The 81,666-nt window shown below is 68.8% G+C and carries 69 protein-coding genes and 2 pseudogenes (1 of these 71 running past the window's edge); 34 read left to right on the top strand and 37 right to left on the bottom strand.

Annotation, left to right across the window (positions count from 1 at the left end; translation table 11 throughout):
- Nucleotides 1-434 precede the first annotated feature (434 nt).
- Entirely contained in the window at nt 435-866 is a 432-nt protein-coding gene (locus tag IPI43_25660; GenBank protein ID MBK7777471.1) for a hypothetical protein, read from the top strand.
- A gap of 6 nt (nt 867-872) precedes the next feature.
- On the opposite strand, the gene IPI43_25655 is transcribed toward IPI43_25660, so the two are convergent.
- On the bottom strand, nt 873-1,646 hold the full coding sequence (locus IPI43_25655) for an SDR family oxidoreductase (GenBank protein ID MBK7777470.1): 774 nt from the start codon (nt 1,644-1,646) through the stop codon (nt 873-875).
- Nucleotides 1,639-3,234, bottom strand: a complete 1,596-nt coding sequence (locus IPI43_25650; protein MBK7777469.1) for an AMP-binding protein — start codon at nt 3,232-3,234, stop codon at nt 1,639-1,641. The genes IPI43_25655 and IPI43_25650 overlap by 8 nt, the downstream gene beginning before the upstream one ends.
- Before the next feature lie 91 nt (nt 3,235-3,325).
- On the opposite strand from IPI43_25650, the gene IPI43_25645 reads away from it, so the two are divergent.
- The 5 genes and pseudogenes from IPI43_25645 (at nt 3,326) to argJ (ending at nt 7,716) form a co-directional block, all read left to right on the top strand.
- A complete protein-coding gene (locus IPI43_25645) occupies nt 3,326-4,255 on the top strand; it encodes a hypothetical protein (GenBank protein MBK7777468.1) in 930 nt (309 codons plus the stop codon).
- A gap of 10 nt (nt 4,256-4,265) precedes the next feature.
- A pseudogene (locus IPI43_25640) lies at nt 4,266-4,888 on the top strand (rhomboid family intramembrane serine protease).
- Between the two features lie 43 nt (nt 4,889-4,931).
- A complete protein-coding gene (locus IPI43_25635) occupies nt 4,932-5,210 on the top strand; it encodes a MoaD/ThiS family protein (GenBank protein ID MBK7777467.1) in 279 nt (92 codons plus the stop codon).
- Nucleotides 5,211-5,213: 3 nt separating this feature from the next.
- A complete protein-coding gene (locus tag IPI43_25630; GenBank protein MBK7777466.1) occupies nt 5,214-6,374 on the top strand; it encodes an exo-alpha-sialidase in 1,161 nt (386 codons plus the stop codon).
- Nucleotides 6,375-6,426: 52 nt separating this feature from the next.
- Nucleotides 6,427-7,716, top strand: coding sequence for a bifunctional glutamate N-acetyltransferase/amino-acid acetyltransferase ArgJ (gene argJ / locus IPI43_25625; protein MBK7777465.1), 1,290 nt, complete (start codon nt 6,427-6,429; stop codon nt 7,714-7,716).
- On the opposite strand, the gene IPI43_25620 is transcribed toward argJ, so the two are convergent.
- From IPI43_25620 to IPI43_25595, 6 genes are all read right to left on the bottom strand, one after another.
- A complete protein-coding gene (locus IPI43_25620; GenBank protein ID MBK7777464.1) occupies nt 7,694-8,398 on the bottom strand; it encodes a dienelactone hydrolase family protein in 705 nt (234 codons plus the stop codon). The genes argJ and IPI43_25620 overlap by 23 nt on opposite strands.
- Nucleotides 8,399-8,418: 20 nt before the next feature.
- Nucleotides 8,419-9,372, bottom strand: a complete 954-nt coding sequence (locus IPI43_25615; protein MBK7777463.1) for a PilZ domain-containing protein — start codon at nt 9,370-9,372, stop codon at nt 8,419-8,421.
- Nucleotides 9,373-9,426: 54 nt separating this feature from the next.
- Complete coding sequence (locus IPI43_25610; protein ID MBK7777462.1) at nt 9,427-9,894, bottom strand: GNAT family N-acetyltransferase; 468 nt, start codon at nt 9,892-9,894, stop codon at nt 9,427-9,429.
- An 81-nt stretch (nt 9,895-9,975) separates the two neighbouring features.
- Nucleotides 9,976-10,773 (bottom strand): zinc ribbon domain-containing protein, encoded by a 798-nt coding sequence (locus IPI43_25605; GenBank protein ID MBK7777461.1) that lies wholly within the window; start codon nt 10,771-10,773, stop codon nt 9,976-9,978.
- Nucleotides 10,774-10,777: 4 nt separating this feature from the next.
- Nucleotides 10,778-11,194: a (deoxy)nucleoside triphosphate pyrophosphohydrolase gene (locus tag IPI43_25600; protein MBK7777460.1), complete on the bottom strand. Its 417-nt coding sequence runs from the start codon at nt 11,192-11,194 to the stop codon at nt 10,778-10,780.
- Nucleotides 11,195-11,240: 46 nt separating this feature from the next.
- The gene (locus IPI43_25595) at nt 11,241-11,558 is read right to left on the bottom strand and encodes a hypothetical protein (protein MBK7777459.1); all 318 of its coding nucleotides are present in this window, start codon (nt 11,556-11,558) and stop codon (nt 11,241-11,243) included.
- A gap of 50 nt (nt 11,559-11,608) precedes the next feature.
- Between IPI43_25595 and IPI43_25590 the strand changes: the two genes are divergently transcribed.
- The 5 genes from IPI43_25590 (at nt 11,609) to IPI43_25570 (ending at nt 18,168) form a co-directional block, all read left to right on the top strand.
- Entirely contained in the window at nt 11,609-12,613 is a 1,005-nt protein-coding gene (locus IPI43_25590) for a class I mannose-6-phosphate isomerase (protein ID MBK7777458.1), read from the top strand.
- Nucleotides 12,614-12,852: 239 nt separating this feature from the next.
- A complete protein-coding gene (locus IPI43_25585) occupies nt 12,853-15,240 on the top strand; it encodes an SDR family NAD(P)-dependent oxidoreductase (protein MBK7777457.1) in 2,388 nt (795 codons plus the stop codon).
- Nucleotides 15,241-15,260: 20 nt separating this feature from the next.
- On the top strand, nt 15,261-15,857 hold the full coding sequence (locus IPI43_25580) for a TetR/AcrR family transcriptional regulator (protein MBK7777456.1): 597 nt from the start codon (nt 15,261-15,263) through the stop codon (nt 15,855-15,857).
- Nucleotides 15,858-15,915: 58 nt separating this feature from the next.
- Nucleotides 15,916-16,944, top strand: coding sequence for a flippase-like domain-containing protein (locus IPI43_25575; protein ID MBK7777455.1), 1,029 nt, complete (start codon nt 15,916-15,918; stop codon nt 16,942-16,944).
- Between the two features lie 108 nt (nt 16,945-17,052).
- Nucleotides 17,053-18,168 carry a CDP-alcohol phosphatidyltransferase family protein gene (locus IPI43_25570; protein MBK7777454.1) on the top strand — a complete coding sequence of 372 codons (1,116 nt, stop codon included), beginning with the start codon at nt 17,053-17,055 and terminating at the stop codon, nt 18,166-18,168.
- 10 nt (nt 18,169-18,178) lie between these two features.
- Here the strand turns inward: IPI43_25570 and IPI43_25565 are convergent, their stop codons facing one another.
- From IPI43_25565 to IPI43_25540, 6 genes and pseudogenes are all read right to left on the bottom strand, one after another.
- Nucleotides 18,179-20,128: a sulfatase gene (locus tag IPI43_25565; GenBank protein ID MBK7777453.1), complete on the bottom strand. Its 1,950-nt coding sequence runs from the start codon at nt 20,126-20,128 to the stop codon at nt 18,179-18,181.
- Between the two features lie 5 nt (nt 20,129-20,133).
- The gene (locus IPI43_25560; GenBank protein MBK7777452.1) at nt 20,134-20,565 is read right to left on the bottom strand and encodes an HIT family protein; all 432 of its coding nucleotides are present in this window, start codon (nt 20,563-20,565) and stop codon (nt 20,134-20,136) included.
- A gap of 78 nt (nt 20,566-20,643) precedes the next feature.
- Nucleotides 20,644-21,342, bottom strand: a pseudogene (locus tag IPI43_25555) (phosphocholine cytidylyltransferase family protein).
- Between the two features lie 53 nt (nt 21,343-21,395).
- Nucleotides 21,396-22,214: a metal-dependent hydrolase gene (locus IPI43_25550; GenBank protein MBK7777451.1), complete on the bottom strand. Its 819-nt coding sequence runs from the start codon at nt 22,212-22,214 to the stop codon at nt 21,396-21,398.
- A 103-nt stretch (nt 22,215-22,317) separates the two neighbouring features.
- Nucleotides 22,318-23,331, bottom strand: a complete 1,014-nt coding sequence (locus IPI43_25545; protein ID MBK7777450.1) for an AraC family transcriptional regulator — start codon at nt 23,329-23,331, stop codon at nt 22,318-22,320.
- Nucleotides 23,332-23,346: 15 nt separating this feature from the next.
- A complete protein-coding gene (locus IPI43_25540) occupies nt 23,347-24,207 on the bottom strand; it encodes a 3-keto-5-aminohexanoate cleavage protein (GenBank protein ID MBK7777449.1) in 861 nt (286 codons plus the stop codon).
- A gap of 83 nt (nt 24,208-24,290) precedes the next feature.
- On the opposite strand from IPI43_25540, the gene IPI43_25535 reads away from it, so the two are divergent.
- Entirely contained in the window at nt 24,291-24,803 is a 513-nt protein-coding gene (locus tag IPI43_25535) for a MerR family DNA-binding transcriptional regulator (protein ID MBK7777448.1), read from the top strand.
- A gap of 9 nt (nt 24,804-24,812) precedes the next feature.
- Here the strand turns inward: IPI43_25535 and IPI43_25530 are convergent, their stop codons facing one another.
- The 4 genes from IPI43_25530 to IPI43_25515 all read right to left on the bottom strand — a co-directional run bounded on the left by IPI43_25530 (nt 24,813) and on the right by IPI43_25515 (nt 27,901).
- Complete coding sequence (locus IPI43_25530; GenBank protein ID MBK7777447.1) at nt 24,813-25,241, bottom strand: hypothetical protein; 429 nt, start codon at nt 25,239-25,241, stop codon at nt 24,813-24,815.
- 347 nt (nt 25,242-25,588) lie between these two features.
- Nucleotides 25,589-26,452 carry a sigma-70 family RNA polymerase sigma factor gene (locus IPI43_25525; protein MBK7777446.1) on the bottom strand — a complete coding sequence of 288 codons (864 nt, stop codon included), beginning with the start codon at nt 26,450-26,452 and terminating at the stop codon, nt 25,589-25,591.
- Nucleotides 26,453-26,544: 92 nt separating this feature from the next.
- On the bottom strand, nt 26,545-27,423 hold the full coding sequence (locus IPI43_25520; GenBank protein ID MBK7777445.1) for a hypothetical protein: 879 nt from the start codon (nt 27,421-27,423) through the stop codon (nt 26,545-26,547).
- On the bottom strand, nt 27,383-27,901 hold the full coding sequence (locus IPI43_25515) for an NAD(P)-binding protein (GenBank protein ID MBK7777444.1): 519 nt from the start codon (nt 27,899-27,901) through the stop codon (nt 27,383-27,385). Before IPI43_25515 ends, IPI43_25520 begins: the two co-directional genes overlap by 41 nt.
- A 43-nt stretch (nt 27,902-27,944) precedes the next feature.
- Between IPI43_25515 and IPI43_25510 the strand changes: the two genes are divergently transcribed.
- Nucleotides 27,945-28,955, top strand: a complete 1,011-nt coding sequence (locus tag IPI43_25510) for an NAD(P)-dependent glycerol-3-phosphate dehydrogenase (protein MBK7777443.1) — start codon at nt 27,945-27,947, stop codon at nt 28,953-28,955.
- Nucleotide 28,956: 1 nt separating this feature from the next.
- Nucleotides 28,957-30,483, top strand: coding sequence for a HAMP domain-containing histidine kinase (locus tag IPI43_25505; protein ID MBK7777442.1), 1,527 nt, complete (start codon nt 28,957-28,959; stop codon nt 30,481-30,483).
- A 7-nt stretch (nt 30,484-30,490) separates the two neighbouring features.
- Here the strand turns inward: IPI43_25505 and IPI43_25500 are convergent, their stop codons facing one another.
- Nucleotides 30,491-30,760, bottom strand: a complete 270-nt coding sequence (locus IPI43_25500) for a hypothetical protein (GenBank protein MBK7777441.1) — start codon at nt 30,758-30,760, stop codon at nt 30,491-30,493.
- Nucleotides 30,761-30,778: 18 nt separating this feature from the next.
- Nucleotides 30,779-31,090 (bottom strand): hypothetical protein, encoded by a 312-nt coding sequence (locus IPI43_25495; GenBank protein ID MBK7777440.1) that lies wholly within the window; start codon nt 31,088-31,090, stop codon nt 30,779-30,781.
- Between the two features lie 169 nt (nt 31,091-31,259).
- On the opposite strand from IPI43_25495, the gene IPI43_25490 reads away from it, so the two are divergent.
- On the top strand, nt 31,260-32,384 hold the full coding sequence (locus tag IPI43_25490) for a hypothetical protein (protein MBK7777439.1): 1,125 nt from the start codon (nt 31,260-31,262) through the stop codon (nt 32,382-32,384).
- 24 nt (nt 32,385-32,408) lie between these two features.
- On the opposite strand, the gene IPI43_25485 is transcribed toward IPI43_25490, so the two are convergent.
- Nucleotides 32,409-33,224 carry a hypothetical protein gene (locus tag IPI43_25485; GenBank protein MBK7777438.1) on the bottom strand — a complete coding sequence of 272 codons (816 nt, stop codon included), beginning with the start codon at nt 33,222-33,224 and terminating at the stop codon, nt 32,409-32,411.
- A gap of 286 nt (nt 33,225-33,510) precedes the next feature.
- On the opposite strand from IPI43_25485, the gene IPI43_25480 reads away from it, so the two are divergent.
- The 6 genes from IPI43_25480 to IPI43_25455 all read left to right on the top strand — a co-directional run bounded on the left by IPI43_25480 (nt 33,511) and on the right by IPI43_25455 (nt 51,437).
- On the top strand, nt 33,511-35,535 hold the full coding sequence (locus IPI43_25480; GenBank protein MBK7777437.1) for a DUF262 domain-containing protein: 2,025 nt from the start codon (nt 33,511-33,513) through the stop codon (nt 35,533-35,535).
- Nucleotides 35,536-35,573: 38 nt separating this feature from the next.
- Complete coding sequence (locus IPI43_25475; GenBank protein ID MBK7777436.1) at nt 35,574-38,075, top strand: dynamin family protein; 2,502 nt, start codon at nt 35,574-35,576, stop codon at nt 38,073-38,075.
- Between the two features lie 41 nt (nt 38,076-38,116).
- Complete coding sequence (locus IPI43_25470; protein MBK7777435.1) at nt 38,117-40,429, top strand: DEAD/DEAH box helicase family protein; 2,313 nt, start codon at nt 38,117-38,119, stop codon at nt 40,427-40,429.
- Nucleotides 40,430-40,679: 250 nt separating this feature from the next.
- Nucleotides 40,680-43,640: a hypothetical protein gene (locus tag IPI43_25465; GenBank protein ID MBK7777434.1), complete on the top strand. Its 2,961-nt coding sequence runs from the start codon at nt 40,680-40,682 to the stop codon at nt 43,638-43,640.
- A gap of 10 nt (nt 43,641-43,650) precedes the next feature.
- Nucleotides 43,651-48,498, top strand: a complete 4,848-nt coding sequence (locus IPI43_25460; GenBank protein ID MBK7777433.1) for a hypothetical protein — start codon at nt 43,651-43,653, stop codon at nt 48,496-48,498.
- Nucleotides 48,495-51,437: a hypothetical protein gene (locus tag IPI43_25455; GenBank protein MBK7777432.1), complete on the top strand. Its 2,943-nt coding sequence runs from the start codon at nt 48,495-48,497 to the stop codon at nt 51,435-51,437. The genes IPI43_25460 and IPI43_25455 overlap by 4 nt, the downstream gene beginning before the upstream one ends.
- Nucleotides 51,438-51,446: 9 nt before the next feature.
- Here the strand turns inward: IPI43_25455 and IPI43_25450 are convergent, their stop codons facing one another.
- Both IPI43_25450 and IPI43_25445 read right to left on the bottom strand, forming a co-directional pair.
- Entirely contained in the window at nt 51,447-51,701 is a 255-nt protein-coding gene (locus tag IPI43_25450; protein MBK7777431.1) for a hypothetical protein, read from the bottom strand.
- Between the two features lie 372 nt (nt 51,702-52,073).
- Entirely contained in the window at nt 52,074-52,328 is a 255-nt protein-coding gene (locus IPI43_25445; protein ID MBK7777430.1) for a hypothetical protein, read from the bottom strand.
- 121 nt (nt 52,329-52,449) lie between these two features.
- Between IPI43_25445 and IPI43_25440 the strand changes: the two genes are divergently transcribed.
- Nucleotides 52,450-53,397: a hypothetical protein gene (locus IPI43_25440; GenBank protein MBK7777429.1), complete on the top strand. Its 948-nt coding sequence runs from the start codon at nt 52,450-52,452 to the stop codon at nt 53,395-53,397.
- A 116-nt stretch (nt 53,398-53,513) separates the two neighbouring features.
- On the top strand, nt 53,514-54,824 hold the full coding sequence (locus IPI43_25435) for a hypothetical protein (GenBank protein MBK7777428.1): 1,311 nt from the start codon (nt 53,514-53,516) through the stop codon (nt 54,822-54,824).
- A 296-nt stretch (nt 54,825-55,120) separates the two neighbouring features.
- Here IPI43_25435 and IPI43_25430 read toward each other — a convergent pair whose 3' ends face one another.
- Nucleotides 55,121-55,372: a hypothetical protein gene (locus IPI43_25430; protein MBK7777427.1), complete on the bottom strand. Its 252-nt coding sequence runs from the start codon at nt 55,370-55,372 to the stop codon at nt 55,121-55,123.
- Nucleotides 55,373-55,388: 16 nt separating this feature from the next.
- Entirely contained in the window at nt 55,389-55,661 is a 273-nt protein-coding gene (locus tag IPI43_25425) for a hypothetical protein (protein ID MBK7777426.1), read from the bottom strand.
- Nucleotides 55,662-55,769: 108 nt separating this feature from the next.
- Here IPI43_25425 and IPI43_25420 point away from each other — a divergent pair, with 108 nt between their 5' ends.
- Together IPI43_25420 and IPI43_25415 are read left to right on the top strand one after the other, a co-directional pair.
- Entirely contained in the window at nt 55,770-57,317 is a 1,548-nt protein-coding gene (locus IPI43_25420; protein MBK7777425.1) for an IS21 family transposase, read from the top strand.
- Between the two features lie 22 nt (nt 57,318-57,339).
- The gene (locus tag IPI43_25415; protein MBK7777424.1) at nt 57,340-58,083 is read left to right on the top strand and encodes an ATP-binding protein; all 744 of its coding nucleotides are present in this window, start codon (nt 57,340-57,342) and stop codon (nt 58,081-58,083) included.
- Between the two features lie 252 nt (nt 58,084-58,335).
- Here IPI43_25415 and IPI43_25410 read toward each other — a convergent pair whose 3' ends face one another.
- The 3 genes from IPI43_25410 to IPI43_25400 all read right to left on the bottom strand — a co-directional run bounded on the left by IPI43_25410 (nt 58,336) and on the right by IPI43_25400 (nt 61,120).
- The gene (locus IPI43_25410) at nt 58,336-58,800 is read right to left on the bottom strand and encodes an ATP-binding protein (GenBank protein ID MBK7777423.1); all 465 of its coding nucleotides are present in this window, start codon (nt 58,798-58,800) and stop codon (nt 58,336-58,338) included.
- Nucleotides 58,801-58,918: 118 nt separating this feature from the next.
- Nucleotides 58,919-60,415, bottom strand: coding sequence for a DDE-type integrase/transposase/recombinase (locus IPI43_25405; protein ID MBK7777422.1), 1,497 nt, complete (start codon nt 60,413-60,415; stop codon nt 58,919-58,921).
- A gap of 105 nt (nt 60,416-60,520) precedes the next feature.
- Complete coding sequence (locus tag IPI43_25400; protein ID MBK7777421.1) at nt 60,521-61,120, bottom strand: hypothetical protein; 600 nt, start codon at nt 61,118-61,120, stop codon at nt 60,521-60,523.
- 202 nt (nt 61,121-61,322) lie between these two features.
- Here IPI43_25400 and IPI43_25395 point away from each other — a divergent pair, with 202 nt between their 5' ends.
- From IPI43_25395 to IPI43_25385, 3 genes are read left to right on the top strand one after another with little or no spacing between them, the layout of a single operon-like run.
- On the top strand, nt 61,323-61,652 hold the full coding sequence (locus IPI43_25395) for a hypothetical protein (protein MBK7777420.1): 330 nt from the start codon (nt 61,323-61,325) through the stop codon (nt 61,650-61,652).
- Nucleotides 61,649-63,745 (top strand): DUF262 domain-containing protein, encoded by a 2,097-nt coding sequence (locus IPI43_25390; GenBank protein MBK7777419.1) that lies wholly within the window; start codon nt 61,649-61,651, stop codon nt 63,743-63,745. The genes IPI43_25395 and IPI43_25390 overlap by 4 nt, the downstream gene beginning before the upstream one ends.
- Complete coding sequence (locus IPI43_25385) at nt 63,738-64,787, top strand: prolyl oligopeptidase family serine peptidase (GenBank protein ID MBK7777418.1); 1,050 nt, start codon at nt 63,738-63,740, stop codon at nt 64,785-64,787. The genes IPI43_25390 and IPI43_25385 overlap by 8 nt, the downstream gene beginning before the upstream one ends.
- A gap of 44 nt (nt 64,788-64,831) precedes the next feature.
- On the opposite strand, the gene IPI43_25380 is transcribed toward IPI43_25385, so the two are convergent.
- The gene (locus IPI43_25380) at nt 64,832-65,320 is read right to left on the bottom strand and encodes a hypothetical protein (GenBank protein ID MBK7777417.1); all 489 of its coding nucleotides are present in this window, start codon (nt 65,318-65,320) and stop codon (nt 64,832-64,834) included.
- Nucleotides 65,321-65,364: 44 nt separating this feature from the next.
- On the bottom strand, nt 65,365-66,636 hold the full coding sequence (locus tag IPI43_25375) for a hypothetical protein (GenBank protein ID MBK7777416.1): 1,272 nt from the start codon (nt 66,634-66,636) through the stop codon (nt 65,365-65,367).
- Between the two features lie 1,008 nt (nt 66,637-67,644).
- On the opposite strand from IPI43_25375, the gene IPI43_25370 reads away from it, so the two are divergent.
- Nucleotides 67,645-68,073, top strand: coding sequence for a hypothetical protein (locus tag IPI43_25370; GenBank protein MBK7777415.1), 429 nt, complete (start codon nt 67,645-67,647; stop codon nt 68,071-68,073).
- On the opposite strand, the gene IPI43_25365 is transcribed toward IPI43_25370, so the two are convergent.
- From IPI43_25365 to IPI43_25345, 5 genes are all read right to left on the bottom strand, one after another.
- On the bottom strand, nt 68,017-68,673 hold the full coding sequence (locus IPI43_25365; protein ID MBK7777414.1) for a hypothetical protein: 657 nt from the start codon (nt 68,671-68,673) through the stop codon (nt 68,017-68,019). The two genes, IPI43_25370 and IPI43_25365, sit on opposite strands and share 57 nt — an antisense overlap.
- A 77-nt stretch (nt 68,674-68,750) precedes the next feature.
- Complete coding sequence (locus IPI43_25360) at nt 68,751-69,002, bottom strand: hypothetical protein (GenBank protein ID MBK7777413.1); 252 nt, start codon at nt 69,000-69,002, stop codon at nt 68,751-68,753.
- On the bottom strand, nt 68,975-69,202 hold the full coding sequence (locus IPI43_25355; protein ID MBK7777412.1) for a hypothetical protein: 228 nt from the start codon (nt 69,200-69,202) through the stop codon (nt 68,975-68,977). Before IPI43_25355 ends, IPI43_25360 begins: the two co-directional genes overlap by 28 nt.
- Nucleotides 69,203-69,249: 47 nt before the next feature.
- Complete coding sequence (locus IPI43_25350) at nt 69,250-69,735, bottom strand: hypothetical protein (protein ID MBK7777411.1); 486 nt, start codon at nt 69,733-69,735, stop codon at nt 69,250-69,252.
- Between the two features lie 8 nt (nt 69,736-69,743).
- A complete protein-coding gene (locus IPI43_25345; GenBank protein ID MBK7777410.1) occupies nt 69,744-71,021 on the bottom strand; it encodes an AAA family ATPase in 1,278 nt (425 codons plus the stop codon).
- 167 nt (nt 71,022-71,188) lie between these two features.
- Here IPI43_25345 and IPI43_25340 point away from each other — a divergent pair, with 167 nt between their 5' ends.
- Genes IPI43_25340 through IPI43_25325 form a run of 4 tightly spaced genes read left to right on the top strand, consistent with a single transcriptional unit; the run spans nt 71,189 to nt 79,873 of the window.
- A complete protein-coding gene (locus IPI43_25340) occupies nt 71,189-73,426 on the top strand; it encodes a DEAD/DEAH box helicase (GenBank protein ID MBK7777409.1) in 2,238 nt (745 codons plus the stop codon).
- Complete coding sequence (locus tag IPI43_25335; protein ID MBK7777408.1) at nt 73,420-76,494, top strand: DUF1998 domain-containing protein; 3,075 nt, start codon at nt 73,420-73,422, stop codon at nt 76,492-76,494. Before IPI43_25340 ends, IPI43_25335 begins: the two co-directional genes overlap by 7 nt.
- Nucleotides 76,491-77,696 (top strand): hypothetical protein, encoded by a 1,206-nt coding sequence (locus tag IPI43_25330; GenBank protein MBK7777407.1) that lies wholly within the window; start codon nt 76,491-76,493, stop codon nt 77,694-77,696. The genes IPI43_25335 and IPI43_25330 overlap by 4 nt, the downstream gene beginning before the upstream one ends.
- Nucleotides 77,693-79,873, top strand: coding sequence for a DEAD/DEAH box helicase (locus IPI43_25325; protein MBK7777406.1), 2,181 nt, complete (start codon nt 77,693-77,695; stop codon nt 79,871-79,873). The genes IPI43_25330 and IPI43_25325 overlap by 4 nt, the downstream gene beginning before the upstream one ends.
- Here IPI43_25325 and IPI43_25320 read toward each other — a convergent pair.
- Nucleotides 79,846-80,433: a hypothetical protein gene (locus tag IPI43_25320; GenBank protein ID MBK7777405.1), complete on the bottom strand. Its 588-nt coding sequence runs from the start codon at nt 80,431-80,433 to the stop codon at nt 79,846-79,848. The genes IPI43_25325 and IPI43_25320 overlap by 28 nt on opposite strands.
- Nucleotides 80,434-80,591: 158 nt before the next feature.
- Nucleotides 80,592-81,086 (bottom strand): hypothetical protein, encoded by a 495-nt coding sequence (locus IPI43_25315; protein ID MBK7777404.1) that lies wholly within the window; start codon nt 81,084-81,086, stop codon nt 80,592-80,594.
- A gap of 103 nt (nt 81,087-81,189) precedes the next feature.
- On the opposite strand from IPI43_25315, the gene IPI43_25310 reads away from it, so the two are divergent.
- A protein-coding gene (locus IPI43_25310) for a hypothetical protein (GenBank protein ID MBK7777403.1) crosses the window boundary here: on the top strand, nt 81,190-81,666 show its start. Its footprint extends 966 nt past the window's final position; 477 of the gene's 1,443 nt are visible here — the first part of the coding sequence; the start codon lies at nt 81,190-81,192; the stop codon falls past the right edge of the window.

The following is an 81,666-nucleotide window of genomic DNA, read 5'->3' as shown; positions in this document are numbered from 1 at the left end:
GCCCAGCGTCCCCATCACCAAGCCCGACCACCCCATCCGGAAGAAGCGACGGTAGCCCCCGACGTCGTCGCCTCCCGCTCCTCCGGACGTGACACCGCGACCATCAGACGGCATGCTCAGCCCACTGTCGTCGGACCTTCCCCTGGTCCCATGATCCTGAAAACCCGGCGGTCCCTTCGGGGTGCAAACTGGCAGTGTCGATAGTCGTTGTCGTTGTCGTTGTCCTGATCTTTGACGGCGACGGCGACGCATCCCCTTGCATCAACGGCACAGCGCGATCCCACCGATCCGCCCACCTCGCGATGACGCAACCCGTCGCCGTCGCCGACAACGCCCACGCCCACGCCCACGTGGAGCGGACGTCCCGCCGAGCGCCACCGACCCGCCCGCTTTCTCTTTGCGTCCCCGCCACGGCTGCTACCCTCGCGCTCGCTATGACCGAACCAGCATGGGGCCCCAGCTTCGAGGGAATCCGCTTTGGACTCGAGCCCGTCGCGCCGGGCGCGCCGCTCCAGATCCCGCTCCACGTCGAGAACCACGGGCGGGTGGCCGTGCGCGTGTTCGGCTTCGCCACGGGCTATCCGCGCTCGCTGCGCATCTCGCCGCCCAAGCCGCACCGGCCGTACGTGCGTGTGTCGTTCGCCGACACCAACCTGCTGCATCCCCCCGACGCGTTCATGAAGCTGGTGATCGGCGCGCGCCTGACCACCATGCTCGACGTGAGCTTCGCGCTCGACCTGGCGTCCATGGGTCCGCTCGACCTGTGCTTTGCCTACGACGAGGTGGAGGCACAGATGGTCACGCCGTGGAACGCGCCGAAGGGCGTGGAGGCACTCACCGGCATGATCACACTGCGGCCTGCCTGACGCGCCTCAGACGCTGTAGCCTCCGTCCAGCATGAGCATCTGGCCGGTGATGTAGCTGGCGCGCGACGACGCCAGGAACGCGGCGGCCTCGGCCACCTCGCTGGCGGTGCCGAAGCGGCGCAGCGCGATGTTGCGCTTGGACGCGTCCAGGTACGCCTGGCTCAGCTCCCCGCTCTCCACCAAGCGATGGAACATGCCTGCGTCGATGACGCCCAGCGCCACGCTGTTGGCGCGGATGCCGAAGCGCCCCTCTTCCTTGGCGATGGCGCGCAGCAGCGCCTCCACCGCGCCCTTGGGCGCCACGGAGAGCACGTCACCCGTGGGGTAGCGCGCCAGCCCCGCGCTGCTGACATACACGTAGGACCCGCCGCCGCCGGCCTTCAGCTTGGGCAGCGTGTGGTGCGCCACGTGGAAGAAGCCGTTCACGTCGGCGTCCATGACCTCGCGCCACTGCGCCGGCGTGACCGCGGAGACGTAGGGCTGGTCGATGGGGCTGCCGGCCGCGTGCACCACGGTGTGCAGCCGGCCATAGCGCTCGCTGACCGCGGCCACACAGGCGCCCACGCTGGGCTCGTCGGTGACCGACAGCGGGTGGGCCGATGCGCTCCGCCCGAGGGCCTCGATCTGGGCGACCACGGCCTGTGCGGCGGCCTCCTTCGAGCGATACGTGACGGCCACGTCGCAGCCCTGCTCGGCGAGCTTCAGCGCGATGGCCTGGCCCACGCCGCCACTGCCGCCGACCACCAGCGCGACACCCTCAGGAAAGACGGACTCAGGCATCGAGGGCCTCCCGCAGCTTGAACTTCTGCACCTTGCCGGTGGGGTTGCGCGGCAGGGCGTCCACCACCCGAGCCGTGCGCGGCACCTTGAAGTTGGCCATGTTCTCGCGCGACCAGGCCAGCACCTCTTCGGCCGTGAGCGTGGCCCCGGGCGCGGGCACCACGAAGGCCATGCCCACTTCGCCCAGGCGCTCGTCGGGCACGCCGATGACGGCCACCTCGCCCACCCCGGGCATGCGCAGCAGCGTGTTCTCGATCTCCGCGGGGTAGGCGTTGAAGCCGCCCACGATGAACATGTCCTTCATGCGGTCGGTGATGCGGATGTTGCCCGCCTCGTCCAGCATCCCCACGTCGCCCGTGTGGAGCCAGCCGTCGGCGTCGATGGCCTCGCGGGTCTGCTCTTCGGCCTCGAAGTAGCCCACCATCACGTTGTAGCCGCGCAGCACGATCTCGCCGGGCTGGTTGGGCGGCAGCGGTTGATTGTCGGCGTCCACGATGCGCACCTCCACGTCCGGCATGGCGCGCCCCGAGGTCTCGGCGATGGTCTTGGGGGCGTCGCCCTGGCGGCACATGGTCACGCAGCCCGTGCTCTCGGTGAGCCCATAGGCCGTGATGACGGTGTCGAACTTCAGCTCGTCGCGCATGCGCTCGATGAGCTCCACCGGGATGCTGGCGGCCCCCGTGACGGCGAGACGGAGCGACGAGATGTCGTACTCCGCGCGCTTCGGGTGCATCAGGATGGACTGGTAGAGCGCGGGAGGCCCAGGCAGCACCGTGATGCGGTGCTGCTGCGTGCGCTCGAGCGCCACGTCCACGCTGAATACCGGCTCGGGGTACGTGGTGCAGCCGTTCATCACGGCCGAGAGCCAGCCCGCCTTGTAGCCGAAGCTGTGGAAGAACGGCATGACCACCAGGTAGCGGTCGCCGGGGCGCAGGCCCGCGATGTGGCTCCACGCCCGGAACGTGCGCAGGTCTTGGGCGTGCGTGCACATGGCGCCCTTGGGCTCGCCGGTGGTGCCCGAGGTGAAGAGCACGTCGGCCAGGTCGTCGGGCAAGACGCTCGCGAGGCGCGCTGCGGCATCGGCCTCGCTCACGCTGCTGGCGCGCGCGAGGAACGTGGCCAGCGAGTCGGCGCCCGGCGAGACCTCGCCACGCAAGATCACCGTCTTCTCGAGCGCAGGCAGCACCTCACCCGACGCCGCCAGCAGCGCCACGTAGTCGTTGCCCAGGAAGCCCGACACGGTGAGCAGGATCTTGGCGCCGCTCTTCTTGAGCAGGAAGGCCGCCTCGATGCCCTTGTAGCGTGTGTTGACGGGCACCACGACGGCGCCCGCGGCGTGCGCGCCCACGGCCACCACCATCCACTCCCACATGTTGGGCGCCCAGATGGCCACGCGGTCGCCCTTCTGGATCCCGGCCGCCATGTAGGCCTTGGCCGCTTCGTCCACGCGCGCCGACAGCTCGACGAAGCTGAGGCTCACGTCACCGTCCACCACGGCGAGCGCGTCCCCATACGTGGCGGCGCACTGCCGGACCATGCCGGGGATGGTGCCGAACTCGAGGTCCCCACGAGGGCATTCTTCACTCATCCGGCTAGCGTAGCAGCCCCTCGCCAAAAGTGAAACACGTTCTACTTTCGACCGTTCCCCCGCTCGAGCCGAGGCGCGCTAAGCTCCGCCCATGGAACGTTCGCGCGCCTCCTGGTGGCTGATCATGGCCCTCCCGGTGCTCTCGGTGCTGGTGGGCCTCACCGCCCTGTCGCCCGCGGGCAGCCGCGCCATGTGCCCCGCCACGGAGTACTCGGGCACGCTGCGCACGCCCACCGACGCCGCGCTGCCGCCCGAGCTGCCGCTGCTGGTGGTGGTCGTCACCGACCGAACGGGGGCGCCCGCGCAGATGGTGCAGGGTGCGCTGGTGCCGCTCGAGCTGCGGGTGACTCGGGGGGAGTTCAGCCAGGCGCTCAGCGGGCGCATGGTGGGCCCCGGCCTCATGGCCTACCAGGCTGCCCCACCGCTCGCGCCGGGCGAGTACGTGCTCGGTGGCCTGCGCGAGCCCGTGACGCTGCGAGTGGACGCGGTAACCCTGCCGCCGCTGTCTCCGCCGCAGCTCGGGCCCATCGTGCACGGCGAGCAAGAGCTCGAGGGGCGCTGGGGCGGGCGCCAATGGACGGACAGCGTCCCGGTGACGGCGGCGTTGCCCGCGCACGCGGTAGCGCTGGTGTTCGCCACGGGCGGCGCGCAGGCCCAGCTGGACCTCACACCCGCCATGCTGGGCAGCGTGTCCACCCTCACGTTCAGCGGCGGCGCGGGTGGGCACTGCGGCAGCACGCGGCCGCCCAACGACTATCGCCTCGCCGGCACCAGCGCGCGCGCTTCGCTGGTGGACCACTGGGGGCGCGTGGCCACGGCCGCGGCCGACGTGGCGGTGTCTCAAGAGGGCGCCCTCGCGCAGTCCCGCGCAGGGTCGTCCGAGTCGGGCTCGCGTGCGCCGCGCTGCAGCGCCACGCCCGGGGCGAGCGGGTCCGCGCCGTGGGGCCTCGTGGGCCTGGCACTTGCGCTCGTTCCCCTCGTCCGCCGTCGGCGCCGGGCTGCGCCGTTCACGGGCTGCTAGGCTCCGCCGCATGGGTGAACGCAACACCGCGCTCGCGGGGCTCAAGCGAGAGCTGACCCTCTACAAGTGGCTGCTGCTCTTCGTCATCGCCTCGTGGTGGGTCATCGAAGCCATCGACGCGATGCTCCCCTTCGCTTCGCTGGACAACCTGGGCGTCCGGCCTCGCACCCAGTCGGGCCTGCTGGGCATCCTGTTCATGCCCTTCCTGCACGGCGGCTTCGGCCACGTGCTCAACAACAGCATCGGCATGCTGTTCCTGGGGGGCGCGGTCATCCTGCGCAGCGTGCGCGACTACATCGTGGTGTTCGTGCTGGCCATGCTCATCGGCGGCTTCGGAACGTGGCTCATCGCTCCCTCCAACAGCGTGCACATCGGCGCCAGCGGCGTGGTCTACGGCTACCTGGGCTACCTGCTCACCACCGGCTGGTTCGAGCGCAAGCCGCTGGCCATCGTGCTCAGCATCGTCGCTGCGGTCTTGTGGGGTGGGCTGCTCCCGGTGTGCTTCCGGGGCAAGAAGGCATCTCGTGGCAAGGTCACCTGTTCGGGTGCCTGGGCGGGGTCATGGCTGCGAGCTACCTGGCCAAGAACCGGCCGAAGCCGGCTGCAGCCAAGCCTGCGCGCCGCAACCGTTGACGCCCTTCGTCAGCATCGGCAGTCTCGACCCCTCGAGGAGCCGATGGCCACCGTCACCCTGACGAAGCACCTGTTCACGTTCTTCCCGCAGCTCGAGGGCCGCGAGCTCGTGGTGGATGCACGCACCGCCGCCGACGTGGTGCGCGAACTCGAGGCGCTGGCCCCCGGTATCGGGCTCTACCTGTGCGACGAGCGCGGGGTGCTGCGCACGCACGTGAACATCTTCATCGGAGACGAGCGCATCCTGGATCGCCGTCACCTCACAGACCCTGTCGCGCCCGACGCGCGCGTGTTCGTCTTGCAGTCCCTGAGCGGAGGTTAGGTCATGGCAGAGCGCATCTTGGTGGGCACCCGCAAGGGCACGTTCGCGGTGGAGAAGCACCAGAGCGGGTGGAAGCCGCGGCTCCTGGGGCACGCCGGCCAGGGCGTGAACTTCGTGGCGCGCGACCCGAACACGGGCACGCTCTGGGCGCTGCTGGGGCACGGTCACTGGGGCGCCAAGCTCTCGCGCTCGAAGGACGACGGCGCCACCTGGGAAGACGCCCCGCAGATTGTCTACCCGGAGGGAGCACGCCACTACGCGGACGTCTTGCCCGTGGAGGGAGCCGAGGCGCCCACCCAGCGGCCCATCAAGGCCTCCACGCTCCTCAAGCTGTGGGTCATCTCGTTCGGCGGGGACGGCCGCATCTACGTGGGCACCATCCCCGGCGGGCTGTTCGTGAGCGACGACGGCGGCGAGAGCTTCGAGCTGAACCGCCCGCTCTGGAACCACGAGTCACGCGGCGGAGACCTCTTCACCACCGACGGAACCGGCGACACGCACTGGTGGGGCACGCCCGCCTCCGAGGGCGAGTTCGCGCCCGGCATCCACTCCGTGGCGGTGGACCCGCAGAACCCGAAGCGCGTGCTGGTGGCCATCTCCACGGCCGGCGTGCTCGAGACCACCGACGGAGGGCAGTCGTGGCGCGGCCGCAACAAGGGCATGCTCAACGACTACCTGCCGGACCCCGCGGCCGAGTGGGGGCACGACGCGCACTTCATCGAGCTGTGCCCCGCGCAGCCCAACCACGTGTGGCAGCAAAACCACGCGGGCGTGTTCTACAGCAGCGACGGGGCGGCCACGTGGAAGCGCGTGAGTCAGCCCGAGCTGGGCGTGCACTTCGGCTTCCCGGTGGCCGTGGACGACCACGATGGTCGCACCGCCTGGCTGGTGCCCGGCAAGTCGGACGCGGAGCGCATGGCCATCGGCGGCGGTCTCTTCGTGGCCCGCACGCGTGACGGCGGCGAGAGCTGGGAAGCGCTGCGCAACGGCCTGCCGCAAGACAACGCGTTCGACGTGGTCTACCGCCACGCGCTGGCCAACCGCGGGCAGCACCTCTGCTTCGGCAGCACCACGGGCAACCTCTACGTGAGCGAAGACGCCGGCGACAGCTTCGTCACGGTGGCCAACAACCTGCCGCCCGTCTACTCCGTGCGCTTCGGCTGACGGGGTGCACGCTGGGATTGCCGGTTTTCGCCTCAAGCCGTAATACACGCCCATGAGCCACGCGCAGCTTGCCTTCGTCCATGTCGACGAGCCCCGAGACGGCGACCCCGACGCCACCCGCTTTTCGTTCGACTCGCTGCTCACCGGCAGCCGCGTGACGCTGACCGAGTCGCTCGAGCACCAGCCCGAGGGCATCCGCAGCGCGGCGCTCCGGGCCGGCATCAAGTACGCCGACAAGCTGGACTTCATGGTGGTGACGCTGCCCAAGCCGGGGCCTGCCGTGGGCGTCTTCACGCGCAACCGCTCGTGCAGCCCCGCGGTGCTGCTCGACCGTCAGCACCTGGCCGATGGCGAAGCGCAGACCCTGGTGGTCATCAGCAAGAACGCCAACGTGTTCACGCCCAGCGCCATGGACGACACGAAGGCCATCGTGAACGACGTGGCCAAGCGCCTGGGCGTGCGCGACGTCGATGTGATCACGTCCATGACCGGCGTCATTGGCGTGGCCCTGCCGATGGAGAAGATCCACGCGGCCATCAAGCGCCTGCCCGACGAGCTGCGCGAGGGCCTCGTGCCCGAGGTGGCCTCGGCCATCCTCACCACCGACCGCGGCCCCAAGGTAGCGTCGGCGCGCTTCGGCGACGTGGTGCTGTGCGGCATGGCCAAGGGTGCGGGCATGATCGAGCCCAACATGGCCACCATGCTGGTCTACTTCTTCACCAACCTGAACGTGCCCACGGACCGGCTGAGCGCGCTGGTGAAGCGGGCCGTGGACGCCACGTTCAACAGCATCTCGGTGGACACCGACACCAGCACCAGCGACTCGCTCGTGCTGTTCTCCACGGCCAGCGTCCCCACGTCGCCCGACGCGGAGCGCGATCTCGAGGCGTGCCTCACCGCCATGTGCCTCAAGCTGGCGCGCGACGTGGTCTTCCAGGCCGAGGGCGCCACCAAGCTCATCGAGGCGCGCGTGCACGGCACCGCCAACGACACGGACGCCAAGGCGATGGCGAAGCAAATCATCAACTCGCCGCTGATGAAGGCCGCCGTGTTCGGAGCCGACCCGAACTGGGGCCGCGTGGTGATGGCCATCGGCAAGCCGGGGCCGGGGCGCGAGGCGCTGCTGGACCCCGCCACCATCCGCATCGAGATCAACGGCTACCTGCTCTTCGACCGCGGCGCGGCGGTGCCGCTCGAGCTGGCCGGGGTGTCGGCCAGCATCCGCGACCGCAAGAAGGTCACCATCGACGTGTCCGTGGGCAGCGGCAGCGGCTCGGCCACCGTGTGGGGCTGCGACCTCAGCTACGAGTACGTGAAGGTCAACGCGGAGTACACGACCTGACCAGGTCGAGCACGGCGTTGAGGCCTGCGCGTTCCGCCACGGCTTGATACTTGGGCCCGCTGCGGTGGCTGAAGCCGTGGTCGGCGCCGGGGTGCACCACCACGCTCTCGCTGGCGCGGTCGCCCAGCGCGGCGCGCACGGTGTCCACGGTGCTCATGGGCACGAAGGCGTCGGTGTCGCCGAAGTGGAGGCGCGCGGGCACGCCGCGCTCGGCCAGGCTGCGCAGCGCATCCAGCTGCGTCTCGAGGCGGCTGCCGTGCCACGTGACCACACCTGCCAAGAGGCCTGCGCCAGCGGCGCGCACCACGAAGGGGCCCCCGAAGCAGATACCCACCCCGATGACCGGCGCCTGGGGCGTGAGCACGCTCAGCAGCGCCACGAGCTCCGCGTGAAAGCCCGGCAGGTCGGTCTGCTGCAGGCGCACCACAGCCTGGGCGAAGTCGGTGTACGGAAGCGGCCCACCACCCGCGTGGTGAAACGGGTCCACCGCCAGCACCTGCGCGTGGTCACCCAGCTCGGCCATCTGAACACGCAGGTCGGGGGCCACACCAAAGATGGAGGGCACGAAGACCACCCACGGCAAGCCAGAGCGCGCGTCCGCGCCACGCTGCGGGGCATCGGTGGAGACGACCGGCAGGTTTCCCCGCTCGGTGAGCACGTGGTGTGTCGCGACGGACCGCATGCGCGTGATGCCCGCGCCGCTCAGTCGTCGTAGAACGTGGGCGCGCGCTTGCGGATGAAGCGCATGATGAGCTCACGGTCGTGGGCGTTGAGGTTCTCGAACTGGATGCCCATGCCTGGGTCCGAGTCGGCGCTGAAGTCGAACGGGTCGCGCACGTAGCGCACCCAGCCGTTCACTTTGAACTCGAAGCCACCGGGCAGCGTGACCAGCACCTCCACGGAGCTGCGCACGGGGAGCACCTCGTACGTGGCGAGGAAGACGCCACCCTCGGAGATTTCACCGGAGAAGCCCACGAAGAAGTTGCTCTCGGTGGTGGCGCCGATGTTGGCCTCGACCGACGCGCGGCCACCGGTGGGCGTGGGCGCGGGGGGCGGCCCGGACGTGCGCGACGTGCGCGGGGCAGGCTGCGCAGCGGGCGCCGGCTGAGCTGCAGGCGCCGGCTGGGCCACGGCTGCTGGCTGAGCGTGGTGCGCGTAGGCCGTCTGCGGCTGCGGCGCCGGCTGAGGGGCGGTCTGCGGGGCGGGCTGCGCCACAGGCTGCGCGTAGGCGCCACCAAAGTTGGGGACCGGCGCGTTGGGCGGCACGTGGCCCACCGCGGTGGCGGCATACGCCGCGTGCGCGGCCTGGGCTGCGGCAGGTGGCATGGACGGCACGTGCGCCAGTGGATAGAGCGCGCTCATGGAGGTGGCGATGGCCTCCACGGCCACTTCGAGCCGGGCCTTGTAGACCTCGGGCACGTCTTGCAGGAGCGCGAGCGTCTGACCCAGCGTGCCTAGCGCGTTCTTCACGGAGGCCCGTCCGTCCAGCTCGGACGACGCGCGCTCTGCTTCGAACAAGGCGCCCACCGACTGTGCGATGTTGGATGCGACCGCCATGACATCGTTCGGGATGTCGGAGTGCTGCTGAAGCGACGCGAGCGCTTGGCCAAGTCGTTCGCGGGCGGTTCGGGCGGTCTGGGCCCCGGTGTAGGTCATGTGCTGTGCTCGAGTAAGTGGAGGCGCGAGTCTAGCGGCAGTTTGCGCACCGCGTCAAAGGTCCTTCAGGAACACCATGCGTGCCCGCCCGCGGCCGGCGTAATTGGGGTCCTCGGTGCCCTGGAAGCCGAGCGCCTGGTGAAACCGGATGGGGCCGTCGTGGCCCACGGCGGCGATGGCCTTGGCCCGCGGGACGCCAGCCGCACGTGCGCGCTCGCAAAAGGTGCCGTAGAGGTCGTGTCCCACGCCGCGGCGGCGGTGGTCGGGGTGGATGCCCACCAGGTGGATGTACGCGGTGGGCGACGCGCCCGTGGTGTGCAGGCCCAGCAGGAAGCCCACCAGCTGGTCGCCCTCCTCGGCCACCAGCGCGGTCTCACCGAACTCGTGGAAGAAGAGCGGGTGCGCACGCTCCGGCGACGGCCCTCCCCACCAGCGGTCCAGCACGGCGACGATTTGATCGAAGTCCGCCTTGGTCGCGGCCCGGATGCGGAGCGCGGACTCCGCTGTCGCTGCTGCTGCCATGCCACGGTGCTAGCACGCCGAGCACATCGCATGGAAGCCCCATCCATGGATGTCTGTCAGGTGGGTCACTTTGCCCCAGCGTCAGAGCTCGCGCTCGGCGGGCTTGGCCTTCTGGGCTTCGGCCGCCTCCAGCTCTTCGAAGCGGGCCGCCAGCTCGTCTTCCGGCGCCACGCGCACCTTGGGCCCGCGCGACTGCAGCTCGAGGAAGCGGAAGAGCACCACGCCATCGCGGCTGATCTCCACCCCCACGCGCGAGCCATCGGCCGCCATGTGGGTGAGCAACGCATCCGCGTCGGCGCTGGCGATGCGCAGCTCGGTGGCCACGTCGGTCACGGTGAGCACGCCCCCGCGCTGCTCGGCGAGCTTGAGCACCAGAAGCTCACCCTGGCGGCGAGCGCGGGCTATGGCCGCCGTGCGGGCCTTGCTTCCGGCAAGCATGGACACCACGCCCACGCCCCCGCCCGTGACTCCGAAGGCCATCGCCGCCACGAGCGCAGCGGCACCGAACGGGAAAATGGCCAGCATGGCGCCGGCCCCCAGCACACCGGCCGCGATGGAGAACATGCCGAACGCCTTGAGGGCGAAGCCCGCCGAGCGCCCAGCGGCCGACTCGATCTGAGCCCCCGTGGCCGGCTCGAGGCTGCCCGCGAACGGCTCGCCACCACCGCCGCCCAGGATGGACGTGCCGGGCTTCACCTCGCGCGGCTTGTTGCAGGCCACGCACACGTAGCCACCACCGCGCGCACGCACGCCCGCCACCGCATGGCAGTGGGGGCAGCGGTTGTCCTCGCCGAAGACGCGCGCGCAGCCGGGACAGCGCGTGGCCCCTGGGGGGATGCGCGTGCCACAGACTGGGCAGACCTCGGGGGCCCCGCTCAACGGGTCACCCCTCTCCCAGCAGCTGGTTCATGGACGCTTCGTCGGCCGGCGTGAAGGGCAGCGCGTCGAACTCGTCGGACGTCACCCAACGGAACGCGTTGACGGCGCGCGTCACCAGCGTGGCCGCGGCGTTCTCGAAGGCGCACTGGTAGAGGTAGAGGTCCACCGTGTAGTGCTCGTATGGGTGGCTGACGAAGGAGATCAGCTCGCCAACCTCGAGCCGCACCGCTTCGCCCAAGCGCTCGCTGAACTCACGGCGCAGGGCTTCGCTGTCGGACTCGCCCGTCTCCACGCGCCCACCGGGAAACTCCCAGAGCAGCGGCAGCACCGCGCTCGGGCGACGCTGGGTGATCAGGTAGCGTCCGTCCCGCTCCACGAGCGCGGCCACGACACGAATCGATTTCGAGGCATCGAAGAGCACGTCGGGCGGGTATAGCACGACGCGCCGCGAGGTCAGAGGGACTCTGTCAGTCCTCGTACTGCTCGACGATCTCGCGGACAGGGCGCTCGATGCGCACGATGGGGCTGGTCACCAGGTCGCGGCCGCTGGCCACGAAGAAGAGCGACTCGCCCACGCTCGGCACGCCGTCGCTGGCGCGCACGCCGCCGGCGGAGAGGAAGGTGAGCCCGCCCGACACGCGGCTACGAAGCGCGAGGTGACCCTGCATCCATTCGCCGGTGCGCGAGTCGCGGACGGCGACGCACTCGTTGCGGCGGACGTGGTACTCGGTGTTGCGGGTGACGAACACGTGGTGGATGCGGCGTTCACGACCGATGTAGCGCATGATGGGACTCCTGGGTTGGGACGATCTCGCCTCGAACCTACATGTGATCCATGACCCCACCAAAAAACTGGCAAGGTCCCCTGCGGCTGCGGCCCCAGTTCACTCCCCAGAGCCGCACACCATGGGGCGGGACTCGCATCGCGGAGCTCTATGGCAAAGAGTTGGGGCTGCCCGCGGGAGAGCGCGTGGGCGAAGCCTGGGTGCTGTCGCTGGACCCGCAGTTCCCAAGCCGGGTTGGTGATGCCCTGCTCTCGGAGCAGATGGACTGCGCGCTGCTGGTGAAGCTGCTGGATGCCGCGCAGCCCCTGTCGGTCCAGATCCACCCGTCCGACGACTACGTGGGGCTGCGGCCCGGCGAGTGCGGCAAGCCCGAGGCCTGGTACGTGGTGGAGCGCGACCCAGGGGCCGGCCTGTTTCTGGGCTTCCGTGAGGGCGTGGGCGCCACCGAGGTGCGGGCTGCGCTGGACGCGAACGCGGACGTATCTCAGTTGATGCATTTCGCCCCAGTCGAGCCCGGTGACTTCTTCCTCATCGAGGCGGGCACCCCACACGCCATCGGGGCCGGAGTCACGCTGGTGGAGCCGCAGCGCGTGATCGCGGGCTCTTCTGGGGTGACGTATCGATATTGGGACTGGGGCCGACGCTACGATGCTGCGGGCGTTCCCTCCGAAGATGGGAAGGCCCGCGAACTCCACATAGACCACGCCATTGCAGTCACCGACTGGGCGCGCGTCACGCGCTATTCCTTCATTGATACCATCCGCCGCCGAGCAGGAGTTCCCGTCCTCACGGGACTTCCGGTCGTCACGGTGCTCGCGGAGCATCCCTCCTCGGCGGAGCTCCAGGTGGCACGCCTCGAGGGTACCGGCTCCTGCACCCTCCCCGCCTGGTCCCATGTGGCCATGGGCCTGACCGTCCTCGAGGGCAGCGTGCAGTTCGCCAACGGCGAGGTGGTCCACCGCGGCGAGACAGCGGCCCTGCCCGAGGGAGCTGCCGGGCTGCCAGTCACGCTTTCTGGCGCGCATGCGCTGGTGATGACCGCCCGGCCAGCATGAATCGGGCTGTTTCAAGCGACATTGGCACCCCGGCTTGAAAGACTTCAGTCTGGGGTGCCCACAGTGGCTTGCAGCATGGCGAATCGGCTGCGAGGTGTGTGGAATCTTCAGCTTGAAGAGTGGGGTGCCCAATAGGCCTCGAAGGCCTGGCCGTTCACCCCCTTGACACGAACCGGAATGACGTGTCATTCATCTACCTCCGACAACGGAATGACGTGTCATTCGCACCAGGAGCGCCCATGCAGCAAGCGTCCACATCTGTCCTCGACCACCGCGTGGTCATCATCGGCGGGGGCTTCTCCGGCCTGGGGGTGGCCATCGAGCTGCTGCGCCGCGGGCAGCGCGACTTCGTCATCCTAGAGAAGGCCAGCCAACTGGGCGGCACCTGGCGCGAGAACACCTACCCGGGCTGCGCGTGTGACGTGCCCTCGCAGCTGTACTCCTTCTCCTATGCGCCCAACCCGGACTGGGACCGCGTGTTCGCGCAGCAAGCGGAGATTCAGGCGTACCTGCTGCGCGTGGCGGAAGAGCACGGCGTGATGGCCTTCGTGCGGCTGAACGCCGAGGTGGAAGAAGCCCGCTTCTGCGAGGACAGCCAGCGCTGGCTGGTGCGCACCAACGCGGGGACCTACCGCGCGCAGGTGGCGGTGACGGCCGCCGGCCCGCTGCACGTGCCGAAGACTCCCAACATCCCGGGCATCGAGCGCTTCACGGGCGACATCTTCCACACGGCGCAGTACCGCCACGACATCTCCCTGCGCGGCAAGCGCGTGGCCGTGGTGGGCACCGGGTCGTCCGCCATCCAGATGGTGCCCGAGATCCAGCCCGAGGTGGCCGAGCTCATCCTCTTCCAGCGCACGGCACCGTGGGTGCTGCCCAAGCCCGACCACGCCATCCCGCCCGTGGAGAAGGCCGCGTTCCGCCACCTGCCGGGCTTCCAGAAGGCCTACCGCGAGACCATTTACGGCGCGCTCGAGCTGCTGCAACTGGCCCAGCGCAAGCCTAAGGTCATGGACCAGATCTCGCGCGTGGGCCTCCGCCACCTGAGGCGCCAGGTGCGCGACCCGGAGCTGCGCGCGAAGCTCACGCCCACCTTCAGCCTGGGCTGCAAGCGCCTTCTGCTGTCCAACACCTACTACCGGGCGCTCACCAGAGAGAACGCCACCCTGCTACACAGCGCCCTCGAGCGCGTGACCAAGCGTGGTGTCGTGGGCGCCGACGGGGTGGAGCGGCCGGCCGACGTGATCATCTTTGCCACCGGCTTTCGCGTGACGGACACGCCCTCGGCGGAGCTCATCTTCGGGCGCGACGGCACGTGCCTGCGCGACGCCTGGGCTGGCAGCCCGCGCGCGTACCTCGGGACCACCCTGCACGGCTTCCCGAACCTGTTCTTCATGATTGGGCCCAACCTGGGCAACGGGCACTCGTCGGCCATGGTGCTCATCGAGGCGCAGGCCAAGTACATCGCCGATGGGCTCGAGCTGCTGGACCAACGCGCGCTGCAGAGCTTCGAGGTGCGCAAGGACGTGGAGGACGACTACAACCGCGACGTGCAGGCCGCCCTCGCGGGCACCGTGTGGAACGCGGGGGGCTGCAGCAGCTACTACTTGGACAGCAACGGCCGGAACAGCTCCATCTACCCGTGGACCACGCTGGACCTCCGCTTCCGCCTGCGGCGCTTCGACAGCGAGCACTACACGCTGCGAGGCCAGGCACGCAGCACAGCGCCCAGCGCGCGTCGCGGGCCCGCGCCCACCCTCGCGCTGCGAGGCGCGGTGGTGGCCATCACGGGCGGGGCGCGCGGCATCGGCCTTGCCACCGCGAAGGCCTTCTTGGACGAGGGCGCGCGGGTGTGCGTGGGCGACGTGGACTTCAGCGCGGCGCAAGAGGCCGCGCGTGAGCTGGGCGCCGACGCGCACGCCTTCCCGTTGGACGTGACCGAGCGCGCCTCGTGGGAGCGCTTCATCGAAGCCGTGGAGACGCAGGTGGGCCCTCTCGACGTGCTCGTGAACAACGCGGGCGTCATGCCCACGGGCCGCTTCCTGGACGAGCCGGACACGGTGGAGCGCGCCACCCACGCCATCAACGTGCGTGGCCCGGCGCTGGGCATGAAGGTGGCCGTGCCGCACATGATCGGCCGAGGCCGCGGACACGTGGTCAACGTGGCGTCGCTGGCGGGCAAGCTGGGCATCCCGGGCCTGGCCACCTACGTGGGCAGCAAGCACGCGCTGGTGGGGCTGAGCGCCGCCGTGCGCGAGGAGCTGCGCGGCACGGGCGTCACGCTCACCACGGTGATGCCCAGCGCGGTGCGCACGCGGCTCATCGACGGCATCCCGGTGGCGGGCCTGTTCCCCAGCCAGCCCGAAGACGTGGCGCGCGCCATCGTGCGTAGCTGCCGCACGCGGCCGGCGGAGGTGTCGGTGCCCGGCTTCCTGCGGGCCATCCCCGTCATCGAGAGCGCCCTGCCCGCCTGGCCCGTGCAGGCGTTCCGGCGGCTGGTGCGCCAAGAGCGCGTGCTCACCAGCGTGCAGGCGCAGGCACGTGCCCGCTACGAAGGCGACATCCGCGCGCAGGGGCGCGAGGAGCGAGACACCGCGGCCACCGTGTCCGCTGGATTCACGGCGTGATGGATGTAAGCCTCCCGGCCATGAGCAGCGCCGAGGCCCGCAAGACCGAGCGCCGTGACGAGATCCTCGCCGCGGCCCTGCGCGTGTTCGCCGAGAAGGGCTACCACGACGCCGGCATCGCGGACATCGCAGGCGTGCTGGGCATGGGGCACGGCACCTTCTACCGGTACTACAAGAACAAGCACGACATCGCCGTGGCCGTCCTCGACCACGTCATCCTCCGCTTCGCCGCGGTGGGCCTCCGGGAAGACCCCGAGAGCAGCAACACCCTCGAGGCCTACCGCGCGCAGACGGCGCGCATCCTCACGGGCATGATCGACCTCGGCGAGAGCGACCCCGACCTGGTGCGCTTCTTCCAGATGCAGGGCTTCGTGGTGGACGCCGCGCGCCTGAGCCGCGCCATGGACGCCTTCGCGCTCTTCGTGGCGCGCTTCCTGAACAACGGCCGCAGCAAGGGCTTCTTGCGCCAAGACCTGGACGTGGGGCCCACCTCGGAGGCGCTGGTGGCGCTCATGTTCGAGGGGGCACGCCGCGCGCTGGGCCGCACGGAGCCCGCCCAGCGCCGGCAATGGGTGGACGCCGGCATGCGGCTGATGTTCGACGGCATCGTGGGCTGAGCGCTGCGCGGGGGCGCGAGCGTGCGCCCCTCGAACCTTGCTGCTAGCGTTGCGCGCCATGACGAACAGCGCGCTCGAGACGACCGCGGGTCCCGATGCGAAGCCCGGACCGAAGCGGCGCTGGGTGCGCATCGCGCTGGCGGCGCTCGGCGTGCTCATGCTCAGCGGCTTCCTCTGGGCGGCGGGACCCAAGCAGGTCGCAGACAACATCGGGCAGGTGGGCTTCGGCTTCGGCTACCTGCTGCTGGTCACCTTCACGTGGCGCATCATCGAGACCACGGGAACGTGGGTGCTGATGACGCCCGAGCGTCGCGTCGGCTGGGGCAAGCTCTTCCTCATCCGGTCTGCCGGGGAGTCGGTCAACATGCTGTCGCTCTTCGGCAACGTGGCCGGTGAGCCGGTGAAGGCCATGCTCCTGAAGCGTCACCTCGGCGGGACGGAGAGCACGGGGCTGGTGCTGCTCGACAAGACCATCTTCTTCCTGGGCAGCATGACCTTCATGACGGTCGGCACGGTCTTCGGCGTGTGGGTCCTCGCAGACCGCCCCGCCGTCGTGGTGACCAGCCTCGCCCTGCTCACACCGTGGGTCAGCGTGCTGTCCTTCGCGGTGTGGCGCCAGGCCAAGGGCGACTTCGTGGTCCAGGCGAGTCGCCTCGTGCGGCTCCTCCGCATCAAGTTGTCCGAGAACACGATGGCCAAGATCGCGCGCGTGGACGCGCTGCTCTCCGACTTCTGGCGGCTGCACAAGGCGCGCTTCTTCATGTCCTACACCCTGCACACCCTCGGCCGCTGCGTGCGTGCGGTCGATGTGTGGTTGATCGTGTTCCTCCTCGGCAAGCACATCACCCTGCAGGCTGCGTTCTTCGCGGCTGCGGCCGGCATGCTGGCCAGCACCAGCTTCGTGTTCATCCCGGGTGGCTTGGGCGCGTTCGAAGGCGGTCACGCCGTGGTCTTCGAGGCCATCGGGCTCGGGCTGTCCGTGGGCGTGACGGTCGGAATCCTGCGGCGCATCCGCAACTATGTGATGGCGGGGTTTGGGTACTTGCTGCTGGTCTTCTGGCCGGCCGAAGCGCCGCCCTCGAAGTGAGCCCCCGCCGCGTGTGCCTGGCCTGAAAGCTCTGCTACACCGGGGCGCATGGCTGAGCAGGAACCTTCGGCACCAACGAGAACGCGGGCCCTGATCGTCGGATCTGCGGTGACTCCCATCTGGGGTCTCACCGGCGACGAGCGGCTCCGCCGACTGTTCGGCACGAAGGGCATCCCCGCGACCCTGATCGATGCGAGCGAAACCGCCGCGCTCGATGGGGATGCGGACTCCGTGATCGTGATCCGCGGCGACCACGTGTTCGAGGCCACGTTGGTGGTGAACCTCATGGCCAACCCCGGCACCGTGCTGTGCCTCGAGGACGGTCGCCCCATGGCGTTCCACGTCGCCGTGGCCAATCAGGCGGCAGCCGTCTCCGCCATCGTGGCCGGATCCCTCCCGCCCGCGCTCGCGGCGTCCCTGCGCGTGGTCCACCCGAAGGACCTCTCGTTCAACAACCAGCTCCGCAAGCGGGCCACGCCCTACGTGCTGCTCATCTCGGACGAGCAGCGCGTGCAGATCGAAGAGCAGGTGTTCGCCGGCTCGTACAAGGGCGTCACCGACTTCGTCACGAAGCACGTCATCCCGCGCGCCGTCCTCTGGCTCACGCGGGTGGCCGCGGCCGTGGGCATGCGCCCCAACCACGTGACCACCGTGGGTCTGATCCTCACCATCCTCGCCACGTGGCTCTTCCACGAAGGGCACTTCGGCGCCGGCCTCGTGTGCGCCTGGAGCATGTCGGTGCTGGACTCGGTGGACGGCAAGCTCGCGCGGGTCACGCTGGACTGGTCCAAGTTCGGCGACTTCTACGACCACTCCATCGACCTGATTCACCCGCCGTTCTGGTATTGGGCGTGGATGGTCGGCTGCGGCGCGGCGTTCGCGTCGCACCCCTACGCCACCCTCGCCATCTGGGCGATCATGGCGGGCTATGTGGCCCAGCGTGTGCTCGAGATCGCGTTCATGCTCATGTTCCGCATCGAGATCCACATCTGGAGGCCGGTGGACAGCTGGTTCCGGCTCATCACCGCCCGGCGCAACCCCAACCTGGCCATCCTCACGGTGGCGACGCTGGTCGGCAGGCCGCTCGAGGGCATTCTCCTCGTGGCCTTCTGGACGGTGGTCTCGCTCGTCGTCCACGCGTTCCAGATCCTCCAGGCTGCGGTCCACAAGGCGCGTGGCCTCGTGATCGAGTCGTGGCTCTCGAGCGACGCGCCCGCGCGCTGAGCCCCGCGAGCTAGCGCCAGTCGAGCGCCGAGTCGAGGATGCGCACGGCCTCGGCCTCACGCGCATCCGCCAGGTTCTCGAGTTCCTGTGGGTCGCGCGCGAGATCGAAGAGCTCGATGGCGCCCGTGTACGGGTGCAGCACGGCCTTCATGGACCCCGACACCACGGCAAACGCGCTGAGGTCGCCCGCCACGGCCACGACGGGGTGGGCGTCCATGGGCGCGCCCGCGAGCACCGGAACCAGCGAGCGACCGTCGAGCCCCGCGGGAAGCTCCGCGCCGAACAGCTCGAGCACGGTGGGCGCCAGGTCGAGCAGACTCACGGGCTCGGCCACGATCTGCGGCGGGCCGAAGGGGACGCGCACGTCGAACACCACGTGCGCCGACTCTTCGTAGACGCGCTTGCGGTGCCAACGGTAGCCGTGGTCCCACAGCTCTTCACCGTGGTCGCTGACCACGATGATGGCGGTTTCGTCGCTCAGCCCTCGACGCTCGATGGCGTCGAAGACGCGCCCGAGCCGCGCGTCGACGTAGGCCACCTCGGCGGCGTATCGCTCGATCACTTCGTCCCCGAAGTCGAAGTCCGGGTTGTCCAGGTAGTGCGCGTGGACGTCATAGAAGTGAGCAAACACGAAGAACGGCGAGTCCCCCACGCCGTCCAGCTCCTGCTCCACGGCTTGTAGCGACAGGTCAGCCGTGAGGCGCTGCTTGTTGGTGGGGCCGCTGCCGAAGAACACGTGGCGGTTCATGGGTGCCAGCGCGTCTTCGAGCGCTTCGTGTCCGTAGATGCCGACGGTGAGCACCCCGCGAGCCCGCAAGATGGCGCCGACCGAGTCACGCATGGCGCGCTCGGGGTCCTCGAAGCCATCGCGTCGCCCGGTGAGCATGGCGAACACGGACTCGTGTGTGGCCGGCACCGTGGCGTAGGCCCGGTCGAAGTGCGTTCCGCGGGCCTCGAGCGCGGCGAGCTCCGGCGTGAGGCGGGTGCCGCCCATGCTGCGGTCGAGCATGTCCGCCCGCAGCGCATCGACCATGAGCATGACCACGCCGCGCACGCGTGGCGCCGACGATTGGGCCTCTCGCTCGGCCCCCGCTCGAGCCCGGATCACGGGGATGCGGGCGGACGGGCGCGCGGACAGCTCGAGCGCGCGGTAGACCAGGCGGGTCCGCTCGTGGAGCAGGATGCGGTCGTTGTAGGTCGCGAACGCGAGGAGCGGGCGCAGGCCGAGCACACAGAGGACCGCGAGCGCCACGAAGGCCAGGGCCGCCCTCGACGATGGAGCGCCGAGCGTAACGGCCACCCGCGGGAGCGCGAAGCGGAACGAGACGATGCTGACCACACCGAGCATCACGAGCCCGCCCGAGTGCATGGCCGACATCATGGCCTTCGGGCCGAGCGACGGAGTGAACGTGGGCCACAGCCGCGAGAACTCGTAGAACGGACTGGCCGCGATGAAGAGAGCCACTGCCACGAGCACGAGCCATGCGGCGCGCTCGAACCACGGGCGCTTCGTCATGACGCGGAGCAGAACGAGGACCACGGCGCCCGCCGCGAGCACGAGGCCGCCTGCGGCGAGGCGGTGCAGGCCCAACGGGGGCTGCACCGGGAGGCCGATGAAGCAGAAAGAGAACGCCACCGTGAGGAGCACCGTCATCACGACGAGCAAATGAGCGCGCGAGACGAGGCGTCCGCCCCGGGTGAGCAACCCTGCGCTCGTTGGCGTGAGGCGGAGCAAGAACAAGAGCGAGCGTCCGAGCAGCACGATGACCGCCAGCATGGCGCCGAGCGCCAACGCACCGACCAGCGCGGCGCGTGCGACGTTCGCCGCGCTCCACACGCCGTCTCGAGCGGCGACCAGGACGTCGGTGACGCCGAGGACAGCCCCCCAGAGGAACGCGATGGGTGCGTCGGCCGCGAGGTGCGACGTGCGACCCGCATGCACTGCAGGAGAGTCGGTCACGGGAGTCACTCGGGCCAGTTACGGCGGAGCGTCGTCACCAGCTCGCGCAGGGTGGCTTCGTCGACGGCCGTGCTCTGATCGAGGCGCGGGGGCCCAGGAAAGCCCGGGTCGGAGAACACGACGCCGGCAAACTCCCGCTCGCTCCCGTAGCGCGGCAGCACGTGAAAGTGCACGTCCGGATCCACCATCATGAGCAGCAGGTAGTTGAGCTTGTCGTAGCCGAATGCGGCGGAGAGCGCGGCCTCGATGGCACGCGTGACGTGGGCGAGCTCCAAGAACCCGGCCGCGGACACCTCCGAGAGCGACCGTGCGGTTTCGGTGCTGGCCAACACGAGGGACCCCAGCGTGGCCTGCGCGGGGCGCACCAGGACCACCCAGTGCTCGTACGCGCGGACCAGTGTGTCGGGGTATCCGAACTTCAGGATCGTGGGGTTCATGCTGGGCGCACCAGCACCGCCGGTGCCGGCGCTCACGTCGCCGCCCAGCCCCCGCGTCCACCCGCGCACCACACGATCGGCGTGCTCCAGATCAGCCCCGTTGTCGACCTCGCACCAGCCGTGTCCGTGGATGTTGCAGACCCCCACTCCCCCCTCTTGGGCGAGCTCGTCGATGGCGGACAGGTACCAGCGAGAGTTGCCCTCGTCGCGCCGCATGATCTGCTCGAGACGCGCGCGGAAGCGCGCAGCCCCCTTCTCGTTGAAGACCATCATGCCGATGGACTCGCCGTTGACCTGGGCCAGGTCGAGCTTCTTTCCCACGCGACGCAGCCGGCCGTCGTCGATGACCACCTTCATGTCGTCGTCGTCGTACTTTGCCTTCACGTCACAGGCCAACGTGATGTCCGTATCGCCTCGGCCCGCCAGCAGCGTGCGCAGCGTGCCGGCCTCGAAGATGGTGTCGCCGTTCACGATGGCAAACGGCGGCGTCATCTCTTCGCGCGCCAGCCAGCACGTGGCCAGGTTGTCGCTCACCGCGTAGAACGGATTGTACAGCGTGCGGACGGGCAGGCGGTCGAACCGCGCCGTGATGGCCTCGACCTGAGCGGCGCGGAAGCCCGTGACCACGACGACCTCGTGGAAGCCATTGTCCGCGAGTGCGTGAAGCTGCCACTCGAGCAGCGACTGCCCGGCGATGTCGAGTGTGCACTTCGGCGTGTCGGCCGTGAGGGGGAGAAGGCGACTGCCCTGTCCGGCGCTGAGGAGAATGGCTTTCATCGGGCTCCGAGTTTAGGGGCCCGCGTGGCTCAGCGCCGTAAGATTCTGCACGGTTACGCGGCGGCCGCCGTGTGGCCGTGGCGCCAGGCTTCCAGCACCGAGCTGTTGTCGTGATCCCACGGGTGGAACGACGGGCGGAAGAAGTCCAGGAGCGGGGCGGTGAGGCGCTGCAGGCGCGCGGGCTTGCCGAACATGAAGCGGCCCAGCTTGACCCACTCCTTGGGCGACGTGGCGATGCCGTCCGCGTGCATGAGGCGCACCTGCTGGTCGAACAGCACGGCCCAGAAGATGACCGTGGCCACCACCATCACGAAGCCGCGCTCGGGGGCGTTGCCGCCGGCCGCCTGGTACACGTCGAAGGCCACGGCCTTGTGCTCGCTCTCCTCGGCCGCGTGCCAGTTCCAAAGGCGGCGCATCTCGGGGTGAGCGTCCGCCAGGATCTCGGGGTTGCTCAGGATGAGGTCGCCCAGCAGCGCCGTGTAGTGCTCGAGGGCGCAGGTGGCGGCCAGCTGCCAGCGCTTCGGGAACGTCTTCTGCACCGCGCCGAGCAGCACCTTGAGGCGCGCGTCCAGCTCCGCCGCCGGGTAGCCGTGGGCGTCGATCATGGCGTTCATGCGCTCGTGCTCGCGCCCGTGCATGGCCTCCTGCCCGCAGAACAGTCGCACCGCCGCGCGCAGCTCGGGGTCGGTGACCTCGCTCAGGTGCGCGCGGATGCTGGCGATGAAGAAGCGCTCGCCCTCGGGGAAGAGGGTGGAGAGGTTGTCGAAGAATAGCGTCACGCCGCGCCCGCCGCCGTGCCAGTGCTTGGGGACGTCCGTCTCCAGGTTGAAGCGCAGGTTGCGGATCTCGATGGGATGAGTCGTCGTTTGCATGGTTCTACTGTGCCCATGCACGGCCGCGCTTACGAGGACAGCGGAGGCCGCTTTCTGGTCCGTTGGGGCCAACCCGTGGCCCGGGGACCAGCGCCCTCCCCGCTCAGCCGCGGCCCTGCTTCTGGAAGCCGGCCGGCGTCATGCCCGTCCAGCGGCGAAAGGCGCGCGAGAAGGCGCTGGCGTCGGCGTAGCCCAGCCGCTCGGCGATGTCGGCGTGTGAGAGCTTGTCCTCGCGCAGCCAGACCATGGCGCGCTCGCAGCGGGCGTCGTCCAAGACGCTGGTGAAGCTGGTGCCCTGCGCGGCGAGCCTGCGCTTCAGGGTGCGCTCGGACATGTGCATGGCGCGCGCGGCTTCTTCGAGGGTGCGGTAACCCTGCCCATCGGGCAGCTGCAGCACAGCGCGCACGCGCGGGATGATGTCGCCGCCAAAGCCCAACGCCTGCAGCTCCCGCTCGCAGTGCTCGCGCGCCACCTGCATGGCGGCCGGATCCGACATGGCCATGGGCAGATCCAGCACCTCGCGCGCGAACACCAGCTGGGCCACGGGCTGGTCGAAGCGCAGGCGACCCGGCATGAGCTTGTTGAAGCGGTCGAGGTATGCCGGGCGGGGGAACGGGAAGTCCGCCTCGCCATCCACCGCGCGGCCCGTGGCCACGCTGGCGATCTGCCAGATGCCCATGGTGAACGCGAAGAGGATGGTGTCGCGCTCGGTGCCGAGGTCCGCGTGCTCGTCGATGATGAGCGCGGCGTGGTCTCCCGCCTCCACCACGCGCAGGCTGATGGCCGTGGTGCGCGTGGGCACGTAGCGCACGGCCAAGTTGAGGCCCGCGCGCACCGTGGCGGACGTGAGCGCCGCGTAGCCCAGCAGGCCGTGAGACGACACGCGCATGTCGAGCCCGAAGTAGATGCCCAGCGCGGGCTCTCCGGTGAGGGCCTTGGCCCGCCGAATCAGCTCTCGAAACAAGGGGATGTCGAGACGCCGGTCCGGCTGGGTGAGGTCTTCCTGCGTGAGCCCGAGCCCCTCCAGCAGCTCGGACGGGTCCACCTGCCAGCGCTGCACGAGCTCGGTCAGGTGGTGCGCGTGGATGGCGGGCAGCGAGTGGGGGGTCTCGGTCACGGCCGCGAGTCTAACCTATGCCGCCATGCCCATCATGGCCCGCGCTTCGGCGGGGGACGCGACCTCACGGCCGGCGTTGCGCGCGCAGGTGGCCAGCGCCTCGATGAGCTGACCGTTGCCCGTGGTGCGATCGCCGCTGGGCAGGTAGAAGGTGTCTTCCACGCCGGTGCGCAGCATGCCGCCCAGGTCGGCCGTCTTCTGGTGGAGCGGCCAGATCTCCTCGCGGCCGATGAGCGTGCACTGCCACACCGAGCTGGGCTCCTTGTAGCGCAGCAGCAGGGTGAGCAGGTCGGCGTCCACCGGCATGCCGGAGGCCACGCCCATGACGAAGTTGTACTGCGCCGTCTCGCACATGCCCGACTTCAGGAACAGCTCCACGGAGCGCACGATGCCCACGTCGAAGCACTCGAACTCCGGCACGGCGCCCACGCGCTGCATGGCCACCACCATCTTCTTCACCTTGTCCACGGGGTTGTCGAACAGCATGGGCGGCCAGGCCCAGGTGTTGTCCGACTTGAGCTTGAGGTAGTTCAGGCTGCCCGCGTTGCAGGCCGCGATCTCGGGGTGGATGGCGTCGATGCAGGCGATGGGGCCCGACACGTCCGGGCCCACGGTGCCCGTGGTCTGGTTGATGATGACGCCCGGGCACGCCTCGCGGATGGCGTCCGAGCACGCCTTGGCGATGGCCGGATCCCACGACGGAAGGTGCCCCATGTTGGGGTCCTGCCGCCGGAAGTGGATGTGCATGATGGACGCGCCCGCGTTGTACGCATCGCGCGCCGACACGGCCATCTCCGCAGGGGTGACCGGCACGGGGTGCTGCTTCGGGTTGGTGAGCACGCCGTTGAGGGCGCAGGTGAGAATGGCTTTGTCCATGGCGAACAGGAGTAGCGCGTGTTAACGTATACGTCAACTGGCTCCTGCATTGGGCAGCTGCCACCCGCTTCCGTCAGTGAGCTATGCCCGAGCCACGCAGCCAGAGAGCCACACGCCCCAAGAAGCCCGCCCGCGAGCGAGCCAGCGGCAACGACACCGCGGGCTTCGTGGACGCACACCGCGACGCGAGCACGGCGGACCAGGTGTTCGGCATCAGCGAGCTGGCCGACGCCCTGGGCACCACCACCCGCGCCATCCGCTTCTATGAAGAGAAGGGCCTGCTCACCCCGCAGCGCGTGGGCCAGAACCGGGTCTACACGCGGCGCGAGCGAGCACGCCTGCAGCTCATCCTGCGCGGCAAGTCGCTGGGCCTCACGCTGCGCGAGCTGCAGGAGTACCTGGACCTGTACGGCGAACACGGCGAAGGCCGGCGCAAGCAGCTGGAGCTGGCCATCGCGCGCTCGGATCAGATGATCGCAGAGCTCACCGAGCGCCGCGCGGTGCTGGACCGCACTCTCTCGGAGATAGAGCTCATTCGCCGGGTGAGCCGTGAGCGGCTGGACGCGCTGCGGGCCGGCGAGAGCCCGAAGCGCTAGCGAGGGGCCTCAGCGCGCCACGCGCGACACGAGCGCCGCCGCGCGATCGGCCGTGGCCAGCTCGTCCGCCACGGATTCGAGCGCGATGCGTACCTTCGGGGCGGCGGTCGCCGCAGCGGCAACACGCACGCGCACCCGCTCGTGTTCGTCGAGGCCGGTCTTCAGCGCGAGCGCGGCGGCGGCGCGGGCGGTCTGCGGCGCCGTGGGGTCCTCGACCACGGCGAGCAGCTCACTGCGAGGCAGCCAAGTGTCACGGAAGCTGGGGTCCAAGCTGCGCCGCCGCACCGAGGCGATCCAGTCGGTCAGCGCTTGGTTTCCACGCTCGAGCTTCCCCGCGTGCGCCGTCCGCTCGCGCCGTCGGTGCTCGTCGATCTTGCGGTTGAGCATCTGGTACGCCTCGTCGACGGCCTCGAGCGCCGCGTGCCCGATGAGGCCCATCCGTGCACCGAGCCGAATCCGCTCCCCCGACTGCAGCACCAGCCACGCCAGGTGCTTGCCCGACTCGTCGTCTTCGACGCGCGCTGTTCACGAACGCCGAGCGGATCCGCACGCCATCCGCGCCCACCTCGAGCCGCGGCCGGCGGAACGCGGTGGCGAGCGCGCCGAAGAAGCCGGCCATGCCCACCGCGAGCGCCGGTACGGCGAAGGCTGGCGCGAGTGGGATCATCACGAACGAGCCCCCGAGAAACGAGAAGGCGATGGTCAGCGCGCGCTTCTCGTTGGGCCACGCCGCGGCGACGGACTTCTCGACCGGTGTCACCTGGGTGTCCACCTGCTCATAGATATCACGGAGCCGGAGAGAACAAGTGCCGCACCTTGTCCGTGGCCAGCACCGAGTCGTAGGCCGCGATCAACCCGTCGGGGCCGAGCTCGATGCGTGTGACCACGCGCTCGGCGTAGCGGTCGGCGCGTGGGCCGAACTCGCTCACCAGGGCGGGCGCCCCGTTGAGGTCGCGGATGGCGAAGCGCAGCGGCAGCACCCCGCGCACCACGCGCAGCAGGAACGTCATGACCTTGTCGCGGCCCTCCACCGGCTTCTTGGCCGCGAAGAACTCGCCTGCGCCATCCGTGTGCAGGCGCACGTCGTCGGCCAGGCAGGCGCGCATGGCGGCCTCGTCGCCCATGGCCAGCGCCAGCATGAAGCGCTGCAGCATGTCGCGCTGGGCCTCCCGGGCGGTGTCGCTGAGCTTGCGTGTGCGCCACGAGCCGCTCTCGGCTTCGGCCGCCTCGAGCGCGTGACGTGCGCGGTGCAGCGTGACCTTCACGTTGCTGGCCGTGATGCCCAGCGCGGTGGCGGTCTCGTCCACGCTGTAGTCCAGCACGTCGCGCAGCACCAGGACCGCGCGCTGCTGCGGCGTGAGGTGCTCGAGGGCCAACAAGAACGCGAAGCTGGCGCTCTCGAGGCGCTCGTAGCGGGCGGCGCTGGGCAGCTCGCAGTCGTTGCTGGCCTCGAGCTCCACCGGCGCGGGCAGCCACGGGCCCACGTAGCCGCGCGTCTTGCGGCGGCGCAGGCGGTCCTTGCACAGGTTCACGGCCACGCGCGTGAGCCACGGGCGCCAGGGCTGGGTGGTGTCCAGCGGCGGCCGTTCGAGCGCGCGCAGGAACGTCTCTTGGACCACCTCCTGGGCATCGGCGTGCGTGCCCGTCATGCGGTAGCAGACACCAAAGAGGAAGCCCTCGTGAGCGCGCGCGTCGGCGTCCGCGAAGCGGGTGGGAGCGCTAGAGGTGGCGGACTGCGGGCTCACGATGCGAAGCGTAACCTGCCTTCCCCCTCGGCTGCGATGCCGCGGGTCACGCTGAGCGCCGAGGCTGCCGCCGCGTCGGCCAGGTGCCCTTCGGGGCCCACCCAGTCACCGGCGTACCAGACTCCGGGCACCGGCGACGCGCATGCCGGGCGGCCGAGGAGACCTCCGCGCGTGCAGTCCGGAAGCGCATGGTGCACCACCGCGCGAGGCAGCACGCGACGCACCAGCAAGCGCTCGCCGAGATCGGGCACCGCTCGATCGATGGCCTGGTCCAGCAGCGCGGCGGGGTCCATGCCCGCGGGCTCCCCGGGCGAAGCCTGGTGGACCACCCCCGCGCCCGGTGCCTCCGCGCCCAGGTACAGCGCCGCGTGCACGCTCACGGCGCCTGCCGGGGCCATGCCGCGGACCCCGCGCTGCGGCGAGAAGTAGAAGGGCACGTCCACGCCCAGCGTGAAGCGCAGGTCGCGGCTGTCGCGCAGGCCGAGGTCCACGCAGCGCATGGTCACCGGCTGCGCGGTCCGGGCAAACGCCGCGAGCCCCGCGTCGGCCTCGCCCACCAGGCTGCTGGCCACGTGCGGCGCACAGGCGAACACCACGTCGCGCGCGCGGTAGCCCCTGCCCTCGGCGTCCAGCACCCGGTGTTGCAGCGCGCCGTCCCCGTGGCCCAGCACCAGCGACGCCGCGCGCGCGTGGCGCACCTGAGCGCCCGCTTGCTTCACGCGCGCCAGCAGTCCGTCCACCAGCGCCTGCCAGCCGCCGTGCACGTAGATCACGCCGCTGCGCAGGGCCGCCGCCAGCTGCTGCTGCGCCACGTCCGCGCTCAGCACGTGCAGGTCACCGCCATACGTGGCCAGCCGCACCAGCACCGCCAGCATGGTGCGGGCGTTCTCGCGGGTGGCCAGCGAGTCGATCCACGCGGCGGCCGAGGTCTCGTGCAGCGGCGCCTGGGCGCGCGGCCCCCCTCACCGCCTGCGCGGCCCGCATGAAGTCCACCGCGTCTCGCGTGCCGAACCAGCCCGCGCGCAGCGCGCCCCCCAGGCTGATGGGCAACGCGTCCAGGCGCCCGTCCGCGAACAGGGCCTGCGCCCCGCCCACCGACGGATCCACGCCCGTCACCGGCACCCCCGCGGCCACCAGCGCCCGGTGCATGGGGCCGCCTCGGTAGATCGCGTGCGGCCCGAAATTGAAGCGGTGCTCGCCCTGCGCCTGGCTGCGCGCCCTGCCCCCAGGATCGGCCGCGCGCTCCAGCACCAGCACGCGTTTTCCCTGCCGCGCAGCCGCCTCGGCCACCAGCCCACCGGCCAGGCCACCACCCACCACCAGCACGTCCACGGTCTCGTCTCGGTTCGTCATGCGGGTACCACGCACGGCCCCGCCAATCGGTTACAGTGCCGCCATGGATCAACGTCAAATCGCGGTCTTGGGGGCCGGCTCGTGGGGCACGGCCATCGCCAAGCTCCTGGCCGACCAGGGTCACCACGTGCGCCTGTGGGCCCGCTCGAACGAGCGCGCCGAAGACATGATCGCCGCGCGCGAGAACACCCGCTACCTGCCCGGCTTCGAGCTGCCCCCCACGCTCACGCCCACCGGCGACCTGGCCACCGCGCTGATCGACGCCAGCATGGTGGTGTCGGTGATCCCCACGCACGGCCTGCGCGCCGTGCTGGAGGAGGCCCGCCCCATGATCCCGGCGGGCGTCACCATCGTGAGCGCCACCAAGGGCATCGAGGAGGAGACGCTCATGCTGGTGAGCGACATCTTCGAGAACGTGCTGCCCAAGACCATGCACTGGCAGCTCACCTACCTGGGCGGGCCGTCGTTCGCGCGCGAGGTGGCCATGGGCATCCCCACCGCCGTGTGCATCGCGGGGCACGACCGCGACAGCGTGCGCGACGCGCAGAAGACCTTCACCACCGAGCGCTTCCGCGTCTACAACACGGAGGACGTCGTGGGCGTGGAGCTGGGCGGCGCGCTCAAGAACGTCATCGCCATCGCCGCGGGGGTCGCCGACGGCATGGGCCTCGGCCTCAACGCGCGCGCGGGCCTCATCACGCGCGGGCTCGCGGAGACGTCGCGGCTGGCCACCTCGATGGGCGCGCACCCGCTCACGCTCAGCGGCCTGGCCGGCATGGGCGACCTGGTGCTCACGTGCACGGGCGACCTCTCGCGCAACCGGCAGGTGGGCATCGACCTCGGGCGCGGCAAGACCATCGACGAGATCCTGAGCTCCATGAACATGGTGGCCGAGGGCGTGCGCACCGCGAAGAGCCTCTACAACCTGTGCCAGGCGCGCAAGGTGGAGATGCCCATCTCGCACGAGGTCTACCGCATCCTGTACGAGGGCAAGTCGCCCACCAAGGCGCTCACGGACCTCATGTCCCGTCCGCTGCGCCACGAGCGGGAGTGACGTGCCCCGCAGGCTCCCGTCCGTCTACATCTTGCTCATTCCCGCGCTGACCATCGCCGCGGGCGTGCTGGGCTACTACACGTACCTCACGGCGTCTCGCTTCGCGCGGCTCAACGAAGAGGCCATCGCCGCGTCGTCCATGCTGCTGGCGCGCGAGAAGGTGGAGAACATCGAGCGCTACGTCATCGAGCAGGACAACGTGGTGTTCAGCGACTACCCGCTGGACGACCCGGGCAGCTTCGAAGTGAGCTGGCGGCCCACGTCCATCGACCGGACGCCCAGCGTGCGCTCGGTGCTGTTGCTGAACGAGTACGGCCACGTGGTGGCGTTCGCCTCCCGCGCGGGCACGCAAGACCGGCGCGACTTCCTGGACGTGTTCCACCAGGACATCGTGCAGGAGTTCGAGTTCGACGACACCCCGCTCAACAGCCTGAAGCACCTGCACGGACGCTTCCGCGACCGCAGCTACCTGTTCAGCTACAAGGCCGTGCGCCACAACGGGCGCCGCATGTTCTTGGTGGCGCACCACGACACCGGCTTCATCGTGCGGTCGCAGTTCCCCACGCTGTTCTCCACCGAGGAGGGGCGCAGCACCTACAACGTGGTGGACGTGGACAACCGGCGCGTCTATGGCCCGAGCCTGGCTTCGGCCGGCGACTACGTGGTGGGCCACCGCTTCCCCACCACGCTCTACCAGTGGCGCCTGCAGATTGCGCCGCAGCAGGCCACGCAGCTGGAGACGCAGGGCAGCCTGGGCCGCACGGTGCAGCTGGGGTCGCTGGGGCTTTCGTTTGCCGTCATCCTGCTGGGCATCGCGTTCTTGCTGTACGCGGCCAGCAAGGAGCGCCGCCTCAACGAGATGAAGAGCGAGTTCATCGCCAACGTGTCGCACGAGCTGAAGACGCCGCTCTCCGTGGTGCGCATGTTCGGCGAGATGCTGCTGACCGAGCGCGTGCGCACGCCCGAGAAGCAGAAGCAGTACCTCGAGATCATCTGCCGCGAGTCCGAGCGCCTGAGCGGGCTCATCGAGAACGTGCTGGACTTCGCCGCCCTCGAGCGCGGCAAGCAGAAGTTCGACTTCCACGAGCGCGACATCGGGCCCGTGCTGCAGCAGGCCATCGACGCGTTCCGCTACCGCCTGGAGGAAGACGGAAACCGCGTCACCCTGGAGCTGGCGCCCGACCTGCCCATGGTGGCCATCGACGAGCAGAGCATCGTGCTGGCGCTGGTGAACCTGCTGGACAACGCCGTGAAGTACGGCGGAGGGAGCGCCATCGAGGTGTCGGTGACGTGCAGCGCGCGCTCCGTGCACGTGCGCGTGCGCGACCACGGCCCGGGGATCCCGAACGAGGACCTGAGGCGCATCTTCGAGCGGTTTTATCGGACGCCGAAGCACCGTGAGGTGCGCGGGTCGGGCATTGGGCTGGCGCTGGTAAAGCACATCGCCGATGCGCACGGCGGCCGGGCGTGGGCGGCCAACGCGGAGGACGGCGGCGCCGTGGTGGCGTTCACGCTGCCGGCGGTGTGAGCGGGCGCTAAGGGCGCCGGCGCAGCTCGCTCTTCAGCATGAGCAGCGTGGTCTCGGTGGTGCCGCCCATGGGCCTGCTCAGGAGCTGCTCCAGGATGGGGGTCACCTCGTCGCGCCGAGAGCACAGCTCGGCCACGATCTGGTTGTAGCGGAGGACCCCGGACGAATACGCCTCCGGGGCCGTGCCGGTGCCCTCGAAGAGGGACATGTCGAGTGAAGCGATGGAGCGCTCGTTCTCGACGAGGTCCCGGATGAGCTGGCGGATGTCCGTCTTCATTCCGGTGGCCCCTGGCGCTCAGTGCGGCTGGAAGACGCTGGCCAAGTCCGACGCGACCGCGACCCGAGCCACGGCGCGCTGTAGTTGATCGAGACCAGCGGCCGCGATGAGCGCCTCGTGAGCCGCGCCCACCGGCCCGAAGCGCTGCTCGAGCAGCAGGCGGAGAACGTCGCGGAGTGCCTCGACGCGGCCGGCTTCGAGGCCCTCCTGACGGCCTTCCTGACGGCCTTCCTGCCGACCCAGCAGCCGGCCTTCTTGCTTGATCTGCTCTTCGATGGTTGCCAAGGGAGCCTCCGCGGCGGGGATGCAGTCGATGATGATCCGGAGCACCTCGCGGTAGTCCCGCTCGGTCGCTGTCCGGGAAATGTAGCTCAGAAACAGGACTCGGGAACTTCTCCGCGGCCCAGGCTACAAACCACGAGGCATGACGTCGCGCTCACGAAAGAGGTGGAGGTCTCACCTGGCCACATGGGCAACCAGGGCGCCGGGCCGAGTGGCCGTGGCGTGGCGCCACAGCAGTGACCGCCACGCCGCGCAGACCGCCGTCTGGTGGGTGGCCGCGGTCACGCTGGGGTTCGCCGCGCTGGGCGCAGCCATGGACGCCGCGCAAGCCACCGTGCTGCGCCGGGGCGCGGGGTTGTTCCACGGCGCGCACGTGGCGCTGTTCGTGACGAGCTGGTGCCTGGCATTGGTGGCGGCCCGCAGCACACAGCGCTGCCTGAACGTCAGCCTCGTGAGCCCCACGCCGCTCGGGGCAGCCCGGCTGACGGCAGCGTGGCTCGCGCTGGCGGTGCTGACGGCGCCGCTGATCATGAACGCCGCTCACCCTGAGCCCGCGGTGCTGCCCGCCGCCACCGAGGCCGACGCGCTGAACGGAGTGGAGTTCAGCTTCGTGACGCACGCCGCGCCGAGAGTGCCCACCACGGCGGTCACGCGCAACGGCCCGCTCCTGGCCGTTTCCGCGGGGCTAAAGCTGCGGTGGGTGGACCACGAAGGGGTGCGGCCGGTGGCCCCCACGGACCGGTTCCCGCGCACCACCCAGGTGCTCATGGACCAACACGCGAGCGTGTCGGACTTCGTTGCCGTGGCCGACGTGGCCATTGCCCGTGGTGCTGCCGAGGTGGCCTGGGTGCTGCCACGCGAGGACTGGCCCGCGGGGCAGGAGTTCCGCCCCGCGTGTACCCCCACGCAGTACGGTCTCCCCGAGGCCATGGCGGGCTCGGTCACCAGCGGCCCCATGACGGTTCGCGCCGTGGAGCACCCCGCGCAAGCCACCCCGGGCCTGCCCTGGACCGACGAGCTGGGCCCGCTTGCGGAGACCCGGCTCTACAACGTGCTGGGCAGCGGGAAGTCCGTGGAGTTGCAGCGCTGGTCCCCGCCGGGGGCTGCCCACGCAACACGCACCCTCATGGTGGAGCGCCTATTGGTGGGTCTGGCGCTGGGCTTTGCGCTGTTCGCGATGCGGCTCGTGCGGGACGCCATCGCGGCACACCGGCTGACCCGTGAAGCGGATGCCCGGCCGCGCGGGGTGGCGCGGCAGGCCGTGCTCCGAGTGCGTTGGGCGCTGGTGCCTCTGGTGGCTGCGATGCTGGTGCTGAGCGGGACGCTGCTGCTCGCGTCGTAGCCGCGTGCGCCCGCGGCGCCCCCGCTACTTGTGCTCGATGGGCGCCGACTGCAGCCACGAGATGGCCACCACCTGCGCCTGGTGTCCGTCCAGCACCTGCACGTCGCTCGCGGTGAGCGTCACGTCCTCCACGCCCTCGAGCCTGCGGAGCGCCGCGTTTGCGCCGTGGAAGAAGCGCTTCACGCGCTCGCTGCCGGGCTGGCGGGCTTCACCGGCGCGGACCTCGTCACGGATGGCCTTCTTGGCATCGGCGAAGGTGCGCAGCGCCTTGCCTCGCGCGCTGCCCGCATCCGAGTCCGGCGCGGCATCCAGCAGGGCCTCGAACGCCCCCTCGGCCCCCTTGACCACCACCACGAACGAACAGCGTGCCGCCGTGCCGCCGAGCCGCGCTGCGTCCGTGTCGTTCGGGACCGAGTGCAGCAGCAGCTTGCGCAGGTCGAGCACGAAGCCGTCCACGATCTTGGCCCACGGCTGGCGCCCGATCTTGGGCTTGCCCTCGCGCACGTCGGCCAGCTTGATCTCGATGAACCAGCCCGTCGGGGCCGACGGCGTGTGCACGTCGGGCGCCCAGACGTCTGCCCTGCCCGAGGCGTCGGAGAGAGACTCGTCGGGCTCCGGACGCCAGTGCCGGTAACGGCCCTCGCACACGGGCACGAGTCTTGGCTCGGTGCTGCCGGGCTTCCTCGACGAGACCCCCAGCGCGCCCGAGATCTCTCGAGCGAACAAGTGAGCCACGTGCGCCTCCACCGGGTAGTCCGACCAGTCCTGGTTGCCCGCGGGCTGGATGCTCCACCACGAGTTCAGATACTCCGCGCACACGCCGTCCACAATCGTCTTCATGGGATCACTCAAGCAGACCTCGCTTCCGGATTGGCGGGGAGCGTAGCGCGAGACGGGTTCTGGGGACACCGGGGTGATGGGGGACCCACGCTGGTGCGCGCCAAAGGGTTCGCGCTCGGGTGAACCTGGTGCAGCACCGAGCCCAGCTCCCAGTCTCGCCACCGGGAGTCGAGGCGCAGCGCTGCCCCGACACGACAATCTCCCTCGCGTCGCCTCTGCCTTCACATGTACAGTCGCGTCTGCAGAGTGCGCTGCGATCGACGCAGCCTAGGAGGACGAAGCCCGCATGAAGATCTCCACGATCCTCGACCACATTGACAGTGGCCACATGGCGCTGCCCGAGTTTCAGCGAGGCTACGTGTGGAACCGCGACCAAGTGCGGGGCCTGTTCGACTCGCTCTACCGCAAGCACCCCGTGGGCGGCCTGCTGGTGTGGGCCACCGAGTCGCAGTCGGCAGCGCATCGCGGCGACGGAACGCTCGCGGCGGGCATCGTGAAGCTCCTCCTCGATGGACAACAGCGGATGACGTCACTCTACGGAGTGGTGCGAGGCCATCCGCCCAAATTCTTCGACGGAAATGCTCAGGCGTTCTCGGGCCTGCGGTTCCACCTCGACGAGGAGACCTTCGAGTTCTTCCAGCCCGTGAAGATGAAGGGCGACCCACTGTGGATTGATGTCACCGCACTCATGAAGGCGGGTATGGGCGGACTCGGAGCCATGATGGGGCAACTCTCGGCCCATTTTGGCGCCTCCCCCAAGATCGGCGAGTACGCGGGGCGAATGGCGCAGTTGCTCGGTATCCTGGACAAGGAACTGCACATCGAAGAAGTCACCGGCGCCGACAAAACGCTCGACGTGGTGGTCGACATCTTCAACCGGGTGAACAGCGGGGGCACCAAGTTGAGCAAGGGTGATCTGGCGCTCGCGCGCATCTGCGCGGACTGGCCGGAAGCGCGCGACACCATGAAGGACAAGCTCGCCGAGTGGGGGAAGGCGGGATACGCGTTCAACCTGGACTGGCTCCTGCGCTCTGTGAACACCGTGCTGACCGGCGAAGCGCGCTTTCAACACCTGCAGCACAAGAGCGGCGAGGAAATCCAGGACGCTCTCGCACGCTCGAACAAGCACATCGACACCACACTGAACCTCATCTCGGGGCGCCTGGGTCTCGACCACGACCGGGTCTTCTTCGGTCGCTACGCCGTCCCACTCATGGTGCGCTACCTGGACCAGCGCACATCCAGCAAGGCCCCCAAGAAGCCAGGTGTGAGCACCGCGATGAGCGAGGTCGAGCGCGACAAGCTGCTGTTCTGGTTCATCCAGGCTGCTATGTGGGGGCGCTTCTCGGGCTCCACGGAATCCTACCTGGACCAGGACTTGGCCGCGCTCGAGGGTCCAAGTGGCGGGCTCGATCCATTGCTCGAGCGACTGCGTCTCTGGCACGGCTCTCTGCGTGTGGAGCCTGGCAATTTCAGCGGCTCGACGTTGGGAGCTCGTTTCTACCCCGTGCTCTACATGCTCACGCGGATGGGCGATGCACGGGATTGGGGCAGCGGACTACCGCTCAAAGCGGGACTCCTTGGAAAGATGAGCCAGCTCGAGGTGCACCACATCTTCCCGAAGGCCCAGCTCAAGAAGCACAGCTGGGCCAAGGGCGACGTCAACGCGCTGGCGAACTTCTGCTTCCTGACGAAGGACACCAACCTCGCCATCAGCGACCGCCTGCCCGCCGTCTACTTTCGCGAGGTGGAGGCCGCGCACCCTGGTGCGCTCGCATCGCAGTGGATCCCTGCGGACCCCGAGCTCTGGCGCATGGAACGCTTCGGCGACTTCCTCGAAGCTCGCAAAGTCCTGCTGGCGGCCGAGCTCAACCGCCGGCTCGAAGAGCTACTACACGGCGACACGCGCTGGCTCGAGCGTGACATGCGGCCCGCGCCTGTGAGTGCCACGCCGCAGACTGCGCCGCCGGCGCCCGCGGGCGGAATCGACAGCGCAGAGGAGGAGGCCGAGCTGCAAGCGCTCCGCACTTGGATGGACGAGCGCAGCCTCGCGCCTGGCGAGCTCGGGTACGAGCTGGTCGACGAGGAGACGGGCACCCAGCGCGCCCTGCTGGACCTGGCATGGCCCGATGGGATGCCGCCGGGCCTCGGAGAGCGCGTGGCTGTGCTGCTTTACGAGGGTGAGGCGACCATCCGCGTGGCCAGCCAGGCGGGCTATCGATGCTTCACCGATGTGCTGGGATTCCAGCGCTACGTGGAGACCGAGGTGCTGGGGGGCATCGGAGGCACCGAGGCAACCGCGGCAGAGTGAAGCCAACACCGCAGGACCGATACGAGTCAATGACCCCCATGCAACAAGATGAACTCGCCAAGCGCGCGTCAAAGCTTCTCGCGCTGCACACAGACAGCATTCGGCCCACCCTGGAGGAGCGCGACCCACAGTGGCTGGAGTCTGTCGACCGCGCTGCCGAGGTTCTGCGCGACGCCGTGGCGAAGGACCCGGCCCTCAGCATTGGCTTCCTCGGCGCCAGCCAAGTCGGCAAGAGCAGCATCATCAATGCGTTTCTGGACGAACGAGCACTGCCCTCGGGCGGGGTCGGTCCCCTCACCGCGCAAGCCACACGCGTCACGTATCGGGACAGCAATGCACTGGAGGCGCGCTACCACGACCGCGAGCGGTTCAATCGACTGCGCTTCGCCCTCCGCGACCACCTGAAGCGAAGGGGCGAACTCCCCGAGTCCGCGAGCGCAACGGATGCCGTGTCCGAAGAGGTTGACCCCGACGACGCCGACTTGATGTTCGTCACGGACACTCCGAGCGATGACGGGGGCGCCGCGGGCGATGACGATGCTCGCAACAAACATGTGTCAACGGTTTGCGAGCACATGCTGCGATCCGTCCGCTTGATGCTGACGCAGCAGGATCTGCCCAGCCCTGAAGACCTGCCACGACTCGCCGTGCTGGATGCGCTGCACCTGGTTCTCGGTCAGGCACCGCTCGGCGACCCTGCCGTCCTGGCGCCGTGGAAGCCAGGCATCGCGAATATCCGCGAGAGACTCGGAGAAGCCGAGAACCTCAACGAGGACGAAGATGACCCGCGGCCCTTCAAGAAGCAGCTGCGCGCACGGGCGGCGGGCTGGCTCAGCCCGCTCGTCGCGTCGCTGAACGTGCACCTGCGCAAGCCTGCGCTGCACGGCCTGACGCTAGTGGACCTGCCAGGGATCAAGAACTTTGCGGACGCCGGCGGTGACGTCGCGCGTCAGTTCGTCCAACAGCGTGACGCTGGCGCGCTGGTCATCGTGCTGCGCAACAACTTGCTCGACGAGGGCATGCACGAACTCTTGATGACGGTGCTCGACCGGTACGGAATCATCGAGAGCCTGCTCTGGGGTGCTGCCAAGGAGGACATCCCCCTATCCCTCGTGTTCCTTGTCACGAACGTCGACAACGTCGCCAAGGACGAGTGGGCAGTGTTGCGCGAGGAAGCGCGGGAGAACGACGAACCGCTTCCGTCGCCCGACAAGGTGTTCGCGAGTGTCGCAGCGAGGGTGGAGACGCGCCTCCGTGAACAGCTGCGCGAGGCGCTGGACCAACGCTTGGCGTCCGAGCGAAGCGACGGCAGCCATGAGGCTCAGCTACTGCGCGTTGCTGCAGCCATCGAAGCACTCGCCACCCGGGCGAACGTGCTCTGCGTCTCTGCCCCAGACTACCTGAACATCAAAGAGGAGTCGGGTGAGGGATTCGTGAAGACCCTCGAGGCCACGAACATTCCGCGCCTGAGGGCGCTGTTCCGGGGTCTCGCCGAAGAGCGTGACGCACGCCACCAAAGGCAGCTGACGGAAGCCTTCTGTGGCCTTCACGAGGCGCTCAGCGGTCACATCGCCTCTCAGGCACGCGCCTACGAGGAAGGAGGCGGACCAGCGACGGCGGGGTTCGAGCGATTTCATGACGCCCTCGACGCTACCCGCCAAGAGCTGAGCCGGACCCTTGCGACCCAACGGAAGGCCGCGGGCAAGGCGCTCGATGAGGACGTCGAGCGGAACATCCGAGAGCTGCTCGAGGGCGCCTCCGTCGCGGGACACAAGAAACTCAAGCGCCTTCGCGGGAAAGCCGGGACCATGCACTGGTCGTCGCTGAACGCCGCGCTGGCGCGCAACGGGTCCTGGACCACGGCGGGCGGGCGCTCCATCGACTACCCCAGCGACCTGGTGAAGGCCATCAGCGAGCAAATCGCCGGGGGGTGGGACGACATCGTCCTAGCGTCCGTTCGGAAGACCACCCGCGCGCTGATTCAAAGTGAGCTCGACCTGGTGGAGCAACTCTGTGCGCGTGCTCTCGATCTCGACGCCAAGCTCGTCGAGCAGGAGCACATCGAAGAGCAGCGCGCACTCCTTCGAAGCGCCATGAACTCGACGGTGCGCTGGACCCAGGACCGACTGACGAACCTCACCAACGAAGTGGAGGAGAAGCTTCGCGCCGAGATCGCTCCGCCCATCGAGAAGGCCTGCGAGAAAGCACGAAAGGCGGGGCAGAACCGCGGCGCGGGCGCGAAGGATCGCATTGTGGACGCGTTTGAGCTGGGCGGTGGCGCCGCAGTGGACTCGGCGATCGTTGGCGCGCACGCCGTGCTTCGGCGCCAATGCCAGCTGGTGTTGAAGGACATCCGCAACTCGCACCTGCAGGACACGTTCGACCCCCTGCAGCGCGCATTCGACAAGCTGACCAACGCTGAGCAGGCCCGCGCCAGCAAGCAGGACAAGGCTCAGCGTCGGCGGGCGCTGGCCGCTGTGCAGGCGCACGGCACCGCGCTGTCGGCCCTCGCGCTCGCAGCAACAGAGGCGACGTCATGAGCACGCAGGCAGCTGAACGTTTCCTCAAGGTCGACTCTGCCATGAGCGACCGCAAGCCCTACGACCACCAACGGCGTGCGTGGGATGCCTTGAGCGCGCACTTCAACGCGCCGGGCAAAGCGAGCCTGCTCGTGGTGCCAACTGGCGGCGGAAAGACGTTCATCTCGGCCCACTGGCTGCTCGAGCATCACGTTCGCGCCGGTGGGCGCGTCCTCTGGCTCACGCACCGACGCTCGTTGTTGCTGCAAGCCATGGAAGAAGTGGAGCGGCTTCGAAACGTGGTCAGCCCGAGGGGCCAGCTGGGACTGCTGCGGATCTCCTCGAAGGACTCGTCCTGGTCTCGCGTAGACCAAAGCGTGGACGTCGTGTTCTCGTCGCTTCAGACGGCCATCCGCCCCGAGAACCAAGGGTTCATCGAGCACTTCTTTGAGCAGAGCCCGCATGGCGTGTTCGTGGTGGTGGACGAGGCCCACCACGCTGCGGCCACGTCCTACGCGCGCCTGCTGCACAAGCTGAGAACGGACGGGGCAAGCCTGCTCGGGCTCACCGCCACGCCCGTGCGCGTGGACGCGGACGACCAGCGCCGCCTCCACGCACTCTTCGACAACCACCTCGCGTTCCAGATCGTTCGGCGCGAGCTGACCGAGCGGGGCTTCCTCGCGGCGCCAGTGTTCGAGACGGTGAAGACCGACGTGAGCTTCGAGCGCGACTTCACCGAAGCCGACTTCGTCCATCTCCGTCGCTTCGGCGAATTGGGGCCCCAGGTGCTCGAACGCGTGGCCAGCCACAGCCAGCGCAACGCCCTCATCGCGAAGCACTATGTGGACCACCAACATCTCTACGGCACCACCATCGTGTTCGCCGCCGACACGCTCCATGCACGCACCCTTGCGATGGAGTTTCAGCGACAAGGCGTGGACGCGGACTTCGTGGACTACACGCGCACCGACGCCGCCGAGGTGATGCAGAGCTACCGGACGCAGAAGAGGCCCCGCGTTCTCATCAACGTGGAGATGCTGACCGAGGGCTTCGATGCCCCCCACACACAGACGGTGTTCATTGCCCGCCCCACGCGGTCCGAAGGCCTGTTGATGCAGATGGTGGGCCGGGCGCTTCGGGGCCCGGCCGCAGGTGGAAACGAGCGCGCGTACCTGGTGACGTTCCTGGACACCTGGAGCGAGTTCGACGTGCTCGATGCGAGCTACGTATTGGGCGACGCCGAGCTGGAGCTCGATGACCGCGCCAAGCGTCCACCGAGCGACGTGGGCTACATCCCCATCCCTCCAGACCTGGTCACCGAAGCCTACCGGCTGCTGCAGAGCGTCACCAAGGGCATGCTCGTTGGGGTGCATCAGTGTCTCCCGCACGGGTGGTATGCGTGGGAGCAGCTCTATGAAGACGACATGCAGCGTCGGGTGATCATGGTGTTCGACAACCAGGTCCCCGGGTACGAGACGCTCCTCGCCGAGTTCGCAGACCCCGCCTCCATCCCAGATGACGTGACCGAAGACCTCGCCCGATCATTCGTGCGAATTCACTTCGGGGACCTGCCCGACCCACTGCCCCGATGGCGCGACGTGGCCGAGCTCCTTGCAGCCCGGCGCGCCCAAGCAGGCGTCGTGTACTACTCGTTCGACGACAAGAAGCACTTCAACCCACGCACTATTGCCGAGCGGTGCAAAGCCCAAGACCTGAGGTCCAGCGAGGTGGAGACACTTCTCACCAACCTGTGGGCCGAGGACTCGGTGTGTCGGCACGTGTACCGCAATGACTTCCACACGCTGCGGGATGAGGTGCATCGCGAGTTGATGCGGCTGTACGAGCCCCCGCGGCCGCCCAGTCCTCCGGCCTTGGTGGATCTGGTGCCAACCAGTGCACCCCGAGCGTGGCCTATGGGCCAGACAGGATACTCGTTGGTCGAAATCAAGGATGCGGTGGCCAGCAACTCGCGAAACTTCCCCCGCGGACTCACCGCACCATCGACCGTGAGCTGGTCCAAGCGGCCCATGAAGAGCTGGTGGGGCATCTGCCGCTACCCGACCACCCAGGGTGGCTCGGCGGAGATTCGCATCTCGTGCGCGTTGAACTCGCCAGACATCCCGCTGTTCGTGCTCGAGTTCTTGATGCACCACGAATTGCTCCACGCCGAGATGCCTCACTCCGGTCATGGACCAGACTTTCGCCAGCGCGAGCACGCGTTCGCTCCTTCGGAGAAGGCCATCCGCGACGCGACCGAGCGTGGGCTCGTAGCAGGCAGGTCTCTAGATACCTGGAGGGTCCTTGGGGACCAGTTCTTCGACACCTTCGACAGGTACTTCCTGATGAAGGACCCGTCCGGCCAACCAAGGTACTGATCGCGCCCTGAGGTCTCCCGCAACACTCGTTCAGTGCGACACAACCAGCCCCCCAGATGACACCGGGCGCGGCCTCAAGCTCCCAGGCACCGTGATCCGCTGGAGCTGCAAGTGACCCTCGTGCCCCTTCTCGATTGCCGCCGCGAAGCTGACCGTGGCACGGTCCAACTCGTGCTCACGCGAGGAGAGAACATCGACGGAACGCGCGTCCCGCAAGCCAACCGCATCGACAAGCTGGTGGACCGCGTGCGTGCGGCGTGCGCGGGCGGAAGAGGGCTGGCCCGGCCACGACGCGCGCGACACCGCGTACTACACCCACGCCTGCGGCTTGCTGGGCCTGCTGACAGACGACGGCCAGCCCACAGATGCGGGCCGCGCGCTGAACGCGCTCACCGGCGACGCCGCGCTCCGAGCGCTGGCCGCGCGCGTCGAGGCCAGCGAAGTGGGCGCCGCCTGGCTCGGCTACTGCGGGGCGCGTGGGCTGCAGGAGCTGGACGAGTCTTCCGCCCTGCCCTTCCTGCTGGGGCGCAGCAGCCTGTCCCCCAGCACAGCGGCCCGGCGCGCGGCCACGCTGCGGCAGTGGCTCGCGGCGCTGCGTGCGCATGCCCCACAGGTGCCCAACGCGCGCCCGCTGCCTGGCCACGCGCTCGCGTTCCTGCACCAAGCGCCAGACTCGCGCCTTCCCACGCGCATGCTCAACTGGGCCGAGCGCAACGGCGTCCGCGCCTTCCACGACCTGCTGAAGTGGTCTCCTGCGGAGCTGCTGGCCGAGAAGAACCTGGGCCGCGGGTCCGTCACCCAAACGGTGGCCTTGGTGGAGGCGGCCACGGGCCTCTCGTGGCGCGAGCTCAGGGTGCTGCTGCACGGAGCCGCTCAGCCGCTCCCCGCCCCCGAGGCAGACCCCGACCCGGACGGCGCAGACCTGCCCTGGGACGCGTTCCGCACGCGGCTCTCGGAGGCGCTCCTCGCAGCTCCGGTGGACGAGGTGCAGCTCCCCACGCGCATGCGCAACTTCTGTGCGCGCGAGGGCATCACCACCATCGGAGAGCTGGTGGCCATCCCGTACGCAGACCTCGCGGAGCGCCGCAACCTGGGCCGCAAGAGCCTGCGCCAGTCCCGCGCCGAGCTGAGCTTGATGGCCGCGTGCGGACACACCCGCATCGGCGGAGACGCTGCGGAGTTCAGCCTGGAGGACCATGATGACGTGTTCGCCCTGCTGCGGAGCGAGCTGAGGCGCCTGCCCCCCACCGACCGCATGGTGCTCACGCGTCGGGCGGGGCTCCACGGCGCCACGGCCACCCTGGCGGACATCGGCGACATGCTGGGAGTCTCGCGCGAGCGCGTCCGCCAGCTCGAGTCGCGCGGCATCAAGCAGCTGGCCGCGCGCTGGTGGGTGGCGCCGCTGCGGGCCGCGCTGGAAGCCCAGCTGCGCGACGGCGTGCGGCCCGTGGCAGAGCTGAGCGCCGACCCGTTCTTCCGCCCGCTGCAAGACCAGGCCGAGGAGTTCGACTACTTCCTGGACCGCCTCTACGGCGACGACCTCAGCATCGTGCACATCAACGAGCAGCCCATGCTGGTCACGGGTGGGCGTCGCCAAGTGGCGGACGCCGAGTCAGAGCTCCTGCGCACCGCCAAGCAGCTGAGCTTCCCGGTCCCCGAGGCGCTGGTGCTCGGGCTGGCCCCGCGCTTCGCCAACCCCATCGCCAAGGGCCTCGCGCCCTACTTCGCCGACACGCTGCAGGCGCACCTGGTGGTCACCAGCAGCCCCAGCGGCCGCATCGTCACGGGCATTGGCCACACGCTGGCCAACACCAAGCTGGCCTACCTGGAGTCACAGCAGGGCCCCGTCCCGGTGGCGGACCTCGAGGCCCGCTTCGGGCGCGGCCATCTGCCCAACGAAGCCATCTACGTGGGCATCGGCATGGTGTCGCTCCCCAAGTTCGTCCCGGACTTCTACCTGTGGCAGCGCCGCTTGGTGCCGCTGTGCGTGGCCGTCATGAGCGCCGGCGACCCGCTGCGGCAGTGGTCCACGCCCCAGCTGCTCGAAGAGATTGAAGACCAGGTGCAGCTCCCCGACTGGCTGGGCCACTGGCACCTGGCCAGCATGTGCCGGCTCAGCGACGCGGTGGACTATCGCGGGCGTCTGCGCGTGGCCCTGCCCTCGCGCGACGGCGACCAAGACCGCGTGCACACCAACGACGCGGCGCGCAGCGCGCTCCTGGCCCACGGCGCCCCCATGCTCATCGACGCGCTGGTGGCGAACTTGGTGGCGTCGGCCGGCGCGGCGGAGCTGGCCACCAGCCAGATGCTGTGTCGCCTCCCCTTCCTGCGCGTGAGCGACACCCACGTGGGCCTGGCCGAGCGGGACCTCCCCGGCGGCCTCGCGGCCATTCCCGCCGCCGTGGCCGCGCTCGAGAGCGAGCTGGAGGAGCAGCAGCAGGGCCTCGCCCCCCTCGAGGCGCTGGACACGGTTCACTCGCTGGGTGAGCCGCACACGCAGTGGTCCAGCGCCATGCTGCTGTCCGTGGCGCGCTCGATGGGGAGCCTGCGCACCACCAACACCGGTGCCATTGGCCTCGCCGAGTGGGACCGCGAGCGGGTGCCCACCTATCGCTCCGTGCTGGAGGAGCAGCTTCGCGCGGGGGCAGGCCGGGCAGCGGTGGACAGCCTGCAGGCCGCCATCGAGGCGCGCTTCGGCTCACGCCCCACGCGGGCCACGCTCAACTCCATCGCCCACGGCATCGGTGCCCGCCTGGACGGCGCGTTCGTCCTGTCCGAGTCGCGCGTGTCGGCCACGCGCCCACCGCCGCCTCTCGACCTGCCCGACCCGCTGTCCATCCCGGGCTTCCCGCTCATGGCAGTGGCCACCTTCTCGGCCTTCCTGCGCGAGCCAGTGGGCGACATCCACGCCCTCATCGCGCGCGCCAACGCCTACGTGGCCCAGTTCGAGTTCGCCCAGCAAGACAACGAGTTCATCGACCCGGACGAAGCCCGCGCCCTCGCCGCCGCGTCAGCCACCCTGCTGCAAGCCACCGCCAACGACCCCAATCCCAACCGCCGTCAGCTAGCCTGGGCGGCCGTGCGCTACTTCGAGTGCCCGGACGACGGCGACAACGACTTCGTCATCGGTGGCCTGGACGACGACGCCGCCGTCATGAACGCCGTGGCCGCGTATCTCGACTTGCCCCACTGCACCGTGGCCTGGACCTGACCCCTGCATCATGCCCGCACCCTCCCCTGCCGCTCGCCCGCTCATCAAGCCTCCGCCCACGCACCGCTTTGCCCCGGGGTCGCGCATCCTGGCGCGTGACGAGGAGTGGATTGTCCGCACCGCGCGGCAAACGCGCTTTGGCGCCACGTCGGTGCAGGTCACCGGCATCAGCGAGCTGGTGCGCGGCCATGACGCGGTGTTCCTGTCGGACCTGGACGAGCTGGTGGAGCTCAAGCCCGAAGAGACGCTGCTGGTCCAAGACCCGTCGCCGCAGTACCGCCGCAGCCGCCTGTACCTCGAGAGCCTGCTGCGCCAGTCGCCGCCCACGGAGCCCCACCTGGTCATGGGCCACCTGGGCGCCATGGACGTGAAGGAATACCAGCTGGTGCCCGCCGCCCGTGCGCTCCAGCAGCCACGCGCGCGCATCCTCATCGCCGACGCGGTGGGGCTCGGCAAGACCATCGAGACGGGCATCCTCCTGAGCGAGCTCATCGCGCGCGGGCGCGGCCGGCGCATCTTGGTGGTGGCCCTCAAGTCGGTGCTGGAGCAGTTCCAAGAGGAGCTGTGGGCGCGCTTCACCATCCCGCTGGTGCGCCTCGACTCGGTGGGCATCGAGCGCGTGCGCCGGAACATCCCCGCCAACATGAACCCCTTCCAGAAGTTCGACCGCGTCATCATCTCGGTGGACACGCTGAAGAAGGACGCCAAGTACCGCCGCTTCCTGGAAGCGTGCCACTGGGACGTCACCGTCATCGACGAGTGCCAGCACGTGGCCGTGCGCGGCGCCTCCGCCACGGCGGGCAAGACGCCCAGCAAGGCCGCGCTCAAGGCCGGCATGAGCCAGCGCGCCCGCCTGGCCAAGCTGCTGGCGCGCACGTGCGACAGCCTCATCCTCACCAGCGCCCCCCCGCACGACGGCAAGCCCGAGAGCTTCGCCAGCCTCATCAACCTGCTCGAGCCCACGGCGGTGGCCAACGAGAGCGACTACACCGCCGACGAGATCCGCGGGCTCTACGTGCGGCGCTTCAAGAAAGACATCGCGGCCGAGGCAGGCGACGCGTTCTCGGAGCGCAAGGTGCACGCCCACCACATCCCCGCCACGCCGGCCGAAGACGCCGTGCTGGAGGGCCTGCGCACGGCCCAGTTCAAGACGCTGCGCGCGCGCGGTGCAGGCCACGGCGTGCTGTTCCGCACCACCCTGCTGAAGGGCTACTTGTCTTCCCCCGAGGCGCTTGGCAGCTCCATCGCCGAGCGCACCAAGCGCGTGGACCTTCGCGCGCAGCGCCAAGATGATGAAGGCGAGGCCAGCAGCCCCCACGCCATGCAGCCCGAATACCTGGCCCACGACCGCGCCCTGCTCCACGAGCTGGCCGCGCTCACCAAGCAGAGCCCCAGCCCCAAGTCCGGGAAGTTCCAGAAGCTGGTGGCGCTGCTCAAAGACTTTGGCGTGGGCGACGCCGCGCGCGACGAGCGCGTGGTCATCTTCTCCGAGCGCATCCAGACGCTCGAGATGCTGGAGCGCGAGCTGCGCAAGGCCACCGGCCTGCCCAAGGACGCCATCGGCACCTTCCACGGCTCGCTCGACGACCAGCAACAGCAAGCGCTGGTGAAGGACTTTGGCACCCAGCGCTCGCCGTTGCGCGTGCTCTTGTGCTCCGACGCGGCGTCCGAGGGCATCAACCTGCACTACCACTGCCACCGGATGGTCCACTACGACATCCCGTGGTCGCTCATCACGCTCGAGCAGCGCAACGGCCGCATCGACCGCTTTGGCCAGCACCACACGCCGGACATCCACTACCTGTTCACGCGGCCCAGCAGCGAAGCCCTCAAGGGCGACCTGCGCATCTTGGAGGTGCTCACCGAGAAGGAGCACCGCGCCCACAAGAACCTGGGCGACGTGCAGTGGCTCATGAACCTGCACGACCCGGTGGCCGAGGCCGACCGCGTGGCCGCCGCCATCAGCCAGCACGAAGACCCGGACAGCTTCATCCGCGACCCAGACAAGCTGGCCAGCGGCGAGGGCGCAGACACCGATGACGACAGCGACGATGACCTGGCCGCGTTCCTGAAGACCCTGAGCGACGGCGAGCGCAAGCTGAAGGGCGCCCCCGCCGAGCACGTGAAGACCGCTACCCCGTTCTCGGTCTATGACAGCTCGCTCGGCTTCGTGCGGGACGCGCTCGAAGAGCTGAAGTCCGCCGCCACGGCCGGCGCCGAGGTGCCCGCCACCACCTGGCACACCGAGGCAGAAGGGCTGACGCTCACGGCTCCCGCCGACCTCCAGCGCCGCCTCGAGCTCATGCCCCCCGAGCTGCGCCGCGACGGCGAGTTTCGCTTCAAGCTCACCAGCAGACCGCGCCCTGGTGCAGCAGGCCCTCACCGACTCGCGCAAAGACCCCTCGCGCTGGCCCGAGTGGCAGCTGCTCTGGCAGCAGCACCCCGTCATGGAGTGGCTGAACGACCGCGTGCTGGCCCACTTCGGCCGCCACGAGGCGCCCGTGCTGCGCGTGCACGACGGCCTCCAAGCGGGCGAGGCCGCCTTCGTGTTCCAGGCCATCCTCAGCAACCAAGAGAGCCAGCCCATGGTGCTGGACTGGCTGGCCGTGCGTTTTGCCGACACGTCGCAGCACACCCCCGAGGCCCTGCAGAAGCACCCGCCCACGGTGGAGCCCTTCGAGCCCCTGGCGCAGGCCGCCAAGCTGCACCTGCAGCTGAGCAACGCCGGCAAGGCGCTGGACACCAGCCGCCTGCTCCTGCTGCGCGGCGCCGCCGTGGCCGCCGCCACGCGCCACATGCAGGCCGTGCGCAAGGAGCGCGGCAAGGCCCTGCTGCCCACCATCAAGGCCGAGCAGCAGCGCGTGGCCGCCTGGGCCGCGCGCGTCACCAGCACCCTCGCGCAGCAAGACCAAGCGCTCAGCGAGCGCGGCCAGAAGCCCGACAGCCCACAGCGCCTGGCCATCGCCGCGCGCGTGGAAGACGTGGAACGCGAGCTCACCGACCGCAAGCGCTGGGTGGAAGAGCGCTTCACCACCGGGGCCGAGCCCTACCTGCGCCTGGCGCTGGTCCTGAAGGGGGCGCGCTAGTGGCCATCGACCTGGCGGGCATCCGCAACGTGGGCGAGTTCTACTCGCAGCACTACCTCGACTCGCTCTTTGCCGGCGACGTGAGCGAGCTGCTGGCCGGCTGGGCCCAAACCGAGAAAGACGGAGGCGACAAAGCCCCGCCCAAGCGCCTGGCCGCGCTGGCGGGCCGCTACTTCGACGCCCTCGGCCTGGCCACCGGCAACGGGGACGGCGCCAGCGCCACCACGCGCCTCGGCGCCGCGCGGGACCTGCACGCTCACCTCTTGGAGGTGCTGGGCTACACGCGCGAGCCCGCCGCCGCCCAGCTAGACGACGGCAGCGTGCTGCCCCTGGCGCTCCAGCACCAGGAGAGCGGCCGCCCCTTCTTGTGGGTGCTCGAGGCGCCCTTCGCCGAGAGCGAAGACGCCGCGGACCCCCTCTCCGAAGGCCCCGCCCACAGCCAGTTGCCCACCGCCCTGCGTGACCTGCCCGAAGACCAAGCGCCCCGCCTAGCGCCCGGCAGCTACCGCGACCTGCTGGACAACGTGATCTTCCGCGGCGAGCACCCGCCCCGCTGGGTGCTGCTGCTGGCCGGCAGCGACGCCTTCTTGATCGACCGGCACAAGTGGCACCAGGGCAAGTACCTGCACTTCGAGCTGGGCACCCTCTTTGGCCGGCGCGACGGCAAGGCCATGCAGGCCACGGCCGCGCTGCTGCACAGCCAGGTGCTCTTGCCGCGCGGCGGCCAGTCGCTCTTGGAGCGCCTGGACGAGCAGAGCCACAAGCACGCCTACGCCGTCTCCACGGACCTCAAGTTCGGGGCGCAGCGCGCCATCGAGCTGATCGCCAACGAGTCCGTGCGCTACCTGCGCGAGGTGGCCAAGCAAGAGGTGTTTGGCCGCGACGACGTGGCCGAGGCGCTCACCCGCGAGTGCATCGTCTACCTGTACCGCCTGCTGTTCCTGTTCTACGTGGAGGCCCGCAGCCAAGAGACCGGCGTGGTGCCCATGGGCTCCGACGACTACCGCCGCGGATACAGCCTCGAGAGCCTGCGCGACCTCGAGCTCACGCCGCTCACCACCGTGGGCGCCCGCGAGGGCACCTACCTGGACAACAGCCTGCGGCGCCTGTTTCGCATCGTTCAGCACGGCTACCCGCGCGGGTATCAGCACAAGCTGCAAGAGGGCGATCGCGACGAAGACCACATCGTGGACCAGATGACGGTGGCCCCGCTGCGCAGCGCCCTGTTCGACGACGAGAAGACCCCCATCTTGCGCCGCGTGAAGCTGCGCAACAGCGTGCTGCAAGAGGTGCTGGCGCAGCTCTCGCTCTCACAGCCCAGCGGCAAGGGCGGGCAGCGCGGGCGCATCAGCTATGCGCAGCTGGGCATCAACCAGCTGGGCGCCGTGTATGAAGGCCTGCTCAGCTATCGCGGCTTCTTCGCCTACGACAACCTCTTCGAGGTGGCCGCCAAGACCGACCTCGAGAAAGACGGCCGGCTCAAGGCCAACGCGCAGACCTACTTCGTGCCCGAGGCGGCCGCGGGCGACTACAGCGACAACGAGTTCCTGAAAGACGAGTACGGCCGGCGCGTGGCCCACCAGAAGGGCACCTACCTGTTCCGCCTGGCGGGCCGCGACCGCGAGAAGAGCGCCAGCTACTACACCCCGCAGGTGCTCACCGAGTGCCTGGTGAAGTACACGCTGCTGGAGCGCCTGGGCGAGAGCTTTGGCCCCGCCGACACGCGCCCCGCGGCCAGCGCCTGCCCAAGCTGCCGGCCGACAGCATCTTGAACCTCACACTGTGCGAGCCGGCCATGGGGTCCGGCGCGTTCTTGAACGAGGCCATCGACCAGCTGGCCCATCGCTACCTGCTGAAGAAGCAAGCCGAGCTGGGCGTCACGCTGCCCGCCGAGGACTACCCGGAAGAGCACCAGAAGGTGAAGTATCACTTTGCCGTGAACCAGAGCTACGGCGTGGACCTGAACCCACTGGCCGCCGAGCTGGGCAAGGTGTCCGTGTGGCTGAACGTGCTGCACCAAGGGGCGCTGGCGCCGTTCTTGGACCTGCGCCTGCGCGTGGGCAACAGCCTTGTCGGCGCGCGCCGCGAGGTGTTCCACAGCCACCACCTCACGCAGAAGAACACCAAAGACAGCCCCAACTGGCTGGGCAAAGAGCCCACGCGCGTGCCTCTCGGCACCCCGCGCCCCAGCGACAGCGTCTACCACTTCTTGGTGCCCGACGCGGGCATGGTGGCCTTCGACGGCGACAAGGTGGTGAGCGCCCTCGAGCCCGCCGCCATGAAGGCCATCAAGGAGTGGAAGAAGGCCTTCACCCAGCCCTTGGACGCCATGGACGTGCGGCGCCTGCTGCTCATCAGCAGCCGGGTGGACACGCTGTTCGAGCGGCACCAAGCCCAGCGCGAGGGCGTGCTGGCCCAGACGCGCCAGGTGCTGCGCCTGTGGGGGCAGCCAGCGTCTGGTGCGGCGGGAAGCAGCGTGGATGGCCTGCCGCCCACGCCCAAGGACGCGCAGTCGTGCGAGGAGTATGCCCGCCAGCTGAGCGACCCGATCGCCCCCGGCCAGCGCCTGCGCGCGCTCATGGACTACTGGTGCGCGCTGTTCTTCTGGCCCATCAGCGAGGTGGCCCGCCTGCCCAGCCGCGAGCAGTGGCTGCGCGACATGGAGGCCATCACCGACACCGCCAAGGAGCGCGCGGACACGGGCGGCGCCGCCGAGATGGACCCGGCCCGCCGGGCGGTGGTGGCGCGGCTGGCCGGGAGGCTGCACTTCTTCCACTGGGAGCTGGAGTTCCCCGAGGTGTTCAAGAGCGGCGGCGGCATGGACGTCATCGTGGGCAACCCGCCGTGGCTCAAGGTGGAGTGGCAAGAGGGCGGCGTGCTGTCCGACTTCGAGCCGCTGCTGGCCGTAAAGGGGCTGAGCGCGAAGCAGGCCACCGAGCGGCGCGCCAAGGTGCTGGAGGTGCCGGCTGCGCGGGCGGCGTACCTGAGCGAGTTCGAGGCGATGACGGGGACGCCGGCGTATCTGAACGCGGTGCAGAACTACCCGGCGCTGCAGGGCGTGCAGACGAACTTGTACAAGTGCTTCATGGAGCGCACGTGGAGACTGGGCGCGCCCCGTGGAACCTGGGGGTTCTTGCACCAACCCGGCGTGTGGGACGACCCCCGGGGTGGCCCGTTCAGGAGCGCAGCGTGGCTGCGGCTTTCCGTCCTCGTTCGGTTTCAGAACGAGCTCCGACTGTTCGCAGAAATCAACAACCAGCGTCCGTACGCGTTCACGGTGGGTCGCTCCGCAGAACGGCCTAGTCCCTCGTTCACAGCACTTGCCAATTGCCTGCATCCGCGGACGCTCGATGAGTCGTTCCAACACGACGGCCTAGGCCCGGTGCCTGGGATAAAGGGCGTCGATGAGAGCTGGTTGCTCCAGGGACACGCGTCTCGCTTAGTTCACGTGGACGTGACCGCGCTCGCACTGTTTGCTCAGCTCTACGACAGGCCGGGCACCTCGGCGCTGGAAGCGCGCCTGCCCGTGGTGCACAGCCGTGAGATCCTGGATGTGCTGCAGCGGTTCGTGAAGGCCCCGCGCAAGCTGGCCGACCTGGGCGACAACTACTTCGCCACCGAGCACTTCCACGAGACGAACCAACAGCAGGACGGCACGATCGCGCGCGAGACGCGGTTCCCAAAGGACGTGAACGAGTGGGTGGTGTCCGGCCCGCACTTCTACGTGGGCAACCCCTTCAACAAGACCCCGAACGAGGGCTGCAGCCACAACAAGGACTACAGCCCCATCGACCTGACGGTGATCCCCGAGGACTACCTGCCCCGCACCAACTACGTGCCGGCGTGCTCACCGGGGGAGTACCGCAAGCGCACGCCAGAGTGGCGGGGCCGACCCGTGACGGACGAGTACCGATGGGTGTGTCGTCACATGGTCGCCCCAACTGGGGAGCGAACGATGATCGCTGCCGCCGTTCCACCCGGCGTCGCCCACATTCACGGCTGCCTTGGCTTCACGTTCGCTGAAGCGCATCGCGTTCTAGAAGTGATGGGCATGACAGCGTCCCTCACGGTCGACTTTCTGTTCAAGACGACTGGAAAGACCAACCTCCATGCAGAGGAGATCGGCCAGGTCCCCCTGCCTGGCCCACTGCTCGTTCCGCTTGTTCTGGCTCGGTCGGCTCGGCTCGCATGCCTCACTCGCCCATACGCGAAGCTGTGGGAGGAGACTTGCTCATCCGCATGGGCACCCGACGCGCCCACCAAGCCCGACCCCCGAGCAGGCACCTACGCTCACCTCACCCCCGAGTGGAGCTGGGACACCCCGCTGCGCACCCCCTTCGAGCGCCGACAGGCCCTCGTCGAGCTCGACGCGCTGGCCGCGCTCTCGCTGGACATGACCCTCGACGAGCTGCTGCTCATCTACCGCGTGCAGTTCCCCGTGCTGCAGCAGTACGAGCGGGAGACCTTCTACGACCAGCGCGGCAAGATTGTGTTCACCGTCAACCGCGGCCTCAGCGGCGTGGGCGTCACCCGCGCGCAGTGGGGTGAGATTCAGCACGCCCAAGGGGGCGAGACGCTGCCCGAGTGGGCGGTGGACCAGCAGGGCGCGTTCGTCGCGCCGTTCGATGCGTGTGACCGCGAGGCGGACATGGCGCAGGCGTACGAGGAATTCAGGGGGCGCACGGGGCCACGCACAACGACCGAGCAATGACACGATCCACTAACGGAGGGACGCATGGACAACAGACTGAAGAAGTTTTCCTTCGATGAGAGCCAGCTCAAGGCTCTCGACGACGCCATCACAATCTTGGTGGCCTACGACGTCATTGAGCAGAAGAGCCAGAACAAGGACAAGAACGACGTCAGCTTCTGGGTGCTGCAACAGCGTCTTTCGCGTGCCGGGAGAAATGGCAGGAACTCCACGCAACCGCTCGGGTCGCAGCCCATCACCAGTCGTCTCCACGATGAGATCCACGCGATGTCCTTGACGGTGTTGCCCGTGATTCAGAAGATGACGCCACTGCAGTGCGTGCTGCTGCTGATGGAGTTGCGCACAGCGAGCCCGTATGCCGAGTTTCCGAAGGCCGTAGAGGCCAAGCTGACGGTGAATCCCAAGGCGCGCGACCTCGCGACGCAGCGAGCAGCAGCATGGATGGACTTTCGACTCCCCCAACCGCTGTCGATTGATGCGGTGATGGAGACCGTAGCGAAGGCCGTGTCGGACGCCGAGGGCGCGCACAAGTCGTTCTGGGGCCCGCTCTTCAAGGTGTTTGGTGGGGGCGCGTTGGCAATCGCCGTCGGCCTATTCGCGGGGCCGCTAATTGGCGGACTGGTGGGGACTTACCTCCTAGGACTCTCGGGAGCCGCCGCCGTCAGCGCGGGCCTTGCCCTTCTTGGCGGTGGGGCTCTGGCTGCGGGTGGCTTCGGCATGGTGGGAGGGAGCATCGTCATTGCCACCGCCTTCGGGGCCGCCGGCGCAGGTGCATCGACGATGTTCCTCGGCGAGGGCGGCGACGCAGCGGCACGCCTGGCGTTCATCAAGCACCAGGCAGCATTCGCCTGCCTGACGCGCCTTGGCTTGATGGACCACGAGCTGGGCCAAGGAGTTCCTCGACACCACCGCGTCGGAGCTGGCGCGCTACAGCAAGATCGCAGAAGGGCGCTCCGAGTCTGCCTCCGCCGCCGCGAAGGTCACGGAGGTCATCCAGCAAGCGCTCACGTGGATGCAGCACCTCTATGCCGACGCAACCGGGAAGCAGCTCGTTCGACTGAAGCCACTAGCTTGGGATGCCGAGGTCGTCACCGCGGATGGCGTAAAAGACGAAGACATGCGGGTGCTGCTGGACCGGGCCGCCGAACGAGAGCGCATCCTTTCCGAGTGCATCTGGCTGCTGGAGAACGCCAATCGCAGCTACAACGAGGTGGGCGACCACGCGTCGCTTCGGAGCCTACTTGGACTGCTGGACAAACAGGCCGGTGCGCGCCTCCGCCGCGGCAACGCCTTCCTGCGCGAAGTCGCCGCCGAAGTGACGACGCTGGCGTTGGCCCAGCAAGCCGAACTCGCAGAGCTCGTGACCGCGCTGAACAAGGTGGAAGACCTCCGCGAGGAGCACGACAGGCTCAGCGACATCACCAATCGCTATCGTCAACTGACCCTTCAGCTACGCAGAAGAGTCGACGCGCTCGAGCGTGAGCGGGGAGAGCTGATTGCGGAGAACTCGGTGCTTCGGGCGGCTGCTGCGGCTGCGCTCTTTCGATGCGTGGTCGCCGACGTTCAGCGTATGTTGACGTCACCACAGCTGGGCGCGGGCGCCGCACCCCGGTCAGCGCTCGGAGGTGCCAACCGCGCCGGCGACAGCGTCCTGAATGGCGCACGCTTGGCGGTGCTCTTGGGCCACCCCGAGCACGAGGTTCGAGCTGAGCTCGGACCGCAGGCGGCGAACCTTGCTTCTCGAGGTGAACTCGAGCGAATCATGGAGGAGTTCGGGCTACCCCTCGGCTCGCCCGCCGACGCCGTTCGCAAGCGGCGCCGGACGCTCCTGGCGGATGTCCACGGACAAGTTCGACAAGGCTCCGAAGGCCGTACAGCAGGCGCTCCGCGTTGCCGCAGCAAACCACGAGATCGCGTACTCACTGCACGTCGCGTACGACGCGTTCGCCGCGATGGATGAGGTAGGCGCCAATGTCTGATGGCACGGGAGAGGTTGTTGGCGGGGTGGGAGCAGCCATGCACGCGGCTGCGTGGCGAGAGGGGCTGGACGCTGCGGTGCAGCAGGCGCGAGCGTCCGTGGATCGTCTAGTCGCGGCCCGCGCCAATCAGGGCACAGCGCAGCTCCAGGGCTTCTTCGCCGAGCAGTGGCACGCCCACAGCCTGGAGATCGATGCGTACAAGAAGGAGGTCACGGACCTGTTCGTCCGCATCCCGCAGAGCACCAGTCGCGCCTCCGCTGACATCGCAGCACGATTGGGGGACGGTCCCGTGCTCGAAGCTCAGGTGAAGTACTACCGGTCGGCAGCGGACACGGCCAAGCAGCTCTGGAACCCCGACTACACGTCGATGCAGAGCAAGGTTGTGCCTGCGGACCAAGTCGCCGAGGTGATTGCACGTAGCGCGAAGAAGGCTGCAACGGACGCCCGAGTGCACGTTCGCGAAGCCTCGATGCACTCTGCAGACCATGTCAGCGACCGCATGAGGATTGGTGGGGCTGAGTCGCGGCCACTCAGCCGACAAGAGTCCGAGGACCTCACGCGGAAGGCCCTCCGCGGCGAAGACGTGATGGGACAGCTGGGAACGTTGTCGGGTGAGGAGCTCGCCAAGCGAATGGCGTTCGGTGGTGCTGTGGCGGGGGGCATCGGGGTTGCCATTGCGTTCGCCCCCGCAGCCGCGAAGGCCTTCAAAGCTTGGAAGGCCGGGGAGCCCGATCTCGCGAACCAGCTGCTGAAGGACGGCGGGGTCAAGGCGCTCAAGGCTGGCGGATGGGCTGGGCTCCAGGGCGCCATGGCCACGGGCCTCGTGGAGGCGGCACGCGCTGGGGCACTGGGGCCGATGCTGGCGGACATCTCGCCAGGCGCCGTGGGCGCCATCGCGGTAGTGATCGTGCAATCGATCCGTGACGGCCACGCTCTCTACTCTGGGGAGATTTCCGGCGCCGAGTTCGCACAGCGCTGCGCCACCAACTCGGCGGTCGCGGCGGGTGGCGTCGCCGGAGCCGCGCTTGGACAGGTGTTGATCCCCATCCCCGTGCTGGGCAGCCTGATTGGTTCCGTCGTCGGAGGCTTGGTCGCTCGCGGTGGCATCGCTGCACTCGAATGGACCATCGACAAGATGGCACCTGTCGTTGGAGCACTTCTGGAGTACGCGGGCGAGACGCTCTTTGGTTGGCAGACGCTGCAAGAGGCGCAGCGCCTGTCGTTGGCAGTGTTGGACGAGCTCGGCAATGCACGACTCGCCATCGACGCGGCCAAGGACTTCCGACTGGATGTCATTCCGACGCTTCGCGTCGGAGCGATTGATATCGATGCGATGCGCACAGACGCTGCAGCCATGGAGGCTGAACTGGACGCGCTCGAGGGCGATCTCGGCGGGAGGGGCAAGTAGTGCTTGGAGAGGTACTGGATGAGTTCTTTCTGCACAAACGGCACGGCGTGCTCCTGGGGAGTCATGAGATGATCCCACGCACGCACTCACTGTCCTTCGATGGGCGGTTGCTCGAACGCGGGTTCTGGCTCTACGTGTGGGAGATCAAGAAGGGTGCCCGGGCGCTCCACTACGTGGGCCTGAGTGGCGTCACGTGAAATGATGGGCCTCCGATCACGAATCGTGATGGAGGCGTCGCGCCCGCGCTCCAGCGCCGGAGACGAGACGCCCGCCAGGGAGCTGGCGGGCGTCTCGAGTCAGAAGATGTCGGGGTCGGGGTCCTCGCGCGGGGGCGGGATGGCGAGTTCGACGACGTAGTCGAGGTAGGCGTGGGTGGCCCTCGAGGAGCGCGCGAGGGCGGCTCGCAGATGGCGCGCGAGGCGCACCTCGGTGGAGGGGCAGTCCTCGACGCGTTCGAGTGCGTGGACGACCACGAGGGCGGCCTCGGCGGCGTTGACCACGGCCAGCAGAGCGACGAGAGGAGCGGCCTCTGGGGCGTAGTGGATCACGCGAGGGTCGAGGGATTCACCGCTTGCGGCCCCCTGCACGTGCGGGAGTCGGAGTGGCGAACACCTCGAGGAAGAGCTTCTCGTCGAGCCTCGGGAGGTCGCGCTCGGCGGCTGCGCGCGACGCGCCATCGTGACCACCTGGATCGGCGCATCGTGACCACCGAGATCGGCGCATCGTGACCGCCAAGATCGGCATCGTGACCACCTGGATCGGCATCGTGACCAGGTAGATCGGGATGGTGATCGCGTGGATCGGCATCGTGACCACCTGGATCACGATGGTGACCACAGGGGTCACGGCGGGGTGCTGGCCGGCGAGCGAGGATCATCCTCGGCGCCGAGGCAGTCGAGCGACGTCAGGTCGAGCAGGGAGTCACTGGCCTCGAAGGAGGCCGAGATGGCGACTGAGCGACTGGTCATGCGAAACGTAAAAGAGATTCTGCGGGCGAAGTGGGAGCTGGGGCTCTCGAACCGCCAAACGGCCAAGAGCGCACGCGTGAGCCCGGCGTCGGTGGTGAACGTGGTGCGGCGCGCGAGATCGGCGGGGCTCAACACCTACGCGGAGGTCGTCGCGCTCGACGAGGCTGACCTCGAGGTGCGCCTGTACGCGGACGACGGATCTGGGGCGGCGTTCCCACGAGTCGAGCCGGACTGCGCGTGGATCCATCGAGAGCGCGTGAGGCCGGGCGTGACGCTGGATCTGCTCCACCAGGAGTACCTGGTTCAGCACCCGGGCGGGCTCCAGTACACGGCGTTCTGCGAGCGCTATCGCGCCTTCCTGAAGCGTCGACAGCTGTCCATGCGGCAGCACCACGTCGCCGGCGACAAGATGTTCGTCGACTACTCGGGCAAGAGGCCGCAGCTTGTCGATCGAGCGACGGGCGAGGTGCGCGAAGTCGAGTTGTTCGTGGCCGTGCTCGGCGCCTCCAACTACTCATTCGCGGAGGCCACGCACACGCAGCGCGTGCGCGACTTCGTCGGGTCGCACGTGCGGGCGTTCGCGTTCTTTGAAGGCGTCGCCCGCGCCGTGGTGCCGGACAACCTGAAGAGCGGCGTCACGCGGGCATGCATCTACGAGCCCACGATCCAGCGCAGCTATCAACACATGGCCGAGCATTACGGCACCGTCATCCTGCCTGCGCGGGCTCGAAAGCCACGCGACAAGGCGAAGGTCGAGGGCGCCGTGCGCATCGTTCAGCGATGGGTCCTCGGCCGCTTGCGCAACCGCGTCTTCCATTCGCTCACCGAGCTCAACGCCGCCATCCGCGAGTGCGTCGACGACCTGAATCGCAGGCGCATGCGCACGTACGGGAAGAGCCGCCTCGAGATGTTCGAGCAGCATGAGCGGGCGACGCTGCTCCCGCTTCCGCAAGACCTCTTCGAGATCACCGAGTGGAGGATGGCCAAGGTGAACATCGACTACCACGTGGAGTTCGACGGGCGCCTGTACTCCGTGCCGTACCGCCATGTGGGCGAGGAGGTGTGGGTCCGCGCCACGCCGACGGCCGTGGAAGTGCTGCTCGGGAACCGGCGCATCGCAGCCCATGCGCGCAACGGCAGCAAGCGCGTGTCGACGATCCCCGACCACATGCCGAGCGCGCACCGCGCACACGCGGAGTGGACCCCATCAAGGATCTTGTCGTGGGCATCCAAGCTCGGTCCCGAGACCAACGCGCTCTGCGCCGCGATCCTGGCCGACCGACCACACCCCGAGCAGGGCTTTCGCTCTTGCCTCGGGATCTTGCGGCTCGCGAAGAAGTACGACGACGCCCGCGTGGAGGCCGCGTGCGCGCGCTGTATGCGCGTCGGCGTGCGCTCGTATCGGAGCGTCGAGTCGGTGCTCCGACATGGCCTCGACGCGGTCGCGATCGACGACCTCGCAGGCGACACCGAGACCCCCATCGACCACGCGAACGTGCGCGGTCGGGACTACTACCTGAACTGAGAACGAGGACCTGAAACAAGCCATGATGACCGAACCCACGATCGAGAAACTCCGAGCGCTGAAGCTCTACGCGATGACCACCGCGTGGATCTTGCAGCGCACCGACCCCTCCATGGGCGAGCTTCCCTTCGACGAGCGGCTCGCGCTGCTGGTCGAAGCAGAGGCGCTCTCTCGCGAGAACACACGCCTCGCCAAGCTCATGCGCGAAGCCAAGCTCAGGATCCCGAACGCATGCATGGAGGATGTGGACTACGCGCCACGTCGACAGCTCGACAAGGCGCAGCTACGGCAGCTCGGGACCGGGCGCTGGATCGCCGAGCGCCAGAACGTGCTCATCACCGGAATGACCGGCGTCGGCAAGAGCTACCTCGGGTGTGCGCTCGGCCAGCTCGCGTGCCGCCTCGGCTTCCGTGTCCTCTACCGACGTGTGCCAAGGCTCTTTGAGGAGCTCGCCATCGCGCACGTCGATGGCAGCTACGTGCGGCTACTTGCCCGCCTCGCGAAGACCGACGTCCTGATCCTGGACGACTGGGGTCTCGCGCCCATGACCGACCAGCAGCGGCGCGACATCCTCGAGATCCTAGAGGACCGCCACGGCAGCCGATCCACCATCGTCACCAGCCAGCTCCCGGTCGAAAACTGGCACGACTACATCGCCCACCCGACCATCGCCGACGCCGTGCTCGACCGTCTCGTGCACAACGCCCACAAGGTCTCCATGAAGGGGCCCTCTCGCCGAAAGGAGAACGCTCAAGCCCACTCCTGACGACTCTGCTCGTCGCTCCGCTCCGACACGTGATCACGATGCCCGATCACGGTGATCACGATGCGGCGATCTTGGTGATCACGATGCGCGGAATGCGCAGCGGGGCGGACAGTGTTCAGGCTAGTCGGGGGATACGCGATAGCCGGCGGTGGTCCCGCGGCGGCTCGGCGTGGTGCGCGCACCCCCGTGTTGTCTGGCATGGGCGGCGCCCCGGCGGCGTCGAGCAGGTGGTCAAGGCAGGCGGCGAGTTCATCACGACCAGCGGGCTCGAGTTTGAGTCGCCGCCGGCAGCCGGAGCCGAGGAGGCGGGGGGGGGCGCGGAGGGGTCACAGGAAGGCGGCCATCGCCGGCGAAGACGCGACAAGGAGGAGGGAGGGCGCGCGGCGGTTGCTGGCGGGAGAGACGCAGCTCGGTGAAGACGCCGGAGATCATCTCCTGGGCCTCGTCGACGATCAGGACGGGCCGAGTGAGGGTGGTGGCGATGTGCTCGCTCCACTTCTCGCGCAGCGTCTTGAATCCGGCCCACCGGTTGTGACCATGCAGGCTCACCCCGAAGATGTCGCCGGTTTCGCGATAGAAGTCGGAGGCGCGTCCGATTGGGCGCTCGATGGTGCCGACGATGAGGTCTTGGCGGCGGCGGAGCCGCTCTTCGAGGACACGCAGAGCGATGGACTTCCCGGAGCCCGGGTCTCCCGGTGACCATGGCGAATCCTCCATCTGTCAGGCTGAATTGACACGCCGACAGAAGGCATCGACGGCCGGCGAGACGAAGAGCGCGTCGGTGGGGATGTCTGCGCGGAAGGGATGGAACTTGAGGCCATAGAGGGCTTGGAGCTTAGGATTCATGGGTCTCTTCGGGGGTGGTGTCGGTGGGCTTCGGCTCGTCGGTGGACTCGGCGAGCGGGACATAGGCGGGCGGGAGGCCGGTGGCGGCGTAGTCCTCCATCAGCGTGTCGAGGAGCGGCGCGACGCCGACGTACGCGTCGTCGACGACCCCCGGCGGAGAGACGGGCTCGACGACACGGCGGGCGCCGCTGGCGTTCGCGGTCTTGTCGAGCGGCAGCAGGGTCGCGAGGTGGGTGCCGTGGCGCTCGTCGACGAGATCCACCGTGGACAGGTCCCAGCGCGCGTAGCGAACGACCGGACGGAGCAGCACGCGGTAGCGAGACGGAATCTCGAAGCGCACGCCCGCGACGGTGATGGTCCCGTCACTGCGCCGCTGTGTGCGTTGCACCTCGGTGCGGAAGGCGCGGCGTAGCTTGTCGCTGGACCACGATGGGCGTCTCGCGGATGGTCCTTGCAGCATGCGCTCGAGCGGCGTCATGCCGAGCTCGCTGTGCACCTCGCGGTGGTACTCGAGTTCGACCCACGCCTGCGTCGCCTGGTTCAGAAAGGCGAGCGTCAGCTCGCGCTTGCCTTCGAGCATGGGCATCAAGCGCCCCTCGACGCGGCCCCAGAAGGACTCCTGCTTGCCGTTCTGCTCGGGGCAGTACGGGAGCGTGGTGGGATGGACAATGCCGAGGCGCTCGAGCCCCTCTTCCACCTCATGGGCTTGCATCGACTGGCCATTGTCGGTGAGCAGCGCGCGCGGCATGCCGCGCTTCTGAAGAGCCTGCTGCAGCCCGTGCACGAACGCCTCGGCGCTCTCCTCGCGGTACCACTGCAGGTGGCACGCGATGCGTGATGCGTCATCGAGGAAGCCGAGCAGCACGACCTGGGAGTACGTCCCGTCCGGCTCGACCACGCGGCGTGAGCCCACATGGAAGTCCGCGTGCCAGAGCGCGTGCACATGGCCGACCTCGAAGCTGCGCCGCTCGCGCGCCTCGAACACGGGCTCCTGCACAGGCTCCCCACGACGACGCCGCGGCTTGCGCACCTTGAGGAGCCCACGGCGCTTCATGAAGCGCCGCACCGTCGCCACGCTCGGCACCGCGCCCAGTTCGGGCTGCTTCTTCGCGAGCGCCACGAGGTTGTCGTAGTGCAGCTGGTAGGTCCAGCTCGAGTGCGCCTGGTGCTGCTTGGTGAGCGCCTCCTCCACCGTCGCCGGCATCGCCGGGTGGGTCCCCGCGTGCGCGTGGACCTTGCGCGCGAGCTTGCCCACCGGGTCACCGGTCGCGTTGCGTGCCGCATAGAACCAGCGCTCGATGGTCGAGCGCGAGAACTGCACGCGCACGCCGGACTTGGTGGGGTGCTCGTAGCTGCGCGCCGCCAACTCATCGAGCGCCTGCACCAGTGCGCCAGGGGCGGGGGGCTCCACGAAGAGCGGGCCCACCACCTGAAAGCGAAAGCGAGCCCATCGCACACTCGATGACGCGTGCGTCTTGTCTGACATGACCTGCACCTCCTACGTGGACGAGCCCGCGTGATGACCGCTGGCTCAACGAGAAGGACCATAATCAGTCCTGTTTCATGGGGACATCGCCATCCTCTGCGCGGCTCACATCCCCATCGCGACTCGTGACGCTTCGGGCGCGACCGACCTCGTGGTCAGCGGCGAGACCAGCCGCAGCAGCCCCGTGATCCGCTCGCTCAACGAACCCACGAAGCGCTCGAGCAGTGACGCCGGTGCGTCCACGGCCACGACGGGCTCAGCGAAGCGCCCAGCCATCTCGACGAACCACGGGGTCTGAAAGAACTCCACCGCCCACCAGAAGCGGTACCGCCGACGAGTCGCCCACGATGGGGCGCCAGGGGTCGTGGCGATGACCGGCGGGGCACACGTCTCAGCTTCGCCGCTCGCGCTAACGAGCAAGATGGTGAGCGCCGCATAGACCTTCCGACCGAGGAAGCGCACGGATGGTGGCGTCGCTCGGTGGCGGCATCCATCCCGCCCACAGCACAGCGACAGCCGCTTCTCGTAGGCCCCGGCGGTCTCGCCCTCGGCGCTCAGCCCGCGTGCCTTGCGGGGGTAGTTCGAGACATGGAGCCGGCCGCCGCAGTGCGCACAGCCCGAGACTCGTACTCGCTCCGCCGCCCGCTCGTCGAGCGCCAGCAACACCCCATGCACCTTGAATAGCAGCTCAATTTCATGCGACATCCGACCATCTCCCTGACTACGCGGTTGTGGAGATGGACCCTCTCGGATGCCTGCCAATAGTGGCGAGTTTTCTGAGGGGGTTTCTTATGCGCCCATCGCTATTCGTGACTCGTCTGGCCGGCCCCGCCCTCGAACTACGTGCTCGGGGTCAGGCCGCACCGGCGACAGCTCATCCCCACACGCGCAGTCGCCGTTCAACCGGATGGGCCAGCACTTTGGGTTCAACGCCAACAGCAACACAATCCGGCGGCACTTGAACGAGCGGCACGTGGAACCCGCGAGCTGCGCACTCCGATTGGTCGCGCACGGCCCCATCCTGGCGGAAGGCACGACGATGGATGAACACCGCGAACGGCGAAACGTGGTGGCGGCGCTCGAGAAGGCGCTCGCCGACGCGTTGCGCTCCGCCGGCTACGACGTGATCAACACCGTCGCCTGCCGCCAGCCAGTCGATACCGCGCTCTTTGAGACGGTCCGCGCTGCTTTTGCGGCGGACTTCCACAAGCTCGCTCAGACAGAGGTTTCCCCATGAAGGCCACCGAAGCAAAGCTGCTCGACTTCCTCAAGAAGTCTCCTCAGTTCGTCATCCCGATCTACCAGCGCACCTATTCCTGGACGGAGAAGGAGTGCCAACAGCTCTGGCAGGACGTGCTGCGGACGGGCTCCGACGAGCACGTTGGCGTCCACTTCGTGGGATCGATCGTCTACATCGAGGCGGGCCTCTCGCAAGTCAGCCACCAGTCACCGCTGCTCGTCATCGACGGCCAGCAGCGGCTCACCACGGTGACGCTGCTCATCGCAGCGTTGGCGAAGGCCCTCGGGGACGGTGAGCCCGTGGATGGGTTCTCTGCCCGCAAGCTCCGAAACTACTACCTGCTGAACCCGGAAGAGAGCGGGGAGCGGCACTTCAAGCTGCTGCTCTCGCAAGCCGACAAGGCAACCCTGACCGCCATCGTGGGAGGCACCGAGCTCCCGAAGGAGCAGTCCCGAGCGGTCGCGCGGAACTTCGCGCTCTTCGAGAAGCTCATCGCCGAATGTGGCGACGTCGCACCCCTCTGTCGAGGCCTCGCCAAACTGGTGGTGGTGGACCTGGCGCTCAGCCGCGACCAGGACAATCCACAGCTGATCTTCGAGAGCATGAACTCGACAGGTCTCGAGCTGAGCCAGGCCGACCTGATTCGCAACTTCGTGTTGATGCGGCTCGAGCCGGCCATGCAGACCCGGCTCTACGAACAGTACTGGCGACCCATGGAGGTAGACTTCGGGCAGGAGGCCTACGGGACGCACTTCGACGCCTTCATGCGCCACTACCTGACGGTGAAGACGGGCGAGATCCCGAACGTTCGGCACGTCTACGCCGAGTTCAAGAAGCACGCGGCCGCACCCAAGACCGCGAAGGCTGGCGTGGAAGCGCTCGTGAAGGAGATCCGCGACTTCGCCCGCTACTTCTGCGCTATCGCGCTCGGTGCAGAGGGCAATCCGGATCTGAAGCTGGCATTTCAAGATCTCCGCGAACTGAAGGTGGACGTGGCGTATCCCTTCCTGCTCGAGCTGTATGCCGACTACGACGCCGCGCGCCTGACGGCCGCGGAGCTCGTGCACGTGGTGCGGCTCGTGGAGGCCTACGTGTTCCGGCGCGGCGTCTGCAACATCCCGACCAACTCGATGAACAAGACGTTCGGCACCTTCACTAAGGCACTCAAGAAGGACCGCTACGTGGAGAGCGTCCAAGCGCACCTCTTGTTGCTGCCCTCGTACCGGCGCTTCCCGGCCGACGAGGAGTTCGAGCGCGCCGTGAAATTACGCGACCTCTACCACTTTAGTAGACGGACCTACTGGCTGCGCCGGCTCGAGAACCATGGCCGCAAAGAGCGGGTGCCCGTCGATGAATACACGATCGAGCACATCCTGCCGCAGAACCCCGAGCTGTCGGAGGCGTGGAAGGAGTCCCTCGGCGACGACTTCCACACGGTGCAGACGACCTGGCTGCACACCCTGGGGAACCTGACCCTGACGGCCTACAACTCGGAGTACAGCGATCGCCACTTCCGCGAGAAGCGCGACATGAAGATGGGCTTCAAGGAGAGCCCCCTCAAGCTGAACACCGGCCTCGGACAGCTCGATGACTGGAACGAAGAGACCATCAAGGCCAGAGCCGACCGGCTCGCCAAGACCGCGCTCGAGGTATGGCGGGCGCCAAAGCTCGAGCCCGACGTGTTGGCGGCCTACCGGCCGAGCACCACGCAGAGCGCCGGGTTCACCATCGATGATCACCCGCACCTCTTGAACCCAAAGTTCCGTGAGGTCTTCGAGGCGTTCCGCAAGGAGGTGCTCGCTCTGGATCCGTGCGTGACCGAGGAGTTCCTCAAGCTGTACGTGGCATACAAGGCAGAGACCAACTTCGTGGACGTGGTGCCCCAGGCCAAGCGGATGCGGCTGTCGCTGAACATGCCCTTCCCCGACATCCACGACCCGAAGAAGCTCTGCAAGGACGTCACCCAGGTGGGTCGCTGGGGTAACGGCGACGTGGAGGTATCCCTCGCCACGCTCGATGAGCTGCCCTACGTAATGGGCCTGGTGCGGCAGTCCTTCGAGCGACAGATGGAAGGCGCGGGCGATGAGTGAGCAGCGCCGCCAACCGTCGGCGGGTTCCACGCTGGCGTCGCGGCGAAACGGTAACTTCGTGTTGGCCATCCATGTGGTGCTCGGAGTGCTGGGCGCGGAAGGGTGCGTGAGAGCACCCGAAGCCGAGGTGGCGTCCCCAGACCCGGCTCCAACGCGCGCAGAACCACCGCGCTCAGCATCGGCTGACTTCCCCCTCGCTGACCTGCGGGCAGGCTTCCGAACCCGCTACGTCGGGGAGGGCGACGACTACCCCCCTGATCCCCCGCCCCCCGGCGTCTTCGACCTGATCCACTACGCAGCCCCCCTCGGCCGCAACGCGGCGTACGTCACGCCACCCGCGCCCGCCGGAACCAGCGCACGCAAGCCCGCCATCATCTGGGTGTCCGGTGGGTTCAACTGGGGCATCGACCGGGGCGCATGGACACCCGAACCGCGCGCCAACGACCAGAGCGCCACCACGTTCCTTCACGCAGGCATCGTGCTCATGCGGCCCTCCCTGCGCGGGCGCAACGGCAACCCGGGACAGCCCGAGTGCTTCGTGGGCGAGGTAGACGACATCATCGCCGCGGGCGAGTACCTGCGCACGCGCGCCGACGTGGACCCCAATCGCATCTACCTGGGCGGCCACAGCACGGGCGGCACGCTGGCGCTCCTGACCGCCGCCAGCACCGACCGCTTCCGCGCCATCTTCGCCTTTGGCGCCGCACACGACGCCCGCGGCTACGAGGTCCCCGAGTGCATCCCGTCCGAAGACGAGAGCGACGAGGCCCTCGTGCGCGCCCCCATCATGTGGCTGACCTCCATCCGCACGCCCACCTTCGTCATCGAGGGCGTGCAACGCGGCTGGACCGACGTGTACCCCATGATGGAGGCCGAGGCCGGCAGCGCCCCCATACGCTTCCTGGCCATCCCCGAGAGCGACCACTTCAGCGTGATCGCGCCTGCCTCCGAAGTGGTGCGCGACGCCATCCTGGCCGACACCGGGCCGAGCCCGGTGCTGGACATCACGGTGGAGCGCATCGTGGCGGGGCTGCGGCCCTGATGCGCTGGGGCGCGCGACACACGGGTAGCGCGTTGCTCCGACCATCAGGCCACTTCGATGAGGCGTGTCCGCAGGTTGGGCGCCTTGTCATGGTCGAGTTGGTGGGGCGCTCGGCCGCCGAACGCGACCGACGCGAGCTGCTGCTCATTGCGGGCGTAGGTCACGAGGCCGCAGAAGTCGCGCCTGAGGCTCATCGGCTTGCCGGTGTCGAGCCACACCTCGTACGACAAGCTGACGGGCTCGAGGGTGATCGCGTCGAAGCCCCGCGCGACCATGTCTTGCCCGAGGACCCGCGCAGAGGCACAGCGTAGCGGCTCAACGGCCACGCCCACCTCGAGTGACGCCGCTTGGTGGAGGCGACGGCAGTAGTCTTCGTGGCCAGCAAAGATGCGGTCGCGAGTGGCCCTGAACGCGCCCCGGAGGTCCTTCAGGAACCCCTCGCTGACAACGTCCTCGTCGCGTTCATGCTCGAGGTCCACCAGCCCCTCGATCGCGAGAGCCGCGTGGAGCTGGTTCAGCGAGGCCGTGGTCATTCCCATCCGTGCGGCGGCCACCTAGGACAACGGACGGCCCCCTTTCATGGACCGATGACCGTCCACAAGAACGCGTCCAGGCCGCCCGCGCTGATGTGCCCGGGCAGGGCGTGTTGGACGGGACCCACAACGTACGCGCGACCGTCGCTAGTCGTGGTCACAGCCTGCGCAGAGTCACCACCGGATGTTCCGAACTGACGCCTGCGCAGGAGTGTCCCGGCGGGATCGTACGTGACTAGGAACACATCGGCGGCGCCGTTTGCCACGTGGCCGGGTAGCGCGCCAGTGACGCCGCCCGCAACCAGCACGCGGCCATTCGGGGTCATGCTCACACCGAAGGAGCCATCCCACCCCGCTCCACCGAACTGTCGTGTCCAGAGGAGGCCACCGGCCGCGTCGTACTTGCGCACGAAAGCGTCGGCACTCCCTACGTGGCTCTGCCCAGGCAGGGCCGCGTGTGTATAGCCAACGACAGCCACGGCACCTTCGTGATCGATAGCCACGGCTTTAGCCCAATCGATATTGGTTGTGCCGAACTGCTGCGTCCAGAGGACCGTTCCGTCTGCGTCGAACTTCCGAATGAAGACATCCGCTTCGACCAAGGGCGTGTGCCCTGGGAAGGCGCCATAAGTGCTGCCGACGACGACCATCGTGCCATCGCTGCCAACGGCAACAGCAGTCGCCTGGTCTGGCTCCGAGGTGCCGAACTGGCGGGTCCAGAGGAGAACTCCCGTTGCGCTGTACTTCTGCAAGATGGCGTCGGTGTAGCCGAGGGGACTCTGCCCGGGCAGCGCGCCATCAACGTATCCCACCACGAAGACGCTTCCGTCGCCCCCCGCGCTCACCGCTTGGGTGGTCCACGTGGTGTCGTGGTGCCAGTCTAGGTCGCCGTCGGCGCCGTACTGCCGAACGAAGGGGTCGCCGAACCCGAAGTCACCGGCCAAGACAACCGCATCGCCGAGGCTGAGGGTCACCGCGAAGACACGGTCCAGGCCTTCTGTGCCGAACTGTCGCGTCCACTGAAGAGTACCCGTGGTGGAGTTGTACCGCTGGACGAAGACGTCCCGCTCACCGCTGTTGGTCTGCCCAGAGAATGCGCCGTAGGTGTTCCCCACGATGGCCATGCTGGACTCGCTAGCGCTGATGCTCGTCGCTTCGTCAGAGGCTGACGTACCGAACTGAAGGATCGCGCCGGTCAAAAAGCAGGTCCGGTCAGCCAACGCGGTCCCCGGCGTGTCTTCGTTCTCGAGGTACGCACACTCGCGCCAGGCGGTGCACATGGAGACGTTGGAGGAGGCGGGGTTGAAGGTGCCCAAGGGACAACCTGCGCAGGTCCGGTTGGCGGTGGCAGTGCCAGCAGCCGTCATGTACGTGCCACCCCCGCAGACCGTCCAGGGCACGCACGCGGTGGCTGGGTCGGCATCGTGGTCCCAGGTCTCCGCCGCGCAAGCGACTGCCGGGCTTGTGCCGCCCGCACAATGCTGGCCAGCGACGCACGGCGCGCACGTAGCAGGAGAGCTGGGGGTGGCGGCCGCTGTCTGCACCGTGCCGGGGAGGCACTCGCCCGCGCACGCAGGCGCCACTCGAGCACACCGGCGCATCGCCACCGCAGTGCGTGCTGTTCAAGCAAGCCACGCACATCCCAGTGGCCACGTCGCACTGCGGTCTGTCCCCGCCGCAGTCGCCGATGCCAAGGCACTCCACGCACTCCATAGTGGCGACGTTGCACAGCGGTGTTGCCACCCCGCATGGTGGGCAAGGCCCCTGGTCCAGGGCCATTCCCGTGTCGGGCCCCATGTCCCCGTGGTGCGTGCCGACGTCCTGCACGCCCAGGTCGCTAGACGTGCGCACGCACATCCCCTGCTGGCGATCGAGGACGGTGCCATCGGGGCACCCCAGATCCGCGCAACCGAGGGGGGTGATAGCAAGCAGGACGAGGGTGGTGAATGACCGTGGCGCGAAGTGCATGGCGCGTCGCATCACGATCCGCAGCGTCCAGCGCCGCAACTTGAGGCAGGGCCTGTAGGAAGGCACTCATCCGGCGAGGAGCAAGGATAGGTGCATCGATTGCTGAGGCCCCCACCATGGCGCACAGCGCCCCGTCGGCCACGCACTCATTGGCGTTGCCGCTCGGACACGTGCGACTGACTTGGAGCGCTCTCACAGCCTCACAGCTGACCGCGCTCTGGTCGATACCGCAGTAGTTTGTCGCAGCCGCTCCCGACAAGCTCTGCTGGTTGATGAACACCCCGAATGGCCGATCGCAGGTGGGTCCCTGCAGCAAGCAGTACCCGCCCCTGAGCGTGCCCATGTAGTTCATGCGGATGCACCGCGAGGTCCCGTCCGCCTGGCTGCAGTCGCTGTCCGACACGCAGGACTCGCACACGCCCTGCGACCCGATGGCGGTGTTCGTGCAAGCGCGCGTGACGGGATTGCACGTGTTGCCGTTGCAGTCATCGTCCTCGCTCGTCGGCGTGCAGGCCCGGCAGGCGTTGTTGAAGCAGTACGGCGTGTTCGTCAGGTGCGCGCAGTGCGCGTTGGTCGTGCAGCTGGCGCAGCTGTTGCTAACGCATTGCGAGGCAGTCGTGCTGCGGCAGTCCAAGTTGCTGGTGTTCACGCGGCACTGGACGCACTGGCGGCTGGCGCTACAGCGCGGCGTCGGGGAACCCTCGCCGCAGTCAGCGCTCTCGTTCTCCTCATCGCAGGCCACGCACGCCCCTGTGCCCAGGTTGCAGGAGGGCAGCGTCGGGTAGTTCAAGCAGTCCGCGATCCACGCAGTTGCCACAAGTCTGTCCCGCGGGCTGACACACCGGTTCGGCCGCGGTGCAGTCGTCCTCGTCCTCGCAGCCCACGCATCTTCCGTTCGAGCACACCAGCGTGTCTCCGCTGCAGTGCGCTCCGCTCAGGCACTCCACGCACTCCCCCGCAGCATTGCACTGCGGCGTGTCCCCGCCGCAATCCCCCACGCCCAAGCACTCCACGCACTGCATGGTGGCCGTGTTGCACAGCGGCGCATCAACCCCGCACGCGCCGCACGGTCCCTGGTCCACGCCCGTGTCCGCCGTCACGTCCATGTCCGGCCCCACGTCGGCTTGGTCCGTGCCCATGTCCTGCACGCCCAGGTCGCCGTCGATGCCGGCGCAGTCAATCGCGGTGAGGCGCCCGTCGGCGCACGCGGCGCGGACCTCGTCGCACACGCTGGCGCTCAGCTCACCCGAGGCGCACGCCACGCCGCAGCGGGTGGACGCGGTCACGTCGCTGCCGGGCGGGCACACGTAGCGCGTCTCGCTCAGGCAGCCCACCCCCAACACGCCACACAAAGCGACGAACCCAAACCGCGTCCACGCGTTCATGGCCGCATGGCTAGCATGCAGCATGTGGTATGTCACGCACCTGCGCTTACATCGGGGCGGGTGGGGCCACCGCTCGCTCAGCAGGGGACCAAGACGACGTTCGGGTCGATGCGCCGAAGATCGTCTGGGTCACTCGTGACGATGCAGGCTCCACAGCGACGAGCGAGCAGCACGACGCTGGCGTCCACGACGTCGTTGACGTTCCGGTCGCCGCAGAGAATCCCAGTGGCCATGGCTTCTTCCAAGTCGAGCGGCTGCACCTCGTTCTTCTCGAAAGCGATGAACGCCCCCGCGTCGAACACTACAGGCCGAGGACGGCTCGGGCCCATGCTTCCTCTTTGGCCGTGGCCGGGCCGTTCTCCGCTTTCATCTCAGTGAGCAGTGCTGCGAGGTCTTCTCGTCGCGACTTCTCCTCCATCGCCGCGTCGACCCACGCGCTCACGGATTTGGCGCGCCCTTTGCGAACCTGTCGCTCCACCTTGGCAAGCACCTCTTTCCGAACCGTGACCGTGACGCGGGCCTTGCGCATACAAAATTCATACTCCGCCGACGAGCACTGTCCAACGCCTGTGCGGATCAGGGTAGCTCCGCCGCCGAACGAAGCTGCTCGTCGAGGGTCCAGATGACGACCCGGATCACCTTCTGATCCAGGTTGCTTCGCAGGCGGCGCAGCTCAGCGAGGATGACCAGGTCCCCCATCTCCAGGCGCTTGGCGGCGAGCGAATCCACCAGCTCGGCGCTCGGCATGGAGATGACCTGCTTGAGGAACGTGGCGTCCCACTCGAGGGGCGCGAACGACCAGGGCGCAGTGCCGTCGAGCGTGGCCTCGATCAGCTTTCGAAGGCGCACCGCACACTGGCGACGCTTGGTGCCGTTGTCGACGCGCCCCACATGATCCCCCGCTTCGATGAGCGCCGCGAGCGGCAGGCGAAACTCGACGCCGCGCTTCCACTTGGCATCGAGCTCGGCCTGCACGTCGTCCGCGTGGTCGGACTCGAACGGCACTCGCAGGAGATTGAGCAGCACGCTGGTGTCCAAGAGCTCCAGTGTGCGACGAGGCACGGTGGAACTCATGTGCCGAACAGCTCCGCCACGGAGCGCGCACGGGGCGCTGGCTCGCGCTCCAGCTCGCCGCGCGTGATCGCCCGCCCCACGGCGCCGGCGCCAGCGATCTCTACGTAGCGGGGATGATCGGTCAGCCGCTGAAGCCGACTGAGCCCGTCGGGCTGCCGGTCGCACAGGATCACACTGGCATGGTCCGCAGGGTGCAGCGCGTCCAAGAGGGCCGGCGAGTGCGTGGTCGCCAGCAGGCGCACGCTCTGCTCCGACGCCTCTTCGCGGAGCAGATCCAGCACCCGCCGGGCCTGACTGGGGAAGAGGCCGTTCTCAATCTCTTCGACCACCAGCGTGGTACCGAAAGACCCCGAGGCACGAAGGTGCAGGAGCGACGCCACGATGGAGAGGTAGCGCAGCGTGCCGTCGCTCATCACGCGCGCGTCGGTGGTAAAGTGCTGCCGTCCCACGCGCTCGCGCAGCGCCACCATGACGTCCATCAGCCGGTCGCCTGGGAGCTTGGCCTCCACGAAGGTGATCTCTTCGATGTGGGTCTCCACCAGCGCCTGCACCAGCTCGGTGAGCCGTGTCCATGCCCGCTTGTTCTTGCGCAGGGCGTACACCACGGCGGAGAGGTTGGCGCCGGCGCGGTCGGGAGGTGAGCCAACGCGCGCGTACTGGCGCATGCCGCTGGGCACGGGGTCCAACACGAACACGCCTCGCAACACGCCCAGAACCTGCTCGCATGTCTCCACCACAAGACGGCGCGCAGCCGAGTCTCCGGGCACCTTGCCCACCGCCTGCACCACCGCAAGACGCGACGAGAGCAGGTGATAGGTCTTGGGCTGTCCTGCACTATAGACCTTGGCGTCCGAGATGCCGGAGGCGCTGTGCTGCCGGCCCGACTGAATGAGCACCCTCACCGCGGCCTTGGTTGTGAGCTTCAGCGTCTCAGACAAGATCTCCGGACGCCCCTCGATGTCGATCGTCACATCGAGCTCCGCGAGGGAACCGTCTTCCAGGCGCACCGAGCAGCCCACCTCGATGGGAGTCTTGCCAAACGGCGCTGCTCCGCTCACCCCGCCCCGCAGCCCAGCCACCTCGAAGTCGCCGCGCTCGAGGTCGTTGACGTCACGCTCCTCAGCCAACAGCGCAAGCAGGGACAAAGCGTCGAGCGCGTTGGACTTTCCGCTGCCATTGCGACCCACCAGCAAGGTCATGGGTCCGAGCGACAGCTCTTGTCCGCGATAGGACTTGAACGCGCCTAGACGGACACTCTCGAGGTTGGCAGCCACGCCATGAGTATCGTGCAGGTCTCCACGCTTGGCCAGCTTCACGCACCACCCGACGCCTGGTCTGTAGTACGGTCCCCCACGCGCCGTGCACCCCACGGCGCGTTGATGGGGATGCGGCTCCCACCGCGGCGCAGCCCCCGCTGGTTTCCCGCTATCGCCCTTCCCTCATGCTGCCCCTCACCGTCGCCCACCAGCTGCGAGGCACGCTCCTCGACTACCTGCGCACCACCTTCGGGTTCAAGGACGCGCAGCTGGAGCAGGCGCTGTTCGCGCACCTCACGCACCCCACCCACGGGCTCTTCAAGGGGCCCTTCGTGGACGTGCGGCTGCCGTTCCGCGAGGCCACGGGAGAGACCATCCCGCTCACGGTGGCCCCGCGCTTCACGCCCTATGCGCACCAGCTGCGTGCGTTCCAGCGGCTGAGCTCGCGCGATGGGCACACGCCCGAGGCCACGCTGGTGACCACGGGCACGGGCTCGGGCAAGACCGAGTGCTTCCTGTACCCCATCCTGGACCACTGCCTGCGGCACGCGGGGGAGCCGGGCATCAAGGCCATCATCCTGTACCCCATGAACGCGCTGGCCACGGACCAGGCCGAGCGCATCGCCAAGGAGCTGGCGGCGCGGCCCGAGCTGCAGCGCGTGACGGCGGGCCTCTACGTGGGCGGCGAGGGCAAGCACGGCGTGCGTGGGGCGCGGCACCTGGTGGATGACCGCAAGGTCCTGCGGCAGTCACCGCCGGACATCCTGCTCACCAACTACCGCATGCTGGACCTGCTGCTCATGCGGCCCGCGGACCAGGCGCTGTGGCACCGCAATGACGCGCTGGCGCTCAAGTACCTGGTGCTGGACGAGCTGCACACCTACGACGGCGCGCAGGGCAGCGACGTGGCCTGCTTGATTCGGCGCCTGAAGGCGCGCCTGGGCACGCCCGCGGGGCACCTCGGGTGCGTGGGCACGTCGGCCACCATCGGCAGCGGGGACCTGACGCGCAGCAAGCAGCTGCTGGTGGAGTTTGCCCAAGAGGTGTTCGGCGAGCCCATGACGCTGGACGCGGTGGTGGGCGAAGACCGCAAGGATCTCGACGAGGTGTTCCCGCCGCTCGAAGCCGAAGGGCCCGAGGGCAGCGCCATCACGCGTGACCCGCTGGACACGCATGGGCCCGACGGCGCCGCGCTAGCCCCCACGCTGATCGACCCGGCAGCGTTCAGTGACCCCGACGCCTATCTGCGTGCCCAGGCCAACTCGTGGCTGGACCTGCACGTGCCGGATGGCGAAGCGCTGGACCCCGTGGAGGTGGGCCTGCGCCTCACGCGTCATGTGTTCTTGCGGCGCGTGCTCATGGCCATTCGCGGGCGCGACGGCCTCGGTGGCCCGCGCGACTGGGCGCAGGTGGTGGAGCACCTGGCCGCCGCCGACCAGCGCCTGGCCGACCAACCAGCCAACGTGCGCTGGCAGCTGCTGAGCAGCTTTCTGGGGCTGGTGGCGTTTGCGCGCACGCGCAGCCACGGGCAGCTGCGGCCCTTCTTGACGGTGCAGGTGCAGCTCTGGGTGCGCGAGCTGCGCGGCCTGGTGCGGCGCCTGCAGCCCAGCGGCCACACGTTTGCGTGGCGTGACGAGCTGGACGCCCCCCCGAACGAGCACTACCTGCCGCTGGTCTACTGCCGCGAGTGCGGCGCCGATGGCCTGGGCGCGCTGGTGGTGGAGGGCAGCCCCAAGCTCAAGGGCGACAGCCGCAGCGTGGGCGAGGCCTACCTGCGCAAGGCCGAAGAGGCGCGCTTCGTGCAGCTTCACGAGCAGCGCGAAGACGACAACCAGCTGCGCCTCCCCGAGCGCGTGTGCCCAAGCTGCCTGCGCGTGGCCATGGGCGAAGACCAGTGCAGCTGCCAGCCAGGTGGGGTGCTCATGGTGCCCGCGGCGGTCTACGGCGACCAGAACGACAAGCACCGCTTCCGCGCGCTGTGCCCCAAGTGCGGCGCCGACGACGCGCTGCGCATCTTGGGCAGCCGCGCCGCCAGCCTGAGCAGCGTGGCCGTGTCGCACCTGTTCCACAGCCCGTTCCACGGTAGCGGCGGCGCCGCGGGCACGGGAGACGAGCGCAAGCTGCTGGCCTTCACGGACTCGGTGCAAGACGCCTCGCACCGGGCCGGCTTCTTTGCGGGCCGCACCTACCGCTTCAACCTGCGCACCGCCATGCAGAGCACGCTGGTGCAGGCAGGCGGTGAGCTGCCGCTGAATGACCTGGCGCCGCGCATGCTGGAACACTGGAGCGAGCGGCTGGGCGAGGCACGCATGGTGGCCACCTTCATGCCTCCGGACCTGCGCGAGCACGCCGACTACGTGGCCTACCTGGACGCCGCCGAGGGGCGCGGCACGGTGTCCGCCAGAAGCGCAACGCCGTGCTGAAGGTGCTGCGCGAGCGCCTGTCATGGGAGGTCACCCGTGAGTACGGCTACGGCGTGACGGTGGGCCGCACGCTCGAAGGCACGGTGTGCTCCACGCTCACGGTGGACGACCAGCGCATGGAGGCCGCCACCCGCGGGCTCACGGCATACCTCGAGGAGCACCGCCTGCTGCAGCGCCCCGGCGGGCCGCTCGAAGAACCCGAGGTGCGGCACTTCCTGGAAGGGCTGGTGCGGCGCCTGCGCATGCGCGGCGGCGTGTTCCACCCGCTGCTCTCGGCCTATGCCAAGACGGGCAACCGCTTCTTGCTGAGCAAGCGCAAGAACCCGCACTTCTCGCCCTTTGGCCCGCAGTCGGTGGCGCCGCGCTTCTTGTACGACGGCGTGCAGCACGCCGTGTTCGACACGCTGCAGGCGCCCGCCAACCGCAAGACGTGGTGGCGCGACTGGACCTCGCGCAGCCTGAAGTGCAAGCCGCAAGACGCGGGCATCGGGATGGTGCTGGAGCAGGCCTTCGAGCGCCTGGCCATCCAAGGCGTGGTGCGCGCTGTGCCCAGCGGCAAGAGCCGCGCCTTTGGCTTGGACCCGGCCGCGCTGCGCGTCACGTCACGCGTGCAGCAGGCGCACTGCACGGTGTGCAACAGCACCGCCACCCTGCCCGCGGCGGCCGCTGCCATCTGGGAGCACGGGCCCTGCAACCACTACCAGTGCCGCAAGGGCTACTACCAAGCCTCGCCCTCGGGGCCTGATGCTGGCGCCGATGCGGACCGCGACTACTACCGCGCGCTCTACCGGTCGGGCCGCGTGTACCGCATCTTCACGGGCGAGCACACGGGCCTGCTGGAGCGGCCGGTGCGCGAGGCCCTCGAGATCGCGTTCAAGACGGGCAACCGCGCGGACGCGCCCAACCTGCTCACGTGCACGCCCACGCTCGAGATGGGCATCGACATCGGTGACCTCGAGGCGGTCATGCTGTGCTCGGTGCCACCGCTGGCGTCCAACTACCTGCAGCGCGTGGGACGGGCGGGCCGCAGCTCGGGCAACGCGCTGGTCATGACCATCGCCAACGCGCGGCCACACGACCTCTACTTCCACGCCTCACCCGACGAGATGCTGCGCGGCGAGGTGCGGCCCCCTGGTTGCTTCTTGGACGCGGCCGAGATGCTGAAGCGCCAGCTGGCAGCGCACGCCATGGACCGCTGGGCACGCGACTCGCAGGGGCACGCCAGCATCCCGCGCACCATGAGCATGCTGCTGGGCAAGGCCAACGAACACGGCTTTCCGCGCTCGTTCCAGGTGTTCTACGAGCCCAACCAGGCCGCGCTCACGCAGGAGTTCTTGCAGCTGTTCGAGGGCACGGTGAGCGAACCCACGCGCGAGGCGCTGCTGGCGTTCGCGGCCGAGGGCGGCGTGGTGAGCCGCATGCTGGCGGCCTTCGAGCGCATTCAGCTGGAACAGAAGGACCTGCGCAAGCGCATCCGCGAGCTGGACGCGCGCCGCGCGGAGCTAGACGCGGACCCGAGCGTGGCCATCCCCGAGCCGGGCCGTGACGCGCACGTGAACGACGCCGCCGAGTTCGAGCGCGGGGTCATCGACGACGCGCTGCGCGCGTACAAGCGCGTGCTGGTGGGGCTGGGCAACAAGGGGCCCATGCAGGTGCTGTGCGACGAGAGCGTGCTCCCCAACTACGCGTTCCCGGAGCCAGGCGTGACGCTGAAGTCCGTGCTCCGTGGCTCGCACGAGGCGCCCGTGGAGCACTCGAGCGCGCCGGCGCAGGGGCCTGCCGAGGCGGGCGACACCAAGGCGCGCGGCGCGTCGCTGCGCTTCGAGTACATGCGGCCGGCACAGCAGGCGCTCCGGGAGTTTGCGCCCTTCAACACGTTCTACGCGGAGGGGCACAAGGTCAAAATCAACCAGATCGACCTGGGCAGCAAGGAGTACCCGCTGGTGCACGCGTGGCGCTTCTGCCCGCGCTGCCACTGGCGTGCAGCTCCCGCACGACCCGACGAGCTGACCGCGTGTCCACGCTGCAGCGCGGCGGGCTGGTCCGACTCCGGGCAGCTTTGCTCTGTGGTTCGCTTTCAGCAGGCGTGGTCCAGCATGCGGCTGGCCGAGGCCACCACCGTGGACGAGAGTGACGACCGCGAGGAGGAGTCCTACGAGCTGCTCACGCTGGTGGACGTGCCCGAAGACAGGCAGAAGCGCGGGCCCGCCTGGCTGGTGAACAACGACGCGCTGCTGTTTGGCTATGAGCTGCTGCGCGGAGTGGACGTGCGCCAGCTGAACATGGGGCGCACCTCCGACACGGGGCACGCCATGGAGATTGCAGGCCAGAGCGTGCCGCAGCAGGGCTTCGTGGTGTGCAGGACGTGCGGCAAGGTGCAAGACCCGCGTGCCGGGAACGGTCCGCAGCACACGCCCTACTGCCGGGCCAAGCTGGGCAAGGTGCCCGAGGAAATGAGCGCCATCTACCTGGGCCGCTCGCTCAACTCGGAGGCGCTGCGCGTGCTCTTGCCGGTCACCAGCGTGGAGCTGACCAAGAGCATCGCCACGTTCGAGGCGGCGCTGCAGCTGGGGCTCCGCAAGCACTTTGGCGGGCAGCCCGCGCACCTGCGCATCGTCTCCGCCACCGAGCCCGCGCACAACGAAGAGCTGCAGTTCATCGTCATCTACGACAGCGTGCCGGGCGGCACGGGCTACCTGGCGGACCTGGCCAAGCCGGAGAACTTTCACGCCGTGGTGGAGAAGGCCCACGCAGCCATGCGGGACTGCGAGTGCGCCGAGGGCGAGCAGCAGAAGGACGGCTGCTACAAGTGCGTGCTGGCGTACCAGCACAGCCGCAACATCGCGAACATCTCGCGGCGCGATGGGCTCGCGCGCTTTGGGCAGATCCTCGCGCAGTGGGACGAGCTGGCCGCGTGCAGCACGCTCAGCGAGGTGGATGCTTCTTCGGCCGTCGAGAGCGAGCTGGAGATGAAGTTCTTGGAAGCGCTGCGCGGCCGCGTGCAGCGCGACGGCGGGCAGTGGGAGATCACCTTCCACGGGGGCGCGAGTGCTACGAGCTGGTGGTGAAGGAGCACCGCTGGCGCGTGGTGCCGCAGGTGGAGATGCAGGCGGGCCCCGTCCGCACGCGGCCCGACTTTGGGGTGTACCTGCTGGGCCGCGATGACGTGCGGCCCATGGCGGTGTACTGCGACGGTCTGCGCTTCCACGTGCAGCCCGAGCGCGAGGTGTCACGCCTGGGCGACGACGTGCACAAGCGCCGCGCGCTCACCCGCTCTGAGGTGGCCCGTGTGTGGTCCGTGACCTGGAAGGACGTGGCGGAGTTCAGCGGGCCGAAGGGCAAGACCGACCTGGTGCCGCTGTTCTCGAGCGTGCTGAGTGAGCTGCAGCGGCTGCACACGCCGCTGCAGCTGGACACGAAGGCCCGTGCGCTGACCCAGCTGACGCCCATGGAGCAGGTGTATGCGTTCCTGGAGAACCCGGACGAGGCGCTGTGGCGGGAAGGCGCGCTGCACGCGCTGGCGAGCACGCTGACCGTGAGCGAGTCGCCGGCGCCGGCTGCGCTGGAGGCGCTGTGGAAGGCGCAACGGGAGGATGCTGCGGCTGAGCCTCCCGCGTGGCCACAGCGTGCGGACGCGCCCCTGCTGCTGGCCGGGCGTGTGCTGCGCACCCGCGTGCGCGTGCTCTCTCAGCTGCACGCGAGGGCGCTGCAGCAGAACGCGCTCGGCAAGATCAAGGCGCTGCTGCGCCTCGACGACCACCACGCGGCGCGCCAGCAAGAGGACTTCGAGCTGGAGTGGCGCACCTTCCTGCAAGCGTGGAACCTGCTGCAGTTCTTTGACGGGGCAGACGTGGTGAGCGCGGAGTTCGTGGCGCACCACGACGGCGCGGGCAGCGAGCCCGAGCTCTCGAAGCGCGCCGAGTCCGAGCCGCCGGTGGTGCCACGCACGCTGGACGGTGCGAGCGTGACCGAGGGGCAGGACCTGCTGAGCGAATTCCCCGAGGCGGCGGAGCTTGTGACGCGCCTGGCCCGGGCCGACCTGCCCATGCCCGAGGAGGTCATGTTCCGCGATGCGCGCGGCGGTATCGTGGTGAACACGGCGCTGGCCTGGGAAGACCTCCGCATCGGGCTCGTGGAAGACATGAGCGCCACCGACCTGGCCGATGCCCAGCGGCACGGTGTGCGCGTGTTCGACTTGGGCGCGCTCGACCAGCACCTCGATGAGGTGATCTCCGCGGTGCGCACCGCCTGTGAAGGGACTGCCTCATGACCCCCAAAGTGGCCCTGTCGTCGGACTTCCTGACCGCGTTCGCGCGCATCCCGCGCAGCCAGCAGAAGAAGGTCCGCGCGTTCATCGAGAAGTTCAAGGCGGACCCTACCCAGGCGTCCATCAACTACGAGTCCCTCGAGGGCATGCGCGACGACAAGGTGCGCACCGTGCGCATCGACAAGGCGTACCGCGCCGTGGTGATTCACCCGCCGCAGGGGGATGTGTACCTGTGCGTGTGGGTAGACAACCACGACGAGGCCATGGACTGGGCTCGCCGCAAGGTGTTCGAGGTCAACGCCAGCACGGGCTCGTTCCAGGTGTGGGAGCCCGTGGAGGGCTCGAACGACGCACCCAAGCGAGATGAACGCGCCGCGCGAGAACGCCCTACCGAGCTGCAGCCAGCGCAGGCCGAGCGCCTGTTCTCCGCCCGCACCGACGACGAGCTGATGCTGGTGGGTGTGCCTGCGCCGCTCTTGCCCGCCGTGCGCGCGGTGCGCGTGGAAGAAGACCTGGACAGCCTCGCCCGGTTCCTGCCGCAGGAGGCGTCCGACGCGCTCTACCTGCTGGCCTCGGGATATGACTTTGCGCAAGCCCTCGACGAGCTCTCGGCGCCGGCGCCCAAAGAGGTGGTGGACACCGCGGACTTCACCAAGGCGCTCGAGCGCCCCGGGTCGCTGCGGCAGTTCAAGGTCATCACCGACGACCGCGAGCTGGCCGAGATGCTGGACGCGCCGCTGTCGCTCTGGCGCGTGTTCTTGCACCCCACCCAGCAACAGCTGGTGCGCATGGACAGCAAGGGCTCGGCGCGCGTGCTGGGCGGCGCCGGCACGGGGAAGACGGTGGTGGCCATGCACCGCGCCAGGCACTTGGCGCTGCAGAAGGGCTTCTTGCAGCCCGGCCAGCGCGTGCTCTTCACCACCTACACCAAGAACCTGGCGGCCGACATCAAGCAGAACCTGGCCACACTGTGCGGCGCAGAGCGCGACCTCATCGAGGTGAAGCACCTGCACGGCTGGGCGGCGGACTTCCTGCGGGCGCGCGGCGCGAAGATGAAGGTGCTGCCCGACACCGTGGAGCGGAAGCGGTGGGCCGAGGTGGTGGCGCTGGCCGACGAGAGCCTGCCGTTTCGCGAGGCCTTCTACCGCGAAGAGTGGAGCAAGGTGGTGCAGGCCCACGACGTGCTCAGCGAGGACGAGTACATGAAGGTGCGCCGCACCGGGCGGGGCACGCCGCTCAAGCGAGCCGAGCGGCGGGCGGTGTGGAAGGTGCTCAGCGCCTACCGCGCCAAGCTGGACGCCGGCGGCTACATGGACCCGGCCGACCTCATTCGTGAGGCGCGCTTGCTCCTGCAAAACGCGCCGGGCGCCCTGCCCTACCGCGCCGTGGTGGCCGACGAGGTGCAGGACTTCCGCCAGGCGGACCTGGCCCTGCTGCGCGCTCTCGTGCCCCAGGGAGACAACGACATCTTCGTGGTGGGCGACGCGCACCAGCGCATCTACGGGCACCGAGCCAGCCTGGGCGCCGCCGACATCAGCATCCGGGGGCGCCGCTCACGCAAGCTGCGCATCAACTACCGCACCACCGAGGAGATCCGCGCGTGGGCCACGGCCATCCTCAGCGGCATGACGGTGGACGACCTGGACGAAGGAACCGACGAGCATCAGGGCTACCACTCGCTGCGCTTCGGAGCCGCGCCCGAGCTGCGGCATTTCCGCACCGAAGCCGAAGAAGGCGCGTTCATCGTGGACACCATCCGCCGTTGGCAAGAAGACGGCACCCGCCTAGCAGACGTGTGCGTCATCGCGCGGTCCGTGAAGGCGCTGGAGCAGCGCTACCAACCGCTGCTGGCTGATGCCGGCTTCGCGACTCAGCTGATCAAGACCGACGCCGACACCCAGAAGGAAGACGGCGTTCGCCTCGCGGGCATGCACCGCGCCAAGGGCCTGGAGTTCCGGCGCGTCATCCTGGCGGGCATCCAAGCCGGCACCATGCCGCTGCAGCTCTCGGATGACCGGTTTGCCGACGAGGCCGCCAAGCACGCCCATGAAGACAGCGAGCGCCGCCTGCTGCACGTGGCGGCGACGCGCGCGCGAGACGGGCTGGTGGTGACGGGGTTTGGCGAGCCGAGTGCTGTTCTGAGGCTGCTCGATCAGTCGTCGGCATCCGTCCGGACTTGACGGAGCGTTCGCGCAGCGTCGTCCTCGACGAGCGCAGCGTTGCGAATCACCCACTGCTCGGTGCGGATGTGGTGAGCACAGCAGTGGGCGCCCCCATCCGACCAGTCCTGCCGTTCCACGACGAGACGTCCGCCTTCGATTCCCTCACCGATGAGGCTGTTGTACTCGTCGCCCTCGAGCGACGCTGGCACCACCCCCAAGCGAACGACCTCACAGTCGCGGACGGTGTAGACCTCCAGCCAACGCGGTGGATCGTTGCCCCCGTCAAAAGTGTCGAGTGCCATGACGGCTTCGTCGACGCCATCACCGGTAAGGTCCCCGTAGAGAGGGCCTTGCGCACTCGAGTGAATCTCCATTCCCTCCTCCCCTTCGCCTTGCACGTGACGCCCGTTGGTCACCCGCTGGACGCCCGCGAAGCCGAAGTCGTAGCTGCGATTCAGCCAGTCGACCTCCCGAATCGTTTGGCATTGAGCAGTCCCCTCTCGAGACACTTCCGTCGCCGACGGGGCGCTCCCGCCGCACGCGTGCCCCAACACCGCGAGAGAAACCGACAACCACATACGTCGAAACATCTGACCATCCCTTCGCCTGAACTGAAGAGTCTCCCGGATAACTGACAAGTTCAACTCGAGCGGTAGTAGGCGCGGGCCCTGCGGGCCACCGGCAACGCGAGTGGTGCGCGCGTCGCGCCATGGTGACTGCGAGCAGCTCTTCCGTGTCACCACGCCAAGTCCAGCTGCGCCCCCACCGACCGCAGGGACGCGGTCGGCGTCACGCTCAGCTCGAACATCCTGCGCCGCACGGCGCGCACCGACCCCGTGTAGGCCGCGACCGCCAGCGCTGACACCACCGCGGTGGTGAGCCCGATCACCACCAGCCCCACCCCGGCGCGCTCACCCGGCGTTGGCCGTCGGTCGCAGTAGATGAAGCAGGTGTGCCGCACCGCCACCGCCACCCCCACGGTCAGCACCACGCCGCCGCCCAGCACCCCATAGGCAAACCCGCGCCGCGTCGCCATGTGGCGCCGCTCGCGCTGCCGGAGCGTCTCGAGCTCCGCCAGCCGCACGCTGGTGGGGCTCACGTCCACGGCAGGGGTGTCCGTCTCCGCGCTCGTCGGCGCGTCTGTCTGAGCCTGCGCGCCGTCAGCTGCCCCCAGCGCCGCTAGCCACAACGCGGACGCCAACACCCCAGTCCGCATCAGCGTGCCCGACATCACTCGCACCTCCCGCGTGTTCCCTTGCATGTCTCAGGGTACCGGGTGGCTCCACGAGCGTCGAGAGCGACCACACCCTGTGCGTGGTAGCGTCCCCGCCGCCGTGATCACCGCCACGTACCACCCGAGCGGCCCCACCAGCGCCCCCGCAGTCACCGTCACGCTCGACGCTCACGGCCACGTCACGGTCACGCGCCATCCCGCCGCTGGCACCCCGAGCGCAGCCGACACCCACCGCGGCCTCCTCCCGCCCGACGCCCTGTCCCGCATCCGCGAGCGCGTCCGCACGCTGCACCCCAGCTCGACCTCCACGCGCCACCCCACCACCGAGGTGGGCATCGGCAGCGTCGCCGCCGTCCTGCACACCACCGCGCCGCCCGGGCCGCCGCTGCTGGTCCACTTCAGCGCCAGCCCGGCCAGCCTCCAGGCGCTCGACCCCAGCGCTTGGCGCGTGCCGCGCGCGGGTGACCTCGTGAGCGTGCTGGCCAGGGTCGCGGCCGCCACCTTCGCCAACACGCTCGCCAGCGTGGACACCGGCCTGCCTGCGGCCATCCCGCGCGACGGCGTGCTGCTGCGCTTC

This window comes from Sandaracinaceae bacterium, assembly GCA_016706685.1.
In the GTDB taxonomy this organism is placed as follows: Bacteria; Myxococcota_A; Polyangia; order Polyangiales; family Houyiibacteriaceae; genus JADJJE01.
This window is presented reverse-complemented; position numbering and strand designations above follow the sequence as displayed.

Bases quoted from the DNA above. Each gene is read 5' to 3' on its own strand.
- IPI43_25660 (MBK7777471.1), top strand. From the start codon at position 435: ATGACCGAACCAGCATGGGGCCCCAGCTTCGAGGGAATCCGCTTTGGA.
- IPI43_25655 (MBK7777470.1), bottom strand. From the start codon at position 1,646: ATGCCTGAGTCCGTCTTTCCTGAGGGTGTCGCGCTGGTGGTCGGCGGC.
- IPI43_25650 (MBK7777469.1), bottom strand. From the start codon at position 3,234: ATGAGTGAAGAATGCCCTCGTGGGGACCTCGAGTTCGGCACCATCCCC.
- IPI43_25645 (MBK7777468.1), top strand. From the start codon at position 3,326: ATGGAACGTTCGCGCGCCTCCTGGTGGCTGATCATGGCCCTCCCGGTG.
- IPI43_25635 (MBK7777467.1), top strand. From the start codon at position 4,932: ATGGCCACCGTCACCCTGACGAAGCACCTGTTCACGTTCTTCCCGCAG.
- IPI43_25630 (MBK7777466.1), top strand. From the start codon at position 5,214: ATGGCAGAGCGCATCTTGGTGGGCACCCGCAAGGGCACGTTCGCGGTG.
- argJ (MBK7777465.1), top strand. From the start codon at position 6,427: ATGAGCCACGCGCAGCTTGCCTTCGTCCATGTCGACGAGCCCCGAGAC.
- IPI43_25620 (MBK7777464.1), bottom strand. From the start codon at position 8,398: ATGCGGTCCGTCGCGACACACCACGTGCTCACCGAGCGGGGAAACCTG.
- IPI43_25615 (MBK7777463.1), bottom strand. From the start codon at position 9,372: ATGACCTACACCGGGGCCCAGACCGCCCGAACCGCCCGCGAACGACTT.
- IPI43_25610 (MBK7777462.1), bottom strand. From the start codon at position 9,894: ATGGCAGCAGCAGCGACAGCGGAGTCCGCGCTCCGCATCCGGGCCGCG.
- IPI43_25595 (MBK7777459.1), bottom strand. From the start codon at position 11,558: ATGCGCTACATCGGTCGTGAACGCCGCATCCACCACGTGTTCGTCACC.
- IPI43_25590 (MBK7777458.1), top strand. From the start codon at position 11,609: ATGACCCCACCAAAAAACTGGCAAGGTCCCCTGCGGCTGCGGCCCCAG.
- IPI43_25585 (MBK7777457.1), top strand. From the start codon at position 12,853: ATGCAGCAAGCGTCCACATCTGTCCTCGACCACCGCGTGGTCATCATC.
- IPI43_25580 (MBK7777456.1), top strand. From the start codon at position 15,261: ATGAGCAGCGCCGAGGCCCGCAAGACCGAGCGCCGTGACGAGATCCTC.
- IPI43_25575 (MBK7777455.1), top strand. From the start codon at position 15,916: ATGACGAACAGCGCGCTCGAGACGACCGCGGGTCCCGATGCGAAGCCC.
- IPI43_25560 (MBK7777452.1), bottom strand. From the start codon at position 20,565: ATGAACCCCACGATCCTGAAGTTCGGATACCCCGACACACTGGTCCGC.
- IPI43_25550 (MBK7777451.1), bottom strand. From the start codon at position 22,214: ATGCAAACGACGACTCATCCCATCGAGATCCGCAACCTGCGCTTCAAC.
- IPI43_25540 (MBK7777449.1), bottom strand. From the start codon at position 24,207: ATGGACAAAGCCATTCTCACCTGCGCCCTCAACGGCGTGCTCACCAAC.
- IPI43_25535 (MBK7777448.1), top strand. From the start codon at position 24,291: ATGCCCGAGCCACGCAGCCAGAGAGCCACACGCCCCAAGAAGCCCGCC.
- IPI43_25530 (MBK7777447.1), bottom strand. From the start codon at position 25,241: ATGGGCCTCATCGGGCACGCGGCGCTCGAGGCCGTCGACGAGGCGTAC.
- IPI43_25525 (MBK7777446.1), bottom strand. From the start codon at position 26,452: ATGACGGGCACGCACGCCGATGCCCAGGAGGTGGTCCAAGAGACGTTC.
- IPI43_25520 (MBK7777445.1), bottom strand. From the start codon at position 27,423: ATGCTGGCGGTGCTGGTGCGGCTGGCCACGTATGGCGGTGACCTGCAC.
- IPI43_25515 (MBK7777444.1), bottom strand. From the start codon at position 27,901: ATGACGAACCGAGACGAGACCGTGGACGTGCTGGTGGTGGGTGGTGGC.
- IPI43_25510 (MBK7777443.1), top strand. From the start codon at position 27,945: ATGGATCAACGTCAAATCGCGGTCTTGGGGGCCGGCTCGTGGGGCACG.
- IPI43_25500 (MBK7777441.1), bottom strand. From the start codon at position 30,760: ATGAAGACGGACATCCGCCAGCTCATCCGGGACCTCGTCGAGAACGAG.
- IPI43_25485 (MBK7777438.1), bottom strand. From the start codon at position 33,224: ATGAAGACGATTGTGGACGGCGTGTGCGCGGAGTATCTGAACTCGTGG.
- IPI43_25480 (MBK7777437.1), top strand. From the start codon at position 33,511: ATGAAGATCTCCACGATCCTCGACCACATTGACAGTGGCCACATGGCG.
- IPI43_25475 (MBK7777436.1), top strand. From the start codon at position 35,574: ATGCAACAAGATGAACTCGCCAAGCGCGCGTCAAAGCTTCTCGCGCTG.
- IPI43_25470 (MBK7777435.1), top strand. From the start codon at position 38,117: ATGAGCGACCGCAAGCCCTACGACCACCAACGGCGTGCGTGGGATGCC.
- IPI43_25460 (MBK7777433.1), top strand. From the start codon at position 43,651: ATGCCCGCACCCTCCCCTGCCGCTCGCCCGCTCATCAAGCCTCCGCCC.
- IPI43_25440 (MBK7777429.1), top strand. From the start codon at position 52,450: ATGCAGCACCTCTATGCCGACGCAACCGGGAAGCAGCTCGTTCGACTG.
- IPI43_25420 (MBK7777425.1), top strand. From the start codon at position 55,770: ATGGCGACTGAGCGACTGGTCATGCGAAACGTAAAAGAGATTCTGCGG.
- IPI43_25415 (MBK7777424.1), top strand. From the start codon at position 57,340: ATGATGACCGAACCCACGATCGAGAAACTCCGAGCGCTGAAGCTCTAC.
- IPI43_25410 (MBK7777423.1), bottom strand. From the start codon at position 58,800: ATGGAGGATTCGCCATGGTCACCGGGAGACCCGGGCTCCGGGAAGTCC.
- IPI43_25405 (MBK7777422.1), bottom strand. From the start codon at position 60,415: ATGTCAGACAAGACGCACGCGTCATCGAGTGTGCGATGGGCTCGCTTT.
- IPI43_25400 (MBK7777421.1), bottom strand. From the start codon at position 61,120: ATGTCGCATGAAATTGAGCTGCTATTCAAGGTGCATGGGGTGTTGCTG.
- IPI43_25395 (MBK7777420.1), top strand. From the start codon at position 61,323: ATGGGCCAGCACTTTGGGTTCAACGCCAACAGCAACACAATCCGGCGG.
- IPI43_25390 (MBK7777419.1), top strand. From the start codon at position 61,649: ATGAAGGCCACCGAAGCAAAGCTGCTCGACTTCCTCAAGAAGTCTCCT.
- IPI43_25385 (MBK7777418.1), top strand. From the start codon at position 63,738: ATGAGTGAGCAGCGCCGCCAACCGTCGGCGGGTTCCACGCTGGCGTCG.
- IPI43_25380 (MBK7777417.1), bottom strand. From the start codon at position 65,320: ATGACCACGGCCTCGCTGAACCAGCTCCACGCGGCTCTCGCGATCGAG.
- IPI43_25370 (MBK7777415.1), top strand. From the start codon at position 67,645: ATGCACCGCGAGGTCCCGTCCGCCTGGCTGCAGTCGCTGTCCGACACG.
- IPI43_25365 (MBK7777414.1), bottom strand. From the start codon at position 68,673: ATGAACGCGTGGACGCGGTTTGGGTTCGTCGCTTTGTGTGGCGTGTTG.
- IPI43_25360 (MBK7777413.1), bottom strand. From the start codon at position 69,002: ATGGGCCCGAGCCGTCCTCGGCCTGTAGTGTTCGACGCGGGGGCGTTC.
- IPI43_25355 (MBK7777412.1), bottom strand. From the start codon at position 69,202: ATGCGCAAGGCCCGCGTCACGGTCACGGTTCGGAAAGAGGTGCTTGCC.
- IPI43_25340 (MBK7777409.1), top strand. From the start codon at position 71,189: ATGCTGCCCCTCACCGTCGCCCACCAGCTGCGAGGCACGCTCCTCGAC.
- IPI43_25325 (MBK7777406.1), top strand. From the start codon at position 77,693: ATGACCCCCAAAGTGGCCCTGTCGTCGGACTTCCTGACCGCGTTCGCG.
- IPI43_25320 (MBK7777405.1), bottom strand. From the start codon at position 80,433: ATGTGGTTGTCGGTTTCTCTCGCGGTGTTGGGGCACGCGTGCGGCGGG.
- IPI43_25315 (MBK7777404.1), bottom strand. From the start codon at position 81,086: ATGTCGGGCACGCTGATGCGGACTGGGGTGTTGGCGTCCGCGTTGTGG.